Source organism: Noviherbaspirillum sp. Root189, from assembly GCF_001428545.1.
Classification (GTDB): Bacteria; Pseudomonadota; Gammaproteobacteria; order Burkholderiales; family Burkholderiaceae_D; genus Noviherbaspirillum.
The window spans coordinates 1-82,532 of record NZ_LMHZ01000018.1 but is presented as its reverse complement, the minus strand read 5'-3'; the positions used below and the strand labels follow the sequence as shown (position 1 = coordinate 82,532).

The following is an 82,532-nucleotide window of genomic DNA, read 5'->3' as shown; positions in this document are numbered from 1 at the left end:
TGGAGCAGGCACATAGCAGCCGCCGTAGGTACCGCCGCGCACGGCAGACATGGAACGGGCGTCGAGTTGTTCGGTAACGGCCAGGTCGGTGATGATGAGGGATGTCATGGTAGTGCTCCTAAGTGAGTGAAGTCGGTAAATAAAAAGTGGTCAGGCTTTGGGTAGTTGAGTTGGTGTCGAACGTTTTGTCGTACACGCAGGACATACAGCAGGGAGTGTGCCAGCGCGTGCGATGGTGCCTGTAGGGTGGGCTAAGTGCTTGATGTGTATAGGGATTTGTGAAGAGGCGGGGGTGGTGATGGAGCGGAGGGGACTTCCACGGCACACTGGCATGATCGGGACGATCCAACACATCATCAAGCAGTGTTCGATTCTCCACAACACTTCCTTGGACATATTTAATACACGCTTAGTGAATGCGCTCGAATCGAGGACAGCGTTGGTGTATCTTGTCTAATGTCTGAGCTACGCAGCATCGACTGCCCTGCGCACGACATGCCTTGTAAAGTAGCGCGGAAAGGATCTGCTGAAGCTCAACAACGCGAGAATCGTGGAGCGCATGATGTTTGCTTATGGATGGGTCCATATCCATTTCTGTTATAGGCGTCCACCGTCGTGTTTTCCGACCGCCAATAAAGAACGGATTGCACAGCGTCCAGCATGGCAGTTCAAAGCCGGGATGAAAGCCCGGCCTGCACAACAGTCGGTCCCAGGGGATCGAGGCGCTGTAAGAACGAGGCCTGCCCATGCACCACGGATATGGAATGGCATCGCCGAAGGCACTTAGTGTGAGCACCTATGGCCACTCTTGCGCACGCAATACGTACCTTTCAAAGCGGCGGCCTGTCGCATAAGGAATTTCTCGCACAGGTCGACCGCGTCCTTGCTGCCGACAAGGCGAATTCCGCTCGTCTTGTCGATTTGCTGAGCGAGGAAAACACTCGTATTGAATTACCGCCTGATGTGTACGTGGAATTGCGGCGCCGTGTCGAACACCTGATGGAGTCGAACCAGCACGGCGGCGAAGAAACGCATGTGCAGACCCGCCCGGGAGACATGCCGCCTATGCGGCAAGGCGAGACAAATGAAAAAGAAAAGGACAAGCCGGGTCAAGATTCCAATCGTATGAAAGGCGCGGGCGACACGCTGAACGGTCGATTTGTCCTGGAGGAATGCATTGGTTTCGGCGGTATGGGCACCGTCTACAAGGCGCTCGACCTGCGTAAACTTGAAGCTTCGGACCGCAAGCCTTACATCGCGATCAAGGTCTTGAACGTCCAGTTCCGCGGGCATCCCAAATCGCTTATTACCCTGCAGCGAGAGGCCAAGAAGGCGCAAGCGCTTGCGCATCCCAATATTGTTACCGTCTACGATTTTGATCGCGACGGATCCACGGTGTATCTCACGATGGAGCTGCTGTCGGGCAAGCCGCTCAGCCGGATCCTGCGTGCACCGGATTTCAAAGGTTTGCCTGCGGCTGAAGTCTGGCGCATCGCTAATGGCATGGGCAAAGCACTGGCATATGCCCATGAGCGCGGCTTCGTGCATTGCGACCTGAAACCGGCCAACGTCTTTTTGACCGAAAAGGGTGAGGTAAAAGTCATCGACTTTGGCATTTCACGGGTCTTCCATAAACCGGAAGACGATGCCGACGTGACGGTCTTCGACCCAGGCAGTCTTGGCGGGCTGACCCCGGCTTATGCGAGTGCCGAAATGCTTGAACGGAAGGAGCCGGACCCGCGCGACGATATCTATGCGCTGGCCTGCATTGCCTATGAACTGCTGACAGGAAAACATCCATTTGACCGCGTCGCTGCGACACAGGCAAGAAATGCCGGCATGAAACCGATGCGGCCGAAAGGCATCGGCTTTAGACAATGGCAGGCTTTGAAGGCCGCCTTGTCCTTCCGGCGGGAGACGCGTACCGCCAGCGTCGCGGAGTTTCTGGACGCCATTGGCGAACATCGCGGAACCACAACCTACCTGGCGCTGGTGACATCGACCTTTGTGGTCGCAGCGTTGACAGCGACGGGGGTGGGCTACTACTGGCGTTCGCACAAAGCCGATAGCCCTCGGCGCGCGGAGGCGCCCGCCTCACCCACCTCATCTGGGACACCGGCCGTGCCAGCACCATCAGTCCCACCAGTTGCGCAAACGAAAGCGCCTGAAAAGCCGCAGCCGCTGCCGCCGATCAGGCTTACTGCGGTGGCGCCCCTTATCGCAGCCGAATCGTGTGTAGCAATGGTCTCGGCGGCACGCGACCATACGCTGGAAGTGCAGGGTTATATCGCAGACGGCGCTGCGCTCACGCGGCTCAAGAATAAACTTGCCGCGGTGCCCGGCGTCACCACACTCAACCTGACGGCGGTGCAGGTCAGTGAAGAAAAATGCGCGGTGATCGAGACGTTGGCGCCATATTGGCAAAAAAATCAGGAAGCAGGCCGTGCGGCCATGGTGCAGACGCGCGCGCGCAATGCCGAACTGACCGAAGGCGATCCGCTCGTCATTGATATCAAGACGCCGGCGTTCGACTCCTATGTCTATGTCGACTACTACGCGCTCGACGGCAGCGTCGCCCATTTGTTACCAAGCAGGCGTTCCAAGGCCAATCAGGCACCGCCGAATTACAGGGCGTCGATCGGCAGTATTGAAAACTGGATCGTGTCGAAACCCTTCGGCAAGGAATTTATTGTGTTGCTGGTAACGCCGGTGCCGCTGTTTGACGGCAAGCCGCCGGAATACAAAACACGCGCGGACTATCTGAAGGCCCTGGAAAAGCAGCTCAAGCAGATCGCTGCCAAACATGGAAAAGAAAAGGTCGCGGTGGACTTCGTGCAGATCACGACCAAGGCCCGTAAACCTTAGAGCGGATTTCATCGTGTGTCCTGTTTGTCGCTTGTGTGGCCCGCCACACGGCACTTCGCGCGCCTTGTCCTGCACGCCAGGTCGACCCGATTCTCCGTACACCACGATGAAATCCGCTCTAAGAAAACCAGAAATCAGAACTCAGTTTAGTTCACGCACTACGCGGAAACCATTCTGCGAATGGCGTACGCTCGCATCATATTTAAAACGGGTAGACGAAGGCATGTAAGTAGCGCCTTCTCGCCATGATCCGCCGCGGATGACGCGTACCCGGCAATTGGGCTCATCCCATGAGCGTGCGTCGGCGGGCGCGCCCTTATAGGTGTTATGCCAGCAATCGCTGACCCATTCCCACACGCTGCCGTTCATGTCGTGCAGGCCATAAGGATTGGGGGCGAAGGATCCGACATCGGATGGTGCGTCTTTTTGCCAGGGATCTCCGCAGTCCTTGCAGTTGGCATTGCCGGGTCGCATCTGGTCGCCCCACCAGAATCGTGTACTGGTACCACCGCGGACGGCATATTCCCATTCCGCCTCGCTCGGCAGTCGATAAGTCTTGCCACTCACGCTGCTCAGCCATTTCACATAGAGTTGTGCATCGTCCCAGCTGATGTCGCGCGCTGGTGATTTTTTCTGGCGACCCTCTCCCGCGGTAATGCGCGGGCAGGCACCTGCGGCGACACAGGCATCCCATTGTTCAACTGTCACCTCATACTTTCCAATGGCAAACGGGGTATTGATTGTCACGCGATGCGGGGGACGCTCTGACGGATCGTCCGCCGCGCTGCCCATGGTGAAGCCGCCGGCACGCACCGAAACCAGCACCGGACAGGTTGGACAGTCGCGGATTTCGCTTCCCGCCTGAGCGGGCGCTGCCGGCTTTTCCGCCGGACGTGGTTCGGGTGGTTTGGGCGTCGCAGCGGTTTCAGGCTCAGCCTTTTTTGGTGGCTCGGGACGTGGCTGTTCCTGTGCCTTGGCTGCCGGTGCGCGGGGCCGTTCAGGCGCCGACCTGACCGCTGGCGGCGGTTTGTCCGCAGGCGTATCGGCTTTCGGTGCAGCAGCGCGCAGCCGCTCCATGCGTGCACGTGCAAGCGATGCGAAGCGCCCATTTGGATAGCTTTGCAAATAGGCTTCATAGTCGCTGGCATGCGTGCTGTCCTTGATCGATTCCCAAAAGGTCAGTTCATACTGTTCGGCGCTGTCCTTAGGCAGTACTCCCCGGCTTTGCCATGCGACGATCTGCTCGTTATCCATCGGCATGGCTTGCGTACTCTGCATGGCCACCTCGGCGGAAGGACTAGTTCCGCGTAGGGTGATCGGTTGTGCAAGACTTGCTTCTATAACCGGTACTTGCCGCTGCGCAGTTAATTTCGCGACTGACGCTTGCACTTGCCGTAACACCGTCTGTACGTCCGCGTCTGGTTGCCGCATGGCGTGCAGCAGTTGAGAGGTGAAGACCCCATGGCTAATGCCATCAGCCGCAAACGCCCCTGGCGACGTTGCGTAGGCAACCAGCGTTTGACTGCTGTCCTGCTTAAAAACGGTGGCTCTCGGATCGTCGGGCCGAACAATACCGAGACCTTTAAAGGGATCGTTCAAGCAGGTGTCCAACATGACAATATTGGGCTTGTCCGGACGCGCTGAGCGCATGCTGGCGAGAATGGAGTCCAGATTGAGCGTGCGCGACTGCATGCCGTACAAGGAATTGCTATCGGCATCCAAAGGCAAAAGATAGGTAGTCGGACCCACCCGTACGCCATGTCCGGAAAAATAAAACAGGCCGACATCGGCATGTATCAGGCGATCCTTGAACTGATCGAGCGCGCGCTGCAGGCCGGCTCGGTCCAGATCTTCATATAGGATGACGTCGTAGCCCAGCGTCGTGAGTTGCGCCGCTACGGCGCGTGCGTCATTACCGGCATTGGGAAGGGAATGCGTGGGATATGCGCCATTGCCAATCACCAGGGCCACGTTGTCCGGCAAGCGGCCGTCGTCTGAAGCAATGTGGCGCGGCAATTGTGCGCCGACTGCGCTGCCGCAGACCATGGCCACCAATACGGAAACGATGAAGAGTTTTCGCCACACGATCGTTCCTAGGGCTGAGGGAGTTCGGAATCCATCGGAATCGCCGTCGAAGGCCGATATCCGATGATCGAAGCTTAGATCAGGCAACGACACAATCAAGCGCGATCGATACCTGTCCGCGCGGATCGAACTGGCTGCGTATTTATCTTTGAACTGTCCGGCAAGTCCAATTCTGTCTAATATCAAACCGACGACGCTTTCTGCAATGTTTTCGTGAATTTCTGTTCTACCCTGTACGTGACATTCAATAAAGCGCTGGTGGAAAACAACAGACGCTGGTGCAACCCGGACGTGGTTAGTTTCGAGAGAGTCGAGAGAGTGCTTTCATGCAGACTCGCGTATGTTTGCGCGCGAGACATTTTTCGGGGTGAGGTCCAGCATGCAAAAGTTCGCCATTGTTGCCATCGTTGCTATCTCCTGCATGCTTAACGTACCGCTTGTACCGCTCGCCGCGACCCCAAATACCGCGCCGGACAACGCCCAGGTATATTTCATCTGGCCGACCGATGGGACGGTGATCCATGGCGGCAAATTCTGGGTGCGCATGGGCTTGCGCAACATGGGCGTCGCGCCAAAAGGCGTCGATCTTCCCAACGTAGGTCATCATCACCTGATCGTCGACGGCGAACCTCTGCCGGCCGGCGAGCCTATCCCCTCGGACCGGAATCATCTCCACTTTGGCGCCGGTGAAACCGAAGCGCGTGTTGAACTGCCGCCAGGAAAACATACGCTTCAGCTTGTGCTGGGCGACAAGGATCATGTTCCTCACGAACCGCAGGTAGTGTCCAAAAAAATCACAGTCATCGTGCGCTGATGGTTTTGCAAGCCCTGCACGCCAGCGATGACGTTGCGCGTGCGACGAGAATATGCCGATAACCATGCAATAAGGAGCAACGATATGGATAGGCTCTTGAGTGCGATCGCCATTGTCTTCAGCTTGCTCTCGGGCATGGCCTTTGCGGCGGATGGCAACGGTCCAGCCAAGCCGTACTTATATATAGGCTGGCCGAACAATGGCGAAGTGGTCTCCGCTGGCAAACCCTTTCGCGTGTGGTTCGGACTGCGCAATATGGGGGTCGCACCCAAAGGAGTCATCTTCCCGAATACCGGGCACCATCATTTGCTGATCGACACCGACCCGCCGCCCGCCGGTCAGGAAATTCCATCAGATCGCAATCACTTGCACTTCGGTGCCGGCGAAACCGAAACCATGGTTGAACTTCCGCCCGGACGCCACACGCTGCAGCTAGTGATGGGTGACGACAAACATGTCGTACACAACCCACCAGTCGTGTCGAAAAAAATTACGATAACGGTCAGGTAGAAAAAATAAAAAACGGGTTGATGCAAGTTTGCAGGACGGATCGCGCCGTCTGTGTCGACAGCGATCCGGCAGTCCTTCGCTCGGCGAACTGGCAATTTTGCCAACGGTGACCATACTGTAATCACGACGACGCAACTCGGCACAATGCGCCGGGAAGGGATACAGCAATGGAACATGCAGGCAAGGCAAACCAGGCGGGCGGAACCGTGATGGCCTACCTTGAAGTGATCAACGACGGCGCTGCCAATCCGACACTTTTTCCGCTGCACGACGAGGTGGTCATCGGCCGCGAGCCGCAGGATTCCTTGGGTACCGACCGTTTTCTCTGCATTCCCGAGCACACCATCAGCCGCAGGCATGCGCGCATCCGGCGCAAGGGAAGCACCTTCTTTGTCGAAGACCTGCACTCCTTCAACGGCACCTTCGTTCTCGGTACGCGACTCGAGCCCGGCGACTGGCACCCGTTGCGTGATGGCGATGAACTCACGGTGTCATCCGCACAAATCGTCTTTCATTCACTGATGGAACCGGCGGCCGATAGCCAGCCGACGATCATCACCAAGTCGGTCGACGCGACCATCTATGCAAAGGGTTTTGAAGCTGGCACGGACCTTGATAGCAGTGACGTGCAACAGACGGTACGAAAACTGCACGCGATGGCGCAAGTCGGCATTGCCTTGGGTGCGGTCACCGATCGCGCCACGCTGACTGAAAAGATCATGAACTTCATATTTGAGTTGTTTCCGCTTGCTGACCGCGCATTCGTCCTGCTGAAGAAGAGTCCGGGTGAAGCGCCGACGCCGGTCGCCGCGCGCCGTCGCGACGGCACTGTCGAAGATCTTGCGCATGTGCGTATGTCGCATACGATCGTCGACGAAGTGGTCAACAACAAGCAGTCGATCCTGTCGGTGGATACCTTGTCGGATCGTCACTTCGGCGTGCAGGAGTCGATTGTCGACCAGGCGATTCGCAGTGTGATGTGCGTGCCATTGCTGATGGAAGGCGAATGTCTCGGCCTGATCCAGGTCGACGCCTCGTCGAACCCCTATGCTTTCAAGGAGGCCGATCTCGAAGTGCTCACCGGCGTCTGTGCCGAGACTGCGGTTGCGTTGAAGAATTTTCAGTTGTATTCGGACATTGAACGTCTGCTCGACGGTTTCGTGCGCGCTTCCGTGCAGGCGATCGAAGAGCGCGATCCTGCAACCGCCGGACATTCTTTCCGCGTTGCCAATTATGCGGAAGGACTGGCTATGGCGGTGGACCATACCGACCGGGCCGACCTGCGCCGCGTGAAATTCAGCAAGGACCAGTTGCGTGAAATTCGGTACGCCGCCTTGTTGCACGATTTCGGTAAGGTGGGTGTTCGTGAACATGTCCTGCGCAAGGAAAAGAAGCTTCATCATGCCGAAATGCGCATGCTGGAACATCGTTTCAAGCATGCGCAGGTCTGCCTTGAACGACAGGCTTATCGCAAGCTCGCCGAGACACATGCGCAGCATGAACTAAGCATGGCTGCGTTCCGGTTTGAGAAGCAGAAAATCGAGACGACCCTGTGCGAAGAATGCACTCGTCTGAAGCAGTTCATGGAGGCGATCAGGCAGGCAAACGAGCCGACCATATCGCATGCCGATGGGATGAGCGGACTGCATGAAATCACCCAATATATGTACCGCGACGCCGATGATGCCGAGATGCCGTTGCTGGAAGACCTGGAGTTATCCGCATTGAGTGTCTCACGTGGCTGCCTGACCCCGGACGAGCGCAGGCAGATCGAGTCGCATGTGGCCGATTCGTATTCCTTCCTGGTGCTGATTCCGTGGACCCGGGATCTGGCGAGCGTGCCGACGATTGCGCATGGACATCACGAAAAGCTTGACGGTTCCGGGTACCCGATGGGCTTGCAAGGTAACGAGATCAGTTACCAGACCCGCATCCTGACCATTTGCGATATCTATGATGCGCTGACCGCCGGTGACCGGCCCTACAAGAAAGCTTTGCCTGCGGAGCATGCGCTGGACCTGATCGACAAGGAGTGCCGCGCAGGAAAACTGGATGCACGGGTATTCAACGTGTTCGTCGAATCAAAGGTGTGGCTGTCTCCATGAGCATTACATCGACATCAGTCATGTCAGCATGCAATTTCAATAACGTTTAGCCTTGAAAATGAATCGTACTTTTTTTGAACGCGTAGCGACCGATTCCTCCGCCGCCATAATCGGGGTGCGAGCACTTTCGCATCTTGCCCAACGTGCATCAAGTGTGCGCTCGGCGGTCATGCTTGGTGCCTGCACTGTGTTTCTGGGTGGATGTGCCGATGTCAAACTGACCGATTACAAGCAGCCTGATGCCCCCATCAAGCAGGCATGGTCGCAAAAGACGCCGGTTTCCGCCACCGAGACAATACGTCCCGACTGGTGGCGGGAATTTCGCGACCCTTATCTGGATGGTCTGGTGAAGCGTGCCGTCGAAGGCAATATCGATATCAAAATCCTGGCTGCACGTACCCGTGTCGCCAACGCGCAGATCGGCGAAGCGCGTGCCGGTGCCTTGCCCAGCCTCGATGCGGGAGCGGGGGCCAGCTTTGAAAAGAGTACGGGACAAAAACTGAGCAAATCGTTCAACCTGGGCACCCAGGTGAACTGGGAGCTCGACATCTGGGGCAAGGTCGAGAAAGGCGCGCAAGCACAGGAAGCCGAGTTCCAGGCAACCGAAGCGGACTGGCGTGCCGGTTACCTCAATCTGCTTGCCGGCGTGTCAACGTCGTATTTCCAGATTCTACAGTTTGATGAACAGATTGCCCGTCAGCGCACGGCGCTGGACAAGAATCGGCAGATACTCGGTATCTACGATTCGATGCACAAGAACGGCTTGCTGCCCAACACAAGGGTCTTGCAGCAGCGTGCGGAAGTCAACCGGCTCAGCAGGGATCTGCTGGACCTCAACCGTTCTCGCGACCTTGCAGGCAATGCGCTGTCGACACTGCTCGGCATACCCGCCGGCGATTTTCGTGTACCGACCGGTGAGCTGCAGCAACGGATCAGTTTGCCTGAGGTCCCCAATGGCTTGCCGCTGGAATTGCTCAAGCGGCGGCCCGATATCGTGGCCGCCGAGTATCGTGTGCTGGCTGCGCACAACCTGATTGGCCAGGCGAAGCTGGCGCAACTGCCGTCAGTAAGCATGACCGGACGAGCGGGATCGTCCGCGCTTGGGATCGGTGATCTGCTGAAGGCATTTACGTTCAGTTTTTTACCGAGCATTAACATCCCGTTGCTCGACCCCGGCGTCAAGGCACGTGTAAGAACCAGCGAAGCGGAAATCAAGGTGGCAGAAGAAGAGTACAGAAGGTCTGTGATCAACGCCTATGAAGAAGTCGAAAACGCCTTGGTCAATCTGGATTCGCACAAGAAGCAGCATGATGAACTGCAGCAGCAGGCGGACAACCTGTCTGTCGTCGCCACGCAGATCGAAGGGCAACTGCGGGAAGGTGTCGTCTCACAGCTGGAAGTCTTCGAAACCCAGCGTTCGCTGCTGGGAGCACAGCTCGCTTTACTTGCCAATCATCAGCTGATTTTATCGGAAACGGTGACCTTGTATAAGGCACTGGGCGGAGGGTGGCCGCCGGTGGAAGTGCGCAATGCTCGCCAGTAGGTTCATTCGGCACAGGTGTCACAGGTGTCACAGGCGGCATAGACGGTAGCAGGACATACGAATATGACTTAGTTGTGCTTCCAGGCTTTTCTACCAAGGAAACGAGAACTACATGCTGTCTCGACAAACGTTGCATGAAGACTCACCAGGTGTTAACGTGAGTTCCCCAAGTGGGGAAGAGGTGGTTATTTCTCTCAAGCCTGTTTCCCATCCGGAACTGGCCGCAATCCATATCACCGACAGCCTGTTTCCGATAGGACGGACGGAGCCGCCATTCGACACGTATCCCCAGGAGCTGGCCGTCGACTTGTCACGCCGCCATGCGCGCATCTTTTGTGAGTACGGCGCTGTGTATATCGCCGACCTTGGCAGCAAGAACGGCACCACGGTGAATGGCGAGGATATCCGGCAAAAGACGCGCAGGCTGCAGGATGGCGATACCGTCTGCTTTGGCGGCGCGCTGCCATTTCGCGTGGAATTGGGCGAGCGGGCGCATTCGGGGAACCGTGGCAGGCGGCTTGCAAGCCTGACGCTGGAACCGGAACGTGCCGACGCCGGCCTGCAGCCGATTGTCGTTACCCACTTTCCTTTTCTGATCAGCAAAGCCGACGCGGCGTTTGCGCGCTATAAGACGGAACAGCCGCAACAGGTCAATTACTTGTCACGTCGCCACGCGCACATTTTCCAGAAGAGCGGTGAACCCTACGTCGAAGATCTCGGCAGTACCAACGGCACCTTCCTCAATGGGATACGGCTCGACGAACATGCGGCGCGCCTGCAGCGTGGCGATACGCTTGCGTTTGGCGGGCATCACTTTGTGTACAAGGTCGGGTTCGAGGAGGAGCAACCTGAGGCTGACCCCACGGTGACCACGTTTGCGAAGCTTCCCCCGGCCGCGGCGGCGCGTGGGGTCGATATTGCAAACGCGAATACCGGCCACCATGCCGGTGCGGCTGCAAGTGCACATCCGGCTGGGAGTGCGAGCGCTGGAAGCAATGCTGACAAGACGACCTTCATTGCCGCAGCAGACTCCTTCCTCAATATTTTTTGCGTGGATCCGGCGCCGCAGCCCGACGAGATCAACCAGGACGCGCAGGGACAAAAGCCCGAAGCGACCAACGACGGCACCAGTCCGCGCGTCAAGGGCAAGCATGCGGCACTGGCATCGGCAGTGAAGGATGTGTTTGCTTCGGATCGACCTGGCCAACTCAGGCGCACTCTCTTGCTGAGTGCCGCCGGGATCGCGATGCTGGTCGTGGTCGTGCTTGGCATTCATCTTAGCGGCGCGCCGGAACGTGAGATAAAAGAGTTGCTTGCCGACGGCGAATACGCCCGCGCGGCTAGCTTGTCGGAAGAGTACCTCACACGTCAGCCGGAAAGCGTCGCGATCAAGGCCTATGGTACCGAAGCACTGCTGCGTTCCATGGTGCCCGACTGGCTGGCAGCCCTGCAAAAGCGCAACTACGATCAGGCCGACGCGATAATTGCTGCCGCCAGGGATAATTCGCGCCGCAACAATGATGTCCAGGCGCTGCTGGGCGAATTGCAATGGATTGGCAATCTGGAGCGCTTCGTCGTCGGTAGAGGTGGGCTGGAAGCACCGATCCGCCTGTATGTCGATGACAACAAGATCCGCTCCTTGCTCAAATGGTGGGACGAGGACGCGGTCGGACACCAGCGTGCGCTGGACAGGGTTGCGCAGATGGTGCCTGAATTCCGCGAGCCGTATGCGGTTGCACTGAGCCATCTGCGCAAGGTGCAGAGTGACAAAGCGGTATATCTCGCGGCAATCGATCGCCTGCAGGCGACGATCGTGGAAGAGCTGAACCAGGACCGGCCACAATCGCTCAACGAGATATTTAACGAATATGCCGATAAGTATCCGCGACTGGCGGGTATGGATACCCTGCGCGAGGATCTGCGACGCTATATCGAAATCCGGGATCTCGCGGGTGCACAGCGTCTTGGTCCGCTTGCGAGCAAGTTGTCGGACACGCGTCTTTCGACACCGCCATTCATCGACCGTGTAAAGGCGATGTCGGCTGATGGTCGCCTGCCTCCGGCCGCACTGATCAGCCAGTATCTCCGGGCTTCCCAGGCATGGAATGGCGGTAATTCGGCGCAGGCTTTCGCGGCGCTGGAGAAACTGCCGGAAGGTCCATGGTCGGACGTTGCAGCCAGGCAGTTGCAGCATAAGAAAGAAGTTATTGCACAGTTCGATGCCTTGCAAAAGGCACGCGGCAGCAAGGGTTATGAAGACAAGTTACTCGGATTCTATGCCATGCTCGATGCCGACGAAGATACATATTTTATTCGCAGCATTGACGGCGACATCCGTACGGTCAGAGACAAGGCGATCAAGCGCGCAGAGGACATGATGGCGCGTGCGCAGACGGCGTGGCGGCGCTACCGCGACAATGGCGCGATAGCCGGCGCCCAGCGTCTGGAAGCTGGCGTGTCCAATGAATTCCGTGCGCAGGCCCGTTTGCTTGCCGATGCAGCGGGAGAGGCTAACCGGGGCGCGCGCATCTATCAGGATCTCAAGGCCGGCTATCCGCCCCAATGGGCAAAACTCCAATCCGAGATACAGGCCGAAGCGGAGTTGCAGCGGCGCTCGATGCTGGAACTGCAGCGCGTCATCGAACCCGGTGTGCTGAAGGCCAAGCTGGCCTTGCTGGGAGGTGCGGAAAAATGAAAAACGACCTGCAGTTGAAATCGTTGTCCGAAGCGCTGGAAGACCACAGCGCCGAAGGCATTGCGATCCTGAGTTCCGAACCCTCGCGGCTTGCCCGCGCCGCAGTGATCACCATGCTGGCGCTGGTAGTGACTGCTCTGATATGGTCCTTTGTCGGCCACGCGGACGTGATCGTCACGGCGCAGGGTTCATTGGTGCCGGACTCCGAAGTGCGGCGGATTTATGCGCCGGTCGATGGGGAGTTGGCAAATCTGTATATCGCTGAAGGCCAGCCGGTGTCGAGAGGGGATGTACTGGCACGACTCAACGCACGCGGCGCCATCGAGGCGGCCACCAACGCACTGGAAGCACAGCTGAAACTCGAAGACGCCGAACGCGAATGGAGACAATTCCCCGAACGCAAGGTCTTGATGGAGCGGCGCGCAGCCACGCTCAAGCAGCAGATCGAGATCGAAGAGCGCCTGCATGAAAAGCGCATGGCTGAAGGCACCAGCAAGCTCGCCGAAGGCCAGCGTTCACAGTTGCAGGAGGCGCGCAGCAACCTCGACAATGCACGCCGTGCACGTGACATTGCGAAAGAAGAGGCCGACAAATATGCCCGGCTGTTTGCCATGCCTGGCGGAGGCGGCGTGTCACAGCTGCAGGTTGAACAAAAGAAAAGTACTCTCATGGCGGCGGAAAATGCCTTGCGGGTGGCACAAGCGAAAATAGGGGAGCTCAATTTCCGCCTCAGCCAGGAATTCGGCGAAGCCAGCGCGCAGATCGAAGGCAGCAGTACCCAACTCGCCAAACTGCAGCTGCAATACGACGCCGCATTACGCGAAATCGCCAGCGCCGAAGACAAGACACGCTTGCAGGTGCAGACTGCGCGGCTGGTGGCAGATGCCGCGGCCCGCATCCGCTTTGAAAACATCGACAAGGATAACTTCCTGTTGATTGTCGCCCCGGTCGACGGCGTCATCACCGATGTCACGTCCACGCAGTCCGGCGACAAGATTCAGGCCAATGCGCCGCTCGGCGGGATTGCCCCCAAAAATGCGCGTCCGGTGTTAAAGGTCGAGATTGCCGAACATGACCGTGCCTTTCTGCGCGAAGGCCTTAGCGTCAAGCTGAAGTTCAATGCCTTTCCCTATCAGCGCTATGGCATCATCAACGGCACCATGGAATATATTTCTCCCGCCACCAAACCCTCTTCGGCGAACAAGCAGCCAGTCTATGAAGGACGTGTCAGGCTGACACAGGATCATTACATGGTCGGCGAGTCCAGATATCCCTTGCGGTATGGAATGACTGCAACCGCAGAGGTGGTGGTGCGTGAACGCCGGCTGATCGATCTTGCGCTCGATCCGTTCCGGGAGGTTGGCGGGTAGTGTGACTTTGGGAGCTTGATAATTTGTCTACACGCTAATTCAAGCCTATTTTCACAGGCGCACACCATGCCAGGCGCCAATGCCGCGTCGTGTCGGTCAGGGAGAGAGACGCAAGCTGACGGTCGTGGCAGCATGAGTTGTTCTATACCTGAAGATAAATGCTGCATGGTATTTCGATAGCAAATTGTCCAGATTTGAAGATAAGGCAAAGTCGCGGTTTGGGTACGCGTATATGCTGTGGCTGACTGCGTTTATTCCCCTGTAAACAACGCTAAACATAGCTATCCGACAACTATCCCCACGCCAGACGCGCCACGTGACCGAAATACGCAGCGATATTCCTCCTCGTCTTGACCGGCTTCCCTGGTCGCGCTGGCATTGGCGCGTGGTGACGGCGCTTGGGATCGCGTGGATACTTGATGGTCTGGAAGTCACCCTGGTCGGGTCGATCGGTAGTGTACTGGAGAGATCGGACACCCTGGCGCTGACGGCATCCCAGATCGGCTGGACGGGCTCACTATACGTCGGCGGTGCCGTCATCGGAGCAATGGTGTTCGGTCGGTTAACCGATCAATGGGGGCGAAAAAAACTTTTTCTGATCACTCTGGCCGTGTACATGGCTGCCACGCTGGCTACCGCGTTTTCTCCCAACTTTGCGTTTTTTGCCCTGTGTCGCTTCCTGACCGGTTTGGGTATCGGCGGTGAATACGCAGCGATCAACTCCGCCATCGACGAACTGATCCCGGCACGGGTACGAGGGCGCGTTAATCTCGCCATCAATGGAAGCTTCTGGATCGGCGCCGCGCTCGGAGCGGGGCTCAGCCTGGTGCTGCTCGACCCGCGTGTGCTTGGCCCGCAACTTGGATGGCGTGCCGGCTTTGTCGTCGGCGGCCTGCTGGCAGTCGCCATTTTGCTGGTAAGGCGCAACGTGCCCGAGAGTCCGCGCTGGCTGCTGGCCCATGGACGGGAAGCCGAGGCGCGTGACATCATCGCCCGCATTGAAGCCGAGGTGGAAGCAGAGCACGGCAAGCTTTCGCCGGTGACTTCCGAAATCGTGCTGGGTTCGAGAGTACTGCCGTCCTTTGCAAAAGTGACGCATACCCTTGTTCATCGCTACAGGCGGCGCAGCATTGTCGCCATTGCCCTGATGATTTCTCAGGCATTCTTTTATAACGCGATCTTTTTCACGTATGCGCTGGTGCTGACGCGTTTTCATGGGGTGCCGGAAGGACGGGTGGCACTGTATATTTTTCCTTTCGCACTGGGCAACGTGCTCGGGCCGCTTATCCTGGGGCCGCTGTTCGACCGTGTGGGGCGCCGCAGGATGATTGCATTGACCTACATCCTTTCAGGCGTTGGCCTGGGATTGACTGGGTGGGCCTTCATGGAAGGCTGGCTCGATGCGCGCAGCCAGGCGTTATGCTGGTCCGCGGTGTTCTTCCTTGCGTCGGCTGCCGCAAGCTCGGCTTACCTGACGGTCAGCGAAGTCTTCCCGCTTGAAATGCGCGCTGTCGCCATTGCGGTGTTTTACGCGGTCGGCACCGGCGCCGGAGGTTTTGCCGCCCCGGTGCTGTTCGGGATGCTTATCGAGAGCGGCAGCCGTGGTGCGGTGGCTGTCGGTTATGGCATCGGCGCAGCGTTAGTGATCATTGCAGGCTTGCTTGCCCTGCGGTTTGCCATCGATGCAGAACGCAAGCCGCTGGAGGAAGTGGCGCCGCCGCTTTCGAGTGCTGCCGGACAGGACTAAAGAAGCGTGATCAACGCCAGAAAGAACATGTTTTGACGCCGGCACGACACAAAGCTGAGGTAACAGCGATTGCACGTGCTGCGGTATGTTAAGCTTCGAACCGTCGTTTTCCCTTTTAGCCTGAATGAACGTTACCACCACCCCCGAAAATTCCGCGCCTTCGCCGCGCCAGCTTCTGAAGACACTACAGGAGCAGTACGCCGTGTTCCGCGAACACCGGGCGCTTTCCATTGGAATCGACAAGCAGATCATCGCCGCGCACCCAGATATCGGTCGCAAGGCGCTGCGTATTGCGCTGGGTATCCATACCAATTCAACGCCTTACTTGAAGACGATGGAGCGCGCCACTGCCCGTTTTGACCTGCAAGGAAATGCCTCCGGCGACGTCACCGAAGAACACCGCGAACGCGCCAAGACCATGCTGCGTGAGCGCTACAAGAAGATTGCGGAACAGCGCAAGGCTCAACGCGAGGCCGAAGAAGCGGAACGCCGCCGTGAAGAAAAGCTGCAGCAACTGGCCGCGAAATTTTCCAAAAAATAGCGCGGATTCGAGATGAGAGTGCTTTCGCCCTGACTGGGCCAGGCGAAGCCGAGGTGATTTGCCTGCGGAACTGCAGCTCCGCGACCGCTCTTCCGCTCTCCCGATACCGGACCGCGCTCGTTCACCTTATGCTCCGACGTTTGAAGGCGACTGCTCGGCGCCATAAAGGCTGGTCAATGCCTTGTGAAGGTCCGGGTAGATAAAGCTGAAGCCTTCCGCGGTTAACCGTTCCGGTACAACACGTTGTCCTTCCAGTAACAGGTCTGCCTGTTCGCCCAGCACCAGGCGCATCGGAAGCCCCGGTGTTGGCATGAAAGAGGGGCGCCGCACAATGCCTGCTGCAATCCGGCTGAATTCCGCCTGAGTCACCGTTTCCGGTGCCGTGAAGTTATACGCCATGACACCTTCATGGTTGTTCTTCCATAGATGTGCCATGGCGCGCAGCAGGTCGTGCACATGGATCCATGATAAGTACTGACGTCCTCCGCCCAGTGGCCCGCCGATGCCAAGTCTGATCGGTAGCATCATCATGGGCAGGGCACCCTGGCGTCCAAGTACGAGGCCAAAGCGCATGCAGGCCACGGACACGCCGTAACGGCTGGCTTCTCCGGCAGCGGCTTCCCACTCGCGACAAAGATCTGACATGAAAATCGGCTGCGGCGGACTGTTTTCCGTCAACGCGGAATGATCGTCGCGGCGTTGGATGCCGTAGTAGCCGATGGCCGAGGCGGACAGCAGCAAACGCGGTTTCCGTTGCGCCCCGGCGATCCATTTCACCAGCGACTGGGTCAGCCCGATGCGACTGCCGCGCAGCACCTTCTTGCGCTCAGCGGTCCAGCGTCGGCCAAGGATACGCGCACCGGCCAGATTGATCATCACATCGATGGCCTGCGTAACCGGCACTTCGCCCATGCTGGCAATGCAAGTCACCTGGTTATTGAACATCCACGCCGCTTTTTTCGGATCGCGGCTCAGGATAAATACGTGGTGACCGTCCGCGAGCAGTGCAGGCACCAGCAACTGGCCGATAAATCCGGTGGCACCGGTGACCAGAACTGTTTCAGGACGATCGCCGAAATGAATCGCTGGCATAACTTTCTCCCATGGGACAAACTGATTGAGGTGATCGAATGCGCCCTTTCCCTATCGGGCCAGGTTACAAGCTTTCCTGCCTGTCCAGGGAGAAGGGCGATTGAATATGTGAATCTTATTAATTTCCGTCCTTGTCGTCCGTACCAAGAAATCTGGCCACTGTTCCGCCCATTTTCAGCAAGCGCTTGAGTGTTGCAGGGGGCAGTCGTTTGTAGTCTTCGTAAGTAGCCGAGAGCATTTCCATGAAAGCGAGTACCTGTTCCATCTTTGCGCGCGTGGCTGCTTCCAGGTCGACATCGTTGTTGGCATTCATCGCGCAATCACGCAGGACGGTCAGCGTAGGGTCAATTTCGCGGCGCTTACGTTCTTCCATGATGACCCGGAAGATTTCCCAAACGTCCTGGAGCGCCACAAAGTGATCGCGCCGGTCTCCGGCAAGGTGGCTAATGCGTACCAGACCCCAGCTCTGTAATTCCTTGAGGCTGGTGCTGACATTCGATCGGGCCACGCCAAGGGTTTCCGCAATGTCTTCAGCCGGCAAAGGCTGGTTGGCAAGGAAAAGTAAAGCATGGATCTGGGCGACAGTGCGGTTGACACCCCATCGGGTACCCATTTCGCCCCAATGAAGGATGTACTTTTGCATGGTCGGGCTTAGGTGCATAAGGATATTCTCTCTTTTCATTAATTTCTGTCATTACAGAAATTAAAGGCGATATAGCGTCCGTCGTCAATGTTTTTACGCCAAAGTGCCCAAAGCGCTTTGCCATACCCGTCCGAATCCGTACGAATAATCGCTACTTATGCCTTATCCGCATAGTTTCATGCGGATAAGGCATTGGATTTGCTGCACTGCGTTCGCCTACGCTGCGGCATTGTCTTTCCGCTAACGAGATCAACATGTCCCAACCTAAGAGTAATGAGTACTTGCTTGGAAATTCAAGTCTGCATTTGCAGCTATCGACTGCGCTTGCCGTGATGACCCATCTGATTTGCAACGTTTCACGCCCGCCCAGCGCGCAGCAAATGTCGGAATCGATGGAATTATCGTCGCGCCATCTACGTAAGCTGTTGCGGATCCTGAGTGCCGGCGGTCTGCTCCAGCCGCATCCTTCCCGTTCCGATACATGGATATGCCCGCATCCGCCTCATTCGATTTCACTCGCGGATATTTATCAGTGCCTCACGAGGGGCGACGATGACAGCACTGTGCCATTCATCCCGCCGCCGCAAGTGGATGCCGTCGGATCGAGCGCGGACCTGCTGATGATGCAGGCCACCATGGCGATTAACCAGATCGTGGTGCAGCAGCTGCAAAGATTTGACCTCGGGCGACTGAAAGCGGCGGAAAATGCCATGCTGTTTACTGCTGCGCTTCGTCGAAAAGCATGGTCGAAGGTCGGTAAAACGGTGGAGGCAGGTGACGACGGCGTCTTGCTGGAATTACCCCTCGGCCTCGACCGCGACGCTGCCTGATCAGCGGTGCTGTGCGAGCACCGGTTCGGGCATGCTAAGAAATTCGGCGATACAAGCTTCGCTATAGGTATCCATGTCGATAAACCGTATGCCGCTGCGGAACAGACCCCGGTCTGTCGGTACACTGTACACGACCGTACCCCAGGCATTAATCCGGCGCCGGCTATGTGGCACGTCGACTGCTAGGGCATGGTTTTTCAGCACAGGGAGCGCTTGTGCGCCAAGGATGGCTATGCCTCCCATGGACAAATCAATGGTCATGTAGGGCGACGAGGTGTGGTCGAGCAATAGCCTTGCGCTAAAAAGGGCGGGTTTTCTGGTATGACTGCGGCGTTCGAAAGCGATAAAGGACACTGGGCAACTCCTGATTTCCAGCGGGAAATATAGTCGCTTGACCCCAGTCGTGATTGATACCCGTCAACACTTGACGTGTTTTAGCAGAATCAACCGGTGTCCCCAGTCCAGCGTTATCTCAGAGTTATCTATTTGTCAGTTCGGCGGTCGAAGCGTATGCCGGTACGGAACGCGGCGACAAGCCATACCAGCACGGCGGGGAGCCCAACCAGCAGCACTGCGCTCCATCCGGCACCGCGAACAAGATTGATTAGCCATGCACTGGCCGCGTCATTTGCCCGGTAGACGGTGGTATCGATAAAATTCTTGGCCTTGAAGCGGCCTTCGGGTCCGATAGTCGTGTAAATCATTTCGCGCCCAGGTTTTCCAAACGCGTATTCACTTGCCCTGTGCAGTATTTGTATTGCCGCAAATCCGATCAGGGTCGGCCGGATACCCAACACAACAAGTCCAGCCAGCATCAGGACTGGCGCAATACTTAGGGCCAGGGCAAGTCCTGCATGCCTGACGACAAAGCGGGTTCCCGCGAGCTGCAGGCCAAAGGCAAGGAGATTGACTGCAAGGTCCACCGAGGCGAAGAAGGTCTTGCGCTCACCGGAACTGGCGTAGTGTTGGCCGGCCAGACTAATAATTTCAACATAGAGGACGGTTGAGACCGTAGTCAGGCAAATGACGAGCAGCGCAATTCCGCGCAACTCCGGCAATTTCAGCGTCAGCGGCACGCCTGCGACGATGGACCCGCCCACTGGCCGCAAGCTTGTCCCGTTATCTCCCGGGGATGCGTTTCGTAACGCCATCATGCATATCGTCGCCAGAAAGATCAACCCGGCAGAAGTCGCCAGCAAAGTGGATGTACTCACGTAGCGGGCAACAAGCGCGGTTATTGCCGGCCCGGCCATCGCTCCCACTGTGCCGCCGGCGGCGATCATGCCATAGCGACGCTGCGCTTCCTGCGCATTAAACGCATCGCTTACGTTGCTCCAGAAAAGGGAAACGACAAAAAGATTAAAGACACTGAGCCAAATGAAAAAAGCCGCGGCCGTCCATGCATTGCCTTCGGCTCTGAACGCCGCGCAGAACCCAAGCAGGTTCAGGACAAGGAACCCGTAACATACTGGCAGTATGGCGTTACGGCGCGCATGATGGACAACGGCGCCAAACAAGGGTATCACCGCGAGCGTGCACAGAAAGGTTCCGGTGAAAAGCCAATGCAGGCGGTCGGCGCCGAAGCGTACGGCCATATCATCGCGCACCGGACGCAGCATGGTGTAGCTACATAGCAGGAGAAAGAAGGCAAGGACGGCGTAGCCAGTACGGAGCCATTCGTGGTGCAGGACCGTGCGCAATCCCTCCGGGTCGTCGGACTTCGAGGACAAATGTTTCATGCTGGCTCCGCTGGACTTTCCACACGGGTTGACCGGTACGCCGACGGTGCAGGTAGCGTGGCACCCAGCCGGAAAAAATGTATGGCCCTTTACAAACTTTGTCTGACGGCGTTTGTCACACTACTGAAGCACCCGCTGTCGGTTTGCGTCTCCGCAAATCAATTCAATCACCACTCTTACTGCATCCATAAGGAAACTGAATGTCCTATACCGCGCAAGCCGTACCTGTCGATGAACTGGAAAATCTTCTCCAGCGTTGGGAATCCAGTATCGATGTCGCGGATATTGCTGGTGACGATGCGCGTGAATCCGTACGTGCCTTCACAATGCAGAAATGCATCGAAGAACTCAGGGAAACACTCGGGAAGCATCAGGCATAATCTCGCGTTCACCCCTCAACGCCGTTGGTTACATCGACGACGTACACCGGCACTCGTCATCCTGCCGGTTGCCATGGCCTGTTCCAACACATCACTGCGATCATTTATTCATAAAGGCCTTACATGAATGAATGAATCGCTGATCCGATATTTCTGGCGCCGATCACCCATCAAGTCACGTAATTCGCGAATACTCAGGTTCGTTACCTCATGCATGCGAATCAGCAAGGACGCGCGTACCGGCACGCGTTTATGTCGGATCTTGCTGATGACAGGAGGGGCGACCTCCAGCGTCCGCGACAGGGCGGCATCGTTCTTCAGTTGCAGTCTGTCGATCAGCGAATCCAGGAGGCGGTTTGGGTCGTAAGTCGTTGCCGTGGGGTTACCTGCAGGACTGTGTTTCCGGTGATCGTCCTGCGTTCCGTTACTGTTGCTCTGGTCACTCATTAAGGCTCCGGTCGTGCATCGTTTATCAAGTTTTTGGATCAGATGCACTGACCTTCAGGAACGACAAAACGTTCACTGTAGTGTACGGATTTCTTGGGTGAATTTATTGCATGCGCCGAAGCGGTATTGCCCGTCAACAGAAATAAGCTGACCACATAGCGTCGCTAACTCTTACTTCCTTCTTCGCTTCTCCTGTTGACGGTTCCGCTGCCGGGATACTGATTACTGGCTCTTGTTCCCGGCCTTGGGTGTAGCGCTGGTGGTTTCGTTTTCACCTGTCGGGCTCATCTTTCCACTGCGATTGGAACTGGTTTTGCCACTGGCACTCTTGGTGTTTGCCTCACCGCCACCGCTCGCTCCCGAGGACATGCTGCCGCTCGATGAATTGCTGCTGCCCGAGGACATGCCGCTGTCTGAGGATTTGCTCGAATGCGATTTGCTTGAGTGAGATTTACCGGACATCGATTTGCCAGAAGTGGAGTCGCTGCCGGAAGAACCGCTGGCCGACGGCTTCTTGGTGGCACTGGTCGTCTCATTTTCACCTGTCGGGCTCATCTGGCCAGCGCGATTGGCATCAGTCTTTCCGCCTGCGCTCTTGGTGGTCGCATCCGCTGCGCCGCTGGAGCTTGAAGTTTGCGCCTGGACCGATGCAGTCCCCATGGAAAGAAGGAATGCGGATACCGCGAGGGAAAGTAGTTTCGTTTGCATGTCATGTCTCCTTGGAACGTAAAGGGGTTAAGTTGTTGAAGTAGGGCACTCCGGAAAAGCATGCCGTTATATCTCTCGCAAGATTTGCGCCAGAGGCTTTCACGACAGACAGGAGCGGCTAATGCAATATTTACGCGCTACGAAACGACTGTACGGAAAAGTTTATACACCGCTGCTACCACAGGGGCGGGAGCGGCAACAAGAGGATGATTGCAAGCCAGTTGATAATGCCTATACTGAGGGAACAGATTGTCCGCGTGAAGGAGCACACCATGCGACATCATCTTTACTATCTGCTTCCGGATATCGACAGCGCACGCCGTGCACTTGATGAAATGCGCTTCGCCGGCGAGACACCCGGCGTGCCGATCTTTCCATGAGCCGTTTGTTTCCTTAAGGCGAGATTAACTCGTCATCGTCCGATAATGAATGAAATGTGATCGCTAATTGATCAGTGATAAGCAGATTTAATCAGGCATGGACCGGGGTTGGGTGCGGTCATTTCCAAGGAGGTAATCATGCAATTGCATCTTCCACTGCATAGATGGCGTGCTCACGCGCCTGACTGGCGCGCAGCGATCGCGTCCGGCCTGGTTGCCGGTGCTGCCCTTATGGTGCTCGAGCTGTTCTGGTCAATGACTTCGCTCGGTTCTTCGCCTTGGGCGATGTCTCATAAGATCGCTGCTATCAGTATGGGAAGCGGCGTGTTGCAATCGTCCGAATTTAATGTCGGCATCGTAACTGTCGCATTGATTACCCATTACATCCTCGGAGTCGTCTTCGCAATTATCATAGCCGCCCTCATTGAATCGTTCGGTTGGGATACGAGTCCGGGAACAGTATTGTTTGCGGGTGGCGTATTTGGACTGATACTTTATCTGTTCAACTTCTTTGTGATGGTGGGTGTGTTCCCGTGGTTCGCCGAGATGCGAGGCTGGGCTGCCGTGATGGGGCACCTGTTGTTCGGCATGATCGCCAGCGGAATGTATCTGCAGCTGGGTCGGCATCACTCCACGCCTTGAGCGGCGCCTTGGAACAGGTGATAAAGCTAAGTGACGCGGCTTTTCCTGACCGGCACCCGCTCACGAGAAAGATGAAGACTCCAGCTTCCTGGCCATCGCCAGGAGCTTGGGCCGCACTTCCATGAGCAGATATTCTTTCGTGAGACTAAAGGACGGACCGCCACAGTTCATCACCATGGTCGGTATCGTGCCCGCTGTACGGAAAGCAACGGCAATGCCGTTGACGTCCTTCTGCCATTCGCCGAACGAGGTGGTACAGCCGTATTGCATGAAATCTTCGACACCGCGCGCGATGCCCTGACGTATCGCGTCGGCGGCGGAATCATCCAGTTCGTGGGCCAGCTTTAGAATGGCATTGCGTTCCTGCTCCGAAGCGCTTGCCAAATAGGCGCGTCCAATCGCCGAAGTTGCCAGCGGGATCCGTGAACCGACCTGCATCGTCAGGGCAAGCGTGGCGGTGCTGCGCGCGACTTCCGTATAAATCACCGATAAGCGATCGCGTACACCCAGCGCCAGCGTGGCCTTGGCCTGATCGGCAAGTTCCTGCATCAGGGGGCGCGCATATTGCCGAATGTCCATCCGCGCCAGCATGGAACTGCCCAGTGCCAGTGTGGCGGTGCCCAAAGCGTAGCGACCGCCCGGCTCGACCTGTGTCAGATAACCCCGCTTCGACAGAGTGTAGGCAATTCGCGTGACAGTCGATTTCGGCAGGCCACAGCGCTCGGAGATTTGCTGATTACTGAGAGAGGTATCGCCCGACCGGAAGCAGGCAAGCACGTCGAGTCCACGTGCCAGCGCGGTAATGAAATATCGATCCTCCGCAGATTTGCCTTCATCTGGAGCGGGCAGAGCGTTGCCGTCGGAAGCAGTCATGTGATATCGAAAATACGCATCGTGCGCAGGTGCGCGGGCAGGGCAGCAATACCCTGATCAAGGAGCCAAACTTTACCTTTGCCGTATGTGCCGGCGCGTAGCAAAACGCCGGTACATACGGGTTAATTTAAAACGTATTCAGATTATTCGGCCTTTGCCCCGGAATCTTTAACCACCTTACTCCACTTGGCAATTTCGCTGCGCTGGTAGGTCGCCAATTCTTCCGGTGTCGAACCAATCGGTTCCAGGCCAATGTCGAGCAGACGTTTCGATGCGTCCGGCGACTTCAGAATCTTGCTGACCTCTGCCTGCAATTTGTCGACGATGGGTTTGGGGACACCGGGTGCCGCAAACAGCGCAAACCACGACACTGCCTCAAACCCCGGCAGGCCGCCTTCAGCAATGGTCGGAATATCCGGCGCCGCCGGTGAACGCTTTGCGCTGGTCACGCCAAGCGCTTTCAGCTTACCTTCACGGACCAAGGGCAGGCTGGAGGGCATGTTGTCGAACATCATGGTAACCCTTCCGCCGAGGAGGTCAGGAATCGCACTGGCACGGCCCTTATAGGGCACATGCTGCATGTCGATTCCGGTTTGCGTCTTGAACAACTCCCCTGAGACATGGATGGACGTGCCCGAACCGGAAGAAGCAAATGTCATCTTGCCTTCTTTCTTGCCGAGTTCAATGAATTCCTTCAAATTTTTGACCGGCACGTTGTTGTGCACTACCAGCATGTTCGGCGTCGTTGCGAGCAGGCTGATCGGCGTAAAGTCCTTGACCATATCGTAAGGCATCTTCTGGTATAGCGCGCCGTTGATCGCATGCGTACCTACTGTGCCGACCACCAGGTTGTAGCCATCAGGCGGTGCCTTTGCCACGACATCGGCACCGATATTGCCGCCCGCGCCCGGCTTATTGTCCACGACCACCGGTTGGCCCCAGGCAGCGGAGAGCCGGTCTGCCAGCATGCGCCCGATGATATCCGGGGCGCCACCCGGCGTAAAGGTCACGATGATGTGGATCGGCTTGTTTGGATAGGTCTGAGCTGGCGACTGCGCGTTCGCTGCGTTCGAAGCGACAGCTAGCAGTGCGGCAGCAGCAACTGGAGCCAGGCGAGAAAAGAAACGGGTAATCATGTTGTCTCCTTAGTGAGTTATTTATACACAACTTGCGATGCACTTTCTCCATGTCTTGATCGGCAACCGGGAACGCTGTGTTTTTCACAGCGAAACAGTATTCTGCACCGGCGTTCCAGGAATTAGCCCTACGGTCTCAATCGCATCCTGCCAGCGAAAGCCGGCCTCTGCAAGCGTTGTGATAGGTCAAGGCAACGTGATTTATGTTTCGCACAGCGGAACAACGTTCCAAAAGCGTTGACACCGTCGGCCGTTTTGATTAGCGTTGCAACAACCAACACGGCACAGACTGTGAACCATGCATTGTCGCCAAGCAGCGGCAATCACCTACAAGGAGACAAGGTTTTGGATTTGCTTTTTCAACAGGTCCTTAACGGACTAACGCTTGGCGGCGTCTATAGCCTGGTGGCGCTGGGACTGACACTGGTCTACGGCATTCTTCACGTACCCAACTTTGCACATGGCGCCTTCTACATGGTTGGTGCCTACGCGGCGTTCATTCTGATGGGCAAGCTGGGACTCAACTACTGGCTTGCCATGGTGGGCGCTGCGGGGGTTGTGGCGATTCTGGCTGTGATAGCGGAACGCCTGGTATTTCACCCGCTGCGAAATGCTCCCGGCCTGCATCACATGATCGCCGCGATCGGTATCCTGCTGTTCCTGGAGTCAGGCGCACAAGCACTTTTCGGGGCTGACTTTCAGCGCATGCAAACACCTTATACCGGCATCATGGAGTTTTCGGGCCTGATCATGCCGGTCCAGCGCATGCTGATCGTCGTTGCTGCCTTCGGATTGATGGTGGCGTTGCATCTGTTCCTGAAAAAAACCATTACCGGCTCAACCATCATTGCGATGGCGCAGAACCGCGATGGTGCCGCCCTGGTCGGCATCGATCCAAACCGTGTAGCCATGCTGACGTTTGCGATTTCCGGCATTCTCGCCGCAGTTGCGGCAACCCTTTATGCACCGATCAATCTGGTGTATCCGGCAATGGGCAACCTGGTGATTACCAAGGCTTTCGTGATCATCGTGCTTGGCGGCATGGGCAGCGTTCCCGGCGCCATAGTCGGGGGTCTCATCATCGGTTTTGCGGAGGCCTTTGGCGCCTTCTACATCTCGACCGACTACAAGGACATTATCGCCTTCGTGCTGTTGGTGGTCATTCTCTCGGTACGACCGGAAGGCCTGTTCACTAAAGGAGTGCGATAAACATGAAATTCATTGAAGGAAAAATCGGCTGGACACTGCTGCTTGTCCTCGCACTGCTATTCCCTGTGTTCGCAGGCAATGATTATCTGCTTACCGTGATGTCGCTCGCCTACATCTACGCCATCGCCACGATCGGCCTGAACCTGATTACCGGTTATACCGGCCAGTTCAATCTGGCCCACGCCGGGTTCATGGCGGTGGGTGCATATACCGTCGGCATTCTCACCGTGGATCACCACGTTCCATTCTGGATCGCTTTTGCGCTGTCGGGTTTCGTAGCGACCGCGCTCGGCTTTTTTGTCGGACTCGTTTCGCTCAGGCTGAAAGGGCACTTCTTTTCCATCTTTACGCTGTGCGTCGGGTACATCATGTATCTGCTGATCGAAAAATGGGAGAGCCTGACCCATGGAACCGTCGGGATTATCGGCATTCCGGCTCCCGAGTCGATCGCCGGCATTGATTTCGAGACGCCGCGTGCGCAGTACTATCTGGTGTTGTTCTTTCTCGTGCTGAGCGTCTGGGTAATGCAGCGTATCGTTACTTCCTTGCTTGGGCGCACCTTCATGGCGGTTCGCAACAGTGATGATCTGGCGGAAGCGCTCGGCATCAACCTGATGCGCAACAAACTGCTGGCCTTCATGCTGTCGGTGTTCTACGCAGGCCTTGCCGGCGGCTTGTATGCCGGCTCGGTGCGCTTTCTCGGTCCTGGCCTCGCCGGTGTTGAACATACTTTTGATATGACCATGTTCATGCTGATCGGCGGCATTGGCACCCTGTTCGGCCCCCTGCTCGGGTCGATCTCCATGCCATGGCTCACCCAGTACCTGCAGTTCCTGCAGGATTACCGTTTCATTGTCTTCGGTCCGATCCTGGTATTGCTGGTGATTTTCTTGCCTAACGGCATCGTAGGCTCCTATGTGGCCTGGAAAACGCGCAACGCATCGCGCAAGGCGGACGCACTTGCCACGTCGACGCGGCCAACGGCGGCCGGTGCGCCAACAAAGCGGGAGGGCACGTCCCATGCTTAAGATTGAATCCCTGACCAAGCGTTTCGGCGGCCTGACCGCAGTACATGATGTCTCCACGACCGTCGAGAAAGGCAAGATCAACGCGATCATCGGCCCGAACGGTGCGGGCAAGACGACCTTCTTCAACCTCGTCAGCGGCGCAATGCCGCCGACTTCGGGGCGCATTATCTTTAACGGCGAAGATGTCACACGCTTGCGTGCGGACCAAATGGCATGTCTTGGCATTGCCCGGACGTTCCAGAGTACCAGTCTGTTTGATCGTGCCACTGTGTTGGACAACCTGATCGTTGGCCACCGATTGCGCACCCGATCCACACTGGCCGATGTCTTGCTGGGTACGCGCCGTTTAAAGGAGGAAGAGGCGCGATGCCGCGAGAAAGCCCGTGACGCGCTTGATTTCGTCGGCTTGTCGCATGTGGCGCATCGCATCGCCGGCGATATTTCTCAAGAAGAGCGCAAACGGGTCGCGTTCGCACTCGCCTTGTCCACCGATCCGACGCTGGTCCTGCTCGACGAGCCTGCCGGCGGCGTCAATCCAGAGGAAACCGTCGGTCTGTCCGACCTGATCCGCAAGATGGTAAAAAGCGGCCTGACGGTCTGCCTCATCGAACACAAGATGAACATGATCATGAGCATTGCGGACAAGATCATGGTCCTTAGCTACGGCGAGAAGATTGCCGAAGGCACGCCGGATGAAATCCGTTCCAATCCGGTCGTCATCGAAGCTTATCTCGGGAGCGAACATGCTGCAGCTTGATAATATCTCCGTGAACTACGGCGGGTTCCGCGCGCTCGACAATGTCAGTATCCATGCGAAAGAGGGTGAGTTAGTGGTGCTGCTTGGCGCCAATGGTGCCGGCAAGAGCTCGATCTTCCTGACCATCAGTGGGTTGAACAAGGCATCCACCGGGAGCATCCGTTTCGGCGGCAAGGAGCTGGTCGGCATGAAGCCGTCCAGCATCGTGCATGACGGCGTCGTGCATTGCCCTGAAGGTCGCAAGCTTTTTCCCGGCATGTCCGTGCTCAAAAACTTGCTTCTGGGCGCTTATGTACATCGTGCCGACAAGGCAGGCGTCAATCGGACGCTGGAAGAAGTGTTCTCGCTATTTCCGATTCTGCATGAGAAGCGCGAGGTGAATGCCGGTTCGCTCTCAGGCGGGCAACAGCAAATGGTCGCCATAGGACGTGCGTTGATGGGACGCCCCAAAGCGCTGTTGCTCGACGAACCCTCGCTCGGACTCGCACCGTTGGTGGTCAAGCAGGTATTCGAAGTGATCCAGAAGATCAATCAGGCGGGCACCACCGTTCTGCTGGCGGAACAAAACGCCTATGCCGCGCTCAAGATTGCCAGCCGAGCCTATGTCATCGAAAGCGGACGCATTGTGATGGAAGGTGACCGTGATGAATTGCTCAACAATGAACAGGTTCGCAAGGCATACATCGGAGCATAAATAGATTTAAACAGAACTACAGGAAACACAGTAACACAGAGAGCAGACCAACACCCTTACTGAACAGGAGACAAGCAATGATCAAGCAACCAGGCAAGCTTACCCGACTATTTGCGTCCATGGCCATGGGCCTTGCGATGAGTACCGTCGCTTTCGCGCAGGAAGTCGTCAAGATCGGCTATTCCGGTCCACTGAGCGGAGGTGCCGCACTCTATGGCAAGAACGTTCTGTCCGGCATGGAGATGGCTGTTAACGAGATCAATGCCAAGGGCTTCGAAGTCGGCGGCAAAAAATACAAGCTTGAAATTGTGTCGCTGGACGATCAGTACAACCCCAGCCAGACCGGCATCAACGTTCAGCGCCTGATCCAGCAGCACAAGACGCCTGCAGTGCTCGTCCCGCACTCGGGCGGAATCTTTGCAGTACAGGCATTCAATGAAAAATCGAATGTCCTGCTACTCGCTTATACCAGCCTGCCGCAAGTCACCGCGCGCGGGAACAAGCTGACGATCCGTATCCCACCGGAATTCACCGGCTACATCGACCCCTTCGTCAAGACCACCATGACGAAGTATGGCAAGAACGCAGCCATTGCCAACGCGGACCACGATTATGCCAAGGCATGGACTGCCGCCTTCAAGCCCGCCTGGGAAGCCGCTGGCGGCAAGATCGTTGCGGAGAATCCGATGTCCTATAACAAGGCCACCGACTTCTACAGCGGCGTGTCGCGTGTACTGCAGGCCAAACCGGATGTACTTTTCATTGGCGGCGCGTCCGAGCCGACCGCACTGGTCGCCAAACAGGCACGGGAACTTGGTTTCAAGGGCGGCTTCATTATCATCGACCAAGCGAAGATGGATGAAATGGCAAAGGTCATCGGTGGCTATGGTCCGCTGGAGGGTTCGATCGGCGTGTTGCCGCTGGTAGAAGACACACGGCCGGATGCCAAGGGTTTTGTCGATCGTTTCCGCAAATTGAATCCGGGTCGCGACCCAAGCTCCGAAGTGTCGCTGAACTACACGGCAGTACACGCCGCCGCCAATGCCATGAAGCTGGCAAATTCAGTGACCGATCCAGTAGCGATTCGCGCCCAGATGAACAAGGCATTCAAGACGCTGCCAGCCGAGTACAACCCCAACGATATCGACGGGGTGAATGAGGTTGGCGGCTCGCTGGCTAATACCTACGTCGCTACGATTGAAGGCGGCAAGGTCAAGGCCTTGAATCTGCGCAGCCTGGCGGAGAATAAGTAAGTAACCGGATTGGACTTGCTGGCGAAGTCTCTTCCTGACTAAAAAACGGCATGAACTGCTCCCCGCAGTCCATGCCGTTTTTCAATTGAACCAGTTCAATATTTCGTTTGTGGCATCAATCAAGCCAGGTTCAAAAGCACGCACTGAAGAAGTCAGACATCGACCTTGTCCGGCGCTTCTGGTATCTCAACTTTCCTTGCAATGTTGAGATGACCGCACAGCGCGGTCCCGGCATCACAGGCAATGTCGTCTGGAGCCTTCGCCGTCGATAGCGTTATATCAACGCATTAGATTGAAGCCCATCGGTTTTCTGCGCGTGCTGCCTTCTGCCCTCTGCCTTCTGTCTCCAGCCTTGTGGTCAATGTACGGTGCCGGGCGTGCCTGGTGGCTTTGCAAAAGATGAATCACCATTTCCTCCTCCTCGTGGTTCGCCTACAACGTCAAGTCGACTTGCGCGCATTTCGCCGGCGCTCAACCTCTCGCGCTTGAGACACATCAAGCATTGCGCATCGGGCACAGACAACACTAAACATCTGTTCGCGAATCTCGGCGTCACAGTAATCCGGAGAGAAATTCAGGGAGCTGTTCATTCGCTTCACGCACCTTGCCGCATGTAGACCTCAGCTCTCCTCAAGGACGTGTTGATCTTTCGTTTTGGAGAATAGATATCATGGTTGGAAGTGTGAAGTACCTCTCAGCATTAGGCATTGTGCTGATGCTGGCCGCATGTGGCGGTGGTGACGTCAATGACATAGCTTCATCCAATGGTGCTAATGGCGCTGGCGGATCGTCGACGCAACTCCGCCCGACGGTCTATACGTCTGAAGGCAGAGTTTTTAATAGCTGTAGCCTGAGTCCGGCTTGTTCCGGCAATCCCTATGCGCCATTCTTTGCAGGAGCCAATGCAGCACCGGCAAACGGTGCCACAGTAAGTGGAATTGTGCGAATAGAAATCAATGGCAATGAAATTGCCAATGCCGAGCTGTTACCTGCTTCAGGGTATATGCCACGCTTCGGAATTTTCAATATCACTGGGGACAAGACACGTGCATGGCTCGATCTTGATACAAGCTCGTTGCCAAACGGCCCGTTCAATGTACGTGCCAGCGCATTCAACGTTCCGGCAGGCCAGCCAGGCGCGCTTGAGATCGTCGCCATGTCGGCGCGTACCTGGAATATCAATAATCCCGTGCCACCATCAGGCATGTTTTCGGCGACACTAACTTCTGCGCCGGCTGACGGCGGAACGATCAGTGGCATCACCCGGCTGGAATTGCGGGGCAGCGGCATTGCGAACGCCGAGTTGCTGCCTGCGAGCGGCTATGCGCCGACCTACGGTACGTTTAATGTATCGGCTGACCGGACCATGGCATGGCTGGATTTTGATAGCCGATCGTTGCCGGACGGTGTAAAGGATTTCAGGATCAGTGCCTATAACGTGACACAGGGTCAACCCGGTGCAAGCGAAATCGTCGTCATGCCGGCGCGACGCTGGAATATTCAGAATGGCTCGGTTCAGCCCTCAGATGTGCCGTTTACCGCAATGGTGACGATGGCTCCGCCGCATGGGTCGATTATCAGCGGCCGTATTCGTCTTGAAGTGCGTGGCAGCGGCCTGCAAAATGTGGAGCTTTTACCGGCCAGCAGCTATACGCCTCGGCTTGGCGTTTTTGAAATTTCATTCGACCGGAAGTTTGCATGGCTTGAGGTAGAGACCTCCACCTTGCCAGCAGGTGTATTGAACGCGCGCATCAGCGCATTCAACGTCGCGGCAGGGCAACCTGGAGCAAGCGAAATCATTGCCATGCCCGCACGCCAGTGGGACGTGAGGTATTAAGATATTTGGGCAGTAAGCTTTTCCGCCTTGGATGGCTGGAAAGCTACGCTGCTGGAAAGCTACGCTGTGTGTGGCTAACAGTGAGTGCCGGCTGAATTCAGCCGGCACTGTCTTATCGAGTGGCAGTTTCACCGCTTTACATTTAGTTCCTGCTAATCAGCCTTTGCTTGATATACAACATGGATTGTTAATTCCTATTACCTTTGCTTCTCTCTATGTCTGTTAGCAGACGGTACCGGGAGGTGAAGTCGGTGAGGATTTCAGCAATGGCAAATCCTCACCCTCACAAATTTTCACGCCATGGCCAGTTAAGGCCTGTCGGCGCGATCCGCCCAAGGTCTTTCAGCACTTCTATCGTCACCACGATCAAGCGCATCGTGGCTCATCGCGAAATGGGACAAGCACAAGTCCTTCAAGACCAAATCGGGCAAGACGCGTTGTCCATGCCATCCCAACGACTACCTACAAGATTTTCAAAAGGGAATTCGTTGCGACGCCGCAAGGGCTTAAAAAGTGTAACGAATTTTATCGGCGTAGCGTTGTCTGTTTTATATGGTGCGTCGAATCAAATTTCCAACTGTCCATCCCATGTTGCGAAAGACTTTGCGTACCAATCCCGAGGGCGGGGGCTTGCAATGAAAGAACTATTTACCAGGAGTCTGATATGAAGGCGGAGCTTGCATGAATTCAATAATCGTATTTTCACATTTGCGTTGGGATTTTGTTTACCAGCGGCCTCAGCATCTACTTTCCAGATTAGCCGATAAATACCGGATCGTGTTCTTCGAAGAGCCTGAATTTCGTGAAGGTCCGGCCGCGATCAAGACATCAAGACCTTTGCCCAATCTGACTGTCTGCCGTCCCGTCACACCCGTTGACAAGCCTGGGTTTCACGATGACCAACTTCCCTACCTGCGGCAAATGGTCAGGGAATTGGGTGACGAGCATGAAGACCCTTATGTCTGGTTTTATACACCGATGGCACTTCCCTTACTGGAAGAACTGCAACCACGACGCGTCATCTATGACTGCATGGACGAACTGAGCGCCTTCAAAAATCCGCCCACCCATTTGCTCGAGCGGGAAGACGCTTTGCTCAAACGCGCCGACATCGTGTTTACAGGCGGACCAAGCCTGTTTCAGGCCAAGAAGCACCGCAATCCGAACGTCCATTGCTTCCCAAGCAGCGTCGACATCATCCATTTTCGCCAGGCGCTCGACCGGAACATCGCATTGCCTTCGCAAAAGCAACTTGGCCAGCCTCGCCTCGGCTTTTATGGCGTCATTGACGAGCGTTTCGATCCGGAGATTGTGCGGCAGATGGCGGAGGTCCATCCTGAATGGCAGATTGTGCTGGTGGGACCTGTCGTTAAGATTGACCCCGAAACCTTACCTCAGCGCGCAAATATCAGCTACATGGGGCAGCAGTCGTATACGGTGTTACCGCAATTCCTTGCGGCCTGGGACGTATGCCTGATGCCGTTCGCGATGAATGAATCGACAAAATTCATCAGCCCGACCAAGTCGCTTGAATACATGGCGGCGGAACTGCCAATTGTCAGTACGCCGGTCAAGGATGTGGTGGACCTGCATAGCGACGTGGTGACGATTGCCTCTACGCCGGCCGAGTTCATCGCAGCATGTGAAAGAGCATTGAACATGGCCGCGGATGAAAAGCTGAAGATGATCCGCATGATGCGCGACAAGTTGTCCCGGACGTCCTGGACTGTCACGGCGGAGTCCATGTACACGCTGCTGGAGCAGCTTGACGAACAGGACGTGGCAGAGAATGCCGCGCGATTTGCCGTCGCCGCGAAAGCATCCGACGCGACACGGGCAAAGAGCGTGCGCAAATAAGCGAACCAGGAGATACGGCGAAGCCGGCTTTGCAGCCGACTGCAGATAGCAGGAGGAATGGGTGTACGCCGTTCTCCCTGTTTGCTTCATCAATTTTTATATTTTCATCTTCTATGTGAAGTCTGGCGGGATGATCCGCAGGGCAGCGCATTGCCGTTTTCAGGACAAGCAAGTAAAGACGCATGATTAAACAAGCACACAAAAATATGAATTCAGAAATCGACTTATGGGGCGGGCTTGAATGCACCGTCAATCGGGTGCTGGACCAGTATTTCAGCCAGATGGAACGGAACGGCCATGCGGCGCGCACTGACGATCTTGAACGATTTGCGTCGTTGGGAATTCGTGCGATTCGTTATCCGGTACTGTGGGAACGCACCGCGCCGGACGGGCTTGATACTGCGGACTGGTCATGGCCCGACGAAAGGCTGCCTGCGCTGCAAAAGCTTGGTGTGACGCCCATCGTCGGCCTCGTTCACCATGGCAGCGGGCCGCGACACACGAGCCTGATCGACCCTGGTTTCGCGGAGGGGCTCGCCGAATTTGCGGGCGCAGTGGCAAGACGTTATCCATGGATTGAATACTACACACCGGTCAACGAACCGCTCACCACGGCACGCTTCAGCGGACTCTACGGCGTGTGGTATCCGCACGGCAGGGATGAACGCAGCTTCATACAGGCGCTTGTCAATCAGTGCCGCGCCGTGGTGTTGTCGATGCGTGCGATACGCGAAGTCAATCCCAATGCGAAACTTGTGCAGACAGATGATCTGGGGAAAACCTACAGCACCTCGGAGATGGCTGAACTGACGACCTTCTATAACGAACGTCGCTGGCTTTCCTGGGACCTGTTGTGCGGCAAGGTCGATGAGAACCATGCGCTGTGGGAATACCTTAGCAGTACAGGCGTTGAGACTTCCGAATTGCTCTGGTTTAAAGATAATCCATGCCCCCCGGATATTATCGGCGTGAATTACTACATTACGAGCGAACGGTGGCTCGACCATCGTGTGGACCGCTATCCCGAGCGTTACGTCGGAACGTACCGGAATTTTCATCATGCCGATATCGAAACGCCGCGTGCACTGGCCACACCGACGCCAGGCATTGGTCCCTTGTTGCAGGAGGCCTGGGGTCGTTACGGCTTGCCAATCGCGATCACCGAGGCGCACATTGATGCCAACCGTGAAGACCAACTGCGCTGGCTGCTGGAAATCTGGGAAGCCGCCCAGCAGGTACGGTGCAACGGCGTCGACGTGCGCGCAGTCACCGTTTGGGCTCTGCTTGGATCGTATGACTGGAATTGCCTCGTAACCGAGTGCCGCGGCTATTACGAGCCTGGCCCGTTTGATGTCCGCTCGGGGCATCCGCGTCCTACCGCAGTCGCATCCCTGATGCGCGAACTATCCGCAGGCCGCCCGTTGTCGCATCCGGTATTGCAAGGGCTGGGCTGGTGGCATCGGCCCGGGCGGTTCCTGTGTCCTCCTGTCGCCACCAGCGCAGCGGTTGCCTCATTTTCCTCCGAGCGTCTGCATGGTCGCCCGGGGGATGCACAACCAATACTGATTACGGGTGCCTCTGGAACGCTGGGGAGTGCGTTTGCGCGCATTTGCGAAGCACGCAGCCTTGCCTATCGAATCGTGAGCCGGCAAGAGATGGATATTGCCGACCCAGCTTCTGTCGAAAGTATCATCGTGCGTTACCGCCCTTGGGCAATCATCAATGCGGGTGGCTACGTGCGCGTCGATGACGCCGAGACGGACAGTGAGCGCTGCTTTCGGGAAAACACGCTTGGACCGTCTGTGCTGGCCATCGCTTGCGTGCGGCATCAGGTTCAACTGATGACATTTTCGAGCGACCTTGTTTTCGACGGTCGTCAGCAATCGCCATATATCGAAGGCGACAACGTGGCGCCGCTTAACATTTATGGTCGTAGCAAGGTCGAAGCGGAACGCAAGGTGCTGGACATGCTGCCGGAAGCACTAGTGATCCGCACCAGCGCATTTTTCGGTCCGTGGGACAGTCACAATTTTGTTGCGCAGGCTTTGAAATCCTTGCGTGCCGGATTGCCATTCGTCGCGGCGAATGACATGAAGGTGTCTCCGACCTATGTCCCGGATCTCGTGCATGCTTGCCTCGACCTGCTGATCGACAAGGAAAAGGGGATCTGGCACCTGACTAACGCGGAGCCGATCACCTGGGCCGATCTGGCGCACAGGGCCGGCACGATGGCAGGCATCGATACGAGTCGCCTGGAGCCGATGGCCTGCGCGCAGATGAATTATGCTGCGCCGAGGCCGAAGTATAGTGCGTTGCAAAGCGAGAAGGGCATTGCGTTGCCTCCTCTCGATGATGCATTGTCACGTTACCTTCGCTTGCAGGAAGAAGCAGCCGAACAAGACTATGGCGGTCAGGCGGCGCATGTCGGCGGCTAGCGGGGTTTCTGTGCAACGACGGTCTTGTCGGCCTTATACCAATTCCAACCTGTAACGTAACGAATGGGATCGATGGATTTTTGTGACTGGCAAGGCGCAGGCGGAGACGGAGACAATAGTTATGGGTTGGAATTGGTATTAGTCCGCCTTCTGGTCCGGACCGTCGGATAACTTGTCGAGCAGCAGCGTTAACTTGCTGCTCACCGCGTCCAGTGTCTGAGCAAGAAGTCCTAATTGACTTTCCAGGCGTTGCACCCGTAGTTCGAGATCCGAGGCTGTCGTCGCCGTCAGTCCGGGCGCCGTTTCCACGATCGGTGCGTCGGAACCACTCGAACCTGTCTTGCGTTGCTCCAGGATCCGTTCAAGTATCTTGAGCGCGGTTTCGTAATCGCCTTTGGTCTGATCAAGCAGATAACTGCAATGGGCCAGCGGCTCTCCGGTGATCTGGTGCAACCTCAGCGCCATTTGCGCATTGACTTCCTGCATGATGACCTCGATGGAATGGAATCGCTGCCACTATACTCCTCGGCTCTCCCATGCGCAGACCGTCTTGCGATATTTTGCAAACCGATGATAGTGACGTGATGCAGCAAATTGAACCGACTACGTTTCAGGATTAATCGTTCAGCGCAGCTTTTGCCGCTTCTTCCGGGGTCAGACCGTCATAAAACTGGTCGGTGAACCATTCGACCTGTTCTTCAATATGTTCCTGTGCCTGGGCCAGCGTAGCCCCGCCGGCAACGAGATATTTCTCTACTTCGGTACACCACTGTATTAATGCCAGGGTTTCCGGGTCGAGGGTTTCCTTCTTTGCCATGTTTGGCTCCTTGGTCGGTGATCCGACAGTTTTTTGATCATCGCATGCATGGGTACAAGCCCCCGCATGCGGTTGATACTGATCAGATGATTAATGCCATGGGCACGAGAAGGCACAGCAGCGCCAGCGTAGCAAGCGGCAGAAAGACAGAACGTCCTGGAGCCTGATACCTGGAGGAGGAAGATGTGTCAGACACGCGCGTTTCATTATCGCGTCCAAAAAGGCGGGCGTAATAGCGGTTATGGATGACGCGATATCGGTAATGCGAGTAACCGGCGCCAGTAAGAGCGAGCACTGCCAGCGCTGCCCATAATAAGATCAACAACATTTGAACGGCTTTAAGGGAAAGCCAAAGATTTTAGCACCATCTCGGGATTAAAAACGGGAGAGGCTGTAAAAGCACTGCTTGCCGATCCAGGTAAGCACGTAATACCCCAAAGCCGTCAGTTATTGTTGCCCCAAGCGTTGGAGCAAATGTCGGCTATACGCATCCATGTCGACAAAAGCAATACCGATACGATGTTGGACATTCTCCGAGTCGGCATAGTCGTAGACGACCGCTCCCCAAGCGTTGATGCGTCGCGTACCTTCCGGCATTTGTACCTCGAAAGCAATTGCACAACCCGTGCCGAGCGGCAGGGCCTGGTTGACCAGCACGCAAGCACCGCCCACTGATACGTCAATCGTTTCCACATCGAACGGGTGGTCACTGGATACCAGTAGCCTAGCCGGCAGCCGCAGCGGCGTTCTTGTGATCAGTCTTCGCTCAAGTTCGTCACGCATGCTTTTAAAGCGCGGTTCGGGCACAAGAGCTATAGCCAAGCCAATGCACCGGGATGGTAAGGGAACGTAATCTACGTCAGTTATAAGTTGCCAGTTTTCAGGAGGCGCTTATCTCATGCATGTTTCATGCCCATAAGAAAGACCTTCTGCGGCGCAATTATAGAGGCTTGTGGGCGTTGCCGTCCAAATCTAAAGCGATTGGGGTAAATGATAAAAGAATGACAACGCAATGCCTGCCAGTCGTCGCCGAAGCGGCGTCGACTGGCCTCCCGAGGCATGTCAGGCGAAAAGTTTTACTTGCAGGTCAGGCAGACGACGAGCTGGTTGTCCACTGCAACAACGCCAGGAACCGTTTTGGCGACGACTGGAGCCTTGCGGTATGCGGCAACGGACTTTACCTCGCCTTTGAGGGTGACCTTGCCTTGGGCGGTATCGACATTGTATTTCTGTCCGGCCGTATCGGGGTCCCCCTGCAAACTGTCTTTCACCTTTTGCGTGATCGTCGCATCCGTGTTCGTCGCGGAAGCTGCAGCCTGTGCAGGCGATGCAGATGTCGCGCTATTACCCATGCTGGCACATCCAGCGATCAGCACAGCGGAAATAAGCATGCCGGGCAGCAGAAAGATTTTCATTAGCGTCTCCTGAAAGTAGTGAGTGATTGCCCGTCTTGAGACGGAGCCGACCGTTAATTTACCGTAGACTCTTCAGACGTGCATGACGGCATGCAAAAGTTTTGCTTCTTCAATGCGAACGTTGATGTTGTACACCAGCATCGATGGTGCCATACACCTGTACGCCGGAACCGCTATTTCCCGTACGTGCATAGCCGCCGCAGCCGCTAACAAAGGGTACTAGAAGCAGCAAAAGGACTGCAGCTGCTTTATTGCTGATTTTCTTCATTGAGTCGCCTTTATTTAAACTGCACCGCGACCGAGGTGGGTGCCGTGGTGCGTTACAGATCACTCACGATAGGACAGTGTTGCGACATGAGGGTTGCGATAGGGCGGGAATGACGAGAATGAGGGGGAAAGAAGTGTAATTTCATTGCGATTTCTGAAGCTAATGCATTTCGACGCATAGATTACGTCCATCATCAATGATTTCCTTCGTCTGCTGGAACAACTCGATAACGGCGTCGTCACACAGTAAGCGATAGTCGTGCTGAATAAGCTGTGGCATGTACTGTGCATGCGCGTCGACCAGGACAGGAAAGGATACCAATGAAAAGCCTATTTATTTTTCTTTGCGTACTTACTCTTTCAGGCGGTGCCATGGCGGCAAGTCACACGGCGGCGCCTGATGAAGCGAGCGCTGCGGATAAGGCGAAGAGGTCGAAGCAGTCGGGGCATACGACTGCAAAATCGAAGGCGCCGCATCCCAATAAAAATGACAAGACAACGATGGACAAAGCTCGGCCGGCCACACCAGACGCCGGAAGCGCCGCCGGGGAGACAGGTGGGCCCGCAGCGACAGGCGGACATACCGGCTCGACCACCAACAAATCGAATAGCCCGGGCCCAGACAAGTAAGCATGGGGATTACGTCAGATCGTGCGGATAGCGGTGCCGATTTGTGTTAGTTGCAGGCACCGCCGACCAACTGGCAAAACGGCTTAATCAACCTTGGCGCCAGAGTCCTTCACGACTTTCGCCCACTTCTTGGTTTCGGCCTGGATATGAGCGGCAAATTGCTCCGGTGTATTGCCAACCGGCTCTGCGCCTTGCGCTACCATTTTCTCCTTCACTGCCGGGGAGGCGAGAGACTTGCTGATTTCCTGCTGCAACTTGGCGACGATTTCTTTAGGCGTGGCCGCCGGCGCTAGAATGCCGAACCAAGAACTGGCTTCGTAGCCGGTAAGATCACCACCGGTCTGCGCAATGGGTGGGACGTTCGGCAGTGCCGCAGATGGCTTGCTGCTCGTCACGCCAAGGGCTACGAGGCGACCGGACTTGATATGTCCAATGGCCGATGGGAGGTTGTCGAACATCAGGTCCGCCTGACCGCCAATGAGGTCGGCAATCGCAGGCGATGATCCACGGTACGGAACGTGCACCATGAAAGTCTTGGTCTGCGTCTTGAACAATTCACCGGCCAGGTGAATCGATGTGCCATTGCCGGACGATGCCATATTGAGTTTTCCCGGATGCGCTTTGGCATAGCTTAAAAAGCTCTTGACGTCGGTGATCTGGTTCTTTTCAGCGAAGGCTTTATTCAAGACAAGAACATTCGGCACCGCTGCCACCAGGGTGACAGGGGCAAAGTCCTTGATCGGGTCGTACGGAAGTTTCGGATAAAGTGACTGATTGATGCCATGTGTACCGACTGTTCCCATCAGCAAGGTATAACCGTCCGGTGCCGCATGCGCGACCAGTTGGGTCCCGATATTGCCGCCAGCACCCGGACGGTTATCAATGATCACTTGCTGACCCAGTGATTTGGTCAACTCCGCACCGACTGCACGAGCAAGAATGTCGGTGGTGCCGCCCGGTGCAAACGGCACGACGATCGTAATCGGCTTGGTCGGATAGTTTTGTGCGGAGGCGCTACCGGCGGCAAAGGCCAGCGTAGTAAAAACTGCCGCGCAGAGGCGACGCATTATGCGGGGGTTCATAGTTAATTCATCCTCAAAAGAATAGTTCGGTAAATTTATTTCCTGACTAGCGGGCATGTGGAAGCCGACAGCGGCTGGAATGCCTTGTCGGCTGGCACGACCGACACTTCCTTGTAATAGTCCCAGGGATAGCGTGATTCGGAAGGCTTCTTGACTTCGAATAGATACATATCATGGACCATACGGCCATCTTCACGGATGCGGCCGTTCTTTGCAAAGAAATCGTTGATTGGTGTCTGCTTCATTTTAGTCATAACGGCCGCGGTTTCATCCGTTCCGCTTGCCTGGACTGCCTTGAGGTAGTGCATGACGGACGAATACAGGCCGGCCTGGCTCATGTTGGGCATCTTCTTGGTTTTTTCAAAGAAGCGGCGGGCCCATTTGCGCGTATCGTCGTCACGGTCCCAGTAGAACCCGGTAGTCAGCAACATGCCTTGTGCCGCCTCCAGGCCTAGCGTATTGACATCGTTGATGTACACCAGCAAACCGGCAAGGCGTTGCTTGCCATCAGCAGTCAGTTTGAATTCCTGCGCGCCCTTGACGGCATTGATGGTGTCGCCTCCGGCATTAGCCAGTCCGACTACTTTGGCGCCGGACGATTGCGCACGCAATAAAAACGATGAGAAATCCGATGCATTGAGAGGATGGCGGACCGCGCCGATTACCTTGCCCCCGTTTGATGTAATGACGTCGGTTGCATCCTTTTCCAGCGTCGAGCCAAAGGTATAGTCAGCCGTCAGGAAAAACCAACTGTCCCCGCCCTTGGCGACAACTGCGCGGGCGGTGGAATTGGCCAGCGCATAGGTATCGTAGGCATAGTGCACCGTTACCGCGCTACATGCATCGTTGGTCAGCCGTACCGAGCCGGGACCGCTGAATACGGCGATTTTGTTTTTCTCTTTTGCAATCGGAGCGACCGCCAGGGCAGGGCCGGATGCAGCCACATCAAGAATCGCATCCACCTTGTCCCGATCGAACCATTCACGGGCCTTATTTGCGGCGATATCGGCCTTGTTCTGGTGATCGGCATAGACCAGCTGGATGGGTTTGCCCAGTACCTTGCCGCCGAAGTCGTCGATCGCCATTTGGGCTGCCGTGACGCTTCCGGTGCCGGTAATGTCAGCGTACAGGCTGGACATGTCGAGGAGTAGTCCGATGCGGACCGCATCATCGGAAATGCCGGGAGCCGTCTGCGCATGTGCGGCGGCGGAAAACAATAACGTGAAGCTTGCTGCAACGAGTCGTTTCTTCATTGTTGTCTCCGTATTGAATCGGTGTTGCCAACGTTTTTTTATGTTTTATTCAGACAGTCGCGATCGGTGTTACCGGTGAGCCCACTGCACCCGGCAGGCGAAGCGGTGGAGCGGTGAGCATAAATCGATGCCGGCCATGCTGATGGAGCCACTCCGCAAGGTCGTGCAGATACCACAGCTCGCCGAGTGGTATGCCGAGCTTGAAAAGACAATGGTGGTGCAGCGGAAGAATGGATTTTTTGCCGTGCATTTCAGTTGCGGGATAAGCCTCAACCGCATAGTTGTCAGCGCAGATTGCGGCAATGCCGGAATCGCTGATCCATTCCAGCAAGCGAGCGTCGCGCCCGTTCATGACGCTGCAGGTGTGATGCAGGACATCCGGATCCGGCTTGCCATCCATTCGTACGACCGCCTCTGCAAAGCCGGTACGCAGCACCAGGAAGTCTCCCCTTTCGACAGTGACGCCGTCGGCCTGCATGACTTCCTGCAATTCGTCGAAGCCGATCAGTTTGCGTTCGTCTCCGAAATGACGTGCGAGATCGACCAGCACACCACGGCCCTGCATGCCGTGGACCGCCATGTTTTCGATGCCCAGAGCTTCCGCGAAAGAGAGATTCGGCCCATCGCAGCCGCAGCCGCTTTCCTCTTCTCCCTGGCCGTAATGCATGGGCCCCTTGATATGCTCATCGGCGCGAAAACCGTTGTAGTACACGGTCTCTTCTACACCATCGCCATCCGCATCAAAACGTGCGCCTACATGCGCGAGTGAATCCCACTGTGTCGAATACTGCAGGCAAATCAGTACCTGGTCGTCAGATACGATATCGATACTGTCCCGGTCTATTCTCGCCATGGGGAAGTTGACGACAGGTTTGCCTTCGCGATAAGTAGGTTCAAGCCGTGGCGGATGCCTGCGTGTATTGAGCAGGTTTCCTCCCGGGAGGTTGAGCGGAAGCGATAGGCAAAAGCTGCGCCCCTCGCGGACTTCGGCGGCTCCTTTCAGGATCTGTTCCCGGCCGATCAGGTTGACGCGGCCTAACTGGTCATCAGGGCCGAAGTCGCCCCAGTTAGCCCCTTGCGGACGGTTCTTCCAGCGCATGGTTTGTCTCCTCTTTTTGCTTTGTTTTGAATGCATGTTTCATCATGCCGACGCCATTGCTGAAGGCTTTGTCTGTAGTCGATTCTCCAGCAAAAAATGACCATTTCCGTGGCGATTAAAGCGCAAACACGCGTACCCATTTTGACGGTCAACTTAACGGAACGACAAAAAGCGGTCAATACCTTTAAAACATTGTTTCGCTGTGCGAAACAAGGCACGGATGAACGACAGTCCTCCGATTCTTGGATGAAATTAGGACGTGCGCAAATTGCGCTGACGAGAGTCAGTCCAGTGTCCGTGCGACATAAGCTGCCGCTGCAATAAAAACACAGGCAACGCCGAGTACGCCAATCGCTGCCTGCAGACCCCAGCCGTTGGCCACGAACCCAATGATCGGAGGCCCGATCAGATTGCCGCTATAGCCGAATGTCGCGACTGCGGCCAATGCTGTCGAGCCATGCCGCCCTGCTGCGCTGTAAACGAAAGGGAAAAGCGAAGCCAGTCCAGCGCCCGCCAGGGCAAAGCCGAGGATGGTAGTGACTGTATTTACCGCCGGCACGGCTAGGAATATTCCGACAGCGGCAATCAAGGTGCCGGTGGCGACGACACGTCGCGCGCCAAACCGATCCTTCAAGCGATCCGCGCCCAGACGTGCGGCGAGCATCATTGCAGAAAACGCGGCAAAACCGAGGGGCGCAACGCCATCGCCGACGCCGAGCTTGTCTTTCATGAACACACCGCTCCAGTCGGCAACCGAACCTTCGGCTACGGCGCCGCAAAAACAGATCACGCCAAGCATCACTGCCGGCCCATGCGGAATTGCAAAGCTCTTGCCATTGGCCTGCGGATCGGGGCGGTCATGGGGCAGGCTTGTGTAGCTGGCCCACAAGATCATCGACAGTACGAGCGCGACGCCGACGAAATGGGCCGATACCGACACGCCTGCGGCGGCCAGCGCGCTGCCTGCCAACGCTCCTGATACAGTCCCGACGCAAAACCACGCATGCAATGCCGACATGATGGACCGGTCTGCGCGTTTTTCAGCTTCAGCGCCAATGGCATTGATGGCCACATCAAAGGAACTTGACGCCCCGCCATACAGCAGCGCTGCAGCAACGAGCAGCGAAAAATCTGGCGCCTTCGCAAGCAAGGGCAAGCCGAGCAACAATGCGATTCCCGTAATCATCGCTGCATGTCGTCCACCCCTATGACGTATCAACCATGCCGCTACGGGAAACGACATCACCGCGCCGATGCCTGCGCCAAGCAGGACAATCCCAAGCTCGGCCGGATTCAGCTGCAAACTGTCTCTTACTGCCGGGATACGCGAAGCCCAGGTGGCATAGGTAACACCAAGCAGCATGAACAATGCTGGCAATGCACAGCGGCGGATTAAGGAATCGTATGTTGAAACTGAGGTGGCTTGCCTGATTGAATCTGTCATTGATGTAGTAACTGTGCCGTGCACGTAGTCAAACGCAGGTGCATCTGGATACCAGAGACGACCTCGTCCCGAGAGATTGGTTCGTCGCCAGGCAATCGATAACGGCCAACGCGGTTGTTACGATGAGCCTGAGGACTGAAGCGCAATCTGGAAGAGGATATTGTACTGAGAAAACATCTTATGAATGCCAGGATGGGCGACCGTTCAAAATCATCCGGTCTAAAACAAAAAACGCATGCCGACAGCATGCGTTTATTAAGTTATCCATTCGAACACACATTTCGAAAAACAACCTGGCGGTCACTATGCCACAGGGTACACGACATATTCGCCAGGCTGAGAGCCGGGGTGGTCAGTTAAGCGTGGAGTTGCTGTCCTGGCCTGTTCTTGTCTTCCACTGCGTGAAGTTCAAGGCTTCGCCATTGAAATTGGCAAAGATCGATGAGGAACTTGTATAAGCATTCGCTGAATAGCTTCCAAAGCGGGTCACCGCGCTAGTACCAAGGTCGCTGCTGATACGATAGTTTTCTTGTTTTCCGGATGTGGAAAAGTTATTACCCGAAAACGCGTTGTTCTTCACCACGGCTGCCGTGCCGGCCTCGACAATCTGCACATGCGCCTGTGTGCTTTGGGTAAAAGTATTGTCTTTGATGACGTTGTCAAAACCGTTCAGGATTTCCATACCGTTAGCGTTGGCGCTCACATGATTACCGCTGACCGTAGTACCGTTTGCAAAATCCCCCAGGTAGATGCCCCATGCGAGGCGCTGATTGACTGCGACATTCCGAATGACGTTATTCTCAATTGTCGTATTCAACGCAAGCTTGTCGGGTGCGGACGTAAAGATACCGCCGCAATCCGTCAATACCTTGCAAGCACCATCCACCGTGTTTCCGCTGACACGCGCATTGCGGAATACGCGTATGCCGATATAGCCAGAATTGGTTACTCGATTATTCTGGACGACTGCGCCGCTGCCGCCGGTCAGGTTGATTGCCGCATGTGCATTGGTCGGCATGCTGACCGTGCCCGATGCATCGATGAGCGAATTGCCGATAATTTCGCCACCGCCACCCCATTTAACCGCAATTGCATCATGCTTGGAGTTGCGGATGATGGCGCCATCCACGGTCAGCCCGGTTCCGCCGGAGTAAAGGATGCCGTTGCCCGACGAGTTTTCAATGCGCACCGCATGTGCGCTGAGCGTGCTCGCGTTGAGCCCGTTGATGCCATTGGCTGCACCAAAGATGCTGACATTCTGAACTGTGACATTACGCGAACTGCTTGCGTCGATGGCATCCTTGTCCGGAGAAGCCCAAATGCGTCCTTCGGGTGACTGACCATCAGGTGTCCACACATACAGGCGACCATTGCTCACGGCCCATTCACCCGGCTCATCAAGCATCCACAATTTACCTTCCACATAGAAGTCGACCTGCCCGCCAAGCGCGTAGCCGTCGAAGTTGATGTTGCCGGTGGACGCTACCGCCATGGTGGATCCGGAGTAACCAGTGATCTTTCGCGCTTCGACCGCCCATTCGTAAGGCTTAAACACTAGCGTGGCGTCCGTGAGGTCGGCGTTCGGCATGGCATAAGTCAGGCTGCCGGTACTGGAACTGCTGGCCTTGGCCCAGGTCTGTGTGCGCGTCGGCCAGTGGGCAGCACTCACAGGTGCGCCATCAACAATGACCTGAGCCACCGCGAAGGATACCGGCGCCGAATAAATATTGCCTTGGAATTGAGTCCATCCGCTAAGCGACTGTCCCGGCGTAAGGATCGCATTGCCACACGTTCCCATGGTCCTGACCGTTACATTCGATTTCCCTTTGAGGTCAAGCGTACCCTGATAGGTCCTCCCGCACTGCAAGTCCACGACAGTGTTATCACTGACTGCGGATGGCATGGCAAGAACCGGCAGGGCAGTACTTGGCGCGACGGGTGTTGGACTATCACTGCCGACCTGGGTATCCGTAACGCCGGACTCAGTTGGCGGTGTGACGGTAGTCGATGCCGGAAGTTGCGACATGCCCTCTAACTGTGTATCTGTAGCAAGCTGCGTATGCGTGGGCGTTGCCGTCGAAGCGCTGAGGCTGTCTTGCAGGGCGACGCTCGATTGCGCTTCCGGAGAAGATGAACCACCTCCGCATGCGGCGAGGCCGATGGTGAGTGACAGTGCCAGCGTCATGCGCTTTAGCGGAAATGGAATCGTGTCATATGGCATTAGAATTTTGAGGCACACCCATGCGCAAGCTGGGGCGACGAAAGTGAACGGAAACGCATTTCAACACGTCATTTCCGGTCTATCAATACGCGTTTTGACAAGTAAACATGCGTGAATTGTTACTAATAGTGAGTAATGTAAAGGCCAATGAATTACCGCATTGACAACGCAGCAGAGCCAAATGGCGATGGGTTCACACGATTGCCTTCTGACTCTCTATCCCTGGAGGAGAACGAGCGTGGCTTTATTGATTGTCCGCGGATGGCTCACTTTATACGTCGCTTGCAAACGTAAACTATTTTTATCGCGGCGTTAGATCAGTCGGCGATTGCACCTTCAGATGCTGTGTGATGGCGAATGAAAGAAGATTGATGCCGACTCCTGCGGAGATCAGTGGCAGCAGATAAAGTGCCAGCGTATACTCGGAGCGGAATACTTGGTCGTCAGCAATTCCTCTTGTTGCCTTCGCCAGACTCGCGACATAGGTGATTACCACCACATCAAGACCTGCCAGTGCAATGAGCATGCAGGCATAGGCAATCAGAACTGTGCGGGATATGCGAATGATCCGCAACAGATGCCAGATGATAACGACAGGGAGCGTCAGTGAAGTCAGCACCAATGCCCAGAATTCAAACTTGATTAAAACTGATTCAATCAACATTTCGGTGCACGCTTAATCCTGTATGTGATAATGTAGCCTGATATTTGTGACAGCTGCTGTTGCAAATAAAAGGATTATACTTAGCGCCAACGCGTCAGGCCTGAACCTTGACGGCAGGAGCGCAAGGCCTTCGCCCAAAAGCTGATTAAAAACGTTTCTTACAGACCAGCAGGATGCCTTTTTTCAAAACGGCGGGCTTGGCCGCGAATCCAGAACCGTCTCGGTATGGTCCAGCCGGGCCAGGGCGGGTATCTTAAGTTTAACCGTTAAAATGCTGCGTCGACCGCTTCCTGAAGACGATAGATGCGCTTAATTCACAAGTGGTTTATATCGATTTGTGACCTCTCATACTGATCCGGTTCTGGAAAGAACGGGTCAAACACGACTAACGACAACAAGACTTATGCCGAATAAAGCTGACCAGTCATCACGTACCGCCCCGATCAAGTGGACCGACGACGAATGGGTGAAAATCGCCAATCAACTTCTCCTGGAAAAGGGGGATAGTCTGCTTTCCTCAAAACGTCTTGAAGAAATCAAGGCAAAAGACGTATTCAATGCCCAGGAATTATTTCCTGAGGACCGTCACCGCAAACTCGTCTCGATTGCACAGGGCTTCGAAGGTATACGTGAGAAGCTGCGCCCCATTTTTCAAAGGCTGGGACAGGCGCGTCAGAACGATCTGTTTCGCCAAGAAGCTGGAAGCCGCGTTGCCGACGAAAGCATGGGAAATAAAAGTGGCAACGCCTCTGCTTCACAAGCAGCAAGCGGACATGAGCCAGTGGCGGAATCCATTGACACGACACCTACAGCGGTCGACACGCAACAAGCCTCCGGAAAAGAGGACATCGGCAACGCGATAGCGACAGGGCAGCCTGCGGAAAATACGCCTGCAGCCATCGGGTCAGAGTCCAATGCGGGTCAAACCGGCGCATCAGCGCCGGCCCTTCCGGCTCGCAGTGCCGAGGCAGAAGCCGCACCGGCTCCCCATGGCCGGCAAGCGCACGAGGACAGGCGCGCGGCGCGGGCACAAGCCGATCAGGATTTCAGGCAGGCTCAGGCCCAGCGCCGCGAGCAATCTATGCAGAATCGCAACCAGCCCCGCGGCCCGCAAGCCACTGCGGTGCCTGACGCAAACCTGGTTGAGGCAGCTCGCCCCTTCGTCGCGATGGTATGCCAGGAACTGGCCCGGGCGTTCGTCAACGCGTTGTCCGACAAGGGATCGAGTGACGTACTACGCTCCTTCGTTGAAACGACTGCCGCGCAGGTATCGTCGATGCAGTCGTCCGGGACCTCCGGTGCAAGGAACGCTGCGCGCGCACCGCAACAGCAGACATTCAACAAACCCGCACAAGTCATGCGTCAGGCCGTTGAGCCAGAACAGGCTATCGCCTCAGGCCATGCTGATGCGCTGGAAGACGAGGGTGTGCATCCCGGCGATGTCCAGCCACTCTTCGATCCGAAATTGCCACCGTCGGCGGATAGCGAGTTCAAGCCGAACATTGGTATCGTAGGTACCAGCTCGGACCAGTTTGACGACTTGCGTCAGCGTTATCCGCAACTGATGCTGACGGTCGTTCCGGTTGATGCAATTCGCAGTGGCAACGTGTTCAGGCAATGCCAGCGCATTATCGGTTTGAGCGACGAGATGCCGCCGGGTACCGATGAACTTTTGCGCCGCTCACTGGCACCGCGCTACATACGCCTCACGGGAGGCATTGATCGGGTCAAGGAACAATTGAATCACTGGCTCGACAAGCCCGGTTCAATCAATGCAGGACCGCGTAATCAGGGCCAGCATAATCGCAACGGGAAGAAATTCAAGGATAGGGGTCAGCACAAGGGCAAGCACCGCCGGCCCGGACCGGTTAGCTGATGTCGCAGGATCGTCGCTGACCCAGTCAGGACGAAAGCACTCTGGCATCGCACATGCGACGGAACGCAGGGTAGATCCGCGTTTGCGTCCGCGTGTAATCAACGTGTTTGTGTGAAGATAAAGGGTACGCCGTGCGCACCCTTTAACGTTTTGCTACTGCTGCCTGGCAGCCAGCAAAGTACCTTTGCATTCGCCGAATCCGATCCGCCGCGCGCCGGGCTTTTCACAATAGGCGCGGAGAATCACCGTATCGCCATCTTCAAGGAATGTACGCGTTTCACCATTCGATAGCGTAATGACTTGCTTGCCGCCCATCGTCAATTCGAGCAAAGAACCACCCTGTTCACCCGCAGCACCCGAAATCGTTCCGGAGCCCAGCAAGTCGCCAGGCTGCAGATTGCAGCCATTCACGGTGTGATGCGCGATAAGCTGGGACACGGTCCAGTATGCATCGCTGAAGTTCGAATAGCTTAATCGCTGTGCCGGCAAGCCAGCCTTACGCATACCTTCTGTCTGCAGCCAGACTTCAAGCTTGATATCGACGCCGCCACTTTCGCGGTTCATCGGAGAATCCAGATAGGGCAGGGGCTGAGGGTCATCCTCCGGCCGCTGGAAGGGAATGCGGAAAGGTTGCAGCGCTTCCATGGTGACGATCCATGGGGAGACCGTCGATGCAAAGTTCTTCGCAAGGAAGGGGCCCAGCGGCTGGTATTCCCAGGCCTGGATGTCACGTGCACTCCAGTCGTTGAGCAATGCAAGACCAAAAACATGCTCTTCCGCCGCTGCCATCGATACGGGTTCGCCAAGCGTATTCTCTTTGCCGACAAAAATGCCAAGTTCCAGTTCGTAATCCATCCGGCGGGACGGCGACAGCTTCGGTGCGGGATCGTCGGGTCCCTTGGTCTGTCCGCTAGGACGGCGAAAGGTTTGTCCGCTGACACCAATCGACGAGGCACGGCCGTGATAGCCGATCGGTACCCACTTGTAATTAGGCATCAGTGGGTTGTCAGGGCGGAACAGCTTACCGACCGTCGTCGCATGGTGGATGCCGGTATAGAAATCAGTGTAATCGCCGATCTGGCAGGGCAAGCCCATCTCGACTTCTGACTGCGAATAGAGCGCACCTTGCAAGCTCGCCTGCTGGTCGCTTCCGCGTCGCAAGCCCGCGGAAATCTTTTGGCGCAGACCCCGGCGTGCGTCGGCACCTGCCGACATCAAACGGTTCATGTCATTGGTATCGACGAGTTGCGTTTTGTTGAGATCAAGCACCTTGTCACCAATGGCAACGCCAATGTGCCACTCAACGCTGCCCGGCGAGCGGAAGCGGCCGAACGGCAGGTTCTGAATTGGAAAATCAGTCGCTTGATCATTGGCGGATTCAACCCAGCTTTGCAGGGCAGGGTCGTGGGTATCGTCTAGGGTAGCAGTCATGGTGTGGTGTCAGTGGTTGGCAGGGATGCGTTCATGCAGGAAGGCAGCGTGCCTTGGGACACGCTCCGTTTTAGAACATTCCTCCAGCATAGCTCACTTCACTGCGTCCAGTTGCTTGAGCTGTGCGTCCTTCTCAGGATCGGGACAGGCGAGTTCCACACGATGACCATTCGGATCGAAGAAATAAATTGAATGGAAAACACCGTGATCGGTCACTCGCAGTATGTCGACACCATTCTTTTCCAGATGACTCTTCGATCTTCATGATGCCGGCTCCCTGATCAGGCTGTTTGCAAAACGCCGCGACGTACCTGATCGCGTTCGATGGATTCGAACAACGCCTTGAAGTTGCCTTCGCCGAAACCGTCATCACCCTTGCGCTGGATGAACTCAAAGAACACCGGACCGAAGACGGTCTTCGAGAAGATCTGCAGCAGCAGGCGTTTTTCGCCGCCGTCGGTTTTGCCGTCGAGCAGGATGCCGCGCGTCTGCAATTCAGGAACACGCTCACCATGACCTGGCAAGCGATCAGCCAGCATCTCGTAATAGGTTTCGGGCGGCGACGGCATGAATTCCACGCCGGCCATCTTCAACTGGTCCAGTGTGCTGATCAGGTCGTCGGTGTAGAGGGCGATGTGCTGGATGCCTTCGCCGTTGAACTGCATCAGAAATTCTTCAATCTGGCCCGACCCTTTAGACGATTCTTCATTGAGCGGAATACGGATCTTGCCATCCGGCGCCGTCATTGCCTTGGATGTCAGGCCGGTATATTCGCCCTGGATATCAAAGTAGCGAATCTCGCGGAAGTTGAACAGGCGCTCGTAGAATCCCGCCCAGTACGCCATGCGGCCGCGATAGACGTTGTGTGTCAAGTGATCGATCAGTTTCAGGCCGGCACCCTTGGGATTGCGGTCCATGCCGTCGATGAATTCGAAGTCGATGTCATAGATGGACTTGCCTTCTTCAAAACGGTCAATCAGGTAGAGCGGGGCGCCGCCAATCCCCTTGATTGCCGGCAGGCGCAGTTCCATCGGGCCGGTCGGGATTTCCACCGGTTGCGCGCCAAGTTCAAGCGCGCGCGCGTAGGCTTTGTGCGCATCCTTCACGCGGAAGGCCATGCCGCAGGCTGATGGACCGTGTTCGGCAGCGAAGTAAGAGGCGATGCTGTTCGGTTCGTTGTTGATGATGAAGTTGATTTCGCCCTGGCGATACAGGACGACATCTTTGGAGCGATGACGGGCAACCTTGGTAAATCCCATTGCCTCGAATACCGGTTCAAGCACGCCCGGAGTGGGCGAAGCGAATTCGACGAATTCAAAGCCCATAAGGCCCATCGGATTTTCAAAAAGATCAGACATGGTGGTTTCCTGAACGAGAGACAAAGGGAAGGTGCTTTACGCGATGTGGCGGGGCAGGGCAATATTTGGCCGGGTGCCATTGCAGTATGCATCACCACATTAATATGCGAAGTTTAATGCGCTGAAGGTGCAATATGTGCGCGTTTAAGGTAGGATTTTCACCTAGATGTGCACATTTAGTGCGTTTATCCCCTTCAATGTGAAAATATTATGTCTCTCATTCAAGTTGACAGGTTTGACCTTGATATCCTGAACGAATTGCAACGGGATGGCAGGACTACCAATAGTGTCCTAGGAGAAAAAATCCATCTCTCGACTTCCCAGGTAAGCCGCCGCATCCAGCGCCTGGAGGAGAGCAAGGTGATCAATCATTATGCGGCGATGCTGGACCCGGATATTGTCGGTCTGAGTGTGATGGCCTTCACTTCGGTGACACTCGAGCGTCACGGTGATGCGCGCAGCGACACCTTCGAACGAGCGGTCGCGGATATGCCGGAAGTCCTCGAGTGCCTGTCCGTGACTGGCGAGGCCGACTATATCCTGCGAATCGTGGTGCCCGACCTGGAATCGTTTTCAGCGTTCCTGATGAGCAGCCTGCTGCGGGCGCCCGGTGTGGTGAACGTCAAATCCAATATCACTCTCAAGCGGATCAAGCAGACCCATGTCCTGCCTATGGGGCATTTGCTGCAGCCAACGGAGACGACCCGCAAACTGGTTCTGTCGAAATAGGGTCGGAAGTTACAGTCGCGCCTGAACAAGGTGGATACACAAGGTTTTCGGCGGATATAAAGACGTCCGGCGGGTCTGGCCGCCGGATAAATGCGGCAAATGAAACGAATGAAGGCGGCTTCAGTCAGGAAGCCGCCTTGCCGGACGCAGCCGGCTTACTTGCCCGGCGCTTCGGACTTCACCTTCAGGCGCCATGCGTGCAGCAGCGGCTCGGTGTAACCGCTGGGCTGTTCGAGGCCCTTGAACACCAGGTCACGCGCAGCGCGATAGGCATAAGACGACTCGAAGTTCGGTGCCATTGGCGTGTAGAACGGATCGTTGTCGTTCTGCGCGTCGACGACCTTGGCCATGCGTTGCATGGTCTCGGTCACTTGGGCTTCCGTCACGATGCCATGCAACAGCCAGTTGGCAATATGCTGGCTGGAGATGCGCAGCGTCGCACGATCTTCCATCAGGCCGACGTTGTGGATGTCCGGCACCTTCGAGCAGCCCACGCCCTGGTCCACCCAGCGCACCACGTAGCCGAGAATGCCTTGCGCGTTGTTATCGAGTTCCTGCTGGATCTCGGCAGCCGACCACTTGGCTTCGGCGACGACGGGTACCTTCAGCAAATCATTCAGAAGACGCTCGGTCTCGGTTGCAGCATCGATTTTCTCAAGCTCTTGCTGGATCTGGGAGACGTTGACCTGATGATAGTGCAGCGCGTGTAGGGTTGCGGCGGTCGGCGACGGTACCCATGCCGTATTGGCTCCAGCCTTGGGATGATTGATTTTCTGCTCCAGCATGGCGGCCATCAGGTCCGGCATTGCCCACATGCCCTTACCGATTTGCGCACGTCCGCGCAGGCCACAGGATAATCCCACCAGCACATTGCTGCGCTCATAGGCAGTCAGCCAGGCGCTGGTCTTCATGTCGCCTTTGCGCATCATCGGACCTGCGCGCATTGCGGTATGCATTTCATCGCCAGTGCGGTCGAGGAAGCCGGTATTGATGAACGCTACGCGCGCACCTGCTTCGCTGATACAGGCCTTGAGGTTGACGCTGGTACGACGCTCTTCATCCATGATGCCGAGCTTGACTGTGTTGGCGGGCAAGCCGAGCAGACCTTCGACACGGCCGAACAATTCCGCGGCAAAAGCGACTTCTGCCGGACCGTGCATCTTCGGCTTGACGATATAGACTGAACCGGTGCGGGAGTTGCCGATTTCCTGGCCTTGTTTGCGCTTGAGGTCATGCAACGCGATGGTGACGGTGACCACCGCATCCATGATGCCTTCCGGGATTTCCTGGCCGTTCTCGAGCAGGATCGCCGGGTTGGTCATCAGGTGTCCAACGTTACGCAGGAAGAGGAGGGAACGGCCATGCAGCGTCACCACGCCGTCTTTAGCATCCGTCGCGCCGGCGCCCGCGGTGTACTTGCGGTCGGCATTCAGGCTGCGGGTAAAGGTCTTGCCGCCCTTGGAGACACTTTCTGCAAGCGTGGCCTGCAGAATGCCGAGCCAATTGTTATATGCCTGGACCTTGTCATTGGCGTCCACTGCGGCAACCGAATCTTCGAGGTCGAGAATGGTCGACAGTGCCGCTTCGATGACGACATCCGCCACACCAGCCGCATCGTCCTTGCCGATACGTGTTCCACGATCGATCTGGATATCGATATGCAAGCCATTGTTCTTCAGCAGTACCGATGTCGGCTCCGATGCCTGACCCTGATAACCGATAAATTTGCTTTCGTCGGCGAGACCCGTCACGCTGCCGTCCAGCAGCTTGACCGTGAGCTTGCCATCGACGACCTGGTAGCTTACGGCGTCGCGATGGGAACCCTTTGCCAGAGGCGCGGACTGGTCGAGGAAGTTACGGGCAAAGGCAACGACTTTCGCGCCGCGTGCCGGGTTATAGGCTTCACCATTCGGGCCCGCCTTAGTTGCGCCATCGGTTTCGGGAATCGCATCGGTGCCGTACAGCGCATCGTACAGCGAACCCCAGCGTGCATTTGCAGCATTCAGCGCATAGCGTGCGTTCAGGATTGGCACGACTAATTGCGGGCCGGCCTGCAAGGCGAGTTCCGCATCGACGTTGGTCGTGCTTGCCTTGACGTCTTTTGGCTGCGGGACGAGATATCCGATCGATTCGAGAAACGCGCGGTATGCGCTCATATCGGCGATCGGACCCGGGTGGGCACTATGCCATTTGTCCATTTCCGTCTGGATGCGATCGCGTTCGGCCAGCAATGCGGCGTTCTTGGGCGCGAGATCGTGGGCGATTGCGCCAAAGCCTTTCCAGAAGGTGGCGCTGTCAATGCCGGTGCCCGGCAAGACCTTGTCTTCAATGAAGCGATACAGCACGGTGGCGACCTGAAGCCGATTGCAGGGAGTGCGGTTAGTCATTGTGTGAGACCTCTTATGTTTTAGGTATAAATAAAAGCAAATGAAAAACAGTCTAGCAAAAGAAATAGTGTTCGCAATCTATCCCGGAGCGCCACTTTCATGGAGGAATGGCAGCAAGTCGCGGAGTGAACGCCCCTCTCCATTTGGCACGACGCCGAGTTCTTCGATAGGGGCCGCTGCGCGATTGACCCAGAAGGTCTTGTAGCCGAACCAGCTGGCACCGCAGATATCCCAGCAATTGCTCGAAACGAACAGCATGTTCTTGGGCGGCAGGCCAAAAATGTCCGGCCCCAATTGATACGCTTCGGGCGCTGTCTTGAATTTTCTTACGCTGTCGACGGACAAGAGGTGACTGAATAGAGCCTGCATGCCGGCAGCCTTGACAACGGTCGTGAGCATTTCTGGATTACCGTTTGACAGCACTGCGAGTTTGAGGTCCTGGCTCTTCAATTGTTCAAGTACGCCAGCACATTCCGCAAATGGCTCGAGCCTTGCGTATTGCGACATCAACGCATGCTGCGCCTTCAGATCGAGATCGAGTCCAAGAGAGCGGCACGAATACACCAGCGCATCTTGAGTAACCTCCCAAAATGGCTTGTAGGTTGAGCACAGCGTACGCAACTGCGTGTATTCGATCTGCTTGCGGCGCCACAATGCAGCAAGCTTTTCGCCATTACCGCGAAAAAGCTTTTCGGCGAGCGCACTGATCGAATACACGTCGAACAGGGTGCCATACGCATCGAAGACTACTGCCTGAACAGCCATTAAAGCCCGATTCTGATCTTAAAAATTGAATGAAAGTATATGTGTAAAGAAATGCGACAAATGAACGATTTAATCAAATCATTTGTGCGTTTAAGTAAAAAGTAGTTTGTAGAGTGGGGATGCAAATTCCAATGCCGGAACGTCGCAATATTTAGCCCATAAAAATAGGATTATAAAATTGCTAATTTTGCATAAGGTTCGGGGGACGCCAACAATTTGGTGGGCGGCAATGCATATTCCCGAATTTTAGGGAGGTATTGTCGCAAGCAACCGGAACTGCGACATGTCGTTTTGCTTTATGGCGTGCGAGGTGGATTGCCGCAGGGCAGGCAAGAGAATTGGATGTCGCAATGGTACTTTTACACCGAGGATAGTCGATGCGCCCCGGATTAAATTTTCTACTCAGCGCTCAAGGCGCCTTTTTTGCCGAGGCATCCACTCGGCCACCGCGCTCTTTGCCGCAGCAAGTTCCTGTGTTGAAATACGTGTTTCAACTGCGCGGCGATGGCGAGCCGCTCGCTGCAGTCCGGCCGCTTCGGCGAGGTTCAGCCATTGCCAAGCCTTCACCGGATCGGCCGGCACCCCCTGCCCATAGGCAAGCATCAGCCCAAGGTTATATTGCGCGCGCGCGATGCCCTGCTCGGCTGCCTTGCCGTACCAGTGCAAGGCCATTTCGTCATTTTTTTCAACATCGACGCCGCAGTCGTAGAACATCCCGAGACGGAACTGAGCTTCTACCATATCCTGGTGCGCGGCGAGTTCGTAGAAACGCAGTGCTTCCCGAGTGTCCCTTTCGATGCCGTCACCTGCATCCAGGATCTTCGCCACTTGCAACTGAGCCTGCGCATGGCCCCGCTCGGCCGCCTTGCGGTACCAGAACAGGGCTTCAGCCAAGTCCTTCGGAAGGTCGCCACCCCTAGCCAGGATTTGTGCCAGGCTGAGCTGGGCCTTCAGGTAGCCTTGTTCGGCTGCCTTACGATACCACCTGGCTGCGACGTCCATATTCTGGCCGACACCTTTCCCTGTTTCATACAAGTTCGCCAGGTTGTACTGGGCGGCGGCGTGACCGAGGGCTGCCGCCTTCGCGTACCAGCCGGCGGCTTGCATAGGATTCTGCGCTACGCCTTTGCCGGTGCTGTACATGATGCCAAGGTTGTTCTGTCCGGCCGCGTCGCCCTGTGCCGCGGCCCGGGCGAACAAGTCGATCGCCTTGCGGTAGTCGCGGGGCGCCTCGACGCCATTCGCGTAGATCAGGCCCAAGTTGTTCTGCGCGCCGGCGTGACCGCCGCTCGCTGCTTTCTCAAACCAGTCGATGGCCTCCTGTTTCTCTTCGGCCTTCGCGACTTTCCGGCCATACAGCAGCAGGCCGAGGTTGTACTGCGCCTTGGCGTGTCCTTGAGCCGCGGACTTGCGGTACCAGTCGATGGCCTTGTCGAAGTCTTGTTTGATGTCTTGAATGCCCTGGCCGGTCGCATGGCGTGCACCGAGATGAAACTGCGCCTCTGCGTGGCCTTGTGCGGCAGCTTTCTCCAGCCATGCGGCGCCCTGTTTCTCGTCGCGCGGCACGCCGCGCCCGATCAGGTACATGAGCGCGAGCGCGAACTGCGCTTCCGGCGTACCGTTCTGCGCCGAAGCCTCGACCCGGTCAGTTGTCGCCACGGCTTCCATCATCCCGCTCCTATCCTGCGCGTGGGCGCCTGCACATGCAGCAGTTCACTGAACCGTTCCAGCGGAAGCGGCTTGTGGTACAGGAAGCCCTGCATGATCTTGCATCCGGCCTGTTCGAGATAGCGTGCCTGCAACTCCGATTCCACGCCCTCCGCAATCAGATCGAGCTTCAGCCCCCGCGCAATGGCAATGACGGCGAGCACCACAGGGAAATGGCCGTCGGCATGGCCGATCTCACGGATGAACGCTTGGTCGATCTTGAGCGTGTTGACGGGGAAGCGCTGCAGATAGGCCAGCGAGGAATAGCCGGTGCCGAAATCGTCGATCGCAATGCGCACACCGAAGCTGCTCAGTTTTTTCAGATGCTTGATGGCGGTTTCAGGATCGCGGATGCAGATGTTTTCGGTGATCTCGACTTCCAGTTGCGTCGCGGGTATCCGGTACGTGTCAAGCGCGCTCGCCAAGGTCCGGAAGAAGTTGTCCCGCATGAGACAGGTCGGTGACAGGTTGATCGACACCCGCACGGCCTCCTTGCCTTCATCACGCAGGCGCCGCAGGTCGCGGCACACGCTGTCCACCATCCAGTCGCTGAACGGCACCATCAAGCCCGCTTCTTCGGCCAGCGGCAGGAATTCGCCTGCGGGAAGCACGCCGCGCCGGGGATGATTCCAGCGCATGACGGCCTCGGCGCCGACCACCGCGCCGGTCCTGGCATCGATCTGCGGCTGGTAATACATTTCGAGTTCGCCAGCCTTGAAGCCGCGTCGCAGGTCCTGCTCCAGCAGGACCTTGTCATGCGCGGCGTCGAGCAGTGAACGGTCGTAGAAGCTGAACCCGTTCTTTCCTTCTCCTTTGATCTTGTACATCGCCATGTCCGCGTGACGAATCAGGTCGTCGATCTTGTCGCCGTCCTCGGGGAACACCGCGATGCCGATGCTGGCGGAAATATGGAGCGTCGTGTTATCGAGAATGAACGGCGCTGACAGCACCTGCAGGAATTTTTGTGCAACCACGGAGGCGGACGAACGTTCGCGCAACTCCGGCATGAGCACAACGAATTCGTCGCCGCCGATGCGTGCCAGGGTATCGCCCTTGCGAATGCAGCTCTTCAGGCGCACGGCGACTTGCCGCAGGAGTTCGTCCCCCTTCAGATGGCCGAGCGAATCGTTCACCGTCTTGAAGCGGTCGAGATCGACGAACATCAGGGCAAGTTCCTCCTCCTTGCGCCGGGCCTGGACGATGGCCAGCTCCAGCCGATCGCGGAACAGCGCCCGATTCGGGAGGTCTGTCAGGATGTCGTGGTAAGCCTGATAGGCGATGACCTCTTCGGTGCGGCGCTTTTCCGTGACATCACGCGCGATGCCGTAAGTACCGGTGTATTCGCTCGTACCCTGCTTGCCGTTGTTCAGGTACATGCCGATGGAGTTGAACGAGATGGTGCGCAGCGAGGTTTCGAAAGTACGTGCCTTCAACGGGTCCGCGCATTTCAGCTGCAGTTCCACGTTGCGCGTGGCGCGCTCTCCGACCCGGCGTTCGTTGAAGACGTAGCGTGCGCGCTCGAGGTCGTCGTCATGCACGATGGTGGTATACGAGGCCCCGATCAATTCATTACGGTCGAAACCGAGCAGCTCCGTCACACGACGATTGATGTACGTGAAGCGGCCTTCAGGGTCAAGGGTATAGATAATGTCGGGAGAGCTGTCAATGAGGAAGCGGTACAGCTTTTCCGAACATTCGAGCCGCCAGGCGAAGTCGTGGTTTTCCGCAGCCAGTCGGCGGCGCTCAAGCGAGTTGCCGACGAGGCTGAGCAGTTCATCGTGCCGGTATGGCTTACGCAGGTAGCCGTAGGCGCGGCGGTTGATGGCCCCGATTGCCGCTTCGATCCCGCTGTCCCCGCTCAGCACGATGACATCGGTGTCGATGCCGCGCTCGTTGATGAAGTCCATGACGTCGTGGCCGCTCACGCCGGGCATGCGCAGATCAAGCAGCACAAGATCGAAATGCAGGCGTGCGAGCATGGTGATCGCCTCGTGCCCGCCGCCGACGGTGGTCAGTTCGTAGCCGTTGCCGTCGAGCAGATCGGCCAGGCTGGACAGGAGACGCGGTTCGTCGTCCACCAGCAGCAAGCGCGGTGCGGCGGGTGTGATGGCCGGCGTATCATTCCGGCCGGTGAAATCGGGAACGAATATCGGTGCGTTCTGTACGTTCATCCGCGTTCTCCGGGTTCGGGGTGGGCATGAAAGGGCGCGGGGCGCAGGAGAATGTCGAACACCGTGCCGGCATTGCTGCTGCGGCAACTGATCTTCCCGCCCGCCTTGGTCAGCAGGTCGTGCACGATGGACAGGCCGAGGCCGCGGTTGGGGCCGTCTTTCGCACTGACCATCTGCGAGAACAGCCGAGGCATCAAGGTGTCCGGAATGCCGGGGCCGGTGTCGATCACGCTGACGGCGATCCAGTGCCGGCCGTCACGCGGAACCAGTCCGGCATTGCGCAAATCGATCCGTCCGCCGTTGGCCATTGCTTCATTGGCATTCTTCACCAGGTTGACCAGGATCTGGTTGAGGACGCGCGAATCGATGGCGGCGCGGACCGGTTCACGCGAGGCGTGATGCGCGATGCGTACCTCCGGATGCAACGAACCGCTGTCGGAAAACATGCGCGCGGCGTGCGCCAGCGTCCCATTGACATCGGCACTGTCATCCGGTTGCGCCTGCTGCGACTGGTGTTCCTGGGCGAAGTCGTTAACGATTTGCGCCACCCTGTCGACCTCCTCGGCCACGACCGATAAATCGCCGCCAATCGCTTGTCCACTGTCGACTTTGCGGTCCAACAACGTGAGATAGTTTTTAATAATCGACAGCGGGTTGTTGACTTCATGCGCAACACGCCGCGCGGCAAGCTGGAATTCACTGGCGAGGGCCGCATCCGGAACACCGGCTTTCTCGTTATGCTGCATCGTCTGGCCGAGGATGGCGCCTGACTGACGGCCGAAGTCGCCGAGCAGATGCTGTCGGTTCCGCAAGAGCTGCGCCTGTCCCGCGCTCATCGCGCCAAGCAGGACCACTGACTTATCCGTCGAGGAAGAAAGGCGCAGCGCAACGAGTGCATCCGTCTTGAAAAAGCGGAGCAGCTGATCCTCGACCACCGAAGCCACGCGCGGGGGAATATGGAAGGCCGCCATGCCATGCAGGGCTGCCACGCCGGCAATGTTGCCTTCGTCCAGCGGCAGCGACAACCCGGACAGGCGCATCCGGTCGTCTTCCAGCGCAGCGGGCGTAAGCACATCGCTGCCGGCCGATGCGGACAGCACGATTGCGTCGGAGAAGCCGAATAGGACGACCGACGACTTCACAATGGCGCGGGTGCACGCGTTCGCGTCGTGGAACTTGCGGAGCTCCTCCGCCGTTTTCGACACCAGGATGAGATCGCGCACCTTTTCGTTGAGCTGGTCGCCGCCAAAGATCGATGGTGTCGCCAGGCCGGTGCGCCAGACAGGCAATGCCGAACGTATTTCCTTCGGGATGTCGATGCCCAGCGAGGCCGCCAGATGCGCTATCTGCTCGCCAAGCGTCCGTGCGTGTTCGCGCGCCTCTTCCTGCGAGAAGCCGGCAATGCGCGCCACCGTGGGCGGGATCCCGTCCACAGTGCCGGCGTGCGTCGCGAAGGCATCCGCAAGGGCGGTCAGGCGCACCAGGGGATGCGCTGTCTGCAACCGTTCCAGCGGTTCGTGGTGATATCGGATACTGTCGGCGAGGAAGGAGTCCAGTGCCAATCCTTCGATGAGCAGTGCGCCCGCCTCAGGGTGCGTGATTTCCAACGTGCGTTCTTCCGTCGCACACAGTGCGTCGTCGTCTTCCGCATGGAAATTGGCCGCGTACTCGTCCGGTGCGATGGTGACCAGCGCCAGCCGGCCGATATCGTGGAGCAGGCCGGCGAGATAGGCTTCGTCGAGCTGTACATAACCGAGCTTTTCGGCGATGGCACGCGCAGAGATCGCGGTGGCGATGGCATGCACCCAGAAGGGTCGAAGGTCAATGCCGCGCGTGGTAGCAAAGCCGTTGAAGGTCTGGTAGACCGATTCGGTGAGGAGCAGGGTGCGCACCATGTCGATGCCGATAGCCGTCAGTGCCTGCTCAAGATTGGCCGGCACCGGGCCGCGGCGATAGACGGGACTGGCCGCAACGCGCAGCACTTTCGTGGCGAGTGCTGCATCCTTGGAAAGCAGTTCGGCAAGCGTTGCCATACCGCCTTCCTCGGACTCGCAATGGCTGATCAGCTGCACCAGCACCTGCGGTAACGCAGGCAGGCTGGCAGCCATCAGGCGACGCTGGATGTCGAGAACCGGAGTCTCCATAGTTTGCGCTTAATTTGTACGCATGATGAAAAATTGACAACGCGAATGCGGCTTTCAAATCAAGGCACTAGACTTGTATCTTGAGAAAGCACTTCAGGAAGCGATTTATCATAACATCAATATTGTTTCCGAGGTGCAAATGTAGTAACAATCTGATGAGGAGGTCCCGCCTGATCGGCAAGCGGGTACCCACGCCTTGAACAAAGATAGGCACCGGGACAGTACGTGCGGAAATATTGCCTTATTCAGGGCAGAGATAGTTCCTATATCGTCAGACCGCGGTTAGCAATTTGAGACCTTCGGAAACTCCAAGGCGACTAGCATTTTCAAATAAACATGTTTACTTCGTAAAGCCAGTCTAAAAATCACTGGATTAAACAAAGCAAAACGACGATGCGAAAGGTACTGATCCCTGCGACTAAGCTCGCCAAACCGATCCAGTGCGCTCTTATATAATGTTCGGACGGCAGCGGCACTGCCATACCAAGAGCCATGCTTCGAATGCGAATTGATCTGCGGATTTTTTTCTACTCATTAAGGAGTGTGTCATGAAGTACCTCGCCGCATTCACGTTTATGGTAAGTGTAAGTGCGTTTGCGCACCATGGCTGGAGTGAATACGATTCTGGTTCTACGCTGCAATTGACAGGGCAAATTGAGGATTCAGGATATTCTCATCCTCATGGATTTCTGCGTCTTAAAACGGCAGAAAAATCATGGCTGGTTGTGCTGGCGCCGCCAACACGTATGGAAAACCGAGGACTTAGCCAGGAAATGATCAAGCCAGGAAGCAGCGTTACTGTTGTTGGCTATCCGAATCGCAACAAGCCCGAGGAGATGCGTGCTGAACGCATCATTGTTGGCAGCAAGACGACAGAATTACGTTAATGCAGACGACCGCAATCGGCGGTGCCCTGGGGTGGCTCGAGACAAGTGTTTTGGGCGCGGCAATGCGAGGAAGTCTCTGGATGTATCCCATTGTGGAAATTTTCCACATCATCGGATTTTCAGTGTTGGTAGGTTCTATTGTCATGTTCGATCTGCGGATACTTGGTTTGTCGAAAGACATTCCGGTGACCGCGATGGCACGCCATTTCGTGCGCTGGTCGTTACTCAGCCTACTTTTCGTGATCCCTGCTGGAATCATGATGTTTACAGCGCATCCCGGCGACTTCATTGCCAATAAGATTTTTCTGCTTAAGCTAACGCTCATTGGGTTAGCTGGAATCAATGCAGTGCTGTTCCATTTGGGTGTCTATCGTCACGTCGCCAACTGGAATGCACTGGTAACAGCACCAAAGCTGGCACGGGCCCAGGCTATGCTGTCGCTTGTGATATGGATTGCCGTCATCTCATGCGGTCGACTGCTTGCCTACACTTGAGTGTGATTACTGCACCAGGTGTCGGTGTGACACAAATCTTCCTGAATTTAATCGACTCTGACAGATAATTCGTGTCGGCTTTTTTCGGTCCCGGGGTTCATGACTCTGAGCGAGCATCGGAACGGAAATGAAGTGGCCCTATCCATAGTCGCTCCGATGTCCTTCCCCCAGGGGCTTGGGCGTGCCGCTTGTAAGCGAGGAGGTTAGCGTTGATGCCGCACGCCATGGCCGCCGCAGCAATGGATGCCCTTGGTTGATCTGCATTCAGCAGGATGCGTGTCTTCGCCTCTGCGCCGGCGCCTGCGTAAGGTCGTTTCAGAGATGCCTTCTAAGAGGCGCAATCATGGTGCATCCTTTGCACTTGGCGCATCATTATGGCGCGCTTTTAGTACACAAAAATGGTCGACAAGGCTTGTGCGCAGGCATAGAACCTGCTTGATAGCACGCAACATCCCGATGAACAAGATGAAAGTTCTTCAAGTGCTATTAAAGGAGTTGTCGATGAATCGCCGTACTGTCCTGTCCACCCTTATTGTTAGTGTTATCGCACTGGCCTCCACCATCGCGCATGCTGACGTGCTGGATGACGTTATCAAGAATAAAACGCTTCGTGTCGCCGTGCCGCAGGACTTTCCGCCGTTTGGTTCGGTCGGCGTCGATCTGAAGCCAGTTGGTTACGATATCGATGTGGCTAAGTTAATTGCGAGCCAGCTTGGGGTCGTCGTCGAGATCGTGCCCGTCACCAGTGCGAACCGTATTCCGTACCTGAGCACAAAAAAGGTCGATTTGGTAATTTCCAGTCTTGGCAAGAATGCCGAACGTGAAAAGGTTATCGATTTTAGTGACGCATACGCGCCATTCTTCAATGGCGTGTTTGGCCTCGCTAACCAGAAAGTCACCAAGGTGGACGACTTAGTCGGAAAGACTGTGGGCGTCACACGCGGTGCCATTGAGGACTTGGAACTGACAAAGATTGCCCCCACCGGCGTGACGATCAAGCGCTTTGAGGACAATAACACGACCATTTCAGCATTTTTAGCCGGCCAGGTTCCTCTCGTTGCAACTGGCAATGTCGTAGCAGCCAGCATTTCGGAGAAACAGCCGAACAAGAAGCCGGAAGTCAAATTCCTGATCAAGAATTCCCCTTGTCATATTGGTCTTAACAAGAACGAAACAAGGCTGCTGGAGCGTGTCAACATAATTATTGCCAAGGCCAAGAAGGACGGCAGCCTCAATCGCATTGCCGACAAATGGCTGAAGGCGCCGCTGCCGGCAGACTTGTAAGCGGCTATAGCGATTAATGAAAAGCACACGGGTTGCGGCTCGTGCCGCCACCGCTATGCTCAGCAAGGCCATGCCATGGATTACACATTCGACTTCAGCAGCATCTGGGAATACCGGGAATATCTGGTCAACGGCGTGGTCGGTACGATACGCCTGACAGCCGTCGGTACGGTATTCGGCTTGGGCATCGGCATCCTTGGCGCAGTCGCCCGGGCTTGGAAAATACCTGGACTTGCACAGATTTACACTGGCTATGTGGAGCTAATCCGCAATACGCCATTCATCGTGCAGTTATTCTTCGTGTTTTTCGGTTTGCCTAGTCTCGGTGTGCAGCTCACGGAATGGCAGGCTGCAACGATTGCTATGGTAATTAACCTTGGCGCCTACAGCACCGAGATAATCCGCGCTGGTATCGACGCTATCCCAAAAGGACAAATCGAAGCCGCGCTGGCACTGTCGATGTCACGCCTCCAGATTTTCTATCATGTGGTGCTACGGCAAGCGCTAATCAAAATCTGGCCAGCACTATCGAGCCAGATCGTGATCGTGATGCTGGGCTCGGCAGTGTGCTCACAGATTTCAGCGGAAGAACTGACATTCGGCGCCAACTTTATTCAGTCCCGTAACTTCCGTGCGTTTGAGGTCTACTTCATCTCCACGGCGCTGTACTTGATGATGGCGATGGCGCTACGTCAGCTGCTGGCCTCGATCGGCCGCCGTGTTTTGACAAGGAGGGCGCCATGAGTGATTTTAGTACGTGGGACATCATCCGCAACCTGCTGCTGGCGGCACGTTGGACGGTAGTGCTGTCAATCGTCGCCTTTGCCTGTGGCGGGTTGGCCGGACTCGCGCTGCTGCTGATGCGCACGTCGAAGAAGCGGGCACTGCGAGTGATTGCGCATGCCTATATCGAAGTGTTTCAGGGAACGCCATTATTGATGCAGTTGTTCCTGCTGTTCTTTGGGATCGCCTTGCTCGGTATTGACGTGTCGCCCTGGATTGCGGCCGGTCTGGCCTTGACGCTATTCAGCAGCGCTTATCTAGCCGAGATTTGGCGTGGCTGTGTTGAAGCGATTTCACGCGGTCAGTGGGAGGCGTCATCGAGCCTCGCGATGAACTACTTCGAGCAGATGCGGTATGTAATCCTCCCGCAGGCTCTTCGGATCGCAATAGCACCCACCGTCGGATTCTCGGTGCAGGTTGTTAAGGGAACGGCAGTCACTTCAATCATCGGATTCGTCGAATTAACCAAGGCCGGTTCGATGATTACCAATGCAACATTTGCCCCGTTCACCGTATTTGGTCTGGTGGCACTGATGTACTTTTGCCTGTGTTTCCCGCTTTCGCTCTATGCAAGTCGTTTGGAAAGGAAAATGAATGTCACTCGTTAATATCCATGGCTTGCACAAGCGATTTGGTGACGTGCACGTTCTCAAAGGCATTGATCTCGCCGTTAAGGAAGGCGAAGTTACCGCGATCATAGGACGCAGTGGTTCTGGAAAAAGCACCTTGCTGCGTACTATCAATGGACTCGAAAGCTTCGACGCTGGCAGTATTGAGGTTGACGGCGAACGTCTCAGTGTCGGTCGCACTGACTTGCGCCAGTTGCGTTTGAAAGTCGGCATGGTATTCCAACAGTTCAATCTCTACCCACACCTGACGGCCGGGAAAAACGTGATGCTGTCGCCCACAGTGGTGAAGAAGACAGGCAAACAGGAAGCGGAAGCAATTGCGCGTGACATGATGGCGAAGGTTGGTTTGGCGGACCGGTTTGATTACTATCCGGATCAATTGTCAGGCGGACAGCAGCAGCGTGTTGCTATTGCAAGATCGCTGGCAATGTTTCCCAAGGTGTTACTGTGCGACGAAATTACGTCCGCTCTTGATCCAGAGTTGGTGAGTGAGGTATTAGCGGTAGTACGAAAACTTGCGGAAGACGGAATGACCCTGATTATGGTCACGCATGAAATGCGGTTTGCACGAGAAGTCGGCGATCAACTGGTGTTCATGCATCACGGCAGAATTCATGAGCAAGGTGATCCTAAATCGTTATTTACCGCGCCGTCGACACTGGAACTCGCCAATTTCATCGGCTCGATCTCCTAAATGATTTTTCCGTTGAACGCCATACATTTTCATCGATAACCTCCTGTAGAAATCAAATTTCCACCCATGGCCAATCCTGCTTCCTCTGCCGACGTAAGGTCTTCTCAAGAAATTGCCAGTGAAATCGCCACTGCCATTGCGGAACGACGACTGCCTCCCGGCGCAAAGCTTAAGGAGGAAGCACTCGCACGACTGTATTCCGTCAGTCGCACAAAGATACGTGCAGCGCTGCTAATGCTATCGAAGGACGAGCTCATTGAGATCATCCCGGAGAAGGGCGCCTGCGTGTCCAGGTTGAGTGAACGTGAAGCACTTGAAATTTTTGCCGTGAGACGCATTCTGGAAGCGGCTCTGGCCAGAGAGTTTGTGGAAAAGGCGGATGAAGCCGATTACCGGCGGATAGAAGAACATTTGGTAGAGGAGCGCAAGGCACTTGCTTCCAACGATACGCAGCTACGTACAAGGCTGCTTGGCGATTTTCATGTTTTGTTGGCTGAAATTGCTGGCAATCAGGTGCTGCTCAACATTCTCAGAAAACTGATGGCCCGCACCGCGCTGGCGGCAATGCAGTCACAATCGGATCATGCTGCTGCCTGTTCATCTGACGAGCATAAGTTATTCATCGAGGCGGCAAAAACGGGAAATGCGGACCGGGCGGCCGATCTAATGTTGCGGCACCTTGACCATGTCAAGGAGGCGTTACGTACAAACTATAGTGAGACAGGCCGGCAAAAAGATTTGGTGAGGGCGCTACTCGTCTGACTTGACGCAGCAACGAGTCCAAGATTTTTCCCGAAAGAACTTCGAACGTTATACGGTGATTGTCAGCCGTAAGTTCGATCGTCGCGGTTTGGCCCCCTATGAGCGAAAGGGTTAACACAGCATGAATCCGCTGGTTCTACGAAAAATTTAACGCCAATCCGAGGTGCTTACAAGTAAATTTTGAGAGGGAGCGTTAAAGCCTGATCCCAGTGAACTTCTGCGTCATCGGGAAAACCCCTGCAGCATGCCGGTATATTCTTTCGACGGCGGGTAAGCCCATTCGCCGCGTTTGCTTGTCCGTAGCCCCAACTGTACGATGCCTTCAACCGTTCTAACGGCGGCACCTACTCCGTCAATTACAGGCGCATCGATATCCCTGCTGATTTCCCGGCACAAATCGGTCATCCCCGCGCATCCCAGGACGATACAGTCGGCTTTGTCTTGAATAAGCGCCCGACGGCATTCCTCTGTTATGACGCGCAGCGCATTACTATCCTTGCGCTCCAGGTCAAGCACATTCAGATCGCATGCCCGGACGTTGCGGCAAAATCGTTGCATGCCGTAGCGTTCAGCCAAATGCCAGGCCATTCCGCAAGTCCGCGACAACGTCGTCACCACACTGAAGCTTGCACCTACAAAGCTTGCAGTATGCATTGCTGCTTCCGCTATGCCGATTACCGGGCCGCGCGCGATCTCCCGTGCAGCGTACAACCCCGGATCTCCAAAGCATGCGATCACATAACCATCGACACCACACGCTTCGCCCGCGCGAATTTCTTCCAGCAAGCCGGGGACGCACATCGCTTCGTCGTAATGGCTTTCGATCGATACCGGCCCCATGGAAGGGCTTACAGCAATAATCTCCGTTGTCGTGGCGGCAACCATGCGTGCGCATGCCCCGATTTTCTCAGTCATGCTCCAGGTCGTATTGGGATTAATGATTTTGATCTTCATGGAAACTTTCAATACGACTTATATCTAACTGCGGGCATTAGGCCGCATCTCGCTTCTGGCCGAGCCTGGGCGATGCGACATTTAGCATAGCCTGAAGCAGTACGTTTGCGCCGGCCTCCAGATGGCTCGGCTCCGCATCCTCGATTTCGTTATGACTCACCCCATCCTTGCAGGGGACAAAAATCATGCCGGAAGGCGCTACCCGCGCCGCATATATGGCATCGTGTCCGGCGCCGGACACGACATCCATGGACGAATATCCTAGTGAGGCAACCGCTTCCCGAATCGCGCGGATGCAATCGGAATGAAACGGACAAGGGGGAAAATGAGATACCTGCTGCAACTGGATGTTGAGTCCGGTCTGTTTGTGCATGTCCCTGACGTATGTCGACAGATCTTCGTTCATGCGGGATAGAAAATCCTCCGACACATTGCGCAAGTCGATCGAGAACTTGACCTGGCCCGGTATCACGTTGCGGCTATTAGGCGTGACCTGCACCATTCCCACCGTACCACGTCCATAAGGTGGATAGCGATTCGCAATTGCCACCACTTCTTGCATGATGTACGTGGCTACCTGCAGCGCATCTTTTCTGATCGCCATGGGTGTCGGTCCCGCATGGGACTCGAATCCGGTCACCGTGCAGTCGTACCAAGTCAGCCCCAGAACAGCCGGTACCACACCAAGCACATGGCCGGCTTGTTCCAGTACGGGCCCTTGCTCGATATGACTCTCGAAATACGCACCTATAGGATGTTGTCCGGGTACTTCATCGCCAATGTAGCCGATGGAGGCCAGTTCCTCCTTGACCGACTTGCCGTTCGAATCGACCGCCTGATAAGCGTGCTCCAAAGAGAATGCACCGCAGAAAACTCCGGAACCCATCATTACCGGAACAAAACGGGAACCTTCTTCATTGGTCCAGATAACCACTTCAAGTGGTGCTTCCGTTTCCATGCCGTGTTCATTCAGTGTGCGGATCACTTCCAGGCCGGCGAGCACACCATAGTTGCCATCGAACTTGCCGCCGGTAGGCTGGGTGTCGATATGAGAACCGGTCACCACCGGTGGTAGAGAATCATTGCGGCCAGCGCGGCGCATAAAGATATTGCCGATCTGGTCAACCGTGACAGACAGCCCATCAGCCCGCGCCCACTTGGTGACCAGATCACGCCCCTGGCGGTCAAGATCCGTCAGGGCCAGGCGGCATACGCCTCCCTTCTCAGTCGCGCCGATTTTGGCGAGCTCCATTAATGAATTCCAAAGTCGCTGTCCGTCTACCCGAAGGGCGGTGTGATCATGGTTAGTACGCATAATGAATTTGGAGTCCTTAAAGTTGAACGCAATGCCCGAAATGTCCGCAATGCCAAAAAAGTGTTCACAAATATGGGGCCATTATTTTTCTGGAATTGTGACTACAACAGGTTCAGAAAGGGGGCGCAATTCACAGTCGGGTCGCGCAGCCTTGCGCTCCAGCACCAGCACGTCTGCGGCCCCCAGCGTGATGAGAGGGTGATGCCATACCCCACGTCGCACAGTTATGCCCTGGCCAGGCTCCACAATAAAAGCTTGGATCGTCGACTCATCCGGGGTCTGCTCCCCCGTTGTCATTACGGCAAGACATCTCCCTTGCCCCAGTGGTACAAAGGTCTGGCTGCCCAGGCAATGTCGCTCGAACGCGCGCAAGGGAATCGTTCCGCCCGGCGTTGCTCCCTGTGTGCGAAACACGGTCAGGCAGGCAGATCCTCCCTCTGTCTCAAGATCCAGCACCGTGAGGTCGTCAAAACGCTGGGCAGTCCGTTCGTTGATCGGCGTTCCATTCTGCCCGCCCGGCATGATCACATCGCCAAAGGGGGCAAAGCCGACATGCGAGAGTGGCTGCGCGGCGATATGTCGTGGCAGCGTGTCATTGGCATTCATTGATCAGCTTTCGTGCCAGGCGAATGAGTGATTTATCGCTTCCACGCGGACCTATCATGGAGAAACCCAAGGGCGCACCATCCAATGACATCAGCGGAAGCGATATTTGCGGACAGCCTGTCAGACCGGCGAGACACAGCATGCGAATAGCATGGTTGCGATAATCTTCCAATGCCTCTTCCGTTTCGGTGAGCAAGGGAGCAACGTCCGGCATGGTGGGTAGCACGATGACCTTGTTTCTGCCCAGGAGCTCGAAAAAGAATTCGCGGTAGCTTTGCCGAACCGTCCAGTGCTCTTGCATCTGCTGGTCAGTGATGGTGCTGGACCAGGCAAAGCGTTCCTTGACACCTGGCCCGAGTTGAAAGTCGTATTTCTGGATGCGCTCGCCATGATTTTGCCATGCCTGGTACCCCTGAATGTGGCGGAACGCCCAATACAAGGTATCGAATGATCGATCAACCGCGTTGACGGGACTGGCCTTTCCGATAGTCGGCGCAAGGCGCTGCAAGGTTTCCATAAACACCGTTCGCACCCGTTCATTCAACAGGGCCAGCACATCCGCCGCTAGCAGGATTTGCGGCGCATCATTCAGCGCGTTACTCTCGTCTCCGAGCAATACATCGCCTACCTTCGCAAAAGTTTCGATGTCTCTGGCAAACCAGCCACAGGTATCAAAATCGGGAGCAAGATCCATTACACCTTGCAGGCTTATCCTGGCGTGCGTAGTGCGCGCACCGATCAGCCCACAGTGGCTGGCCGGTGCGCGGACGGAGCCACCCGTGTCGGTCCCCAGGGCAAAATCAGCCAGAGCGTTGGAAACTGCGGATGCGGAGCCAGAACTGGATCCTCCGGGAATGCGATTCGGCGCACCGCCGTTGCGTGGCGTGCCGAAGTGCGCGTTCTTGCCGTTCATTGAAAAAGCCAGCTCGTCGGTGTATGTCTTGCCGACAAAGGTGGCACGTGCCCCCACAAGCGCCGACACTGCAGCAGCCGAATCAGATTTAATGCCGGACAGCGCCAGCATGTGGGGATTGCCGCAGCCAGTAGGATATCCGGCGACATCAAAGATGTCTTTGACCGCAAAGCTCAGGCCGGCCAAAGCACCATCGACATGCAGAGGAACTGCTGGTGCGGCTCCGGCAGGGGCGATAGGCGAGGGGTAAGGAACAAAGCAGCGTACTGCCGTCTGATCTGGGGACATAAAAGAGTTTTCCTAGAAAAAGATGCCTTGAAGCGGCAAGCATCAAGCTAGCCTGGACATTGGCACCGGCATGGTGTCGATTTGATGGACGCGCAAGCAGTTCACCTTATGGCCATCGGCAATTATTTCCTCGATCGGCTGTGCTACCGCACAGTCAGGCATCGCATACGCGCAGCGGTCAGCGAATGCGCAGCCGGGCGGCAAGTTTGCCAGGTCCGGGGGCGCGCCGCCGATGGTCTCAAGACGTTGGCCTTTCTGCATGGCGCCATGGCTGCGGCTTTTGAGCAGAGACAGCGTATAGGGATGCCTGGGGCGGGTCAGCAATTGCGCCGCAGGGCCCTGCTCGATGATCTTGCCCGCATACATGACAGCGATCCTGTCAGCCACTTCGGCTGCCGCGCCAATGTCATGCGTGACAAAGACTATCGACAGGCCCATCTCTTTTTGCAGTTCGCGCAGCAACAGCAGAATCTGGATCTGGACAGTCGCGTCCAGTGCCGTAGTCGGTTCGTCCGCCAGCAACAGTTTAGGTTGGCATGAAAGCGCCAGCGCAATCATGGCGCGCTGGCGCATGCCGCCGGACAGCTCATGTGGATACGCATCAAGCCGACGCTCCGGACTCGGGATGCGCACTTTCTCGAAAAGGGAAAGCGCCTGCTTGCGAGCTTCCTGCTTCGATACTTTTTTATGACGCCGTATCGTCTCGCAAATCTGGTCGCCCACGGTATACACCGGATCAAGCGCAAGTAGCGGCTCCTGGAAGATCATTGCGACCGTGGCTCCCCGAAAATCGGCAAGTCCGCGCGGCGACAGCTTCAGCACATCCTTTCCGTCCACATCCAGACCTCCGGACACGGTAGTCGTGCGCGCCGGATGCAGGCGCATGATCGTACGCAGCGTGACGCTTTTCCCCGATCCGGACTCACCGATCAGCGCCACCACTTCGCCTTCGCCCACCTCCAGATTCACGCCGTTGACCGCCTTGATCAGCTTGCCGGGCGCATTAAAATGCACATGCAGATCACGCAATGCAACCATGCTTGGCTCAGACATGGGACACCTTCAAAGTAGGTGGAAGTTCGCTGGCGGCGCGATAGCCCGAGTCCGGTTCATGACGCAGGCAGGCGACGCCGTGGCCAGCATCATCGACGGCGAATGCCGGCGCACGCTGGCTGCATATCGTCTCGGCATACACGCAGCGGGTATGGAAACGGCATCCGCCGGGAGGATTGATTGGATTCGGCGGATCTCCAGACAAGGGTGCGACTGTTGTGCGTTGGGTAGGGTCCATGCTGGGCATGGATTGCAGCAGGGCGTGCGTGTACGGATGCTTGGGGTGGTCGAATACTTGCGCGGATAAACCGATTTCCACCACCTGCCCAAGATACATGACCAGTACGCGATCCGATACGAAGCGCACCACATTCAAGTCATGGCTGATGAACAGGTAGGTCAGCCCGAATTCTTGCTTCAACTCCTGCAAAAGATTCAATACCTGCGCTTCGACCGACTTGTCCAGCGCCGACACGGCTTCGTCCAGAATCACCAGGCGCGGTTCGAGCGCAAGCGCACGCGCAATGTTGACCCGCTGCCGCTGCCCGCCCGAAAGCTCATGCGGATACCGTCCTGCAAAACGCTCGGGCTGCAGGCCGACACGGCTCAGCAGATCTCGCGCACGGGTAATCGCAATCCGGGAAGACACTCCATGCACGATCGGACCAAAGGCAATCGAATCTTCGATTGTCATGCGTGGGTTGAGCGACGAATAGCTATCCTGAAACACCATTTGCGTTTGTCGCCGAAATTCGCGCAGAGGCAGCGCCCGCGATCCGACCGTCTCACCGTCGAATATCAGTTCGCCGCTATCCTGTTCGATCAATTGCATCAGGACCCTTGCGGTGGTGGATTTGCCGCAACCGGATTCCCCTACAACGCCCAAGGTCTCGCCTTTCAGGATATCGAAATTGATGTCGTCTACCGCACGCACCACGCTACGCTTGGACTTGTCGAATTGAAACAACTCGCCCTTCAGCGGGAAATGCTTTAACAGGTTGCGTACTGTCAGCAGCGGTTGACGCGGTCCACCAAGGTCACGCGAGCTTTTGTCGGCGGCATTCTGCAGTGCTTCGATTTCATGCGTCATTGTTTGACCTCCATTGCCGACCTCAAACCGTCGGAGAGCAGATTGAATGAAATTGATGTAGCGAAAATGAATACGCCGGGCAGCGCCGCAATCAATGGCTGCGTATAGATTGCGGTACGCAGCGTATTGAGCATCAGCCCCCATTCCGGCTCCGGCGGTCGTACGCCAAGGCCAAGAAATGACAGGCCCGAGGCCAGGATCATTGATACCGAAATCAGACTGGTGGAATACACAAAGATCGGGCCGAGCACATTGCCAAGGACATGCGCGCGCACGATGGTAAACGCGCCTGCTCCGGATGCACGCGCAGCATCGACATAGTCGCTGCGACGGACTTGGGTCGTTACGCTTTCGGCGATGCGGGCGATCTGCGGGATGAAGACAATGGTCAACGAAACCAGTGCATTAAAAATGCCCGCGCCCAGCGCTCCAGAGAGAGCGATAGCCAACAGCACCGATGGAAACGCATACAGCACGTCAATCGTGCGCATGATGACAGTGTTGAGGAGCCCGCCTGCATAACCCGCCAGAATACCGATGCCACCCCCGATCATAAATGCGAGCAGCACGGGCGTGATTCCCATGAAAAGCGATAGCCGTGTGCCAAGAATCAACCTCGACAGCATGTCGCGGCCCAGTTCATCTGTACCGAGAAGGTGGCCCTCTGTACCAACGGGCTTTAGCCGGGCCAGCATCGATGTCTGGAAAGGATCAGCCGGCATCAACCAGTTCGCGGTAAGTGCCATGACCAGCAATGCCACGACCATGAATGCGGCAATCATCGCCGATGGTGTCCGCAGAATTCGGCGGGCCACATTGGCCCAGTGTCCGCGCGAACGCTGGAACGCTGGCGAAGTGCCGTCCAGGGGCATGGCAACAGGTGCGATTGCGGTAGCTTGCATGGTTCAACCCCTTTCGATGCGAGGATCAAATAACGTCTGCAGGATGTCCACCAGCAGATTGAGTGCGACAAAGAACAATGCAAGCACCAGAATCGTGCCTTGCAACAGCGGCAGGTCTCGCTGGAAGATCGCCTGGTTAAGCAGGAACCCGGTACCGGGCCAGGAAAATACCGTTTCGATCAGAATGGAACCACCCAGAAGGTAGCCAAGCTGCAAACCCATGACGGCGAGCGCCGTCGGCGCGCAGTTCTTGACCACATGCATGAATACGCCATACTCACTGAGGCCGCGTGCCTTGAGCCCTACCACGAATTCCTGCGCCAAAATGTCGGCTACCAGCGCACGCACCGTGCGGGCGATGATGCCCATCGGAATGAATGACATCGTCACTGCCGGCATGATCAGATACTTGATATGCTCGGCGTCCCATTGCCATGAGCCGGAACCGCCCGGGCCGGCCCCGGTAGCCGGCAGCCACATCAGCTGAGATGAAAATACGATGACCAGCACCATGCCCAGCCAGTAATGCGGGACGCTGACGCCGATGACCGAAATGAATGAGGCAAGTTTGTCTAGCCACGAATTGCGCATGTAGCCAGCGACAAAGCCGAATAGCGAACCGAGAAAGAAACCAATCAGCGTTGCTAGCGTCGCCAACATGAAGGTGTTGCCAACTGCCTTGAAGACCTCCTGCGCCACCGGTCTTCCGGTCGCGATGGAGCTTCCGAGATCACCGTGCAGCGCTCGCCAAACCCAATTGAGAAACTGCTCAGGATAGCTGCGGTTGAATCCATACAGCTCCATCAGCTGCTTCTGCAGGTCGACGGAGGCGTCCGGTGGCAGGATCGATACCAAAGGATCCCCCGGCGAGATATGGACCAGCATGAAACACAGGAATGCGACGCCGAGCATGATGGGCAACGCATACATGACGCGACGGGTCAAATAGGAAATCATATGCTCTTCCGGCTACTGCCGCCTTTCGGCGACAGCGTTAATTGCGAGGACAGCCTCTGCCGGTCCTCCGGCAGAGAACCCGGATTTAATCCATCGACATCGTTGCAATATCAATGAACCAGCTTTGCGGCTGCACTACGCCACTTACTTTGGACGAAATCGCCCGCGGCCCTGTGTCATGCGCCACCCACACGAACGGCGCTTCATCGACGATCTTGGCGTGCAGATCAGCCAGCGCGGCGTCGCGCCGCGTAGCGTCAAAAGTAGTACGCGCTTTCATGATCAGGGCATCGACCTCCGGATTGCTGTAGAAGCCCCAGTTGTTCGAAAGCGGCGGCGCAGCTTTCGTATCGGTGAAACGTACCATCGCGAAGAACGGGTCCATTGCCGCGAAGCTGATGTTAACCGCGTGTGCGCCCTTGGCGCTCGGGTCCTTCGCACCTATGCGCCAGTTGGTAAACAAGGTATTCCATTCGACCACATCGAACTGAACATCAAAAAAGCATTTTTTCAGGTTCTGCTGCATGAATTCATTCATCGGCAGCGGTAGCATCTGTCCCGAGCCGGAAGAAGAAATCTGCACCTTGACCTTGACCGGGTTCGCAGTGGAGAAGCCTGCTTCCTGCATCAGCTTGCGAGCTTGGTCGGGGTCGTACTTGATCTGGAACGTGGGCTTGCCCCGCCATGGATGGCCCGGCTCCACGGTGCCTGTTGCTTCGGCCATCTGACCGCCCAGCAACTGCTTCATCGAAGTACGGTCAATGCAAAGGTTGGCCGCCTGGCGCACGCGTTTATCCAGCCATGGCGAGCCAGGGACGAATGACAGCTGCCAAGGCCACACATGCGGCTGCGGATTTGAATAGATCTTGAAACCGCGCGACTTGATCGCTTCAAGCGCATCCGGCGCCGGTGCTTCGATCCAGTCGACCTGACCCGACATCAGCGCCGCAGTGCGCGAGTTTGCTTCGGGAAGGGGGAGCATGACCACCTTATCGATCTTCGGACGGCGCTTTGCATCCCAGTACTCGGGGTTCTTTGCCAACTCCAGGCGTTCCCTCGCCACGAATTTGCTCATTTTGAAGGGACCGGTGCCAGCGGCATCTGCGGCAAATGCGGCCCATGCCTGCTTGGAGCGTTCCGCCTTGTCGGTCACCGACGCAGGTACGGCCTCCGCCTTTTTCGCCCAGTGCGCGGGCGAAGCCATGAAAAGATTGGTCAAGTTGATAGGCAGGAAGGAGTCCGGCTGCGAGGTGGTCAGTTCAACGGTCATGTCGTCGATCTTCCGCGCCGAGCGCAAAGTAGGCATGCGCGACGCCGTGACGCCAACCTGGCTGGGATCGAAATGCAAGGCTTCCTTGTCGAGCACCTTGTTGACATTCCATACAACCGAGTCGGCGTTGAACGCGGAACCGTCGTGGAACTTCACGCCTGGACGCAGCTTGAATATCCATTTGTGTTTGTCGTTTGCGTCGACTGCCCAGGATAAGGCGAGGCCCGGAATCAGTGTGCTGGCTTGATCGGATTTGCTCAAGTCCCACTGCGTCAGGCTATCGTACATTGGAATGCCGGTGAACCGGTTCCCCTCGAAACCTTGGTCAGGCTGGCCGAGCGTGCGTGGTATATCACCGGCCGTCATGGCGATACGTAGTACTTTTTCTGCATGCGCGCTGCCGCCGGCAAGGAGACCGAGCGAGAGCGTGCAGGCCATGGCAAGTGCGCTTCCCTTGGAAAGTTTCATTTTGATTTTTTCCTAAAAATTTGACGATTGGGGTTACGGGGTGCAGCAGTTACAGACAAAACAAAATTCTTACGGTGGTATGAATTCGATAGCCGCACGCGATGCGGTTTTAAGCAAATGCGCTTGCATTGCATGCTTTGCGCCGTTCGCGTCACCTGACGAAATGGCTGCGGCGATGACGCGATGCTCCGCTGCCGGTTCATGGATTTGGGCATGATCGGCAAATGGCAGTCTTAGACTGTGGATGATCCGATTTTCAAGATCGTGCATCACTTGCGAGAAAGCCGCATTGCCGGAAAGATCGGCGACCAATTGATGAAACTGGAGATCGGCATGAGATGCCGTAACAAGGTCCTGGGAATTTAGCGCCGCTTCAAAACGTGCTTGTATGCCCCATAAACGCGGTGTTGTGTTTGTATTCGACGCCCTCGCAGCAAGGGCCGCGGCTGTGGGTTCGAGTGCGAATCTAAGTTCGAACGTGGCTCGGATATCGCCAGAAGACGATACGCCTGTTTCTTTCGCTGTATCGATGCATCGGCCTAAGGTGACCAGCGTGCCTTTTCCCGGTATCGAACGAACAAAGCCAAGAGCCTCAAGGGTAGATAAAGCCTCGCGCAGCGATGCGCGGCTGATGCCTAACGATTCAGCAAGATCGCGCTGGCCGGGCAGCATCTCTCCTTGTTTATAGGAACCGGTCAATATCTGGCGTTGCAATGATTGTGCTGCGATATCCGGCATGCTCATCTAATACTCTCCCATCTGGTCTGACTGGCCTGACCGCAGGAGCACTGTTAGCAATTGATGTGCCAATGAGTTTAGTGTGCACTCATCCGGTCGTTACCTATGAATTTCTAAGACTGATATGGATATCGGCTTGTGGACGCACTGATCCGGGAGCCAATGGGCGCATTAAATATGGGCACGCACATATTTAGTGCCTATTGCGTTAGGCAAGCGACGATGGGAGAAAGCATGAAGATTCAGGTACATGCAAGCCGCCTGAAAACACTGTCAGCGTCAGAACGTCATTTCGCAGCAGGATATGGAGTAAGCTTTCCTGGTAGTTAAAATCTAAACTCAGATCAAACTTCATCAAAGTAAGCTGGTCAATGTTAGAAACCATTGGTATGGTGACCGAAGACGACAAGCGCAAGCTGAACCTGCGTGCCCGTGTTGCGATCAAGACGCTGGCCGATACGAAGGTGATCAACAGCGAAGGGGCAGGGCGCACGCGTCGCTACAGTGCTACTGTATAACGCATGGATACGTTCATTGTGTGATGGAAGACTGACGCACGCTTTGATAGTGAAGCTGCAAAAGCGTGTGTCAGCGTCGATCAGTTTGGTTTGCGAGGGTGATTGCCAAACCTTTTCTTTTTTTGCCCGTCAGGCTGTCCGTTATTGTGGCGAGGCTTATTGAATTTCGGACGGCGGGGCCCAGCCGAACCCGGCTTGTCGAGCCAGGCATCCAACTGCTCTCGCACTCTTCCCATGCCACCGGTCAGGCGCAGATAGCGATTGCGGAAGCCATGGCGTAACTGTTCATCAGTGTGCGCCGGAACATCTTCACGTAGCCCTATAACACGCTGACATTGACCAAGCGTTGCCGCATGGGGCACATCGTCGACAGCTACTGCGATTAACTGCAGCTGCGGATACATCTGCTGCAATTCATCAAAATCATGTGCACTGGCACCGACCACGCCTACCGTCGGCTTATTGCTGCTATTGGCTGACGGCGGAAGCTTGGGGTCGAACAGGGGCTGGACGTCGTGCTCAGCATCTTCATCATCATCCTGCGGAACTGCATCATTGCCGGATCGCAGCTTTTCATTAGCAACGAAAAATGGATCCGAGTGATCGGCGGATCGATGTTGCGCCGGTGTCCGTCCCTGATGTGCATGTCTTGCGTTGGCTGTACCGGCATTGCCGGTGAAGTTTCGTACCATATCCGACAGCGCTTCCCGGTTTTCCGGTTTTGTGACCGCATTGACCAATGCCTGGGCGAATTCGTGGGCCACCATTGCAATAAATGGGCGCAGCATCGCGTTGAAATCACCTGACATCGCCGCAGGCGGCTGCTGGCCTGGCCTTTTCTGATCAGTCGCCGGCTCAGGCGTACGCGACGCAGGGGGTGTCTCGCGTCGCGGCCGTTGCGGCTCCATGGTTTCCCTCGCGATCCGGGGACTTTGTGGTGAATCACCACGCGCAACAGCCGGTTGGGATTTCGCGGCAGCAGTAGCTAAGACGTCTGGCGCGCTTCCCTGATCGGCAACTTGCTTCATCGGGGTTTCATTTGGTGGGGAGGCATCGGCGGTGCTGGCGGCTATTTCTGGCAGCGCCTGCGCCGTAGTATTGGTCGTCCCTGAGGTGCTCACTCCTTCTACATCGAACGAATCGGACAACGTAGCCCTAGGGGCAACCGGTTTTGGTTGTGTACGCGATTTCCTCTCTACACTGTGCGATTCGGTGGCAAACAAGTCGTTCTGACGCATGGCAGCGGCGGCCTTCGCAAAGATTCCTTTGAGTTTTTCGCGGACCGACTGAAAGCCCTGGGAGATGGAAATCAGCTTACGGTGCCGGTTTTCTGGCAATGCGCTTTCCTGCGCCAGGAACACATCTTTTGCCTTGACTTCATCGAGCCGCTCCGAGGTTAACAGCGCCGGTCCCATGGTTGTATAAAGCTGTTTTGCAATTATTTCCCATTCCTCCTCAGTCCATTTGATGACCGCGGAAGGGGAGGGAGAGGGATTATTTTTGGCCATACTTAGCTTTAACGGTGAATAAATGTGAACAGGACGGCACGCAGGCACATCAATGCCACGGGACCGTCATCATGTTTCTTAATGAACTGAAATTGACATAGAAGTCGATGGTTCCTGCTGTACTACTTCGATTTAAGATGCGTCATCGTGCAACATCAGATATCACAGGCCAGCGGCAATATATCACGGTCGCCGTGATGGCATTAGCCCTGGCAAGTCATCTTCGGACGTTCGAACAGAGAATGCGGAGAAGAGCATCATATGAAAGCACGAAAATGCCGCCAATTTAGCAGTGGAGCCACTCACTTTGGTTGTGGTAGCAGGCGAAGGTGCATTCAGTCAGATGCCGAGTTGCTCCGTCATCTGCCGCGCCTGTAACAAAAGATCGTCGCGCACCGGGTCTGGCTTATCGCCTGCGACCATTTTGATGTAGCCGGTTAAATCACGGATCAGTTTGCCAAGGCACTGCAGCTCTTCGGCAGTGCCCGCTTTTTGCATGGCGTCGAGCTGTTGGGTCAAGGCGAGCACGGAACCCGGATCGACCAACGCACAATACGGTTCGTGCCGGAATGGCAACATCATGGTTGCATCGCCATTTTCTGGGATACTATCCACTCGCTGTTCAGAAAATCCATACAAAAGGATAGTGGCGGAGACAGAAAATGCCTGTGCAGCGAGCGCTGTACAGGCATTTTGCTTTTAGTTATATGGGTTGTGAATATATCTATATAACTAAAATAAAGAGGACATTTATGCTGCGCCGCAGTATCATGGATTTGTCTCCTCCAACTCTCCTTGAATTGGATTCGCCCGCATTCTGCAAGGTCTGCGGGCTTTTTTCTTTGTACCGATGCAGGTACAGGTTGGTGGATCGTTAATTGGCTTACCAGACTGGGCGCAACGACGCGCCAAAGGATGAGAAATTGGTCATTGAACAGTGTGACAAGATAGATATTGCACGCATTCTGATTGAACGCATTGACGGCGTGGTAGCGCAAGCGCGCGTAAGCAGTTTGGCCCTGGCAAATGCTGTTTTGGAGCGGTGGGCCAAGGATGCGCCAGAAAAGGGTGAAGGCCAGTGCCAGATCCAGATCATTTTTGAAGACGGCTTTCAGTACCAAAGCCATATTGGCTTGAGCCGGTCGCAAAAACGCATTTCCCTGGCCAGATTACTCCGTCAGCAATTGTTGACGATGGCCACACCAAAAACGGGTCAACGCAGAAGAAAAGATGCCGCTGGTCCCATCTCCAGCATCACGTTGCCGGCAATTCCGCTGAACGCGGAAGTTATGCTGGAGCGATATGACATCTAGTCCGGCGCNAAGAAAAGATGCCGCTGGTCCCATCTCCAGCATCACGTTGCCGGCAATTCCGCTGAACGCGGAAGTTATGCTGGAGCGATATGACATCTAGTCCGGCGCGCGAACCTTTTTCTGCAGTGGACGAGGCTAGCTTTGTAACGCAGGGAATAAGGTAGTTATGGTACGCAATAAGAGCGATACGGTCCAAGGGCAATACCTGAATGACTTGCGCAGACAACGCATGACGGTCATGCTGTACCTGGTGAATGGCATGAAGCAGGTTGGCATGATCGAGTCATTCGATCAGCATGCAGTGTTGTTACGGCATGGTGCCAGCATGCAGTTCGTCTACAAGCACATGATTGCCAGTATCATGCCTGCGGCAAAGGCCTTACCAGCACGATCATCGCCGTCAGTTAACCCGAGTATGAGTCGTCCGGAGCCCAGCTCAGCGCCCGTGTCCATCCGTAAGGTTGCGCGCCGCACCATTATTCGAGAAGAATAACGTCGCTTCGATAAAAACCGGCAAGACGGAAACGTCTAAATGGAATGTGGTGCTGGTATTCGTTCCCCCGCCAGCTCCGGTGGATGCAGCCTGTTCTTTTGAAATTGAGGTCTCACTCCGATGGCTGCATGGGATGTGATTCTACAGACAATGGAACGGTTCCGGTATGTTCGGTTATTGATGCCAATCAATACGGTGTCGATAGCAAGTTTCGCCGAGCCGGAAGAAAAATCAGCTGCAGGTGTTTAGCTGCAGGTGTTTAACAGTCGGCGCGACCGACTAATCCATAGAAGGTGAGCCGTCCACGATCATTGCTGGTGATCGATAAACCGCTCAATACTACGTACTGGCTTGCCGTCATGCAGAATGACGATATGGTGCGCACCATCATTCCGACTGCCGCAGGTTATTCGTATCTCTTTGGAGCGTTGTGCAGCCGTTCTTCATGCGCAATCAAAGGTGAACAGTGATGTCGACGCAGAGTTTGCTTACGATCAGGTCAATAAAAAGGATCTGCCGCTGGCTCTCTTTCCTGTTAAAGAACCAGATGAGGTCCGTACGTTAAAGACATGAGGATTGCAGAGATAGCATCATCAACTTCGTCAAGACAGAGCAGCAAGCAGAGTCAGGTTTTGATAATTTCGTTTGCGTCTTTCCAACACAGAAAAAATAGTTGGCATCGGTCAAAAGTCTTTGCTATAGTGCGCCTCCCGTCGCGAAACGCAGCAAACAAAAGCGCGAAGCAGGGGAATGAAGGACAGGAAGAATGTCTCTCAAAGCGCAGCAGCCAATCCCGTACACGAGGGATGGCGACAGACACAACGCTCTGTCATAGAAAGCTCTTTAACAAATAACAGCCGATAAGTGTGGGCGCTTGATGGAGTGCGGCGATGGTCTTTCGGGGCTATCGTGAAACTACAAGCATCAAGTGCTCACGA

The 82,532-nt window shown here is 56.0% G+C and carries 71 protein-coding genes and 2 pseudogenes; 33 read left to right on the top strand and 40 right to left on the bottom strand.

The window, feature by feature from the left end; genetic code table 11:
- Nucleotides 1–798 precede the first annotated feature (798 nt).
- On the top strand, nucleotides 799–2,865 hold the full coding sequence (locus tag ASE07_RS12985; RefSeq protein ID WP_057291257.1) for a serine/threonine protein kinase: 2,067 nt from the start codon (nucleotides 799–801) through the stop codon (nucleotides 2,863–2,865).
- A gap of 141 nt (nucleotides 2,866–3,006) precedes the next feature.
- On the opposite strand, the pseudogene ASE07_RS30670 reads toward ASE07_RS12985, so the two are convergent.
- Together ASE07_RS30670 and ASE07_RS30665 are read right to left on the bottom strand one after the other, a co-directional pair.
- Nucleotides 3,007–3,684 (bottom strand): annotated as a pseudogene (locus tag ASE07_RS30670) (formylglycine-generating enzyme family protein); the annotation flags it as partial.
- A gap of 513 nt (nucleotides 3,685–4,197) precedes the next feature.
- A pseudogene (locus ASE07_RS30665) lies at nucleotides 4,198–4,911 on the bottom strand (caspase family protein); the annotation flags it as partial.
- A 460-nt stretch (nucleotides 4,912–5,371) separates the two neighbouring features.
- On the opposite strand from ASE07_RS30665, the gene ASE07_RS12975 reads away from it, so the two are divergent.
- The 8 genes from ASE07_RS12975 (at nucleotide 5,372) to ASE07_RS12940 (ending at nucleotide 16,275) form a co-directional block, all read left to right on the top strand.
- Nucleotides 5,372–5,764: a DUF4399 domain-containing protein gene (locus tag ASE07_RS12975; protein ID WP_235548457.1), complete on the top strand. Its 393-nt coding sequence runs from the start codon at nucleotides 5,372–5,374 to the stop codon at nucleotides 5,762–5,764.
- Nucleotides 5,765–5,899: 135 nt separating this feature from the next.
- The gene (locus tag ASE07_RS12970; RefSeq protein ID WP_442946068.1) at nucleotides 5,900–6,274 is read left to right on the top strand and encodes a DUF4399 domain-containing protein; all 375 of its coding nucleotides are present in this window, start codon (nucleotides 5,900–5,902) and stop codon (nucleotides 6,272–6,274) included.
- Nucleotides 6,275–6,441: 167 nt separating this feature from the next.
- On the top strand, nucleotides 6,442–8,379 hold the full coding sequence (locus ASE07_RS12965) for an HD domain-containing phosphohydrolase (RefSeq protein ID WP_057291254.1): 1,938 nt from the start codon (nucleotides 6,442–6,444) through the stop codon (nucleotides 8,377–8,379).
- Nucleotides 8,380–8,548: 169 nt separating this feature from the next.
- Nucleotides 8,549–9,922 (top strand): efflux transporter outer membrane subunit, encoded by a 1,374-nt coding sequence (locus tag ASE07_RS12960; protein ID WP_057291262.1) that lies wholly within the window; start codon nucleotides 8,549–8,551, stop codon nucleotides 9,920–9,922.
- A gap of 157 nt (nucleotides 9,923–10,079) precedes the next feature.
- Nucleotides 10,080–12,617: an FHA domain-containing protein gene (locus ASE07_RS12955; RefSeq protein ID WP_235548454.1), complete on the top strand. Its 2,538-nt coding sequence runs from the start codon at nucleotides 10,080–10,082 to the stop codon at nucleotides 12,615–12,617.
- Nucleotides 12,614–13,987: an HlyD family efflux transporter periplasmic adaptor subunit gene (locus ASE07_RS12950; RefSeq protein ID WP_057291252.1), complete on the top strand. Its 1,374-nt coding sequence runs from the start codon at nucleotides 12,614–12,616 to the stop codon at nucleotides 13,985–13,987. The genes ASE07_RS12955 and ASE07_RS12950 overlap by 4 nt, the downstream gene beginning before the upstream one ends.
- Nucleotides 13,988–14,303: 316 nt before the next feature.
- A complete protein-coding gene (locus ASE07_RS12945; RefSeq protein WP_057291251.1) occupies nucleotides 14,304–15,734 on the top strand; it encodes an MFS transporter in 1,431 nt (476 codons plus the stop codon).
- 124 nt (nucleotides 15,735–15,858) lie between these two features.
- Nucleotides 15,859–16,275 carry a ProQ/FINO family protein gene (locus ASE07_RS12940; RefSeq protein ID WP_057291250.1) on the top strand — a complete coding sequence of 139 codons (417 nt, stop codon included), beginning with the start codon at nucleotides 15,859–15,861 and terminating at the stop codon, nucleotides 16,273–16,275.
- Between the two features lie 126 nt (nucleotides 16,276–16,401).
- Here the strand turns inward: ASE07_RS12940 and ASE07_RS12935 are convergent, their stop codons facing one another.
- Both ASE07_RS12935 and ASE07_RS12930 read right to left on the bottom strand, forming a co-directional pair.
- Nucleotides 16,402–17,367 (bottom strand): TIGR01777 family oxidoreductase, encoded by a 966-nt coding sequence (locus tag ASE07_RS12935; protein ID WP_057291249.1) that lies wholly within the window; start codon nucleotides 17,365–17,367, stop codon nucleotides 16,402–16,404.
- Nucleotides 17,368–17,485: 118 nt separating this feature from the next.
- Nucleotides 17,486–18,028, bottom strand: a complete 543-nt coding sequence (locus ASE07_RS12930; protein ID WP_057291248.1) for a GbsR/MarR family transcriptional regulator — start codon at nucleotides 18,026–18,028, stop codon at nucleotides 17,486–17,488.
- A gap of 236 nt (nucleotides 18,029–18,264) precedes the next feature.
- Between ASE07_RS12930 and ASE07_RS12925 the strand changes: the two genes are divergently transcribed.
- Nucleotides 18,265–18,840, top strand: coding sequence for an Rrf2 family transcriptional regulator (locus ASE07_RS12925; protein WP_082584122.1), 576 nt, complete (start codon nucleotides 18,265–18,267; stop codon nucleotides 18,838–18,840).
- Here ASE07_RS12925 and ASE07_RS12920 read toward each other — a convergent pair whose 3' ends face one another.
- Together ASE07_RS12920 and ASE07_RS12915 are read right to left on the bottom strand one after the other, a co-directional pair.
- Entirely contained in the window at nucleotides 18,841–19,194 is a 354-nt protein-coding gene (locus tag ASE07_RS12920) for a PilZ domain-containing protein (RefSeq protein ID WP_057291246.1), read from the bottom strand.
- A 128-nt stretch (nucleotides 19,195–19,322) separates the two neighbouring features.
- The gene (locus tag ASE07_RS12915) at nucleotides 19,323–20,579 is read right to left on the bottom strand and encodes an NTP/NDP exchange transporter (RefSeq protein ID WP_057291245.1); all 1,257 of its coding nucleotides are present in this window, start codon (nucleotides 20,577–20,579) and stop codon (nucleotides 19,323–19,325) included.
- Between the two features lie 200 nt (nucleotides 20,580–20,779).
- Here ASE07_RS12915 and ASE07_RS12910 point away from each other — a divergent pair, with 200 nt between their 5' ends.
- A complete protein-coding gene (locus ASE07_RS12910) occupies nucleotides 20,780–20,959 on the top strand; it encodes a hypothetical protein (protein WP_057291244.1) in 180 nt (59 codons plus the stop codon).
- Between the two features lie 108 nt (nucleotides 20,960–21,067).
- Here the strand turns inward: ASE07_RS12910 and ASE07_RS12905 are convergent, their stop codons facing one another.
- Both ASE07_RS12905 and ASE07_RS12900 read right to left on the bottom strand, forming a co-directional pair.
- Entirely contained in the window at nucleotides 21,068–21,406 is a 339-nt protein-coding gene (locus ASE07_RS12905; RefSeq protein ID WP_235548453.1) for a hypothetical protein, read from the bottom strand.
- A gap of 222 nt (nucleotides 21,407–21,628) precedes the next feature.
- Nucleotides 21,629–22,114 (bottom strand): hypothetical protein, encoded by a 486-nt coding sequence (locus ASE07_RS12900; protein ID WP_057291243.1) that lies wholly within the window; start codon nucleotides 22,112–22,114, stop codon nucleotides 21,629–21,631.
- Nucleotides 22,115–22,632: 518 nt separating this feature from the next.
- Here ASE07_RS12900 and ASE07_RS12895 point away from each other — a divergent pair.
- Nucleotides 22,633–23,136, top strand: a complete 504-nt coding sequence (locus tag ASE07_RS12895; protein ID WP_057291242.1) for a hypothetical protein — start codon at nucleotides 22,633–22,635, stop codon at nucleotides 23,134–23,136.
- Nucleotides 23,137–23,196: 60 nt separating this feature from the next.
- Here ASE07_RS12895 and ASE07_RS12890 read toward each other — a convergent pair whose 3' ends face one another.
- Nucleotides 23,197–24,009, bottom strand: a complete 813-nt coding sequence (locus ASE07_RS12890; RefSeq protein ID WP_057291241.1) for an IclR family transcriptional regulator — start codon at nucleotides 24,007–24,009, stop codon at nucleotides 23,197–23,199.
- Nucleotides 24,010–24,152: 143 nt separating this feature from the next.
- Nucleotides 24,153–25,145, bottom strand: coding sequence for a Bug family tripartite tricarboxylate transporter substrate binding protein (locus tag ASE07_RS12885; RefSeq protein WP_057291240.1), 993 nt, complete (start codon nucleotides 25,143–25,145; stop codon nucleotides 24,153–24,155).
- A 345-nt stretch (nucleotides 25,146–25,490) separates the two neighbouring features.
- On the opposite strand from ASE07_RS12885, the gene ASE07_RS12880 reads away from it, so the two are divergent.
- The 9 genes from ASE07_RS12880 to ASE07_RS12845 all read left to right on the top strand — a co-directional run bounded on the left by ASE07_RS12880 (nucleotide 25,491) and on the right by ASE07_RS12845 (nucleotide 36,215).
- Nucleotides 25,491–26,354, top strand: coding sequence for a branched-chain amino acid ABC transporter permease (locus ASE07_RS12880; protein ID WP_057291260.1), 864 nt, complete (start codon nucleotides 25,491–25,493; stop codon nucleotides 26,352–26,354).
- A gap of 2 nt (nucleotides 26,355–26,356) precedes the next feature.
- Complete coding sequence (locus ASE07_RS12875) at nucleotides 26,357–27,382, top strand: branched-chain amino acid ABC transporter permease (protein ID WP_057291239.1); 1,026 nt, start codon at nucleotides 26,357–26,359, stop codon at nucleotides 27,380–27,382.
- Nucleotides 27,375–28,139: an ABC transporter ATP-binding protein gene (locus ASE07_RS12870; protein ID WP_057291238.1), complete on the top strand. Its 765-nt coding sequence runs from the start codon at nucleotides 27,375–27,377 to the stop codon at nucleotides 28,137–28,139. Before ASE07_RS12875 ends, ASE07_RS12870 begins: the two co-directional genes overlap by 8 nt.
- Entirely contained in the window at nucleotides 28,126–28,833 is a 708-nt protein-coding gene (locus tag ASE07_RS12865; RefSeq protein ID WP_057291237.1) for an ABC transporter ATP-binding protein, read from the top strand. The genes ASE07_RS12870 and ASE07_RS12865 overlap by 14 nt, the downstream gene beginning before the upstream one ends.
- A gap of 77 nt (nucleotides 28,834–28,910) precedes the next feature.
- Nucleotides 28,911–30,086, top strand: coding sequence for an ABC transporter substrate-binding protein (locus ASE07_RS12860; RefSeq protein WP_057291236.1), 1,176 nt, complete (start codon nucleotides 28,911–28,913; stop codon nucleotides 30,084–30,086).
- A 682-nt stretch (nucleotides 30,087–30,768) separates the two neighbouring features.
- Nucleotides 30,769–31,923, top strand: coding sequence for a hypothetical protein (locus ASE07_RS12855; RefSeq protein ID WP_156396594.1), 1,155 nt, complete (start codon nucleotides 30,769–30,771; stop codon nucleotides 31,921–31,923).
- A 266-nt stretch (nucleotides 31,924–32,189) separates the two neighbouring features.
- The gene (locus ASE07_RS28800; protein WP_156396592.1) at nucleotides 32,190–32,591 is read left to right on the top strand and encodes a hypothetical protein; all 402 of its coding nucleotides are present in this window, start codon (nucleotides 32,190–32,192) and stop codon (nucleotides 32,589–32,591) included.
- Nucleotides 32,592–32,604: 13 nt separating this feature from the next.
- A complete protein-coding gene (locus tag ASE07_RS12850; RefSeq protein WP_057291234.1) occupies nucleotides 32,605–33,780 on the top strand; it encodes a glycosyltransferase in 1,176 nt (391 codons plus the stop codon).
- 206 nt (nucleotides 33,781–33,986) lie between these two features.
- Nucleotides 33,987–36,215 (top strand): family 1 glycosylhydrolase, encoded by a 2,229-nt coding sequence (locus ASE07_RS12845; protein ID WP_057291259.1) that lies wholly within the window; start codon nucleotides 33,987–33,989, stop codon nucleotides 36,213–36,215.
- A gap of 138 nt (nucleotides 36,216–36,353) precedes the next feature.
- Here ASE07_RS12845 and ASE07_RS12840 read toward each other — a convergent pair whose 3' ends face one another.
- The 11 genes from ASE07_RS12840 to ASE07_RS12785 form a co-directional block, all read right to left on the bottom strand.
- On the bottom strand, nucleotides 36,354–36,701 hold the full coding sequence (locus ASE07_RS12840) for a hypothetical protein (protein ID WP_057291233.1): 348 nt from the start codon (nucleotides 36,699–36,701) through the stop codon (nucleotides 36,354–36,356).
- A gap of 130 nt (nucleotides 36,702–36,831) precedes the next feature.
- Nucleotides 36,832–37,032, bottom strand: a complete 201-nt coding sequence (locus ASE07_RS12835; RefSeq protein WP_057291232.1) for a hypothetical protein — start codon at nucleotides 37,030–37,032, stop codon at nucleotides 36,832–36,834.
- Between the two features lie 447 nt (nucleotides 37,033–37,479).
- A complete protein-coding gene (locus tag ASE07_RS12825; protein ID WP_156396590.1) occupies nucleotides 37,480–37,854 on the bottom strand; it encodes a PilZ domain-containing protein in 375 nt (124 codons plus the stop codon).
- Between the two features lie 254 nt (nucleotides 37,855–38,108).
- The gene (locus ASE07_RS12820; RefSeq protein WP_057291229.1) at nucleotides 38,109–38,447 is read right to left on the bottom strand and encodes a BON domain-containing protein; all 339 of its coding nucleotides are present in this window, start codon (nucleotides 38,445–38,447) and stop codon (nucleotides 38,109–38,111) included.
- A 109-nt stretch (nucleotides 38,448–38,556) separates the two neighbouring features.
- A complete protein-coding gene (locus ASE07_RS28795) occupies nucleotides 38,557–38,715 on the bottom strand; it encodes a hypothetical protein (protein WP_156396588.1) in 159 nt (52 codons plus the stop codon).
- Nucleotides 38,716–39,427: 712 nt separating this feature from the next.
- The gene (locus ASE07_RS12810) at nucleotides 39,428–40,426 is read right to left on the bottom strand and encodes a Bug family tripartite tricarboxylate transporter substrate binding protein (protein WP_057291227.1); all 999 of its coding nucleotides are present in this window, start codon (nucleotides 40,424–40,426) and stop codon (nucleotides 39,428–39,430) included.
- 35 nt (nucleotides 40,427–40,461) lie between these two features.
- Nucleotides 40,462–41,679, bottom strand: a complete 1,218-nt coding sequence (locus ASE07_RS12805; RefSeq protein ID WP_057291226.1) for an ABC transporter substrate-binding protein — start codon at nucleotides 41,677–41,679, stop codon at nucleotides 40,462–40,464.
- Between the two features lie 49 nt (nucleotides 41,680–41,728).
- Nucleotides 41,729–42,778, bottom strand: coding sequence for a cyclase family protein (locus ASE07_RS12800; protein WP_057291225.1), 1,050 nt, complete (start codon nucleotides 42,776–42,778; stop codon nucleotides 41,729–41,731).
- Between the two features lie 283 nt (nucleotides 42,779–43,061).
- On the bottom strand, nucleotides 43,062–44,141 hold the full coding sequence (locus tag ASE07_RS12795) for an MFS transporter (protein ID WP_235548452.1): 1,080 nt from the start codon (nucleotides 44,139–44,141) through the stop codon (nucleotides 43,062–43,064).
- Between the two features lie 433 nt (nucleotides 44,142–44,574).
- On the bottom strand, nucleotides 44,575–46,443 hold the full coding sequence (locus tag ASE07_RS12790; protein ID WP_057291223.1) for a right-handed parallel beta-helix repeat-containing protein: 1,869 nt from the start codon (nucleotides 46,441–46,443) through the stop codon (nucleotides 44,575–44,577).
- A 301-nt stretch (nucleotides 46,444–46,744) separates the two neighbouring features.
- Nucleotides 46,745–47,107: a hypothetical protein gene (locus tag ASE07_RS12785; RefSeq protein WP_057291222.1), complete on the bottom strand. Its 363-nt coding sequence runs from the start codon at nucleotides 47,105–47,107 to the stop codon at nucleotides 46,745–46,747.
- A 403-nt stretch (nucleotides 47,108–47,510) separates the two neighbouring features.
- Between ASE07_RS12785 and ASE07_RS12780 the strand changes: the two genes are divergently transcribed.
- Entirely contained in the window at nucleotides 47,511–48,983 is a 1,473-nt protein-coding gene (locus tag ASE07_RS12780; RefSeq protein ID WP_057291221.1) for a hypothetical protein, read from the top strand.
- A gap of 153 nt (nucleotides 48,984–49,136) precedes the next feature.
- Here ASE07_RS12780 and fahA read toward each other — a convergent pair whose 3' ends face one another.
- On the bottom strand, nucleotides 49,137–50,414 hold the full coding sequence (gene fahA, locus ASE07_RS12775) for a fumarylacetoacetase (protein WP_057291220.1): 1,278 nt from the start codon (nucleotides 50,412–50,414) through the stop codon (nucleotides 49,137–49,139).
- Between the two features lie 281 nt (nucleotides 50,415–50,695).
- A complete protein-coding gene (gene hppD / locus ASE07_RS12765) occupies nucleotides 50,696–51,772 on the bottom strand; it encodes a 4-hydroxyphenylpyruvate dioxygenase (protein WP_057291218.1) in 1,077 nt (358 codons plus the stop codon).
- 210 nt (nucleotides 51,773–51,982) lie between these two features.
- Here hppD and ASE07_RS12760 point away from each other — a divergent pair, with 210 nt between their 5' ends.
- Nucleotides 51,983–52,501: an Lrp/AsnC family transcriptional regulator gene (locus ASE07_RS12760; RefSeq protein WP_057291217.1), complete on the top strand. Its 519-nt coding sequence runs from the start codon at nucleotides 51,983–51,985 to the stop codon at nucleotides 52,499–52,501.
- A gap of 155 nt (nucleotides 52,502–52,656) precedes the next feature.
- On the opposite strand, the gene ASE07_RS12755 is transcribed toward ASE07_RS12760, so the two are convergent.
- From ASE07_RS12755 to ASE07_RS12735, 5 genes are all read right to left on the bottom strand, one after another.
- Complete coding sequence (locus tag ASE07_RS12755) at nucleotides 52,657–54,888, bottom strand: malate synthase G (protein WP_057291216.1); 2,232 nt, start codon at nucleotides 54,886–54,888, stop codon at nucleotides 52,657–52,659.
- A gap of 78 nt (nucleotides 54,889–54,966) precedes the next feature.
- Nucleotides 54,967–55,653 carry a haloacid dehalogenase type II gene (locus tag ASE07_RS12750; protein ID WP_057291215.1) on the bottom strand — a complete coding sequence of 229 codons (687 nt, stop codon included), beginning with the start codon at nucleotides 55,651–55,653 and terminating at the stop codon, nucleotides 54,967–54,969.
- A gap of 402 nt (nucleotides 55,654–56,055) precedes the next feature.
- Nucleotides 56,056–57,324 (bottom strand): tetratricopeptide repeat protein, encoded by a 1,269-nt coding sequence (locus tag ASE07_RS12745; RefSeq protein ID WP_082584119.1) that lies wholly within the window; start codon nucleotides 57,322–57,324, stop codon nucleotides 56,056–56,058.
- Nucleotides 57,321–59,531 (bottom strand): EAL domain-containing response regulator, encoded by a 2,211-nt coding sequence (locus ASE07_RS12740; protein WP_057291213.1) that lies wholly within the window; start codon nucleotides 59,529–59,531, stop codon nucleotides 57,321–57,323. Before ASE07_RS12740 ends, ASE07_RS12745 begins: the two co-directional genes overlap by 4 nt.
- Nucleotides 59,528–61,675 carry an HDOD domain-containing protein gene (locus tag ASE07_RS12735; RefSeq protein ID WP_057291212.1) on the bottom strand — a complete coding sequence of 716 codons (2,148 nt, stop codon included), beginning with the start codon at nucleotides 61,673–61,675 and terminating at the stop codon, nucleotides 59,528–59,530. Before ASE07_RS12735 ends, ASE07_RS12740 begins: the two co-directional genes overlap by 4 nt.
- A 548-nt stretch (nucleotides 61,676–62,223) precedes the next feature.
- On the opposite strand from ASE07_RS12735, the gene ASE07_RS12730 reads away from it, so the two are divergent.
- The 7 genes from ASE07_RS12730 (at nucleotide 62,224) to ASE07_RS12700 (ending at nucleotide 67,208) form a co-directional block, all read left to right on the top strand.
- Complete coding sequence (locus ASE07_RS12730) at nucleotides 62,224–62,562, top strand: DUF6152 family protein (RefSeq protein WP_057291211.1); 339 nt, start codon at nucleotides 62,224–62,226, stop codon at nucleotides 62,560–62,562.
- A complete protein-coding gene (locus ASE07_RS12725) occupies nucleotides 62,562–63,056 on the top strand; it encodes a DUF6644 family protein (RefSeq protein ID WP_057291210.1) in 495 nt (164 codons plus the stop codon). The genes ASE07_RS12730 and ASE07_RS12725 overlap by 1 nt, the downstream gene beginning before the upstream one ends.
- A gap of 501 nt (nucleotides 63,057–63,557) precedes the next feature.
- Nucleotides 63,558–64,340, top strand: coding sequence for a transporter substrate-binding domain-containing protein (locus ASE07_RS12720; RefSeq protein WP_057291209.1), 783 nt, complete (start codon nucleotides 63,558–63,560; stop codon nucleotides 64,338–64,340).
- Nucleotides 64,341–64,415: 75 nt separating this feature from the next.
- Complete coding sequence (locus tag ASE07_RS12715) at nucleotides 64,416–65,084, top strand: amino acid ABC transporter permease (RefSeq protein ID WP_057291208.1); 669 nt, start codon at nucleotides 64,416–64,418, stop codon at nucleotides 65,082–65,084.
- Nucleotides 65,081–65,731: an amino acid ABC transporter permease gene (locus tag ASE07_RS12710; protein ID WP_057291207.1), complete on the top strand. Its 651-nt coding sequence runs from the start codon at nucleotides 65,081–65,083 to the stop codon at nucleotides 65,729–65,731. The genes ASE07_RS12715 and ASE07_RS12710 overlap by 4 nt, the downstream gene beginning before the upstream one ends.
- Nucleotides 65,718–66,446 carry an amino acid ABC transporter ATP-binding protein gene (locus ASE07_RS12705; RefSeq protein ID WP_057291206.1) on the top strand — a complete coding sequence of 243 codons (729 nt, stop codon included), beginning with the start codon at nucleotides 65,718–65,720 and terminating at the stop codon, nucleotides 66,444–66,446. Before ASE07_RS12710 ends, ASE07_RS12705 begins: the two co-directional genes overlap by 14 nt.
- A 66-nt stretch (nucleotides 66,447–66,512) precedes the next feature.
- A complete protein-coding gene (locus tag ASE07_RS12700; protein WP_057291205.1) occupies nucleotides 66,513–67,208 on the top strand; it encodes a GntR family transcriptional regulator in 696 nt (231 codons plus the stop codon).
- 222 nt (nucleotides 67,209–67,430) lie between these two features.
- Here the strand turns inward: ASE07_RS12700 and ASE07_RS12695 are convergent, their stop codons facing one another.
- From ASE07_RS12695 to ASE07_RS12650, 10 genes are all read right to left on the bottom strand, one after another.
- Nucleotides 67,431–68,162: an aspartate/glutamate racemase family protein gene (locus ASE07_RS12695; protein WP_057291204.1), complete on the bottom strand. Its 732-nt coding sequence runs from the start codon at nucleotides 68,160–68,162 to the stop codon at nucleotides 67,431–67,433.
- A gap of 37 nt (nucleotides 68,163–68,199) precedes the next feature.
- Nucleotides 68,200–69,414, bottom strand: coding sequence for a Zn-dependent hydrolase (locus ASE07_RS12690; protein WP_235548451.1), 1,215 nt, complete (start codon nucleotides 69,412–69,414; stop codon nucleotides 68,200–68,202).
- Between the two features lie 144 nt (nucleotides 69,415–69,558).
- Entirely contained in the window at nucleotides 69,559–70,083 is a 525-nt protein-coding gene (locus tag ASE07_RS12685; protein WP_057291202.1) for an ureidoglycolate lyase, read from the bottom strand.
- Nucleotides 70,070–71,284, bottom strand: coding sequence for an amidase (locus tag ASE07_RS12680; protein ID WP_057291201.1), 1,215 nt, complete (start codon nucleotides 71,282–71,284; stop codon nucleotides 70,070–70,072). Before ASE07_RS12680 ends, ASE07_RS12685 begins: the two co-directional genes overlap by 14 nt.
- Before the next feature lie 42 nt (nucleotides 71,285–71,326).
- On the bottom strand, nucleotides 71,327–72,337 hold the full coding sequence (locus tag ASE07_RS12675) for an ABC transporter ATP-binding protein (RefSeq protein WP_057291200.1): 1,011 nt from the start codon (nucleotides 72,335–72,337) through the stop codon (nucleotides 71,327–71,329).
- Nucleotides 72,330–73,427, bottom strand: coding sequence for an ABC transporter ATP-binding protein (locus tag ASE07_RS12670; RefSeq protein WP_057291199.1), 1,098 nt, complete (start codon nucleotides 73,425–73,427; stop codon nucleotides 72,330–72,332). The genes ASE07_RS12675 and ASE07_RS12670 overlap by 8 nt, the downstream gene beginning before the upstream one ends.
- Complete coding sequence (locus ASE07_RS12665; RefSeq protein WP_057291198.1) at nucleotides 73,424–74,329, bottom strand: ABC transporter permease; 906 nt, start codon at nucleotides 74,327–74,329, stop codon at nucleotides 73,424–73,426. The genes ASE07_RS12670 and ASE07_RS12665 overlap by 4 nt, the downstream gene beginning before the upstream one ends.
- A 3-nt stretch (nucleotides 74,330–74,332) precedes the next feature.
- Nucleotides 74,333–75,286, bottom strand: coding sequence for an ABC transporter permease (locus ASE07_RS12660; RefSeq protein WP_057291197.1), 954 nt, complete (start codon nucleotides 75,284–75,286; stop codon nucleotides 74,333–74,335).
- An 85-nt stretch (nucleotides 75,287–75,371) separates the two neighbouring features.
- Nucleotides 75,372–77,024, bottom strand: coding sequence for an ABC transporter substrate-binding protein (locus ASE07_RS12655; RefSeq protein WP_057291196.1), 1,653 nt, complete (start codon nucleotides 77,022–77,024; stop codon nucleotides 75,372–75,374).
- 69 nt (nucleotides 77,025–77,093) lie between these two features.
- On the bottom strand, nucleotides 77,094–77,768 hold the full coding sequence (locus ASE07_RS12650; RefSeq protein ID WP_057291195.1) for a FadR/GntR family transcriptional regulator: 675 nt from the start codon (nucleotides 77,766–77,768) through the stop codon (nucleotides 77,094–77,096).
- Nucleotides 77,769–78,133: 365 nt separating this feature from the next.
- Here ASE07_RS12650 and ASE07_RS28790 point away from each other — a divergent pair, with 365 nt between their 5' ends.
- Nucleotides 78,134–78,280 carry a hypothetical protein gene (locus ASE07_RS28790; protein ID WP_156396586.1) on the top strand — a complete coding sequence of 49 codons (147 nt, stop codon included), beginning with the start codon at nucleotides 78,134–78,136 and terminating at the stop codon, nucleotides 78,278–78,280.
- An 80-nt stretch (nucleotides 78,281–78,360) separates the two neighbouring features.
- Here the strand turns inward: ASE07_RS28790 and ASE07_RS12645 are convergent, their stop codons facing one another.
- Both ASE07_RS12645 and ASE07_RS12640 read right to left on the bottom strand, forming a co-directional pair.
- Complete coding sequence (locus tag ASE07_RS12645) at nucleotides 78,361–79,788, bottom strand: hypothetical protein (RefSeq protein ID WP_156396585.1); 1,428 nt, start codon at nucleotides 79,786–79,788, stop codon at nucleotides 78,361–78,363.
- A 339-nt stretch (nucleotides 79,789–80,127) separates the two neighbouring features.
- Nucleotides 80,128–80,370 carry a hypothetical protein gene (locus tag ASE07_RS12640; protein ID WP_057291193.1) on the bottom strand — a complete coding sequence of 81 codons (243 nt, stop codon included), beginning with the start codon at nucleotides 80,368–80,370 and terminating at the stop codon, nucleotides 80,128–80,130.
- A gap of 296 nt (nucleotides 80,371–80,666) precedes the next feature.
- Between ASE07_RS12640 and ASE07_RS12635 the strand changes: the two genes are divergently transcribed.
- Nucleotides 80,667–81,101: a hypothetical protein gene (locus ASE07_RS12635; protein WP_057291192.1), complete on the top strand. Its 435-nt coding sequence runs from the start codon at nucleotides 80,667–80,669 to the stop codon at nucleotides 81,099–81,101.
- Nucleotides 81,102–81,267: 166 nt separating this feature from the next.
- On the top strand, nucleotides 81,268–81,594 hold the full coding sequence (gene hfq, locus ASE07_RS30660; RefSeq protein ID WP_057291191.1) for an RNA chaperone Hfq: 327 nt from the start codon (nucleotides 81,268–81,270) through the stop codon (nucleotides 81,592–81,594).
- Nucleotides 81,595–82,532 lie beyond the last annotated feature (938 nt).

Excerpts from the sequence above, each read along its gene's own strand:
- ASE07_RS12985 (WP_057291257.1), top strand. The coding sequence starts at position 799 with ATGGCCACTCTTGCGCACGCAATACGTACCTTTCAAAGCGGCGGCCTG.
- ASE07_RS12975 (WP_235548457.1), top strand. The coding sequence starts at position 5,372 with ATGCTTAACGTACCGCTTGTACCGCTCGCCGCGACCCCAAATACCGCG.
- ASE07_RS12970 (WP_442946068.1), top strand. The coding sequence starts at position 5,900 with ATGGCCTTTGCGGCGGATGGCAACGGTCCAGCCAAGCCGTACTTATAT.
- ASE07_RS12965 (WP_057291254.1), top strand. The coding sequence starts at position 6,442 with ATGGAACATGCAGGCAAGGCAAACCAGGCGGGCGGAACCGTGATGGCC.
- ASE07_RS12960 (WP_057291262.1), top strand. The coding sequence starts at position 8,549 with ATGCTTGGTGCCTGCACTGTGTTTCTGGGTGGATGTGCCGATGTCAAA.
- ASE07_RS12950 (WP_057291252.1), top strand. The coding sequence starts at position 12,614 with ATGAAAAACGACCTGCAGTTGAAATCGTTGTCCGAAGCGCTGGAAGAC.
- ASE07_RS12940 (WP_057291250.1), top strand. The coding sequence starts at position 15,859 with ATGAACGTTACCACCACCCCCGAAAATTCCGCGCCTTCGCCGCGCCAG.
- ASE07_RS12935 (WP_057291249.1), bottom strand. The coding sequence starts at position 17,367 with ATGCCAGCGATTCATTTCGGCGATCGTCCTGAAACAGTTCTGGTCACC.
- ASE07_RS12930 (WP_057291248.1), bottom strand. The coding sequence starts at position 18,028 with ATGCACCTAAGCCCGACCATGCAAAAGTACATCCTTCATTGGGGCGAA.
- ASE07_RS12925 (WP_082584122.1), top strand. The coding sequence starts at position 18,265 with ATGTCCCAACCTAAGAGTAATGAGTACTTGCTTGGAAATTCAAGTCTG.
- ASE07_RS12915 (WP_057291245.1), bottom strand. The coding sequence starts at position 20,579 with ATGAAACATTTGTCCTCGAAGTCCGACGACCCGGAGGGATTGCGCACG.
- ASE07_RS12910 (WP_057291244.1), top strand. The coding sequence starts at position 20,780 with ATGTCCTATACCGCGCAAGCCGTACCTGTCGATGAACTGGAAAATCTT.
- ASE07_RS12905 (WP_235548453.1), bottom strand. The coding sequence starts at position 21,406 with ATGAGTGACCAGAGCAACAGTAACGGAACGCAGGACGATCACCGGAAA.
- ASE07_RS12900 (WP_057291243.1), bottom strand. The coding sequence starts at position 22,114 with ATGCAAACGAAACTACTTTCCCTCGCGGTATCCGCATTCCTTCTTTCC.
- ASE07_RS12895 (WP_057291242.1), top strand. The coding sequence starts at position 22,633 with ATGCAATTGCATCTTCCACTGCATAGATGGCGTGCTCACGCGCCTGAC.
- ASE07_RS12890 (WP_057291241.1), bottom strand. The coding sequence starts at position 24,009 with ATGACTGCTTCCGACGGCAACGCTCTGCCCGCTCCAGATGAAGGCAAA.
- ASE07_RS12885 (WP_057291240.1), bottom strand. The coding sequence starts at position 25,145 with ATGATTACCCGTTTCTTTTCTCGCCTGGCTCCAGTTGCTGCTGCCGCA.
- ASE07_RS12875 (WP_057291239.1), top strand. The coding sequence starts at position 26,357 with ATGAAATTCATTGAAGGAAAAATCGGCTGGACACTGCTGCTTGTCCTC.
- ASE07_RS12870 (WP_057291238.1), top strand. The coding sequence starts at position 27,375 with ATGCTTAAGATTGAATCCCTGACCAAGCGTTTCGGCGGCCTGACCGCA.
- ASE07_RS12865 (WP_057291237.1), top strand. The coding sequence starts at position 28,126 with ATGCTGCAGCTTGATAATATCTCCGTGAACTACGGCGGGTTCCGCGCG.
- ASE07_RS12860 (WP_057291236.1), top strand. The coding sequence starts at position 28,911 with ATGATCAAGCAACCAGGCAAGCTTACCCGACTATTTGCGTCCATGGCC.
- ASE07_RS28800 (WP_156396592.1), top strand. The coding sequence starts at position 32,190 with ATGGCAAATCCTCACCCTCACAAATTTTCACGCCATGGCCAGTTAAGG.
- ASE07_RS12850 (WP_057291234.1), top strand. The coding sequence starts at position 32,605 with ATGAATTCAATAATCGTATTTTCACATTTGCGTTGGGATTTTGTTTAC.
- ASE07_RS12845 (WP_057291259.1), top strand. The coding sequence starts at position 33,987 with ATGAATTCAGAAATCGACTTATGGGGCGGGCTTGAATGCACCGTCAAT.
- ASE07_RS12840 (WP_057291233.1), bottom strand. The coding sequence starts at position 36,701 with ATGCAGGAAGTCAATGCGCAAATGGCGCTGAGGTTGCACCAGATCACC.
- ASE07_RS12835 (WP_057291232.1), bottom strand. The coding sequence starts at position 37,032 with ATGGCAAAGAAGGAAACCCTCGACCCGGAAACCCTGGCATTAATACAG.
- ASE07_RS12820 (WP_057291229.1), bottom strand. The coding sequence starts at position 38,447 with ATGAAAATCTTTCTGCTGCCCGGCATGCTTATTTCCGCTGTGCTGATC.
- ASE07_RS28795 (WP_156396588.1), bottom strand. The coding sequence starts at position 38,715 with ATGAAGAAAATCAGCAATAAAGCAGCTGCAGTCCTTTTGCTGCTTCTA.
- ASE07_RS12810 (WP_057291227.1), bottom strand. The coding sequence starts at position 40,426 with ATGAACCCCCGCATAATGCGTCGCCTCTGCGCGGCAGTTTTTACTACG.
- ASE07_RS12805 (WP_057291226.1), bottom strand. The coding sequence starts at position 41,679 with ATGAAGAAACGACTCGTTGCAGCAAGCTTCACGTTATTGTTTTCCGCC.
- ASE07_RS12800 (WP_057291225.1), bottom strand. The coding sequence starts at position 42,778 with ATGCGCTGGAAGAACCGTCCGCAAGGGGCTAACTGGGGCGACTTCGGC.
- ASE07_RS12795 (WP_235548452.1), bottom strand. The coding sequence starts at position 44,141 with ATGCTGCTTGGTGTTACCTATGCCACCTGGGCTTCGCGTATCCCGGCA.
- ASE07_RS12790 (WP_057291223.1), bottom strand. The coding sequence starts at position 46,443 with ATGCCATATGACACGATTCCATTTCCGCTAAAGCGCATGACGCTGGCA.
- ASE07_RS12785 (WP_057291222.1), bottom strand. The coding sequence starts at position 47,107 with ATGTTGATTGAATCAGTTTTAATCAAGTTTGAATTCTGGGCATTGGTG.
- ASE07_RS12780 (WP_057291221.1), top strand. The coding sequence starts at position 47,511 with ATGCCGAATAAAGCTGACCAGTCATCACGTACCGCCCCGATCAAGTGG.
- fahA (WP_057291220.1), bottom strand. The coding sequence starts at position 50,414 with ATGACTGCTACCCTAGACGATACCCACGACCCTGCCCTGCAAAGCTGG.
- hppD (WP_057291218.1), bottom strand. The coding sequence starts at position 51,772 with ATGTCTGATCTTTTTGAAAATCCGATGGGCCTTATGGGCTTTGAATTC.
- ASE07_RS12760 (WP_057291217.1), top strand. The coding sequence starts at position 51,983 with ATGTCTCTCATTCAAGTTGACAGGTTTGACCTTGATATCCTGAACGAA.
- ASE07_RS12755 (WP_057291216.1), bottom strand. The coding sequence starts at position 54,888 with ATGACTAACCGCACTCCCTGCAATCGGCTTCAGGTCGCCACCGTGCTG.
- ASE07_RS12750 (WP_057291215.1), bottom strand. The coding sequence starts at position 55,653 with ATGGCTGTTCAGGCAGTAGTCTTCGATGCGTATGGCACCCTGTTCGAC.
- ASE07_RS12745 (WP_082584119.1), bottom strand. The coding sequence starts at position 57,324 with ATGATGGAAGCCGTGGCGACAACTGACCGGGTCGAGGCTTCGGCGCAG.
- ASE07_RS12740 (WP_057291213.1), bottom strand. The coding sequence starts at position 59,531 with ATGAACGTACAGAACGCACCGATATTCGTTCCCGATTTCACCGGCCGG.
- ASE07_RS12735 (WP_057291212.1), bottom strand. The coding sequence starts at position 61,675 with ATGGAGACTCCGGTTCTCGACATCCAGCGTCGCCTGATGGCTGCCAGC.
- ASE07_RS12730 (WP_057291211.1), top strand. The coding sequence starts at position 62,224 with ATGAAGTACCTCGCCGCATTCACGTTTATGGTAAGTGTAAGTGCGTTT.
- ASE07_RS12725 (WP_057291210.1), top strand. The coding sequence starts at position 62,562 with ATGCAGACGACCGCAATCGGCGGTGCCCTGGGGTGGCTCGAGACAAGT.
- ASE07_RS12720 (WP_057291209.1), top strand. The coding sequence starts at position 63,558 with ATGAATCGCCGTACTGTCCTGTCCACCCTTATTGTTAGTGTTATCGCA.
- ASE07_RS12715 (WP_057291208.1), top strand. The coding sequence starts at position 64,416 with ATGGATTACACATTCGACTTCAGCAGCATCTGGGAATACCGGGAATAT.
- ASE07_RS12710 (WP_057291207.1), top strand. The coding sequence starts at position 65,081 with ATGAGTGATTTTAGTACGTGGGACATCATCCGCAACCTGCTGCTGGCG.
- ASE07_RS12705 (WP_057291206.1), top strand. The coding sequence starts at position 65,718 with ATGTCACTCGTTAATATCCATGGCTTGCACAAGCGATTTGGTGACGTG.
- ASE07_RS12700 (WP_057291205.1), top strand. The coding sequence starts at position 66,513 with ATGGCCAATCCTGCTTCCTCTGCCGACGTAAGGTCTTCTCAAGAAATT.
- ASE07_RS12695 (WP_057291204.1), bottom strand. The coding sequence starts at position 68,162 with ATGAAGATCAAAATCATTAATCCCAATACGACCTGGAGCATGACTGAG.
- ASE07_RS12690 (WP_235548451.1), bottom strand. The coding sequence starts at position 69,414 with ATGGAGCTCGCCAAAATCGGCGCGACTGAGAAGGGAGGCGTATGCCGC.
- ASE07_RS12685 (WP_057291202.1), bottom strand. The coding sequence starts at position 70,083 with ATGAATGCCAATGACACGCTGCCACGACATATCGCCGCGCAGCCACTC.
- ASE07_RS12680 (WP_057291201.1), bottom strand. The coding sequence starts at position 71,284 with ATGTCCCCAGATCAGACGGCAGTACGCTGCTTTGTTCCTTACCCCTCG.
- ASE07_RS12675 (WP_057291200.1), bottom strand. The coding sequence starts at position 72,337 with ATGTCTGAGCCAAGCATGGTTGCATTGCGTGATCTGCATGTGCATTTT.
- ASE07_RS12670 (WP_057291199.1), bottom strand. The coding sequence starts at position 73,427 with ATGACGCATGAAATCGAAGCACTGCAGAATGCCGCCGACAAAAGCTCG.
- ASE07_RS12665 (WP_057291198.1), bottom strand. The coding sequence starts at position 74,329 with ATGCAAGCTACCGCAATCGCACCTGTTGCCATGCCCCTGGACGGCACT.
- ASE07_RS12660 (WP_057291197.1), bottom strand. The coding sequence starts at position 75,286 with ATGATTTCCTATTTGACCCGTCGCGTCATGTATGCGTTGCCCATCATG.
- ASE07_RS12655 (WP_057291196.1), bottom strand. The coding sequence starts at position 77,024 with ATGAAACTTTCCAAGGGAAGCGCACTTGCCATGGCCTGCACGCTCTCG.
- ASE07_RS12650 (WP_057291195.1), bottom strand. The coding sequence starts at position 77,768 with ATGAGCATGCCGGATATCGCAGCACAATCATTGCAACGCCAGATATTG.
- ASE07_RS28790 (WP_156396586.1), top strand. The coding sequence starts at position 78,134 with ATGTTAGAAACCATTGGTATGGTGACCGAAGACGACAAGCGCAAGCTG.
- ASE07_RS12645 (WP_156396585.1), bottom strand. The coding sequence starts at position 79,788 with ATGGCCAAAAATAATCCCTCTCCCTCCCCTTCCGCGGTCATCAAATGG.
- ASE07_RS12640 (WP_057291193.1), bottom strand. The coding sequence starts at position 80,370 with ATGATGTTGCCATTCCGGCACGAACCGTATTGTGCGTTGGTCGATCCG.
- hfq (WP_057291191.1), top strand. The coding sequence starts at position 81,268 with ATGGTACGCAATAAGAGCGATACGGTCCAAGGGCAATACCTGAATGAC.